Genomic DNA, 109,478 nt, shown 5'->3' on the forward strand with positions numbered 1-109,478 from the left:
AAAGCCAAAGCTCGTCGCCATCATCGCGACGGCCCGAAAACTCGTCACGATCCTCAATGCCGTCATCCGGGACCAACAACCATGGCGCGAACAAGACGCTTGACCACCAAGACAGTCGCTCACCCCTGCCCCTCTCCCATCCGGGAGAGGGGTTTCTCGCGGATGTCCGGCCGTCACAGCTAGCTGGATTGCGCCCATGCTCACCGCCTAGCCGCCACATAAGGCACGAGCTCCGTCAGCGACGAGATCGTCAGGTCCGCGCCTTCGCCGAGTTGCTCCGGCTGCATGCGCAGCGCCTTGAACAGGCTCTTCGGACCGATCACCGCCGCGTCTGCGAGTTCGTCGCGCAGGGCCTTCGAGGTTACACGCTCGATGCGCGCCACGGTCATGCCGTAGGCCTTGGCGCCGGAGATGTCGAAGCCGTTGGAGGAGACGAACAAGATCTCGTCGCGCGTCAGGCCGAGCCGCTCCTCGACCAGGCGGTAGCCGCGCGGATCGGGCTTGTAGCTGCCGATCTCGTCGACGCTGATCACGGTCTCCAGCAGCTTGTCGATGCCGGCCTGCCGGGTGAGATTCTCCAGCATGGCGGGGCTGCCATTGGAGAAGATGGCGAGGCGCGTCGGGGCGAGGCCCTGCAGCGCCGCCAGCGCTTCTGGATAGAGTGCCAGCGCGTCATAAGCCGCGGCGATGCGGGCGAGGAACTCGGGCGTCGCTTCGAGGCCAAGCGTCTTCAGCGTGAAGTCGAGCGAGGCCTGCGTCACGCTCCAGAAGTCCTCGTAGCGGCCCATCAGCGCCCGCAGCCAGGTGTATTCGAGCTGCTTCAATCGCCAGATCTGGGTGATGGTCTCGCCATGGCCCGGGAAGGCGGCATCGGTGACGCCGGCGACCGACTGGACGTCGAATAGTGTGCCATAGGCATCGAAGACGACGGCCTTGATCGGCATGGTGTTTCCTTCCGCCATCCTGTTCCGTCATCCCGGGCGACCGCAGGGAGACCCGGGATCCATGCCTGAACCGTTCCGGAATGGATCCCGGCTCTGCGCCGCTATCGCGGCTTGGCCGGGATGACTTTCCACTGGATGATAGCGCTCGCCTTGGCCGCGCGGAGCGTGATATCCGCACAAGCACTTGTTCGCAGACGCACAGGATATCGGAATGTCCAGCCGCCCCGTCATGCTGATGATCCTCGATGGCTGGGGCTGGCGCGACGACAAGGACAACAACGCGGTCCTGCTGGCGAAGACGCCCAATTTCGACCGGTTCTGGGCCTCATCCCCGCACGCCTTCCTGCGCACCTCCGGGCTCGATGTCGGCCTGCCCGAGGGGCAGATGGGTAATTCCGAGGTCGGCCACCTCAACTTGGGCGCCGGCCGCGTGGTGATGCAGGACCTGCCGCGCATCAATCAGGCGATCACGAACGGCACGCTGAAGCAGGCGCTGGATGCGAGCGGGCTGATCGGCAGGCTCAAGGCCAGCGGCGGCACCTGCCATATCCTCGGCCTGATCTCGCCCGGCGGCGTCCACGCCCATCAGGATCATGCGGTGGCGCTGGCGAAGCTCGTGGTCGCGGCGGGCGTGCCCGCAGTCATCCATGTCTTCACCGATGGGCGCGATACCCCCCCACGCTCGGCGGCAGAGTATGTCGCTGCGCTGGAAGCTGCGCTGCCGCCGCAGGTCAAGGTCGCGACGGTCTCCGGCCGCTACTATGCGATGGATCGCGACAATCGCTGGGAGCGCGTCGAGCTCGCCTGGAAGGCGCTGGCGCTCGGCGAGGGCGAGCGGATGCCGACCGCAGCTTCCGCTATCGAGGCGGCCTATGCCGCCACTGTCAGCGACGAGTTCATCAAGCCGGCGGCGATCGGCGATTATCGCGGCATGGCCGATGGCGATGGCCTGCTAAGCTTCAATTTCCGCGCCGACCGCATCCGCGAGATTCTGGCGCCGCTGCTCTTTGCCGCGTTCAGCGGCTTCCCGCGCCCGCGCATGCCGAAACTCGTCGCAGCGGTCGGGACGACCTCGTACAGCTCCGAGCTCGACAAAGTCATGCCGGCGCTGTTTGCGCCGCAGAGCCTCGCCAATGGCCTCGGCGAGACCGTCTCGAAGGCGGGGCTGAAGCAGATACGCTTCGCCGAGACCGAGAAGTACCCACACGTCACCTATTTCTTCAATGGCGGGCGCGAGGAGCCGTTCGAGGGCGAGGAGCGCAGCATGACGCCCTCGCCGAAGGTCGCGACCTATGACCTGCAGCCGGAGATGTCGGCGCCGGAGCTGACCGGGAAGGTGGTCGCCGCGATCGAGAACGGGCAGTACGATCTCTTCGTCCTGAACTTCGCCAACCCGGACATGGTCGGCCATACCGGCGTGCTCTCGGCGGCGATCAAGGCGGTCGAGACGATCGATACGAGCCTCGGCCAGATCGCTGACGCCATCCTCGCCAAGGGCGGGGCGCTGCTGGTCACGGCCGATCACGGCAATGCCGAATTGATGGTCGATCCCGTCACCGGCAATCCGCACACCGCCCACACTACCTTCCCGGTGCCGGTGATGCTGATCGGCGGGCAGGCGAAGGGACTGGCCGAGGGCCGCCTCGCCGATGTCTCGCCGACGCTGCTTGCGCTGCTCGGATTGGAGCAGCCGGCCGAGATGACCGGCCAGTCTCTGCTGCGCTGAACAGGATTCAGGTCGGCGCCATGCCGGGGATCGAGGCGATCTCCGCAGCCATGAAATCGATCAGCAGGCGGACGCGGGCCACGGCCGCCCGTTCAGGCACGATCAGCATGCTGAGCGGCACGCTCGGCAGGGTGTAGGCGGTCAGGATCGGCTCCAGCTGGCCGGACGCCAGCAGATCGTCGACGAGCCAGCGATGGGTGGGCGCGATGCCGCGGCCGGCGAGCAGCGCCTCGCGCACGGCCAGGCCATGATCGACCCGCAATCGCCCGTCGAAGGGGACGTTGTAATGCTCTCCGGCTTTGCCTGCGAAGGCGAGCATGGCGCTGCCGGCGACGTTCGTCATGCGGATGCCCTGATGCCTGGCGAGGTCGTCCGCTGAGGTCGGGATGCCATGCCGGGCCAGATAATGCGGCGCGGCGACGAACAGTCTTTGCGATCGGCCGAGAGGTCGCAGCTTCAGCGTGCTGTCGGCGAGCGGGCCGAGGCGGATGGCGATGTCGATGCCCTCGCGGACGAGGTCGATGCGCTCGTCGCTGAGGCTGAGGTCGATATCGATCTGCGGGTGCCGATCCTGGAAGGCGAAGAGCAGCCGCGTGACATGCAGGACACCGAAAGAGGCGGTGCAGGAGAGACGTACCGTGCCGGCCGGGGCGTCACCGGCGCTGCGGGCCTCGTCGCTCGCCTGCTCGACCAGGCGCAGGATGGCGAGGCAGTTCTGATAGTAGCGGCTGCCTTCCTCGGTCAGCGTAACACGGCGAGTGGTGCGGCTGAGCAGGGCGATACCGAGCGCGTCTTCCAGCTCGTTGAGATGCCGCGTCACTGAGGATTGGCCAAGGCCGAGCTCGCGCGCCACCGCCGACAGGCTACCGCGCTCGGCGACGCGGACGAAGCTGCGCATGCGTTCCAGCGTGATGTCTGATTTATCCATAAAACGGCACAATAATATCCATTGCACCGTTGTAGTGCAGAAGCGGAACAGCGCCTAGCTGGAAAGCCTCATCCTCTCGGAAAGGCTCCGCCATGAAGGTCCTGCTTGTTTTCGCCCATCCCGAACGCCGCTCGCTCAACGGCGCGCTGCGCGACGCCGCCGTTGCCGAACTGGGGGCCCAGGGCCATGAGGTTCGCGTCAGCGATCTCTATGCCGAGGGCTGGAAGTCAGAAGTCGATCGCGCCGATTTCCCGAGCTGGCCGGATGGCGAGCGTTTTGCCGCTGGTGCCGCCTCGAAGCAGGCCTTCGGCGAGGGCACGCTGACCGCCGACGTCAAGGTTGAGATCGAGAAGCTGCTCTGGGCCGACACGCTGATCCTGCAGTTCCCGCTGTGGTGGTACACGATGCCGGCGATCCTCAAGGGCTGGGTCGATCGGGTCTTCGCTTACGGCTTTGCCTATGGTGTCGGCGAGCACAGCGAGAAGCGCTGGGGCAACCGCTTCGGTGAAGGCACCCTCGCGGGCAAGCGCGCCATGCTGATCGTCACTGCCGGTGGCTGGGAGGAGCATTACTCCTCCCGCGGCATCAACGGGCCGATCGAGGACCTGCTGTTCCCGATCAACCACGGCATTCTCTACTATCCCGGCTATGAGGTGCTGCCGCCTCACGTCGTCTACCGGGTCGACCGGTTCAAGGAAGCGGATTTCGAAGAGGCGACCGCGCGGTTGCGTGAGCGCATGCGCACGCTAACGACCACCGCGCCTATTCCCTACCGACGCCAGAACTTCGGTGACTACGTCGTTCCGGCGATGACGTTGCGGCCGGAGTTGGGTGAGCCGGGAGGCCGCGGCTTTGCGCTGCATGTGGACGCAGCGACGGTGGATTAGGCGCCCACGCGGAACTCATGGGGCAGAGGGCGGTTGTTCCTGGTGAAGGGACCGCCCATGCCCAACAAGCACAGCAACCGCCCGACCGATACGCCCGCTGCCTTCGTGACTGCGCAGCGCCCGGGACAGTCCGGTGAGCAAGACCAGCGGCGCGCGGGACCAAATCCGCGTTCCGCTCACCCGACCGGGCCACATGCTCCCTATGAGCCGGATGATCCTGAAGGCCTGGCTGCCGGCAAGCACGAGCGGAAAGAGACGTCCGGCAAGCGCTGAGGTCGGGCTCAGCGAGCCGAATAATCTGCATGGCGCTGGCTGCACGGGCCGCTCGATATGCGCAGGTACATCTTGCCCGGCGAGCAGATTTGCGTGACTTCAGCAGACTCAAGACCGAGCTGAAATACTCGTCGCAAGTCAGCCCAAACTATCGTTTGGTTTAATCTTTGTGCGATGACTATGGATTTTCGGATTGAACGGCAAGGTTGTCGCCTTGATCCTTCGCGCAAGGGAAAGTAGTGACGGCGATCATGCGCTTCCGGATGGGTGCATGATCGATTCGGAGGGGGCGGATCGTCGCGGATGCCGGGGACGGGCGGATCCAGGATGAAAGCGCGTAACGGAAGACGGCCGGGCGGGGCTGGTTCGGTGGAGACGGCAAGGCCAAAGCCGATGCGGACCGAGATTCTCGACGCCGCGGCAGAGCTCATCGTTCGCGAGGGCTACGATGCCTGCACGATGCGGGCGGTGGCGGCGATGGTCGATATGAAGGCGGGCAGTCTCTACTACCATTTCAAGTCGAAGGACGAGATCGTCGAAGAAATCCTCAATCAGGGGATCGAGACACTCTATGCGCGTGTCGCAGGGACGATCCGCGATCTGCCCAAGGAAACTCCCTTCGCGCGGAGGCTGTCGGCGGCGGTGGAGGTGCATATCGCCAGTCTGGTCGGGAAGGACCAGAAGTATATGCATGTCTACGAGCACTTGCCGCTAGTCATCAAGCGGCGCAGCCGCAAGATGCGCGAGAAATATGCCCAGCTCTGGCACGATCTGTTCGCCGGCGGAGTTGCCAGCGGTGAAGCTGCGGCTGGACACGATCTGCGCCTGTTGGTGCCGTACTTCCTCGGAGGGCTCAACCGGGTGCCGGAATGGAGTCGCGCGAGTGGCGCCAGTAGCGAGAAGATCGCCGAACTGGCTGTCGTGACCCTTCTCGACGGAATCGGCGCCAGACAGTAGCAGGTAGGTGACACGGCCGTGCAACGCGGCCACCGATGCCACCTGCCGACCGGAAGCCATGCCCGAGACCTTCGCCATCAGCCTGAACGGCACCACCGACCTGCCAGCCGGCAAGATCGCTGCGATCGTGACCTCGCTCGAGATGTTCTCAGCGCCGACGCGACGGCCCGACCCGCCGGGCGTCGAGGGCTTCTCGCTGGAAGAGATCGGGCGCGAGGACGTGGCGCGCTATCTTGCGGTCTATCGCCTGCTCGGCGAGCGCTGGATGTGGTTCAGCCGGCTGGTCAAGCCGGTCACGGAGCTCCAGGCGATCCTCACCGACCCGGCAGTCGACTTTTTCGCGGTGCGCTTCGACGGGCGTGACGTCGGTTTGCTCGAGCTCGACTTCAGGGTTGAAGGCGAGGGCGAACTCGCCTTCTTCGGCCTCGACGAGAGCGTTGTCGGGAAGGGGGCCGGGCGCTGGCTGATGAACCGGGCGCTGGAGCGCGCCTGGGCGAGACCTATCAGCCGCTTCTGGGTGCATACCTGCACGCTCGACCATCAGGGCGCGGTCGAGTTCTACCAGCGTTCGGGCTTCACGGCGTTCAAGCGTGGCGTTGAGGTCGACGACGATCCGCGCCTCGGCGGGGCGATGCTGCGCACCGCTGTCCCGCATCATCCGGTGATCGAGTAGGGGCTCGTCTTCAAACGCGCGAGCGCAGCCCGATCGAGTCCATCATCGCCTGATCGCGGGCGGCTTCGGCGGCACGCTCGGTGGCGCGTTCGCGATCGTCGAGGATCTCGACCTTCTTCATGTCCTCGAAGGCTTCCTGCAGCTCGGCCTTGGCCTCGTCGAGCTGGCCTTGAAGATTATCCGCGGACTGGCGAAGATTGTCGCGACGCCCCAGTGCCGCCTTGGCATAGGTCGGGTAGGCGAAATGCGCGGGGTCGGAGATACCGGCACGCGTTTCCTCGTTCTGGATCTCGCGATCGAGATCTCCAGCCATCCGGTTGAATTCCGCGATCATCATCTCAATCTGGCTTACCCGGCGGCGCTTTTCGTCCACCTGGAAGCGTTTGAGACGCAAAAGGGTCTCTCGCGACTTCATGTCGTGCCCAACTCCTGATTACGCATCGAGCCCGTTCCGGTCTGCCTGCATCGCAAGCCGGCCGGTAAAACGGTCTCCAACTTTTGTTCAGAGACGGATTCACCGACCGGGTTGGTTCAACCTGATCGGATCCGACTCTGGTGGCGCGCCGACCCCTCGGCTCGCCACCGGAACACTCCGCGAGACGAAAATCACAATGGCGCAAGGAGGTTGACCGTTTCTTACCAGGATCGCTCGCTTTCGATGCATGCAACGGGTGCGTCCCGGGCTCTCCCGGTCGAGCACAGCTCGCGCTAGCGTGGGGCGAATCAATAACAAGGGGTGCGCGTGCCAGCGCGCCGGACAGAATCCTTGCCCTTCTCGCGCCGCCTCCCCGAGTACAGTCTGCTGCTGAGCGGACTCGCCCTGACGCGGATCATCGGCTGGGGCTCGATCTACTATTCGCCTTCGGTTCTGGCGGCCTATCTCGATCGCGAGCTTAAGCTCGGACCGGCGGTCATCTTCGGCGGGATCACGATCCTGCTGGTGATCGGAGCGGCGGTCGCTCCTCTGCTCGGGCGTCATCTCGACCGGCGCGGCACGCGGCATGCCATGGCGCTGGGGGCGGTGATCTCGGCACTGGGGTTGGCGCTGCTGGCGCTGGCGCAGGGCCCGATCAGCTATCTCGCGACCTGGTTCGTGATCGGCATTGGCCATGCGATGCAGCTCGCCAACACCGGCAATGTCACGGTGGCACAGCTGATGGGCGAGCGCACCCGCCGCGTCATCGGGCTGATGATGCTGGTCACCGGCCTTGCTTCCAGCGTGTTCTGGCCGCTGACCGCCTGGCTCAGTGCCGACTTTGGCTGGCGCACCTGCCTCATGGTCTTCGCGGCGATCCAGCTCGTGGTCGTGCTGCCGATCCATCTTGCCATCCCGGCCTATCGCGCCAAGCCGCTGGCCGAACCCGGCCCGTCCGCCATGCCGGCCGAAGAGCAGGGCAGGGTGCCGCCCGGCGAGCGGCGGCCGATATTCTGGCTGCTGGCGCTGAGCTTCTCGGCGAGCGGGCTCGTATCATGGGGGCTGCCGCTGCACATTATCGGGCTGATGCAGGGGGCTGGCATCGGGGCGGTGAGCGCGGTGACGATCGCCTCGCTGAGCGGCCCGGCGACCCTGATGGCGCGAGCGGTCGATGCGGTTGCGGGCGAGCGCCTCCCGGTCGAGCGGGTGGCTCTCGCCGGACTCGCGCTCGGACCGGCGGCCTGCCTGCTGATGGCGCTTGCGCCGGGGTCGAGCGCTATCGCGATCGCCTTCGTCATCCTGTTCAGCGCGGCCATGGGCGTGATCGCGGTCGCGCGCGCGACCCTGCCGCTGGCGCTGTTTGGCCGTCACGGCTTCGGCACGATGCTCGGCCGCCTGACCGTGCCGCAGAATCTGACCTTCGCGGCGGCGCCGCTGCTGTTCGCGCTGATGGTCGAGCGGCTGGGCGCATCGGGCACGCTTATGGTGTCGGCGGTGATCCAGAGCATGGCCCTGCTCGCGATGATCGTGCTGGTGCGCAGGCTCAGGAGCTAGCGCGGTGCCGGAAACGACATGGTCGGCTGCGCCACTGACGCGATCGTGCATAGGGGCATGGCGCGCGCCGCCCTATCACGCGGCCTTCCCGAAGCGACCGAGCTGAAGACCACATGCCGCCCTGTTCATTCACCCGCCGCCTTGCCCTGCAGGCCACGCTCGGACTGCTTGCGGCACCGGGGCTGGCTGAAACGCGGCTGCCGCAATTCCGGACGGCGCGCTATCAGTTCATCGAACTCGATCCGGTCCAGCCGATGGCGCCGCTCACCCTGCAAGGGCTCGACGGCAAGCCCGCCCTTGCCCGGCCGGTGCCGGGCAAGGTCTGTCTCGTCTATCTCTGGGCGACCTGGTGCCCGGTCTGCCGAATCACCTTACCGCGCTTCGAACGCCAGCTCGCCGATTTCAAGGCGAGAGACGTCGAGCTCGTGACCATCAGCACCGATGAGCGCGAGCTTTCTCACGTCCGTCAGTATTTGGTGCGCCTCGGCATCAAGCGGCTGCCGGTCTTCTACGATCGCGCCGGTAAGGTCATCGCGGGGGCAGGGACGCAGCAGCCGCTGTCAACAGCGGAGGGGCTGCCCGTGATCTACGTTACCGATCGGCGCGGCGGCGTGCGCGGCTATATGCTCGGCGAGGCGGACTGGGCGTCGCCTCAGGCGACCGCCCTGCTCGACCATATCGGGCGGCTGTAGCGCCGCTCACATCCCCATGATTCGGGCGAGCCGGGAATAGCCGTCGGCGAGTCCGGTCGCTTCGTCCTTGGCCTGCTTCAGGAAAGCTTCGAGCTCGGGGTTGAGCCGGATCGCCTCGTCGACCTCGGCGGACGCGCCCTGGCGATAGGCGCCGAGCCGAATCAGCTCTTCCATGTCGGCATAGGTCGCGAGCGTGGCGCGCGCCTTCTGTACGACCGGATAATAGAGTGGGTCGCAGGAGCGCGGCATGGTGCGCGACACCGATTTCAGGATGTTGACCGCCGGGTAGCGGCCGCGCTCGGCGATCGAGCGTTCCATCACGATATGGCCGTCGAGGATGCCGCGCACCGCGTCGGCGACGGGTTCGTCATGGTCTCCGCCATCGACCAGCACGGTGAAGAGACCGGTGATCGCGCCGTCGCCGGTGCCGGGGCCGGCGCGTTCGAGCAGGCGCGGCAATTCGGCGAAGACGGTCGGGGTATAGCCTTTGGTCGTAGGCGGCTCGCCGGCGGCGAGGCCAATCTCGCGCATCGCCATGGCGAAGCGCGTGACCGAATCCATCAGACACATCACCTGCCGCCCGTGGTCGCGGAAGAATTCGGCGAGCGTCAGCGTCGTCAGCGCGGCCTGCTTGCGCATCAGCGCCGGCTCGTCCGAGGTCGCGACCACGACGATCGAGCGGGCAAGGCCGTCCGGCCCGAGATCGTCCTGGAGGAATTCCTGAACCTCGCGGCCGCGCTCGCCGACGAGGCCGATAATGTTGACGTCGGCCCTCGCATAGCGCGCCAGCATCGACAAAAGCACCGATTTGCCGACGCCGGAGCCGGCGAAGATGCCCATCCGCTGGCCAAGGCAGCAGGTCAGGAAGGTATTGAGGGCGCGCACGCCGAGATCGAGCGGCGCGCCGACGCGCCGGCGAGAATGGGCAGGCGGCGGGTCGTTGCGGAAGGGGATGGTGAACTCGCCCTGGGGCAGCGGCGGGCCGCCATCGACCGGCCGGCCAAGCGCATCGACGACGCGGCCGAGCCAGGCCGTGGTCGGACGCAGCCCGGCCACGGCGCGGTCGACATAGGCCGGGCAGCCGCGGCGAACGCCGTCGAGCCCGCCAAAAGGCATGACCAGCGCCTTTTCACCGGAAAAGCCGATGACTTCGCAGGGAACGCGGATCCCGGACGCGATCTCGATGCCGACCCGGCCGCCCAGGCTCATAGCCGAGATCGGCCCGGAGACCTCGACCAGCAGGCCGCGCACGGCGGTGACGCGGCCATAGACGGAGGTGGCCTCGAGCTCGCCGATCATCGCGGCGAGTGTGGATAACCGGTCCTGGCCTGCCGAAGCGCCGCTCATGATCCCTGCCGTAAACCTTTCATTAAGCTGAGTGATTAACACTGCGTTTCGAAGCTGCGTCGAAGAGTTAAGCGATTTGCGCCTGATTCCTCGACGCGAGCTTACGCGAAAGGTGCATTCGCGGCCGAAGCTCGAACGATCCGTGTCAAATTCGACTCACCTCGACAAGGATCGTCAACCTTTCGCCAAGAAGCACTTGCGCCCGGGAATCAGGGTTTGTTAACCATTTCCCCGTAGCGTGTCGCGTGGCGTTTCATCGGGCAAGCGTTCGTCTCCAGGACCACGAGGGTTTTGGGGGAATGAACGGGATCGCTGCCTCGGGGCGAAATTGGGGACGTGACATGCGGGTTCTGCTGATCGAAGACGATAGCGCGACCGCTCAAAGCATCGAGCTGATGCTGAAGTCCGAGAGCTTCAACGTCTACACGACCGATCTCGGCGAAGAGGGTGTCGATCTCGGCAAGCTCTACGACTACGACATCATCCTTCTCGACCTGAATCTCCCCGACATGTCGGGTTACGAGGTGCTGCGCTCTCTGCGCGTCGCCAAGGTCAAGACGCCGATCCTGATCCTCTCCGGCCTCGCCGGCATCGAGGACAAGGTCAAGGGCCTCGGCTTCGGCGCCGACGACTATCTGACCAAGCCGTTCCACAAGGACGAACTGGTCGCCCGCATCCACGCCATCGTGCGCCGCTCGAAGGGCCACGCCCAGTCGGTGATCACGACGGGCGACCTCATCGTCAACCTCGACACCAAGACCGTCGAAGTGGATGCAGCCCGGGTGCACCTGACCGGTAAGGAATACCAGATGCTGGAGCTGCTATCGCTCCGCAAAGGCACGACGCTGACCAAGGAAATGTTCCTGAACCACCTTTATGGCGGCATGGACGAGCCTGAGCTCAAGATCATCGACGTCTTCATCTGCAAGTTGCGCAAGAAGCTCGCCAACGCCTCCGACGGCAAGAACTACATCGAGACGGTCTGGGGCCGCGGCTACGTGCTGCGCGAGCCGACCGAAGTCGAAGAGCGCATCCCGGCCTGAGGTCCGTCATTGCGGCGTCATCGTGGGCGCCTATCAGTTAGATCGCCTGATCGTCGGATGTACACGACAGGTGAACGGGGACCCCGCCGCGAGGCGGGGTTTTTGTTTGTCGGCGACGCCAGCTCCGTCGAACGCCAGTGAGAACGCCCGGCGTCAGGTCCGGACGATCTTGAGCGGGGGAAGCACGCTGCTGCGCTCTGCGGGCGCGGCAAAGCCCGGTCGCCGCGCCTGTGCAGTCGAAGCGGCATCGCGGTAGACGCCGCGGTATTGCGGGTCCGGGACCAGGGTCGTGGTGATGCCGATGACGGTCTCTGCCGCGCCGAGGATGAAGGCGCCGTTCTGCGCCAGCCGTCCAGCGAGGGCGGCCATCACGCGCGCCTTGGTCGGGACGTCGAAATAGATCAACACGTTGCGGCAGAAGATGATGTCGAACTGGCCGAATTGATGATTCGGCTCCAGGAGATTGTGCTGCTTGAGTTCGACCCTGTCCCGAATGCGCTCGGACAGGCGCCATTTGTCGCCCTCCTGCCGGAAATGCTTGAGCAGGAGCTGGATCGGCAAGCCGCGCTGCACCTCGAACTGACTGTAGAGGCCTTGGCGCGCCCGCTCGAGGACGTCGGCGGAAATGTCAGTGCCGAGGATCTCGACCGTCCAACCGGCGAGGCGGTCAGCCACCTCGTCGAGCAGCATGGCAAGCGAATAGGCCTCCTGACCGGTCGAGACAGCGGCGCACCAGATGCGCAGCGTCCGGCTTTGCGCATTGGCGGCGAGCTTCTCGGGCAGGAGAATGTCGCGGAACAGGTCGAAGGGTGTGCGGTCGCGAAAAAACAGCGTCTCGTTGGTCGTCATTGCATCGATGACGGCCGCTTCGAGCTCGGAAGCGGGGCAGATGCGCAGCTGCGCGACCAGTGCCGGTATCCCTGCAATTGCGCGCCGCCGGCAGAGCATGCCGAGCCGGCTCTCGACGAGATAGCGCTTCTCGGTGCTGAGAAAGAGGCCTGAGCGCCGCTGCAGGAGCACCCGCAGGAAATCGAAATCCATCTCGGTCATGCGGGATGGCTCCCGCCGATGAGCGCCCGGATCGCCGGGCCGATAGTGCCGAGCGACAGGACGGCGCTCGCTTGCCTGGCGCGCACGACCGAGCCCGGCATGCCCCAGACCGTGCTCGAGGGCTCGTCCTGGGCGATGACTGCAGCGCCGGCACGGCGTAGCGCGGTCGCTCCTTCCGTACCGTCGCTGCCCATCCCGGTCATGATCAGGCCAAGCGCGGCCGGGCCGAGATGGCGCGCGGCTTCATTGAACAGCACATCCACCGCCGGCCGGCAGAAATGCACCGGCGGGCTGTCGCTGATGCTGGCGACGATATGGCCGAGCTTCCGTTCGATTCCGAGATGGCGCCCTCCCGGCGCGACATAGATCGTGCCACGGGCGAGCCGCTCGCCGTCATGCGGCTCGCGCGCCGGCAGCCCGAGCTGCGCAGAAATCTGCTCGGCGAAGGAGGCGGTGAAAAGCGGCGGCATATGCTGAACGACCAGCGTGACCAGGTTGGCCGCCGCATCGCCGAGATCGCTGAGGACGCGCGCGACGGCACGCGGCCCGCCGGTCGAGGCGCCGATCACCAGATAGCGCGGCATTGCCGACACGAGCGGGCGCAGGTCGACGATCCCGCTTGGCGTTACCGCGCCGAGGCCAGTCTCGGCGGCGACCTCGCCATGACGCGACCTCGACTGCGCTATGCTGCCCAGCTTGCCCAAGAGCTCGCTGCGGAAACCCAGCGACAGCGTCAGGCCGCTGCGACTATCCGGCTTGGGCAGGACGTCGACGGCGCCCATGCTCATGCATTGCAGCGCGAGTTTCGCATTGCGCTCGGTGAGTGTGGTCGTCAGAAGAACAGCGGTCCTGGGACTCTGCTTGACGATTCTGGGTAAGGCTTCGACGCCGTCGAGCACGGGCATATCGAGGTCGAGCACCATGATATCGGGATGATGGCGCTCGGCATGCTCGATCGCTGCTTCTCCGTCGCCGGCGACGCCGACGACATGGAAGCGACCGCTTTCGCCGAGCCAGCGCGCGAACAGTCCCCGCACGACCATCGAGTCATCGGCGATCACGACCGTGCTCGGACGCACACGGGCCTGGTCGGCGAGAGTCGGCACCGTGATCATCGTGATTGTACAGCTGGAGCAGAGGAATGTCGCATGTCGTGTGGCTTTTAGAGCAGGCCGACCTGATGGAATTTCGAGGCCACGATCTCCTTGTCGAACGGCTTCATGATGTATTCGTCGGCCCCGGCATGCATGGCGCGGGCGATGTGGGCGATGTCGTTCTCGGTCGTGCAGAACACGACCTTCGGGCGCTTGCCGCCGGGCATCTGCCGGAGATTGCGCAGGAAGTCGTAGCCGTCCATGACCGGCATGTTCCAGTCGAGCAGGATGGCGTCCGGCATCTCGCCCTTGCAGGCGTCGATCGCGCGCGCGCCGTCCTCGGCTTCAGCGATGCGGAACTGGAGCCCTTCCAGGATACGGCGGGCAACCTTGCGGATGACGGCTGAGTCATCGACGACGAGGCAGTATTTCATGGCGTGACTCCAGGCAGCGGCGATTGCCGTCAGGCGGCGATCGGCAGTTCGATGTTGAGGACGGCATCCACGTCGATCACGACCAAGAGGCGATCGTCGAGACGGTGAACACCCTTGGCGAGGGCAGACCAGGCACGATCGAGATGGATCGGCACGGGCTCGAAGGTCGTACGGCTGAGGCGCATCACCTCGCCGACCGTGTCGACAATGAGCGCGAAGGCTTCGCCACCCTGATCGATGCCGACTGCGGTAAGTTCGCGTCCGTCAGCGCCGGCGGGCGCCGCGTAGGCGTCGACGTGACCCATCCGGCGGCGCATGCAGATCGCGGTGACGACGCGCCCGCGCAGATTGATCAGGCCGACGATCTCGCTCGGCGCCAGCGGCACCGGCGTGACGCGGGTGGCGATGAAGACATCCTGGACGCGCGCGATCGGCAGACCGAGCAGCTGCCCGCCGACCGTGACGGTAACATAGTCGAGCGAATCCTCGAAAGCCGCGACGCCGGATTCGCTATCGTTGCCTGTGCCGGTCATGCGGCTCGCCTCAGTTTGGGCCGGGTCTCGGCGAGCTCCGCAATCAGCGTGCGCCGATCGAACTTGGCGACGACTTCGTCGAACTCCGCCTGTGCAGCCATGACGTGTAGCTCGGGCGTCGGCAAGCTTGCGAGCCCGATGATACGCAGATTGGCGTGTCGCGCTTCGGCGCGCAGCCGTGCGGCGAGCGCGAAGGCGGCCTCGGCGTTGCGGTCGAGATCGATCACGACGGCGTTCAGCTCGGTGCTGCCGGAGGCGAGGCCGGCCGCCATGGCGAAGTCAGCCGCATGGATCACCTGGAGGCCGGTGGCCCTCAGCACGGGGGCAAGCATCTCGCGCAGAAACTCGGACGGCTCGACCAGCAGGACGCGTGGTCCGCCGGCGTCGCTGCGGCGTACGTGCAGCCAGTTGGGATTGGCCTTGGGCAGGTAGTGCGCGAGGTCGAGGATCTCGGTCGCGCGGCCTCTGACGATCGCCGAGCCGAGCAGCCCCTGCTCGGGCATGGCCAGCATCTCGATGTCGAGCACTTCATCGACGATGTCGACGATGGCGTCGACTGCCAGCGCCATGCTGAAGTCGCCTTCCGAGAAGATCACCAGCGGCTGCAAGCCGCTCTGCCGGAGTTGGACCTCTTCGACGGGAACGACCGGCATCAGCCGACCGCGATAGTTGAGCAGCGTGCGCCCGCCGCCGCTCTCGAACAGCCTGGCATCGACCTCCTCGAGCCGCGTGACCAGGGACAGCGGGACGGCCTTCAGCCGATCCTTGCCGGCGCGGAAGACCAGCATCGTGGTGCGCTCGACGGGGAGGGCAGCATCGGTGGAGATGTCCGAAGCGGCTTCGTCCTGAGGCGCCGCCACGCCGACCAGGCGCGCTACCCCGTTGGGGTCGACGATCAGCACCACGGCGCCGTCGCCGAGGATGGTGTTGCCCGAGAACAGCGGGATATGGCGGAGCCGGGTCGACATCGGTTTGACGACGATTTCCTCGGTGTGGAACACGGACTCCACGAGAATGCCGAACTGACGCTCGCCGACCTGCGTCACGACGATGAAGCCATCGTCGACGATGGCGTCGCTCGCCGTGTCCATCACCCCAGCGAGGGCGATGATCGGCAGCAACCGCTCGCGCAGCCGCAGCACGGGCGCATTGTTGATGCGTTCGATGCTGTGCTCGCCACCGGTCTTGACGCGCACCAGCTCGCGCACGACCACCTGCGGGATGGCGAAACGCTGGCCCGCGGTCGCGACGATCAGAGCCGAGACGATCGCCAATGTCAGCGGGATCTTGATCGTTATGGTGGTGCCTGCGCCAGCGATGCTGGTGACGTCGATCATGCCGCCGATTGCATCGACATTGACCTTGACCACGTCCATCCCGACGCCGCGGCCGGAAATGGCGGAGACCGTGTCGGAGGTCGAGAAGCCCGGATGGAAGATGAAGCGCAGGACCTGCGTCTCGCTCAGCCGCTCTGCTTCCGCTTCGCCGACCAACCCCTGCTGCACCGCCTTGCGGCGGATGCGAGCGGTGTCCATGCCGCGACCGTCATCGGTGATCGCGATCGTGACCGAGCCGCCTTCGTGATAGGCCGATACCCGGATCGTGCCGATCTCGGACTTGCCGAGCGCGGCGCGCTCCTGCGGCTCCTCGATCGCATGATCGGCGCAGTTGCGGACCATGTGGATCAGGGGGTCCTTGATCAGTTCGAGGATCTGCCGGTCGAGCTCGGTGTCGGCCCCTTCCGTCACCAGCTCGATCTTCTTGCCGAGGTCGGTGGAGAGATCGCGGACGATGCGCGGCAGCTTCGACCAGGCATTGCCGATCGGCTGCATGCGCGTCTTCATCACGCCGTCCTGCAATTCGGCGGTGATGAGCGAGAGCCGCTGCAGCGGTCCTTTCAGGCCGGCATCCTCCTGCCGGCGGGCAATCTCGAGCAGCTGGTTGCGGGTCAGCACCAGCTCCGAGACCATGGTCATCAGATGCTCGAGCGTGTCGACATTGACGCGCAACGTCGCAGGCCCAGCCGCCCTCGCGTCCCGGGCAGCATCGCCATGAGCCTGTCCGGGTTGGTCGAGCGGGCTCGGCGCCGCGCGAAAGACCAGATCCATTTCGTCCACCGCCGCACCCGGGACGGGCGGGGGCGCAGGCTCGGCCGGGCGAGTTCCGGAAGTGCGGGCGAGATAGGCTGCGACCGGGTCGAGCGGCGGCTGCGTCTGCCGGGCGGCCAGCTCCTGCTTTGCCCGCTGGGCGAGACCGCGCAATTCGTCGATCAGCTGGCCGTCATGGCCTGGCGGCTCCTGCCCCTTCTCGGCGAGTTCGGCCATGATCTCCTTGATCCGGTCGATGGTCTCGAGGATCGCGGTGACTGCCGTCGAGGAGACGCTCGCGCCGTCGCGGAACTGGCCGATGACGGATTCGGCCGCATGTGTCAGCGCTTCGAGACGCGGCAGGCCGATGAAGCCACAGGTGCCTTTGACCGTGTGAACGAGCCGGAAGATGTTGCGCAGGATATCCCCGTTATTGGGCTCCTGCTCAAAGCGGACGAGTTCCCGATCGACCATATCGAGATGCTCGCCGGTCTCGCCGAGAAACTCTTGCAGCAACTCGTCCATGCACGGACTGCTCACTTACATCACGGATTTGTTCCGGATATTGCGGTGCAAGGGTTTATGATCAGTTGAGAGCGAGCGGAAACCGCGCAGTATCGCACCCGCCGGAGCCGTTTCGTCGAGGCTCAGGCCGCGTCCGCATTGATGCTGACCGTATCGCCCTCGATGGCGAAGGCGATCTTCATTCCAGCGGCGCGGGCGACCAGGCCGGTATAGAGCGGCTGGACCGCATGAGCGTCGATGACGCCGCTTTCGGAGCGCCCGGCAATCAGCTCCTCGACATGGGCGGGAATGCGCGCATGCGAGCCCGTGGCGGTGATGGCGAAGCTACCCTGCTCGCCGGTGACGGTGGCACGGGACGTGATCTTGCCGCCGCGCGGAATCGCCTGTGTCGCCAGAACGAGCAGGTTGAGCACCAGCTTGACCTGGTTCTTCGGCAGGAGAGCACGCGGGGCCTCCCAGTCGAGCGACAGTTTCTCGTCGTTGAGAAAGCCGTTGGCGACGGAGCCGGCGTCGCCGAGGTCGATCATCGCTCCGGCCGAGCCAGCGGCGCCGAAGGCGAGCCGCGCGAACTGCAGGCGGGCGGAGGCATTGCGCGCGCTCTTCTTGATCAGGTCGAGCGCGAAATCCTTCATCGAGGGATCGTCCTCCTCGAGGACTTCGAGTGCGTTGACGATCGCGCCGACCGGGCTGATCACGTCATGGCAGACGCGGCTGCAGAGAAGCGCGGCCAGATCGAGCGGCTCGAGCGAGATGGCGGTCATGATCCGGTCCTGCGATCAAGAGAATCAGGGCGGTAGGCGCCCAATGTGATGGTGCAGCATGCGCTACGCTGGTTTGCAGCTGGTTAACCATAGCCGCGAGGGAGTCACCGTCGGAGCGTTCCGCTCTGGCATGCCGGGGCAAGATGGCTGCCAGAAGGCGAGCCGGCTTTTTCTTTGGCCCGCCATGCATTACCTAACAGAACGAGACCGCCGGAGGCGCCGCCCGGCATTCGCACTGCATGGCATACGGCGCCGGCGAGACTGGTTCGGGACATGGCCATCGCTCACGACGATCCGCGTCTGATCGACCGGGACGGGCTTGCACGCTCGCTCGGCGAGGCGGCGCGCCGCACGGCTGCGGTCCTGCTGGCGAAGCGGGCGGTGCGCGACGTCAAGCTCAAGGCGGACGGCTCGCCGGTCTGCTCTGCCGACCTCGCCGCGGATTTCACCGCGAAGCAGGCGCTGGCCGAGCTGCTGCCCGGCTTTCCGGTGATCAGCGAGGAGAGCGTCGGCGACGTCGCGCCGGCTTCGGTCTTCATCCTGCTCGACCCGCTCGATGGCACGCGTGAGTTCCTGGCCTCCGGCGACAGCTATTGCGTCGCCATCGCCGTGATCCACGATGGCCGGCCGCTTGCGGGCGCGATCGCCGCGCCTGCTCTGGGCCGGCTCTGGTATGGCGGTGAGCGGAGCTTCGCCCAGGCGCTGAATGCAGAGGCGGTAGCGCTGGGCACGGCGCGCGAAGTCCATGTCCGCACCGAGCCGGCAGGAGGGCCACTGATGCTGGTGAGCCGCTTCCACGGCGACACGGTCAGTGCCGGGGTGGCGACTGCGCTTGCGAAGGGGGAGGGCGCGCCGGTGTCCTCGGCGGTGAAATTCGGGCTCATCGCCAGCGGCGAGGCCGACTTGCATGTGCGCGGCGGCACCACGATGGAATGGGACATCGCCGCCGGCGATGCGATCCTTGCGGCTGCCGGCGGTGTGCTTTTGACCCTCGACGGCGAAAAGCCGGTTTACGGCAATGTCGATCGCGATTTCCGCAACCCGCCTTTTGTCGCTGCGAGCTGCGAGAGGTTGGCCAGGCTCGCGATCGAGAAGGCGGCGACCTGCCGCTGCTAGGATCAGCTGCCGAGCGGGCTCAGCGTGCGATCAATGCCGTCACGGTCGACCAGCGCTCCTGGGCTTTTGCCCGCAAGGCCGCCTCAGTGAGGAAGCGCTGGCGATTCTCGTCGCTGCGGAAGAAATAGAGGCGCGACCCGATGACGGCGAAGCGGCGCGGGTCGGCATCGACAACCCGCCCTTCCGCGACGCCGCTGGCGTCGAAGCCGCCGAAGCGCGGGGTATAGACCTCTGGCGCCTCGCGAAAGGCGTCGCGATTGGCGGCGCTGGCGAAGCGCCAGACCATTCCTTCAGAGATCAGTTCGTAATCGGGCAGCCCCGGCACTGCGGCGTCGTTCAGGAAATAGGCGACGGGATCGAAGCCGGAGAGCGCGAAGCCGGAGCGGTTGTCGCGCTGCATGCTCTCGCCGAGATGCGGCAGTTGCGGCAGGCCCGGGGGGAGGGCTGAGGCCCGGCTCGTCCCGGCTGTGAAGGGAAGCGCACAGCTTAGTCCGACGCCGGCGAGGATGATCCCGGCATGCCTTGCTGCGGCCTTCATCGACACCAATCCTTGGCTTCAAGCCGCGTCACGGCGCGTTCTGCGCCGCGGTTCACCGCTTGGATACACATACAGCGTATCCAGGAGGTTACCGTGGTCACGAGGATTCGCAGGACCCACCGTCGACGCCACCCGGCAGGAGGCCGAATGCCCAATGCCCGGCGCTTGCCTGGAGACGATGAGATGAACCACACCCGCCGCACCCTGCTCGCCAGCGCACTGCTGCTCGGCATGAGTCTCGCCGCCGGTCCCGCCGCCGCTCAGCAGAACGAGCGCTCCTTTTCGCAGAACGAGCTGGTCACCTCCGGCCACCAGTTCTTCGGCAATGTCTCGCGCGGTCTTGCCCTGACGATCGAGGAGGCGGTGCGCCGCTGGGGCGAGCCGAACGGCTATGTCCTCGGCCAGGAGGCCTCCGGCGCCTTTGTGGGCGGGCTGCGCTATGGCGAGGGAACGCTGTTCACCCGCAATGCCGGCGACCGTAAGGTGTACTGGCAGGGGCCCTCGGTCGGCTTCGATTTCGGCGGCGACGGCGCCCGCACCATGATGCTGATCTACAATCTGCCCAGCGTCGGAGCGCTCTATCAGCGTTTCGGCGGGGTCGACGGCTCGGTCTATTTCGTCGGTGGCTTCGGTTTCACGGCGCTGACGGCCGGCGGCGTGACGGTCGTGCCGATCCGCACCGGCGTCGGCTGGCGGCTTGGCGTCAACCTCGGCTACCTGAAATTCACACCGCAGGCGACCTGGAACCCGTTCTGATCTGATAATTCGGCGCTGCTGGTCTTATCTTGCGAGGCATGGCAGCCTGAGATCGGGCTGATCGCAGACACGGGAGCCGTTCCGCCTTGATCGAAGCCGTCATGCTCGTCGCGCTCGGCTTTCTGTCGGCCAGCCTGCTCGCCCTCTCGGCGCTGCCGGCTCTGAGCCGCCGGGCCGACCGGCTGGCGCGGCGGCGAGCCGAGGCTGCGTTTCCACTCTCGCTTGCCGAAATCGCAGCCGACCGCGACCATTTGCGCGCAGAGCAGGCGATCCGCGAGCGGGCGCTGGAGCAGAGGGCGGAAAGTGGCTTCGCCGCCAAGGCCGGCGCGATGAGCGAGCTCGGCCGGCGCGACATGGCGATAAGCCGGCTCGAAACCGACCTGACCGAGCGACGGCAGAGGATCGCTCACCTTGAAACGGAGCTGCGGCAGGCGACGCAGGACCTGGCGGACACGCGCGCGACGCTGGCGACGGAAAGCGTCGGCCACCAGACGACACAGGCGACATTGTCGAGCCGGGTCAGCGATCTTGCAGCCGTGGAAGCGCAACTCGCCGAGACCCGTCAGGCGCTCAGCGGCAGCTCGGCCGATCTCGCCGCCCGCAACCATCAGCTTGCCGAGCTCAGGACCTTGCACGACAGGGCCGAAGCGACGCTCGCCGAGCGCGACCAGGCTCTTTCAGCATTGAACAGCGAGCATGATCGCCAGCGCCTCGTCCTGGTCGAGGCCGGTACGCTCAGGCTCAAGCTGGAGGGCGAGCGCGACGATTTCTCGGCGCGGCTCACCACAGCGGAGACGGCGCTGGCAGAGGCGCGGACTAACCTCTCGGCCATGAAACTGGACCGCGACAGCGAGAGATTGCGGGCCGACGCTCTTTCGACGCGCGCGACCGAGGCCGAGGCTGCGTCGCGAGCAGCCGATGCGAACGCCGTCAAGCTCGGCGCCGAGATCGCACGACAGGAGGCGGCCGTGACGCAGGCATCCTTGGAGCAAGCCGAGGCGCTGACCCGGATCAAGGCGCTGGAAGACAGGATCGAAGCCGCCGTTGCGGCCGAGGCCCGCTTGAAGGGACAACTGGCCAGCGACGCGGCGGCTCACCGAGAGGCCTTGCGCGAACGAGACGAGACGCTCGAAGCGCTCCATGCCGAGCTGGGCACCGTCCAGGGCGCCCGCGATCAGGCGCGTACCGACCGGGCCGGCCTCAAGCGCGAGCTTGCGGCATTGCGCAAGCAGGGCGGCGGCAAGGCAGCCGGGGAGGCGGCCTTGCGCCAGGAGATCGTCCGCTTGGCCGATGCGCTGCTGGTCGCGTCGGAAAGCCGCGAGGCGGCGGAATAGGCGCCTGCCGGGCAGGGCCTTTCCACTTTTGCCGAACATGTTCTAGGGAGGACCGGGCCGCGCTCGCGGCCGGCGGTTTCGGTTGGGATGATGACGGACATCGTTTGTATCGGCGAACCCCTCGGCGAGTTCAACGCGACGCGAGGCGAAGCTGGCGCCTATCGCTTCGGCCAAGGCGGTGACACCTCCAATTGCGCGATCGCTGCGGCGCGGCAGGGGGCAAAGGTCGCCTATATCGGCGCGCTGGGCGATGACGAGCCGGGCCGTTCATTCCGGACGCTGTGGGCTGAAGAAGGCGTCGACGACAGCCATGTCTCGACGCATCCGTCTGCGCCGACCGGGCTTTATTTCGTTTCGCATGGGCCGCAGGGCCACGTCTTCTCCTATGTGCGTGCCGGCTCGGCCGCGGCTCTCTATGGTCCGGCGCAATTGCCTAGGGATCTCATCACCTCGGCCAAGGTGATCCAGGCCTCCGGCATCAGCCAGGCGATCTCGACGAGCGCCTGCGATGCGGTGTTCGAGGCCTTCGCGACGGCGCGCGAGAACGGCGTGCTGACCGCCTACGACACCAATCTCCGGCTCAAGCTCTGGCCGCTGACGCGGGCGCGGGCGATCATCCACGCCGCCTGTGAGATGGCTGATATCGTTCTGCCCGGCGATGGCGACGCGAAGCTGCTGACTGGGCTGGAGCAGCCCGACGCCATCGTCGATTTCTACCTGAAGCTGGGCGCCAAGGTCGTGGCGCTGACGCTCGGCCATGAGGGCTCGCTCGTGGCGACGCCTTCGAGGCGCCAGCGCTTCGTGCCGATCAAGGTCGATGCGATCGATGCGACCGGCGCCGGCGATTGCTATGACGGCGCCTTCCTCGCCGAGTACATCCGCACCGGCGACGCCTTCACGGCCGGGGCCTATGCCAATGTCGCGGCGGCGCTCTCGACGCAAGGGTACGGCGCAGTGGCGCCGCTGCCGCGCCGGGCCGAGGTCGAGGCGCGGATCGCGCAGGAGGCGGCTGGCCGGGCATGAGCGTTCCTGTCCTGATGGAAGCGGGCGCGCTGCTCGCGCGCTACGATGTGCTGATCAGCGATGTCTGGGGCGTCGTCCATGACGGCGTCCTGGCGCTCGGGCCGGCCTGCGAGGCGCTGATGCGCTATCGCGACGGCGGCGGCACCGTGGTGCTGCTCTCGAACGCGCCGGGGCCCTCGGCGCAGATCGCCGGCGTACTCGACGAAAAGCGCGTGCCTCGCGCCGCCTGGGACCGGCTGGTGACCTCTGGCGATGTGACACGGGCGCTGATCGCCGAGACGCATCTGCGCAAGGCCTATCATATCGGCGAGCATGGGGACCGGGCGGTGTTCGCGGGCTTCGACATCGAGCTCGTCGGCGAGGCCGAAGCCGAATTCGTCGTCGCGACCGAGCTCAACGATTACCGCCGCGAGCAGCCGGAGCAGTACCGGCCGCTGTTGTCGCGTTTCGCTGCGCGCGGGCTGCCTTTCATTTGCGGCAATCCCGACCTCGTCGTCCATGTCGGCCATGATCTCCTGCCGTGCGCGGGGGCGCTGGCGACGATCTACGAGGAGCTCGGCGGCCATGTCGCCTGGGCCGGCAAGCCGCACCGGCCAGCCTATGATCTGGCGCTCGCGGCCGCCCGCGAGGCGCGTGGCGGCCGCGATGTCGACCCGGCCCGCGTGCTGGTGATCGGCGATGCGGTGCGCACCGATCTCGCCGGCGCCAGGATGATGGGCTTCGACAGCCTGTTCATCGCTGGCGGCATCCATCGCGACGAGACGATCCGGGATGGCTCCGTCGTTCCTGACGGGCTCGCGCGGGTCTTGGCGGCGCATCGGCCGCTGCCGGTCGCAGCGATGGCGGCGTTGGGGTAAGTTGAACTGTCATTCCGGGGCTGAGCGTAGCGAGGAGCCCGGAACCCATGAACACGACGCTGATCCAGTTCGTCATGCTCGCCCTCGTGGCGAGCATCCACGTCTTGAACACCGCTCTCGAAGAACGAAGACGTGGATGGTCGGGACAAGCCCGACCATGACGGAAAGGGCGTGTTCATGGGTCCCGGGCTCGGCCCTAAGGGCCGCCCCGGAAAGACTAAGCACTCACACAGGCGGCGGGTTCGCCTTGCGGATCCGCTCGCCGATCGCGTGATAGAGCCCGTCGAGCGGGCGGAAGACGAAGCGGATCGTCGAGCGGCCGGGCGGCACCTGCACCGCCCGGAAGATCACGTTCGCCCGCAGCAACTCGGCCGGCTTGCCGTCGACCTCGACCTGCCACCAGGGCTGCCAGACATCGTTCAGCACGACGAAGCCGCCGCGCGGTGCATCAGCATCGAGCAGCACCTCGGTCGTGCCGTAGTTGCGGATGCGGACGCTTCCCACCTGCGCCGGGCCGGTCGGAATAGGCGGCGGCGCCTTGTCGAGCAGGACGGTGCGGTGCGGATCGAAACCAGCAGGCCATTGGCCGCTCTTCAGGATCGCGCCGAAATCGGCAGCTTGCGCTTCCGTGACAAGAAGCACGCGCGGCAAGGCGCGCGGGTTCTCATAGACATAGGCGTCCTTGGTCCGGGCGATCTGGACGAGGTCGCCGGGCTTCAGCCGCTTGTCGATCTCCTCGACCGGGACGCCCGTCGCGATGAAGCGCAGGCCCAGCATGTCGGCGAGCAGCGAGCGGTAGGACGGCATCAGGGCCGAGAAGCTGCGCTGATCGGGCAGGGCGACATGGTCGCCGGCGCCGGTCGCCTGGCTGTAGAGGCCGAGGCGGAGCGGATTGTAACCCAGCGTGTTGTCGAGCCCGTGGACCAGGCTGGCGTTCGGCCAATGGAAATCGATGCCGGCGAGCTCGATGCGGTCGCGCCGGTCGGGTCCGGCAGTGCGGGCGGTCTCGCGCTTGAGGAGGGCAATGGTCTCGTTGCTGCTGTCGGCGCGCAGCACCTCGTACATCCTGGCCGGCAGCGCGGTCGACTCGCTGGGGCCGTTGTTGACCGCAAGATCGACGATCATGGCGGCGGCGAGGACGATCGTCGCGGCCATGCCCGCGCCTTGCAGGGCAAGCCCGCGCGCCGCGACCAGCGCGCCAGCGACCAGCATCAGGCAGAGCGCGGCGGTCACCAATGGCACGAAGGCGACATGCAGGCGCCCGACCGTCCAGGCGAGCCAGATCGCCAGGCCGAAGCCTGCAAGCAGCAGCAGGATTTCGAGCGCGATCTGCCAGCAGCGCGGCCGCGGGGCGGTATCGGTCAGGACGAGATGGGTGAGATAGCCGCCAAGGATCGACAGCAGCGCGCCGAGGATGAAGAGTGCATCGGCCGGGCGACGGTAGAAATCGCTGCCAGGCAAGTGGAAGAGCAGGGCGAAGCCCGGTGTGTAGCGGCCGAGCGCATAGACCAGCACGATCAGCGCCGCAGCGCTGAGCGCGACGATCTCGCGCCGGAGCAGGGCGCCGCGGACGATGCCGACGCTGGCGACGAGCAGGATCGGCAGGAGGCCGAGATAGAGCTCGCCCATATTGCGGGCGAGATAGAGGTCGAGCGGGCCGAAGCGCTTCTCCCAGGCCGGGCTCGGCGGTCCCCAGAAATTCTCAAGCGGCCCGGACGCGCCGTAGAGATTGGCGATCAGTCCGGTCAGCAGCGAGCCCGGATGCAGCGAGCCCTTGCCGGCCCCGGCGAGATCAATGACCGGCCGGTTGGATTCCTCTGCCAGGACAGCGGTGAGCAGGATTGGCACCGTCGCGACCAGTGCCGCACCGAGTACGCCGAGCAGAAGGGGCACGATGCTCGCCCGCAGCGCCGCCAGCGGCCTGTCGGCCATGGCGATGGCGGCGAGGACCAGCCCGGCGAGGACATAGACGCCGAGCAGCGCGACCTGGTCGCGTCCCAGCACCATGAAGCCGGCGGCAAGACCTGCCGCGAAACCATAGCGCCAGGAACTGCGTTCGAGCGCCCGCGACAGCAGCAGCAGCGTCACCGCGAAACAGGACAGGCTCAGCACCTGTCCGACATGCTGGATGCGCCAGGCGGCAGCCGCGCCGAAGGCGAAGGAGAGGGCGCAGACGACCGCACCGGCCGGATGCCAGCCGCGATCACGGAAGAGCAGCACGAGGCAGAGCGCGCCGACGAGCAGCGACCCGAGCAGGGCGCCGTCGCTCCAGCGGAAATCCGGTGTCGGGTTGAGCAGGGCGATCAGGAAGAAGGGCGGTGAGAAGATCAGCGATTGCGGATCGGCGACCTGCGGCGAGCCGGCGAAGACGAAGGGCGTCCAGAACGGCGAGAGGCCCTTGTGCAGGGCGCTGGCGAGGAATTGCAGCTGCGGGTGGAAATGCGCTTTGGCGTCCCAGGGCACGGTGACGGCGCCGGAGAGCCAGGGCCAGGACAAAGCCAGCCAGCCGGCGCAGACCAGCAGCATTACCCTGGCGGTTGGCCAGGGTGCGGGTATCGGTTCGATCTCGTGGCGGTCCCGATCGGGCATGGTGGCTTCCTGCCCCAGGCCCGGCGCGGGATCAATGCCGGCTCCAATCAATCCTTCGGAGCGGCGCGCGCCATCAGCGCGTCCATGTCGATGAAGTGGCCGGCACGGTCGCGCTTCGAGGCGAGATAGCGAACATTATGGACGTTCGGGCGGCCGAGCACACGCTGGGTCGCAGCGACTTCGAGCCCTGCGGCCTTGATCGCCCCGACCTTGAGCGGGTTGTTGGTCAGCGCCGTGACGCTGGAGACGCCGAGTTGCTTCAGCATGGCGGCGGCGAAGTCGAAATGGCGCTGGTCGAGATCGAAGCCGAGCACCTCGTCGGCGTCGTAGGTGTCCCAGCCCTGGCTCTGCAGCTTGTAGGCGCGCATCTTGTTGGAGATGCCGTTGCCGCGGCCCTCCTGGTCGAGATAGAGCAGGATGCCGCCCTCGTTCTGCGCCATCCACTGCACGGTCTCGCGCAGCTGGTCGCCGCAATCGCATTTCAGCGAGCCGAACAGGTCGCCGGTCAGGCAGGCGGAATGCAGCCGCACGGGCACGGCAGTCGAGAGATCAGGTTTGCCGACGATGATCGCGACCTGATCGCGCAGGCCCTCGCCGCCGCGGAAGACGACGAACTCGGTATCTGGAGCTCCCTCCAGCGGCACCGGCGCACGGCCGACGATAGAGAGGCGGGCGACCTGCGCGGCGCGATAGCCGTTGACGGCCTCGATGGTGACCTCGATCAGCGGCTCGCCGGCGACCTGGGCCGCCGACACCGGCACCAGGATTACAGCCGGCAGCACGAGTGAGAGACGCGCCAGTTCGAGCGCAGCGTTGTCGAGCGGGCCGGCCGGGCCGACAGGCGCATCGACGCGGGCGTCGAGCTTCAGCGCAAGGGCCTCGATACGGGCCAGATCGATTGCCGGCATGGCGAGGATGCCGGTTTCCGCACGGCCCTTGGCGCCGAGACGGCGCAGGCGCGCAGCGCTCAGCACGAGGCGAGCATGGCCAGCGGAAAGATCGTCGAGACGGGTGGCGAGCTCAGCCTCAGCGAGCTCGGCCGCCAGCGCCAGCGCCAGCTCTCCGCCATGGCGCAGAAGCACGGGGCGGGCAGCGCGGAACTCGGCGAGAGCGCGGTCGACGGTGACCAGATCGGTTTCACCCGGCCGGCCGAAAAGCGTACGCGACTGAGGCATCGGAAGGTCCGTCAGATTGCGCCCAAAAGCGGCGGAGGAAGTGTACTTGCTACGCGCGTCTCACTCGGATGGATGCACCCGGTACAACGTCGCGTTCCTAACAACGTGTCCGTTTCTGCGTGGTTCCCAAGACAGTGCCTGCAATCCATCTGATCGGCAGCGGATTGCAGACTGGCGTATAAAAGCGCGAGATTGAACACCAGATGAATAGTCTCAGCAGGAGCCGAATATGGCGATCGGGAGCGTCGAAGGGAAATGACGCAGCGACATGACGAGGTGACAACTGGCGCGGGACGCTTCGCCTACAGCCGGGGGGCGCGGACCCTGCACTGGATCACGGCCGCGGCGGTGTTCGTAATGGTGCCGCTCGGGTTCGCCATGACCTATCGCGGCAACACGCTCGATATCTGGGACGGGGTGACCGACGCGCTCTATTCGACGCACAAGCTGATCGGCTTCCTCGTGCTCTGGCTCAGCGCCGGCCGATTGATCTATCGGCTGCTGCGTGGCGCACCGCCCGACGAGCCGACGCTGGAATGGTGGCAGAAGGCCGCTTCGCACCTCGTCCACTGGGCGCTCTACGGTCTGCTGCTGATCGTGCCGCTGCTCGGTTGGATCGGCATCACGCTGTTTCCGTCGCTGACGGTGTTCGGTCTGTTCGACCTGCCTGCATTGGCCGCGCCCAATGAGGAGGTGGCCAAGCGGGTGCTCTTCGTCCATGGCTGGGTCGCTATCCTGCTGGCGCTGCTGGTCTGCGGGCATATCGCGGCCGCGCTCTTCCACTATTTCATCCGCAAAGACGGTGTGCTGCGCCGGATGCTGCCCGGGCTGAAGTAAGGCTCACCATTCCGCCGGTAGCGCCGTCCCGTCGATGATCTCGGCGAGGCGGCGGCGAGTGCCCGGCGTCGTCTTGTCGGGCAGGGCGGAGAGCGGGAAGAAGCGCGCTTCGGCGATCTCGTGATCAGGCTGCTTCGACGTGCTCTGCGTGAAGGCGCGGACGATGAAGACGGCGACATGATCGCGGTCGGAGGTATGGCGGTTGAGGAAGACGCCGTGCAGCACGGCCGGAGCGGTCAGCGCGACGTTCGCTTCCTCGCGCAGTTCCTTGGCGACCGCGTCGGCCAGGGTCTCGTTCGGCTCGACGCCGCCACCGGGCAGGTGCCAGCCGGGGGTGTAGGTGTGGCGCACCAGCAGGACTTCGCCGGCCTCGCTCAACACGGCGGCGCGTACGCCGAGCGTCATGCCGCGGCTGAGGCGGAAATAGAGGTGCAGGCCGCGGCCGGCCAATCGCCGAAGCCCTCGCGGTACCAGTTCTATTCCCGCCGCGCCGGAGCGCGGCCCGGATCCATCCTCATTGCTCATGATTTGGGCAGATCCCAGTGCCAGGTTAATTCTACATGCGCTGTGTGCATATCAGAACTCTATTTCGCCTCTCGATATAACACAAACGCGCCTTATATGAGAGCTACGAACTTCGCATCACCACTGGGGAATTGTCATGCTTCTCGCCTTCATCACTGCTCGTCTGAACGCCAAGCCCCGCTTCGTCTGGAAGCCGGCTGTCACCCTGACCGATCCGCGCATCGTCTCGGAGTTGATGGGCTCGGCCAACTGAGCCTTTCAGGCTGCGTCATCTTCGCCCGCCGCCGCCGTCGCGCTTGACGCGGCGCGGGCGTTGAAGGCAAGCGCTGGAGCGTGTTCACGCTCGCGCATCTCTCCGACCCGCATCTCGGGCCGCTGACCAAGTTCTCGCTGCGCGAGCTGCTCGGCAAGCGCGCGACCGGATACGTCAACTGGCGACGCAAGCGCCGCCATGCTCATGACATGGAGATTCTCGGGCTGATCGTCGCCGACATCCTGGCGCAGAAGCCCGACCATATCGCCTGCACCGGTGATGTCTCCCATATCGGCCTGCCGACCGAGTTCAAGACGGCGCTCTCCTTCCTCGACACGCTCGGTCCGCGCGACACTGTCAGTTTCGTGCCGGGCAATCACGATTGCTATGCCCGCTCGTCGCTGTCGGCGCTGGCGCGCGAACTCGCGCCCTGGTGCGCCAGCGACGGCGGCGAGGCCGGTTATCCCTGGTATCGCAAGCGCGGGCCGGTCGCGCTGATCGGGATGAACACAGGCATCCCGACCATGCCGCTGATGGCGACAGGGCGGGTCGGCTCGGCCCAGATCGCCGCGACCGAGAAACTGCTGGCGCAGGCCAAGGCCGAAGGGCTGATCCGCGTCGTGCTGATCCACCATCCGCCCTATGTCGGCGGCGCGCGGCGCACGCGTGAACTGATCGACGCCGATGCCTTCGAGGCGATGCTGCGCCGGGCCGGGGCCGAGCTCGTGCTGCACGGCCACAACCACCGTTTCTCGCTGGCCTGGCGGCGGGGTCTCGACCACGACGTGCCGATCGTCGGCGTGCCCTCGGCCTCGATCGGCCTGCGCGGCGGCCATGGCGAGCTCGCCTGCTGGCATCTCCTGCGCATCGAGGGGCCGCCGACGGCCCCTCACATCAGCCTGGAGCGCCGTGCCTTCGATCTCGACGGCACGGTCAAGCTGCTGCAGTTGATGCCGCTGACGGGCGGGGGGATGGTCTGACGGCGTCGCCGTCAGACGCAGCGGCCGCCGTCGACCGCCAGCACCGAGCCGGTCACCATCTCGGACTCGTCCGAGCACAAGAACAGCGCTGCGTTGGCGATGTCCTGCGGCGTCGAGAATCGGCCCCAGGGGATCGTCGCGGTGAAGGCCTTGCGCTTCTCCGGCGTGTCCTCGCCCATGAAGGTCGCAAGCAGCGGCGTCTCACCGGCGACCGGGGCGATGGCGTTGACGCGGATGCGATCTGGCGCGAGCTCGACCGCCATCGACTTCGAGAGCAGGTTCGCCGCGCCCTTCGAGCCATTGTACCAGGTCAGGCCGGGGCGGGGGCGGACGCCCGCGGTCGAGCCGATATTGAGGATGACGCCGCCGCCATGCTCGCGGAAATGCGGCACCGTCGCCTTGGCCATCAGGTAGATCGACTTGACGTTGACGTCGAAGACGCGGTCGAACTCGGCCTCGCTGACATCGAGCATCGGCTGGTTGCGATGGCTGATGCCGGCATTGTTGACGACGATGTCGAGGCGGCCGAAGCGCGCGATCACCTTCGTCACGGCGCTGTCGACGCTCTTGCCCTTGCCGACGTCGCAGGCGACCGCGAAGGCCTTGCGGCCGATTGCTTTCGCCGCTTCCTTCGCCTTGTCGCCGTTGATGTCGAGCACGGCGACACGGGCGCCCTCGCGTACGAAGGTCTCGGCGATGCCGAAGCCGAATCCTTGCGCCGCGCCGGTGATCAGCGCGGTCTTGCCCTTCAGTCTCATGGTGTTCCCTCGGAAAGCGTTTTGCCCGGCGACTGTGGGGCGATTTGGCGGCCGAGATAAATACGCTTTCGCGATTGGGCGGATAGCGGAATTGTATGGGCTGAGTGGCCAATCACGCTGTTTGGCATTGTCGTCATGGTCGGGCTTGTCCCGACCATCCACGTCTTCACTGATCGCGTGTGGTGTTCAAGACGTGGATTCTCGGCACAAGGCCGAGCATGACGGGGACAGCGTTGGCCGCTTTACGCCTCGATCTCCTCGCGCAGCATCTCCAGCGCGAGCCAACGCTCCTCGGTCTGCGCGATCTCGCGTGTGACCTCGTCGAGCCTTGCCGTCGCCTTGGCGAAGAGCCTGGGATCGCGGGTGTAGAGATCCCCGGCCAGCGCCGCGTTGAGCTTGCCAGCTTCGGCCTGCAGCTTCTCGAGCTGCTGTGGCAGGGTTTTCAGCGCATGCTGTTCGTTGAAGGAGAGCTTGCGCCTGGTGTTGGCCACGCCCGCCGTTGAGGAGAGCTTTTGCGGCTCCGCTGCGGCAGCCTTCACCGGAACGGCCCGTGCCTTGGCGCCGACGCCGCGCCCACGTTGGGCCAGCATGTCGGAATAGCCGCCTGCGAACTCGGTCCAGACGCCGTCGCCATCCGAAATCAAGGTCGACGAGACCACCCGGTCGAGGAAGTCGCGGTCGTGGCTGACCAGCAGCACCGTGCCGGAATAGTCGGCGAGCAGTTCCTGCAGCAGGTCGAGCGTTTCAATGTCGAGATCGTTGGTCGGCTCGTCGAGCACCAGCAGGTTCGAGGGCTTGGCGAGGGCGCGGGCCAGCATCAGCCGGCCGCGTTCGCCGCCGGAGAGCGCGCCGACGGCAGTACCGCGCTGGATCGGCTGGAACAGGAAGTCCTTCATGTAGCTGATGACGTGGCGCGGCGTGCCGCCGACCATGACCTGGTCCGAGCCGCCGCCGGTCAACGCATCGCCGAGCGGCGTCGCCGGGTCGAGGCTCTCGCGACGCTGGTCGAGCGTCACCATTTCGAGCGTGGCGCCGAGCTTGACCTTGCCTGAGTCGGGCTTTAGCGCGCCGGTGAGCAGGTTGATCAGCGTTGTCTTGCCGGCGCCGTTGGGGCCGACGATGCCAATGCAGTCGCCGCGCGCGACGCGCAGCGAGAAGTCCTTGACCACCGGCCGGCCGTCATAGGCCTTGGCGATGTCGACGGCCTCGATCACCAGCTTGCCCGAGGCCTGCGCCTCGCTCGCTTCGAGTCGGACCGAGCCGACGGCCTGGCGGGCGGTGCGGCGCTGCTCGCGCAGGCCATGCAGTTCGCCGAGCCTGCGCTGGTTGCGGGTGCGCCGGGCGCTGACGCCGTAGCGCAGCCAGTCCTCCTCGCGGGCGATCTTGCGGTCGAGCTTGTGGCGGTCGAGCTCTTCCTGCGCCAGCACCTCATCGCGCCAGGCCTCGAACTCGCCGAAGCCGCGCTCGACACGCCGGGTCACGCCGCGGTCAAGCCAGATCGTGGCGCGCGAAAGCGAGCTCAGGAAGCGACGGTCATGGCTGATCAGCACCATGGCCGAGCGCAGCGACTTCAGTTCCTGCTCGAGCCATTCGATCACCGGCAGGTCGAGATGGTTGGTCGGCTCGTCGAGCAGCAGGATGTCGGGCTCGGGCGCGAGTACACGGGCGAGTGCCGCGCGGCGCGATTCGCCACCCGACATGCTGGCGGGGTCTTCCTCGCCGGTGAGGCCCAATTCCTCGATCAGATATTGCGCACGATAGGCGTCGTCGCCGGGGCCTAAGCCCGCCTCGACATAGGCGAGCGAGGTCTTGTAGCCGGAGAAATCGGGCTCCTGTGGCAGATAGCGGATGGTCGCGCCCGGCTGGACGAAGCGCTCGGCGCTGTCGGGCTCGACCAGCCCAGCCACGATCTTGAGCAGGGTCGACTTGCCGGAGCCGTTGCGGCCGACCAGGCAGACCCGCTCGCCGGCCGAGACGGCGATCTCCGCGCCCTCCAGCAAGGGCTGGCCGCCGAAGGTGAGCGCGACGTCGCGAAGATGAAGGAGAGGAGCCATGGTGCGCGGGATAGACTGCGGCGGCGCGCCTGTCACCCCGCCGGGTCTTGCCGGGTGGCTCGCCTTGATCCACTATGAGATACGATTTGTATCTCATATGAGATAGCACCCATGAGACAGCCGGCCCTCCGCAAGCCACGCACCGCCCGCATCGGCGACAATGGCGGCCCGCCGCTGCAAGAGAAGAAGCGGAAACCGGCGACCGACAAAGGCGAGATCGGCCATTCCTTCGACTGGCGCTTCGCCCATCGCAAGGCCTGGAAGAAGCCGCGCGAAATCGCGCTCAGGCGGCAGGAGCGGGCCGACGCGCTCGGCCTAACCTATGAGGAATATACGCTCGAAGTGCTGGAGCGCGGCTATTTCCCGCAGGTCGAACATGTCGAGACGATCGTCGCCAAGCGGCCGCAGCGCCGACGCGATGGTGGTGTGGTCGGGCAGTCGCTGAAGGGCAAGCGGCTGAAGAAATAGCGGGCGTCATTCTCGGACGAAGCGAAGCGCAGATCCGAGAATCTCATGACGAGAGAACACTGGTTTCCAAGATGGTCGGCTCAAGGCCGACCATGACGAGCTCCTACGCTCGCAGCACCCGCCGCACCGCCTTCGTCATCGGCCGCTCGAACCAGTGGTAGACCACAAGAGCCGCGAGCACGGCGGCGATCAGCGCCAGCACGATGAAGAGGCCGGTTGCGCTTGGCGCAATGCCGACGAAGACTTCGCGCAGCGCCCGCATGGCGAAGGGGTGGACGAGGTAGAGCGCGTAGGAGGCGTCGCCAAGGAGCGCGAGGGCGCGCACCAGCGCCGAGGGGGCGGTGACGTTGCGACCGCAGGCCGCGGCGGTGACCAGCAGCAGCGCCGCCGGCCCGCGCAGGGCGACGGCGCCCCAGGAGGTCTGCGCCCAGCCCTCGCCGGCGGCGATCACGAACAGGGCGATCCCGACTGCGGCCATGAGCCAGCGCAGGCGGCCGTCGAGCCTGAGGCCGTTCTGGCGGAGCAGGCCGACCGCCATGCCGGCGGCGAATTCGAGCACGATCGGCTGGCCCCAGAAGCCGAAGGGCAAAGGCAGCGGCCCGGCGAAGGCCTGTGCTGCGACCAGTCCGGCGAGCGCCACCGTAACCAGAGGCACGACCAGCCGCCCGGGCGCAAACAGCGCGACGCCGAACAGGACGTAGAACAGTATCTCGTAGTTCAGCGTCCAGCCGAGCGAATAGATCGGCTGGAACTGGCCTGCGACGTTCGGCATCGGCCAGAACAGATAGGAGGTGGCGATCTGCCCGAGGCTCGGCGTGTCGGAATTGACCAGCGCAGGCGAGGCGAGGAGCACGGCGAGGAAGAGCGTGGTCGCGGCCCAGTAAAGCGGCACGATCCGCGCGATGCGCCGGGCGATGAACAGGCGTGCGCCATCCAGCTTGCCGAACAGCCCGGCCGAGGAGTGCACCATGATGAAGCCGGAGATGACGAAGAACAGGTCGACGCCGGCGGTCCAGGGCAAAGCATGCGAAGGCGTGAAGCTGGTGCCGGCCTTTGCTGCGAGGAAGCCGGCATCGGCCTGGACGTGGTGGATTGCGACCATCAGCGCCGCGAGCGCGCGCAGGACCTGGATGCCGTAGAGCTGGGGCAAGGTAGGAATCGTCTTCGAAAGAGGTCAGGTGAGCGCGGTTGCGCTCAGCCAAACCACAAGCGCGCGGGATCGTCGAGGCCGAACCGGCTCGGAGTGGCGGCGATCGCTGCCAGGCCCTGTTCGGCGGCGTCATCGGTGGTGATGACGTTGAGCGCGAAGCGGGCGGCGAGATCCTCGACCGGCGGCTTGCCGGCGAAGACGGCATGGATCGTCGCCTTGTCGGCGAGCGGCAGGATGCGCGGCGCTATGCCGCCGGCGAGATAGACCCCGCCTGTCGCCTTAAAGCCGAGCGCGAGATCGCCGGCAACGCGGGCCAGCAGCCGCCAGAAGCAGACCACCGCCATCAGCGCGGCGGGATTGCCGTCGAGCGCGAGCGCGGAGACATCGGCGGCGCTGACATCGGGCTCCGCTACATCGGATTGAGGCATCACCGCACGATGGAAGCGGATGAGACCGCTGCCGCTAAGCAATTCCTCGACCGTGACGCGTGGCAGCCCCTCGGCCAGAGCAGGCCAGAGCTTCACCTCGGTCGGATCCTCCGGGCCGATGCCGATATGGCCGGATTCGGTCGGCACCAGCATGCCGGTGTCGCCACGTCGCAGCAGGGCGGCGGCGCCGAAGCCGGTGCCGGGACCGAGCACGAGGCGCGGACCTTCAGGCTCCGGTTGGCCGTGGACGAGATTGAACAGGTCACGGTCCCTCAAGACCGCCAGCGAGGCCGCCAGCGCCTCGAAATCATTGACCAGCAGCCCCTGCTCGAAGCCGAGCGCTTTACCAAGCACCGGGCCGTCAAAGTGCCAGCTGGCATTGGTGAGCTGCGCCTTGCGCCCATCGAGCGGGCCGGCGACAGCGAGGATCGCCGAGCGCGGCTTCACCGTCAGGGTCGAGAGCACCGAGCCGAGCGCTGCCTCGGGCGTCGGATGCGCGCCGGTGCTGATCCGGGCCAGCGGCTCATGCAGCGCGCCGGGCGTCGGCACCAGCGAGAGCCGGCAATTGGTGCCGCCGATATCGGCGACGAGGACCGGATGGGGAAAGCGGGGGCCGCTCACGCGTGCTTCTTCCACGGCGAGAACCAGCCGAGGCCTTCGAGCGTGCCGGCGCGGGGACGGTATTCGCAGCCGACAAAGCCGGCATAGCCGAGCGAATCGAGCTGCGTGAACAGTGCGGGATAGTCGGGCTTTGTGCCGTCGGGCTCGTGCCGTCCCTCGGCATTGGCGATCTGGACATGGCCGACCAGCGGGTAGAACGCCTCCAGGCGCGCACCGACATCGCCATGGATCAGTTCGCAATGATACATGTCGAACTGCAGCTTGACGTTCGGCCGGCCGGATTCGCGGACATAGGCCGCGGCCTGGTCGAAATCGTTGAGGAAATAGCCCGGCATGTCCTTGCCGTTGATCGGCTCGAGCAAGAGGTCGACGCCGTGTTCGCCGAGCTTGTCGGCGGCGTAGGCGAGCGAAGCGCGATAGGCCTTTTGCGCTGCCTGATCGTTCGGATCAGTGAGACCTGCCATCATGTGCACGCGCTTGACGCCGGTCTCGTGGACATAGGCAAGCGCGGTCTCGACGCCATCGCGGAATTCCTGCTCGCGGCCGGGCAACGCCGCCATGCCGCGCTCGCCCTTGGCCCAGTCGCCGGGCGGCAGGTTGAACAGCGCCTGCTCGAGCTCGCCACCGGCGAGGGCGAGGCCGACCTTCTCCGGAGCATGCTCATAAGGGAAGAGGAATTCCACCGCCTCGAAGCCGGCCTCGGCGGCCGCCTTGAAGCGGTCGAGGAAGTCCCACTCGTTGAACATCATCGAGAGATTGGCGGCAAAACGCGGCATAGCGGTCTCTTCAGTCAGATTGCAGGCGCAGGCTAACCCGTTCGGTCGGGCACGTCATTGGTAACCTGCGTGGGCGCAGGACGTTCCCCGCTGCGGCGCTCATCAGGCGCCAAGCAGGCGCGGCAGCGACGACATCAGCAGCGCCACCCCCGACAGCGTCAGCAGGGTCAGCACGATGCGACGGAAGGCCTGCTCGCTGATGCCGATATAGAGCCGCCCGCCGAGGAGGGTCGGGATCAGCATCGCCGGTGCGACGATGGCGAAAGCCGGCCACATCGAACGCGTGACGTTTCCCGCTAGCACATAGCCGAGCATGGTGGCGGCGAGCATCGTCAGGTTGAAGTTCTGGACGATGGAGCGCTGCACATCCTTGTCCATGCGGCGCAAGCTGCACCACAGCGTCGGCAGCACGCCGGTGAAGCCGCCGAAGCCGCCCATGATGCCGCCCATCAGGCCGATCGCGCCATCCGCCAGGCGCCCACCGGCGCGGACCGGTGGCAGATGCGGGGCGAACAGCATGATCGGGCACCACACGGCCAGCAGGATGCCGAGCCCGGCCTTGAACAAATTGGCATCGACCAGCGGCAGCAGCAGCACGCCGGCCGGAATGCCGGCGATGCCGCCGAGCAGGAAGGGCCAGAGCCTGGCGAAGTCGAAGCCGCGGCGCATGGTCACGGCCGCGATGGTCTGGCCGGTCAGCCCGCCGAACACCGCCATGACCGCAGCGAGCTTCGGATCGAGCGTCCAGGCCCAGACCGACATGGCGACGAGGCTGAAGGCAAAGCCGGAGAGCCCTTGCACGAAGCCGGCGAGAGCGGCTCCGAGGATGAGGGTCAGGATGGTGGGAGTATCCATGGTCAGGCTTGGTCGATCTCACGCCTCGGCATCAAGGCTCTGGTCGTCCCGGGCGACCGTAGGGAGACCCGGGACCCATTCCGGAACGCCTCAGGCATGGATCCCGGATCGACGCCGCTGGCGCGGCTTGTCCGGGACGACCTCAGAGGGTTCGCGAGCGAGGCTACTTCTTCGCTTCCGGCTTGGCGGGCGGGTTCGGGTCCTTCGAGAAGCCGCGGAAGACCATGTCGGGCGAGGAGGTGTTGTGGCGCGAATGATTGGTGCGGCCCATCCAGACATCGGTCGCCTTGCCGCCGGTGAAGGGCATCAGCGCCTCCTCGCGCCAGCCCTTGGCGCCGGGCTCGCGGATGGCGATGCGGGCGACGTCGTTGTTGAATTCGGTGACATACATCGAGCGCAGCGCGGCGAAGGCCTTGCCACCGGCGACCGGTTTGTCGAGCACGGCGTCGAGCACCATGCGGTTCTCGTCGACGCTGTCGAGCTTCAGCGTCCCGGACGAACCGTCCTTGAAGGCGAGCTTGAAGGAGAGTGTCTTCGGGTCGAAGGCGATCTCCTTGATGTTCACGACGGGACGCGCACCGTCCTGCTCGACCGGGCCGAACAGGAAGGACGAGCCATAGGCCGCTGCCGAAAGCTGCTGCGGCGGCAGTGGCCGGACGCGCCAGTAGCCATCCTGCGGATAGACGACCAGAACCTCATAGGAGCCGGTCTTGCCGAGCTTCCAGAGCTGGACGAGGTGCAGGCCCTTCTCGACGCGGTCGCCGACCCGGAAGGTCGTCTCGGCCGGGCGCCAGAAGCTCTCGAAGGTGTAGCCGACCAGCCAGTACTCGATGCTCTCGTAGAAGGTGATGCGCTGCGGCGGCACCGGCGCCTTGTGGACGGGATCGCCGCTCATGTCGCAATCGGTCCAGTCCGCGTCCCAGTTGTCGCGCAGCAGGCCGGCAATATAGGCCGGATGCGCCGCCTCGATGCGGAAGCGCCTGACCTCGGGCGAAATCGCCTTGATGGTGACGTTGTCCTTCTCGGCGCAGGCGACCTGCTCCGACTCGTTCTTGACCTCGACGGCGACGTCGCCGGCGGCATGTGCCGCGAAGGCGGTCAGCAGAAGCGTCACGGAGATGGCGAGCGGGCGAACGAGAGCGAGCATGGTCATCCTTGGTCGGTTGCGTTCGTGGTCAGCCTGGGCAGCGCAAGATGAACGCAGGCTGAGCCGGGTCATAGAGCCGATATGCCTGCGAAGAAAGCGCGACACCGTGGCAGCTTCCGCAATCGATGCCGGCAAGGCCAGACTGCCCTTGCGAGAGGCGCGCTTTGCGACCTTTCACGAGCGGGGACTGCCTTAGATGCCGAGCTATGTCCTGGCCGCTGGCCTGCTGATGATCCTGATCGCCATCGCCCATTCCGTGATCGGCGAGATCCTGATCTTCCGGCAGCTTCGGGCGGGGACGATCGTGCCATTGCTCGCGCCGGCGCCGCTGCGCGAGCGGCACTTGCGCATCCTCTGGGCGAACTGGCACCTGTGTTCGGTGCTGGGCTGGGGGCTGGCAGCGCTGCTGATCCTGCTCGCGATGTCGCCCGATCTGCCGGCGCACGCCCTTCAGGTCCGGATCATCGCAATCGCGACCTTAGCCGGCTCTGTCCTCGTGCTGTTCGCGACCAAGGGTCGGCATCCGGGCTGGCTCGGCCTGCTCGTCGCGGCGGCGCTCGCCTGGCTCGGGCAGAGCGGTGCGTAATTCTCTCAGCGCGACAGCAGCGCGTAGACGTCGCCGGAATTCGCCTCGTGCGGGAGGTCGCGGAGATGGCTGTGCATGGCCTCAGCATCGACCGGCTCCGGGAAGACCAGTGCCTGGCTTTCGCCCAGTGCGACGTTGAAGCGATAGGGGCCGAGGGCGGCGAGCCGGGCGAGGCATGCCTCAGCGACATCGCGCTGGATGGTGGTGAACTCGAAGGAGAGGGCGGGCGGCGTCTGGTTGAGGCCGGCGAGGACCTGCGCCTCGAAGCCCTCGACATCGATCTTCATGAAGGCGGGCAAGCCGTGCTCGGCGATCAGCGCATCGAGCGTGGTGCAAGGCACGGTGAGCTCGCGATCCCAGACCTGCTCGCGCCAGCCGTCCTGATCCTGCGCCGCGTCGACGAACTCGCCCGAGAGGGTCGAGACGGTGGGGTTGGCGCTGTTGATCCGGAGCGTCGCGGTGCCCTCGCTGTCGCCGCAGGCGGCCTCGACCAGCGTCACCTTGGGATCGCGGCCATGGATCAGGCGCAGCGCCCTTGCCGGCCCGGGCTGCGGTTCGAGCGCCACGACGCGGGCGCCGAGCCGGCGGAAGGAGGAGATGCGGTCGCCGACGTGGGCGCCGATGTCGAAGGCAAGATCGCCGGGGCGCAGGAAGCGGGCATAGAGCGAATCCATGGCGACCTTGCGGACATGGTCGCCATGGTAGACGCGCAGCGAGCGCCCAAGGCTCTTGGCGGTGCCTTTCGGGTAGGCGATCGGCTTCATGGAGCGTTGCCGCCGTGAATCGCGACGATCTCGGCCGGTGGGTTGAAATCCTCGGGGATGCCGCAGAGGCCCGTGCGGGCGAAGAATGCGCCCAGCGCCGGCGCCGCGGTCAGCATGGCGAAGGGGATGGCGAGGATGTAGCCGGCGGTCAGCGGAAGCGACCAGATCAGCACGGTCGGCGACAGCACGGCGAGCGTGCCGAAGATGTAGAGCCCGAACAGCAGATGCGGCCAGAGACCGGCGAAGGCGGTGGCGAAGGAGAGGGCGTGCGCATCGCGCGCCTGGCCGTTCCAGCCGATCCTGGCCTTGCCGAAGACGAGGCCGATCATGAACAGCGTGGTCCGGAACGTCGAGACCGCGCCCTGCAGGAAGGCGAAGACGATCTCGATCAGCGAGGAGACGACGAAGCGCAATGTGCCGCCATAGCGCTGCGTGCCCCCCTTGGTCAGCAGGATATCGGCGAAGCCTGCAAGCTTCGGCGAGAGATACATCGCGAAGAACAGCACGTAGAGGAAGGCGGCGAAGCCCGCGGGGTAATCCGCGATGCCGCGGTCCTCGAGGACCTTCAACGGCAGCAGCGCGATCATCAACGTCCACGCCGGCAGGCCGATGAACATCAGGATCGCCCAGGCGAGCTGGAAGCGACTCATGACTTTCAAGCCCGGAATATCGAGTATTTTCAGGTACTGCAGATTGCCGAGGCACCAGCGCAGGTCGCGCCGGGCGAATTCGAGCATGGTCGGCGGGTTCTCCTCCCAGCTGCCGGCCTCGATCGGCAGCACGCGAACCTCGTAGCCGGCGCGGCGCATCAATGTCGCCTCGACCTGGTCATGGCTCATGATCGGCCCGCCGAGCGGCGGCCCGCCCGGCACGGTCGGCAGATGGCAGTGATCGCGGAAGGGCGCGATCCGAACAAAAGCGTTGTGGCCCCAGAACGGGCCGCAATCGCCGATCCACCAGGCCGAGCCCATGGTGTAGGGCCGCATGCCGTGGCGCATGCCGAACTGGAAGATGCGGGCGAAGGCCGATTTGCTCGGCATGCCGACGACGAGGCTCTGCAGGATACCGAGCTTCGGATAGGCCTGCATCATCCGGGCGAGCTTCACGATGGCGTGGCCGGACATGACGCTGTCGGCGTCGAGCGGCAGCATCAATTCGTAGCGATCGCCCCAGCGTTCGCAGAAATCGCGGACATTGCCGGCCTTGTAGCCGGCATTGTCGCTGCGGCGGCGATAGACGATGGTGCAATCCTCACCGGCGTCGCGCGAGAGCTCGGCCGCAAGCGCCTCCTCGCGGGCTGCCACCGCGGGGTCATTCGTGTCGGAGAGCACGAAATAATCGAACCAGCCGCCTTCGCCGGTGGCGTTGAGGCTCTCCTTGACGATGCGCAGCCGCGCAAAGGCGCGGGCCGGGTCTTCGTTGCGCAGCGTCATCAGCACGGCAGTGCGGACCGCGAGCGGTGTATCGGCCTCGCCGGCAGCGGCGAAGGGGGCGACCTGATCGACCCCGTCCCTGGTGCCATGCAGCAGCCAGAGTCCGATCACGGCATTCCAGAAACCGAGTACCGTCCAGGGCGCGCCGAACAGGAAGGCGATGAAGATCGCGATGTCGGCAAGGCTCCAGCCGCCGGCCGAGAGCACGCGCGACAGGCCGTAGAGCAGCGCTGCCAGCGTGACGAGGTTCAGGGCCGCGACGAGCCAGCGCCGCGCCCGCAAGGTGGAGAAGGACTGCAGCCCCGCCGGCGTCAGCCTGGTGTCCTCTTGCGCCGCCGCCTGGAACGTGGTCGGAGCGGGACGCTGGTTCATGGCGGTTTCCGTCATGGGCTCATCAGGCTGGCGGGGAACGGCGCGGAGGGCGATGCGTGGTAAAGCCGGCAATTGCAAACGAAGCAAGCGCGCAGGCGACCGCGCTCTGGTATGCCGCCGCGCGTGAATGCGTCCTGAACACGGAAGAATTGCCCGCGCCGGGGCCGGACGACTGCCTCGTGCGCACGCTCTGGAGCGGCATCAGCCGCGGTACCGAGCGGCTGGTCTTCGAAGGCCGCGTGCCTGCGAGCGAATATGAGCGCATGCGAGCCCCCTTCCAGCAGGGCGCGTTTCCGTTCCCGGTGAAGTACGGCTACTGCGCCGTCGGCATGGTGGATGCGGGGCCGGCCGAGCTGCTCGGCAAGCGGGTCTTCTGCCTGCATCCGCATCAGGACCGCTTCGTCGCGCCGGTGGACCGCGTGGCCGTGGTGCCCGAGGGCATCCCGGCGAGACGTGCCGTGCTCGCCGCGAACATGGAAACCGCGCTCAATGCGCATTGGGATGCCGGCTCCGGTCCGGCCGATCGGATCGTCGTGGTTGGCGGCGGCGTGCTCGGCCTGCTCACCGCCTTCATCGCGGGCAAGCTTCCAGGCGCGGAGGTGACGCTGGTCGATCTCGACGAGAGCCGCGCCGGGCTCGCTGAGATGCTGGGCTGCCGCTTCGCGCTGCCGGCAGACTGCCCGCGGGACGCCGATCTCGTCTTCCATGCCAGCGCGAGTGCCGCCGGCCTCGCCACGGCGATCGCCGCGGCCGGCTTCGAGACTCGGATCGTCGAGCTGAGCTGGTATGGCGAAGGGAGCGTCGCGGCACCGCTTGGCGGCGCCTTCCATGCGCGGCGCCTGCAGCTCGTCTCCTCGCAGGTCGGGCAGGTTTCACCCTCGCGGCGGGCGCGGTTCGATTATGCCCGCCGTACGCAGGCCGCTCTGGCGTTGCTGGCGGATGAACGGCTCGATGCGCTGATCACTGACGAGATCGCGTTCAAGGATGCGCCTTCGCACCTGCCGGCGCTGTTCGCCGGCGCAGGGCTGACGGCGGTTCTGCGCTATTGACGTCGCGCCCCGGCCTTCGCCAAGACTGCGCGCGCTGAAGGAGACTGCCCATGTTTTCCGTCGAAGTCCGCGATCGCATCATGATCGGCCATTCGCTGCCGGACCCATTCTTCGGCCCGGCGCAGGCGATGCATGGCGCGACTTTCGTCGTCGATGTCGCCTTCTTCCGCGAGAACCTGACCCGCCAGAACGTCGTGGTCGATATCGGCGCGGCGCTCACCGTGCTGAACCAGACGCTGAAGCCGCTGAATTACCAGAACCTCGATGCCCTGCCGCAGTTCGCGGGCGTGCTGACCACCACCGAATTCCTCTGTAAGTACATCTTCGATGCGATGGCGGCCGCGGCGCGCTCCGGCAAGCTCGGCGCGGACGCCGCCGGTCTCGCCAAGATCCGCGTCACCCTGCACGAGACCGACCTGGCGCGGGCGAGCTATGAGGGCGCGCTCGCGTGACGTCCTGCCGGGCAGACGCGTCGGATGGCGCGACCTACCCTCTCCCCCCTTGTGGGGGAGAGATGGAGAGGGGGGTAGTCAGCCGTGCGGCTGATCGCAGGCGATTCAGCGCTCACCCGGTCACCCCCCTCCCAACCCTCCCCCACAAGGGGGGAGGGCTTGGCGTCGTGCCTCATTTGGGCCGGGTATCGTGAGCGAGATCGTCTTCGCCATTCCCGGCGATCTGTCGCTGCCAACCGGCGGCTATGGTTATGGCCGCCGGCTCCTGGCGGAATGGCGCGAGATGGGCGTCGCGGCGCAGCATCTGCAGCTGCCGGGCGGCTTCCCGAACCCGAGCGAGACCGATCTCGCCGAGACTGGCCGGGCGATCCTGTCGCAGTCCTATGACAGCGTGCTGCTGATCGACGGGCTCGCCTATGGCGCCTTTCCGGAGAGCATCGCGGCCGGGCTCGCCGGGCGTGTCGTCGCTCTGGTGCATCATCCGCTCGGGCTAGAAACGGGACTGTCGCCGGTGCAGGCGGCGGAGTTCGTCAGGCGCGAGGCGGCGGCCTTGCGCTATGCGGCCGCTGTCATCGCCTCCAGCGAGACGACCAAGCGGTTGCTCGTTGCCGATTTCGCTGTGCCGGCGGAACGCATCACCGTGGCCGAGCCCGGTGTCGATCCAGCCGCGCGGGCTGTCGGCTCAGGTGATGGCGAGACGGTCAAGTTGCTGGCGGTCGGCTCGCTCGTGCCGCGCAAGGGCTATGACGTTCTCGTCGCGGCGCTGGAGGGGCTGGCCGACAGGCCGTGGCGTCTCACCATCGTTGGCGCCGATGATCGTGCCCCTGCGACCACAGCCGCTTTGAAGGCGCAGATCGCCGCTGCTGGGCTGTCCGGGCGGACCAGGCTTGCCGGTGCATTAGGGCAGAGCGAGCTCGACATGGCCTATGCGAAGGCTGATCTCTTCGTCATGCCCTCGCTGTTCGAGGGCTATGGCATGGTGCTGACCGAGGCATTGGCGCGCGGCCTCCCGATCCTGTGCACCACCGGCGGCGCGGCGGCCGAGACGGCGCCGGACGACGCTGCGCTGAAAGTGCCGCCGGGCGATGTGGCGGCGTTACGCGCGGGGCTGGCACGGTTGTTGGATGATAGAGACGAGCGTCAGCGCCGTGCCGACGCGGCCTGGCAGGCGGCCGGCGCACTGCCGCGCTGGCGGCGGACTGCGACGATCGTCGCTGAAGTGTGTGCGAAGGTTATTCCATGAGCGGATTTTCTCCCGATTGGCTCGCTCTGCGCGAACCGGCCGACCATGCCGCACGCAATCCGCAGGTGCTGGCTGCGGTCGGCTCGACCTTTGCCGGACGGCAATCGCTCTCCGTCGTCGATCTCGGCTGCGGTGCCGGCTCTAACCTGCGCGGCAGCTACAGCGCGCTGCCCGTGCGCCAGCACTGGACGCTGGTCGATGCCGATAGTCGCCTGCTCTCGGTGGCGCGGCGCAAGCTCGCCGAATGGGCCGACGAGGCGCAGGAGCAGGGCGAGGAGATCGTCCTGCGCAAGGACGACAAGACGCTGACGGTCGATTTCCGCCAGGCGGACCTCAACAAGGAACTCGAATGGGTGCTCGGCTGGCAGCCCGACCTCGTCACCGCCGCCGCGCTGTTTGATCTCGCCTCGGCGCGCTGGCTCGAGCGCTTCGTCGCCTCGCTCGTCAGCATGCGGCTGCCGCTCTACACTGTGCTGACCTATGATGGCCGCGAGAGCTGGGAGCCGGCGCATGCCGACGACCAGCGCATGCTCGCCGCCTTCCACCATCACCAGCGCAGCGACAAGGGCTTCGGTCCGGCGGCCGGGCCCGATGCCACTGAGGCGCTGGCGCAGGCCTTCCGCAAGGCTGGCACTGCGGTCACCGTCGGCGAAAGCCCTTGGCAGCTTGAAGCGGGCCAGCCCGATCTGATCCGCGAGCTGGCGGCCGGGATCGCCGCTGCCGTTGGCGACACCGGGCATGTCGCGCCGGAGGCGATCGCGGGCTGGCTGGAGGCGAAGCGGAGCGCGACCTCCGTCCGCATCGGCCATCAGGACCTCTGGGCGCGGCCAGTCTGACGCTGGCGCCATTGCCATTCCTGCCGAATTCGGCCATTCCGCGAACCCGACCATGACCTCGCTTCCCCTCACCATCCGTCAGGAATTGCCCGGCGACGCCGCGGCGATCGAACGCCTGCACGAGCGCGCCTTCGGGCCGGGACGCTTCGCGCGCACAGCCTTCCGTTTGCGCGAGGGCGCTCCGCCTGATCCGGCGCTCTCCTTTGCCAGTCATGTCGGCACCTTTCTGGTCGGCGCGGTCCGGGTGACACCGGTTCTGGCCGGTGGCGCGCCGGCGTTGATGCTCGGCCCGCTCACCGTCGACCCTGCCTTCGAGGGCCGGGGGATCGGGGCAGCGCTGATGAACGCGGCGATCGAGGCGGCGCGCGAGCACGGCCACGAATTGATCCTGCTGGTCGGTGACGCGCCCTATTACGCCCGCTTCGGCTTCAAGCCGGTGAGTCCGGGCCAGCTCGTCCTGCCCGGCCCGGCCGATCCGGGGCGCTTCCTGGCGCTGGAACTTGTCGATGGCGTGCTGGCGCAGCGCAACGGCGCAGTAGCGGCGCTGCGCTGAGAGAGGCGTCATTCTCGGGCGAAGCGAAGACCCGAGAATCGCCTGACGAGAAGGCTCAGACTAGAGCCTCATCCGGCCTGAGATGCTCGGGTCAAGCCCGAGCATGACGGCGGCGTTTACGCCTCGCGCTTGAATCTCCGGCCGCTCTCGCCGATCCAGCCGGCGACCAGTGCGCCGAACAGGATGGCGAGTCCGATCAGCCCGACGAAGAGCGGCGAGATCGAGACGCCGCGGACGATGCCGGAATCGCTGATGCGCAGGCCGATCCAGTCGGCGCCGGCGAATTGCCGCCCGGAGCGGACCGGCACGATGCGCGGGATGGTGACGCCCGAGCCGTTCTCCTGCCCGATCCGGCGCGAGGAGCCGCCGGTCGCTTCCGCCAGCGCCTGGAGTTTGGCGGGATCGCTGACCACCTCCATCAGCTCGCGCGGGTTTTCCGGGCCGATGTTGGCGAAGGCCGTGAGGTTCTCGGTGGTGATCTTGTGCAGGCCGAATTCGCTTGCCGCGGTGCGGGCGACGAAGAGGCCGGGGCGGCCGGCCTCGAAGGGCACGGTGCGGACCGAGCCGTCGGGCGCGGTGATGATCGCCGGCGCCGGATTGTCGCCAAGCGTCTGGCGCTCGATCTCGATGTTGCGGCCGCGGGCGCTGGCGCGCAGCGCCTCCTCTTCGAGATCCGGCTCCTTCATCAGCCAGTGGCCGAGCCGGCGCAGCAGGTCGAGATGCGGGCCGCCATCGCGGAAGCCGCGGGCCCAGAGCCAGGCATGATCGGAGAGGAAGAGCGCGACACGGCCCTTCTGCTCGCGTGCCAGCAGCAGGAGCGGGCGCTCGCCCGGCCCTGTCATCACCGCCGAGCCCGAGCGGGTGCGGGCGCCGACCATGCGCAGCCATTCGCCCCAGCGCGGCGGTTCGGTCTCGGAGCCCGGTAGGTCGCGCGTGACGGGGTGGCGCTTGCCCGGCTCGCTGACGCGGGCGCGATAGGCCTCGTCGATGACGCTGCCATCGGGCTGCGCCGGCAGAATCTGGCCGAGCGGGGTGCGCGCCAGTGACTGGGCGCCGGAATATTCCGGCCCGGCGGCGATCAGGAGCGCGCCGCCGTCGCGGACATAGCGGACGATGTTGTCGAAATAGACCAGCGGCAGTATCGACTGGTTGGCGTAGCGATCGAAGATGATCAGGTCGAAATCCTTGATCTTGACCTGGAAGAGCTCACGCGTCGGGAAGGCGATCAGCGAGAGCTCGTTGATCGGCGTGCCGTCCTGCTTCTCCGGCGGGCGCAGGATGGTGAAGTGGACGAGGTCGACATTGGCGTCGGCCTTGAGGAGGTTGCGCCAGGTCCGCTCGCCCGGATGCGGCTCGCCGGAGACGAGGAGCACGCGCAGCTTGTCGCGCACGCCCTCGATGGTGATGACGGCGCGGTTATTGGCGAGTGTCAATTCGTCGGCGATCGGCGCCGCCTCGATCTCGATCACGTTCGGGCCGCCGCGGTCGATGCGGACCGGGACCTGGATCGTCTCGCCGGTGATCGCCTCGCGCCGGGCGATGATCTCGCCGTCGCGGCGCACCGTGATCGCGGCGCGGCCCGGCCCGCCCTTGTCGACGACGCGCAGGCGGACGTTCTGCTCCTTGCCGACGATGCCGAAGCGCGGCGAATCGACCAGGACGATGCGTCGGTCGATCTCGCGCTCGCGGCCGGTGGTCAGCACATGCAGCGGCGCACGTAGGCCGAGCGCCTCCGCCGTAGCGGGAGCGTCATGGGCGAGCCCGTCGCTGAGCACGATCGCCCCGGCGACGCGTTCGGATGGCACGTCGGCGAGGCCGGAAGCGAGCGCCTCGAACAGGCGGGTGCCATCGCCGGCGCCCTGCTGATCGGTGACTTCGATGGTGCGCGTCTCGACGCCGGAAATGCCGCGCAATTGCCGCTCGACCTCGGCCTGAGCAGCTTGCGTCTGCTGGGCGCGATCGGCGAGGCGGTTCGAGGCGGACTTGTCGACGACGACAGCGACGACGTCCTTGACCGGCTCGCGATCCTCGAAGACGAGCGAGGGGTCGGCCAGGGCGACCGCAAGCACGGCGAGCGCCAGCGCACGCAGGATCGCGCTGCGCCCGGCCAGCACGAGCGCCATGCCGGCGGCGACCGCGGCCAGAACGGCCAAGCCGATCAGGAGCGGCAGCGGGACGAGCGGGGCGAAGGTCAGGCTCCACATCGGGCGGGATTTCCTTCGCTACTGACCGAGGCGTTCGAGCAGGGCCGGGACATGGACCTGATCGGCCTTGTAGTTGCCGGTCAGCGCGTACATCACGAGGTTGACGCCGGCGCGCAGCGCCATCTCGCGCTGGCGCGGATCGGAGCCGGACATCGGCACGAGCGCCTCGCCTCGCCGTCCGACAGCCCAGGCGGCGGCGAGATCGTTCGAGGTGATCACGATCGGCGAGACGTTGTCGCCGGCGCGGGCCGGGCGGCGGCCATCCTCGCTGGCGGGCGGCAGCACCTCGACCCAGGTCGTGCCGGTGTCATAGCGGCCGATGAAGCCGTCGAGGATGTAGAAGGTCTTGGTCAGGACGTGGTCGCGCGGAATCGGCTCGAGCTCGGGAATGTCGAGCGTCTGCAGCATGCGGCGGAGCTGATCGCCCTCCGGCGTCGTGCCGCCGCCGGGCCGGGTGCTCATCGCATCGCGTGTGTCGAAGATCACCAGGCCGCCGCCCTTCATATAGGCTTCGAGCTTGCGCAGCGTCTCGGCCGCCGGGATCGGCCGGCCGGCGACCACCGGCCAATAGAGGATCGGGTACGTGGCAAGTTCGTCGCGGGCGACGTCGACGCCGGCCGCCTCGCCCGGCTCCAGCGCGGTACGGGCGCCGAGCACGATGTTGAGGCCGGCCATCCCGGCCTTGGACATGTCGTCGACCGCCCTGTCGCCGGTGACGACATAGGCGAGCCGGGTCGCGCTCGCGGCCGTGACGATGTCGCGGGTCACTGGCGGGCGCTGCTCGGCTGCGGGCGGAGCAGGGGGCGCCGGCTGCTGCTGGGCACGCACTGCGTCCGGAGCAGGCACGGTCGCCAAGGCGAAGCCGAGCAGCAGGGCTGCCGGGGCCGCCCGGCGGAAGCGGGCGAGATTCATGCGGCCGCCAAGCCAGAGCGTCGCCAACGTATCGGCGACGAGCAGGATCAGCGCGAGAACCAGAAGCTGCGGGCGGATATCGCGGGCGACAGGCTGGTCGATCGGCAGCACGGTTGCACCGAGCGCGGCGAGATCGAGCGCGGTCAGCGTGTCGGCAGGAGCCAGCGTGTTGACCGCCATGGCGCCGTCGGTCGGGCCATAGATGCCGGGCGGATGGGCGAGCGTGGCGCGGCCGGCGAAGTTGCGGGCGACGGGCTGTGCGGTCGCCGGCGGGCTGCGGAAGGCGCCCTGGCCGTCGAGCACGCGCGTCGGCGAGAGGGTTTCGACCCTGACCTCGCCGCCTTGTCCCTCGGTTGCGCTGGTGCCTGACATGGCGACGACCTTGCGCAGCATTTCGACGAAGAGGCCAGAGAGCGGCAGGTTCGACCAGGTGGTGTCGGCGGTGACATGGACCATGGCGAGCACGCCGTCGCCGCGGCGTTCGCCGGTGACGACCGGCGTGCCGTCCTCCAGCGCTGCCCAGGTCTTGCGGGCGAGATCCGGCTCGGGCTCGGCCAGGATCTGACGGGTGACGCGGACATCCTCGGCCAGAGACGACCCGAAGAACGGGCTCTCGCGGGTGAAGGGCGCGAGCTTGCGCGGTGTCTCCCAGGAGAGGCCGCCGCCGAGCGTGCGGCCGCCGCGGCGCAGGCGCACCGGCGTCAACTCGTCCGAGGAGGCAGCCAGGCGTGCCCCGGCAAAGCGCAGCAGCACGCCGCCGCGCTCGACGAAGGCCGAGACCTTGGCCGCGGTGTCGCTGTCGAGCGCGCCTATATCGGCGAGGACAAGCACGGAGAGGTTTTGCGCCAGAAGCTCGCCGACCGGATCGGTCGAGCCGGAGCGGGGCTCGCGGATCTCGGCGAAGGGCGAGAGCGCACGCGAGACGTAATAGGTCGGCGACAGCAGCGGCTGGGCGGTGTCGGCCGTCGCGCCGGAGACGATGCCGATGCGCCGGCGCTTGGCGCGGTCGTCGAGCAAGGCGACGGCGCCGGCGCTGCGTTCGCCGGTGATCTCGAGCCGGGAGACGGCGTTGCGGACCTCGATCGGCAGGGTCAGGCGCGCGATGGTCGCGAGTTCGTTGCCGCCGAAGACGAAGGGCGCGTCGCCGAGCGGCAGGCCCTTGAGGTCGAGGGCGCGGACCTGGCCGCTGGCCGCGGCGTTCACCGTCGGGCGCAGCACCTTGACGGTCAGCGCGCCGGCGAGGTTCTCGGGCGTGGTGAGGGCGCGCTGGTCGGCCGGGCCGGCGTGAATCGACAGGTGGCCGGCGCCGGCTTCCTGCTTCAGCCGTGCCAGGAAATCGGCATCGCCGCCGCCGATGCCGAGCCCGTCGGCGACCCAGACCGTCTCGGCCTGGGGTTGGGCCCGCCAGAAGGCTTCGAGGCGCTGGAGATGGGCGCCGCGATCGGGCGCGTGCGGCTGGAGGGCGAGCGCGCGCAGGCGCTCGAGCGCGCCCTGCGGCTGCGAGAGGGCGATTTCCGCGGGTGCCTCGGCAAGGCCGACGACGGCGACAGGCCGACCCTCGCGGGTGGCTGCGGCGATGCGGCTCTCGGCGATGGCCTGGCGCTCGGTCCAGTCGGTCGCGGCGCCGAAGCCGTTGTCGACCAGAAGAAGCAGCGGGCCGCGCAGGGCGGCAGCATCGCGCACCGGATTCCAGACCGGGCCGGCGACGGCGAGGATCGCCAATGCCGCTACCGCCATGCGCAGTGCCAGCAGCCACCAGGGCGTATGCGCCGGCGTCTCGCGCTGCGGGATCAGGTCGCGCATGATCTTGAGCGGCGGGAAATCAATGCGCTTCGGCCGCGGTGGTGTCACCCGCAGGATCAGCCAGAGCACAGGCAGGACGGCCAGCGCGATCAGAGCCAGCGGTGCGGAGAAGGCGATCGGCAGCGATGAGAGCATCGTCCGTTCTCCCCTCAACCTGCCGGGCCGCCGCGCGAGGCGGCGATCAGGCTGGCGATTCGCAGCACGCCCTCGCTGGCCGGGCGGTCGGTGCGATGCAGGGTCATCGTCCAGCCGGCATGGCGGCAGGCCTCGCGGATGGCGTCGCGATGGGCCTGCAAGCGCTCGCGATAGTCCTCGCCCCATTTGCTGGCATCGCCGACCCGCAGCGACAGGCCGTCCTCCAGATCGAAGAGTTCGGCCTGGCCAGAGAACGGGAAGGTCTCCTCGATCGGGTCGGCGATCAGAAGGATATGGCCCTTCGCGCCGCTGCTCGCCAGCGTGGCGATGCGCTTGGCCAGTGCCGTCGCCGGCGTCAGTCCGTCGGTGATCAGGATCGCGTCGGCGAGGCGCGGCAGCGGCTCTTCCGGCGGCAGGTCGGCCTCGCCATTGCGGCGATCGGCGACGATCGCCTGAGCCAGCATTTCGACGATGCGGCGTGACGCCATTGGCCGGGTGAGGCCGAGATGGCCAACGCGCTCGCCGCCCTCGACCAGCGCCTCGGCGAGCGCGAAGCCGGCGACCAGCGCGCGGTCGACCTTGCTCGTCAGCGCGAGCGAGGAGGCAAAGCCCATCGAGGGCGAGCGGTCGATCCAGAGCCAGATCGCGTGCGAGGCTTCCCATTCGCGCTCACGCACGAAGAGATGGCCATCGCGGGCCGAGCGGCGCCAGTCGATGCGCGAGGCGGCCTCGCCGGTGACCAGTGGCCGGTACTGCCAGAAGGTCTCGCCAGGGCCGGAGCGCCGGCGGCCATGGATGCCGTGCACGCTGGCCGAAACCCGCCGCGCCTCCAGCACCAGCCTGGGCAGGCGGGCGGCGAGATCGAGCGACGCCTTGAGGACCGGCTGGCCCGGCTGGCGCTCGGTTTGGCCGAGGACGCGGGTGCGCAGCATCAAAATGCCCTCAACCCAGACGCTCCACCAGCTTGGTGACGATACCCTCGACCGTCTCGCCATCGGCGCGGGCGGCGAATGTCAGAGCGATGCGGTGCTTCAGGACGGGGGCGGCGAGCGCCGCGACGTCGTCGACCGAGGGCGCGAGCCGGCCTTCGACAAGGGCGCGGGCGCGGGCGGCGAGCGTCAGCGCCTGGCTGGCGCGCGGGCCGGGGCCCCAGGCAAGCTTGTCGGTGATCGCCTTCTCGCCGTCGCCAGGACGGGCCGAGCGGACGAGATCGAGGATGGAATCGACCACAGCCTCGCCGACCGGCAGGCGGCGCACCAGGCGCTGCGTCGACATCAGGGTCTCGGCTGTCATCGCCTGTACCGGCTTGTGCTCGGCGGCGCCCGTGGTCTCGAGCAGGATGCGGCGCTCGGCCTCGCGGTCGGGATAACCGACATCGATCTCCAGGAGGAAGCGGTCGAGCTGGGCTTCCGGCAGCGGATAGGTGCCTTCCTGCTCGATCGGGTTCTGGGTGGCGAGGACGTGGAAGGGCGCCGGCAGGTCGTGGCGTTCGCCGGCGACGGTGACGTGATGCTCCTGCATCGCCTGCAGCAGCGCGGACTGGGTGCGCGGCGAGGCGCGGTTGATTTCGTCCGCCATCAGCAGCTGGGCGAAGACGGGCCCCTTGATGAAGCGGAAATGGCGCTTGCCGCCCTCGCTCTCGTCGAGCACCTCGGAGCCGAGGATGTCTGATGGCATCAGGTCGGGCGTGAACTGGACGCGCCGGGCCGAGAGGCCGAGCACGGTGCCCATCGCCTCGACGAGCTTGGTCTTGGCGAGGCCGGGCACGCCGACGAGCAGGCCGTGGCCGCCGGCGAGCAAGGTGATCAGCGAGAGATCGACCACCTTCTGCTGGCCGAAGATGACCTGGCCGATCTCGGTGCGGGCGGCGCCGATGGCCGCGAGCGCGGCTTCGGCGGCCTCGACCACGCCGGTATCGAGGTTGATCGGGGCATTTGCATCGCGGGCCTGGGCATCACGGGCTTGCGCCACCATGTCGATCTCCTTCAGCCTCGCCGTCGCGCGGCCTTCCTGTCCGATTCCGAACTCTGACCCTCGCGGGGAGCATGCTCAAGGGGCAGAGGGCGGCGGTGCACAACAGTCCGCTTCACGATTATGTAGAGTTCAAGGCGAGAGAGCGATGCAACCGGCATGCCGATGACGAAAGCGCGAGGTGACGTGACGACCGAGGCGGGCGGCGCGATGAATCGCTTGTTGAGCGCGCTGGGCAGCGGCTCTTCCCGCGGGCTGCCGCCGGTCGAGCGCTGGAATCCGCCGTTTTGCGGCGATCTCGACATGCGTATCGCTGGCGACGGCACCTGGTTTTACCTCGGCACGCCGATCGGGCGACCGGCGCTGGTAAAGCTGTTCTCCTCGGTGCTGAAGCGCGAAGGTGACGATTACTTTCTCGTGACCCCGGTCGAGAAGGTCGGGATCAAGGTCGAGGACGCGCCGCTCCAGGCGGTCGAGATGGCGGTGGAAGGCGAGGGCGATGCCCGCAGCATCGCCTTCCGGACCCGTACCGACGATCTCGTCACGGTCGGGACCTACAACGCCTTGCGCTTCGAGAGGGCTGCGAACGAGGGCGTGAAACCCTATGTGCATGTCCGGCGTGGGCTCTGGGCCCGGCTCACGCGGGCGCTGACCTATGATCTCCTGGCGCTCGGTGAGATCAGCGAGATCGACGGGCAGGCGCAGTTCGGCATTATGGCCGGCGGCGCCTTTCATGTGGTCGCGCCGGCCAGCGAGATCGAGGGACTGTGATGCAGCATCCGGCTAAGCGGCTTGCCGAGACCGCGTTCTGGAATGGAGGCGACCTCGAGGCGCTGCTGCTCCGCAGCCTGCGGGCTGAGCCGCCCGCCCTCAGCGACCTGATCGCGCGGCCGCGCGGCGACCACGACCTGCAGTCCGAGCCGATCGACATCCCGGACGAGGCGAGCGCGGTCGAGGCGGCGGTGCTGATCCCGATCGTGTTGCACCCGGATGGACCGACCGTCCTCCTGACCCAGCGCGCCGCGGCGCTGCGCAGCCACTCTTCCCAGATCGCCTTTCCGGGCGGACGCATCGACGCCACCGACGGCTCGCCGCTGGTTGCGGCGCTGCGCGAGGCAGAGGAAGAGATCGGGCTTGCCCCCGACAGGGTCCGGACGGTCGGCTATCTCGACGCCTATCTCACCGGTACCGGCTATCGCGTCACACCGGTGGTCGGGCTGGTCGAGCCGCCGCTTGCGCTGGCGATCAATCCGCACGAGGTCGACGAGGCCTTCGAGACGCCGCTCGCCTTCCTGCTCGACCCGGCCAATCACCAGCGCCACGGCCGCGAATTCAGGGGGCGGCATCGCACCTACTATGCGATGCCGCATGGCGATCGCTATATCTGGGGAGCGACGGCCGGCATGATCCGCAATCTCTACGAGCGGCTCGCCGGCTAGTGTCCGTTCGGAAATTCGTGATGGCGGACTGCGACTGGCATTTTTCTGCGCTTCGGTGCTCACGTACCGCAGTACGCTGCGCTCCGATGCTCGAAAAATCCCAGTCTCGCCACGCCCTGACGAATTCTCGAATGGACACTCTGACTGGACGGATTGGACTAACCCGATGCTGCGCACGCTGATCGAGGAGTTTCTGCTCTTCGTCCTGCCGTTCTGCTTGTTCGCGAGCTATCTCGTGGTCCGGCGGCGCAATCCGTTCGATGTCGATCACTGGAGCGGCCATGTGTTCTGGCTGTCGGTGACCGGGCTGGTGCTCGGCATCGCCTCCTTCATCTTTGCCGGCGTGGTCGCACAAAGGCACACCGGCGCGTTCGTGCCGCCCCATGTCGAGAACGGCCGGCTGGTTCCCGGCTATTTCGAGGACCGGCCGAAGCCATGATCGAAAGCGAGCGGCAGCGCCTCGTTGCATTGCTGGCGCGGGCCGATGTCGCAGCGCTTCTTTCCACGCTGAATCGCGATGGGGAAGAGGCACGCATCGTCGGTGGGGCGGTACGCAACGCACTGCTCGGCGAGCCGGTCTCAGACATCGATATCGCGACGACCTGCCTCCCGGACGAGACGATGCGGCGCGCGCGCGCCGCCGCGTTCAAGGCGGTGCCGACCGGGGTCGAGCATGGCACCGTCACCGTCGTGATCGACGGCGCGCCCTTCGAGGTCACGACGCTGCGTCGCGATGTCGAGACCGATGGCCGCCACGCCGTCGTCGCCTTCGGCCGCGATTTTCGCGAGGATGCGCTGCGGCGCGACTTCACCATCAACGCGCTCGGCCTCGATAAGGCAGGCGTGCTGCACGATTATGCCGACGGGCTCGCCGATCTCGCGGCAAGGCGGGTGCGCTTCATCGGTGTTGCTGGAGACCGGATCGCCGAAGATTACCTGCGCATCCTGCGCTTCTTCCGCTTCCACGCCCGCTACGGCGCGGGCGAGCCGGATCGAGCGGCGCTCGATGCATGCATGGCGGGGCGCGTCGGACTCGATGGGCTGTCGCGCGAGCGGGTCTGGGCGGAGCTGCGCAAGCTGCTCGTCGCGCCACGCGCTGCCGAGACCCTGCAGGCCATGGCGGGGGCGGGGCTGCTGATGCCGGTGCTTGGCGGCGTGCCCCGTCTCTCGCGCTTTGCCGCGATCGCCGGTGCGCCGGGTGAAGGTGTCTATCCGGCGTTCCGGCTTGCGGCGGTCACCGTCGCGGTCAGCGAGGACGCGCTGCGCCTGCGCGAGCGACTGCGGCTCTCGAACGCTGAGTTCGAGCGGATTTCCGGCATAGCCGCCGCTCTGGAAGCGTTGTCGGGGAGCGGAAGGCTGCCGGAGATCGCCACGCTGCGCCGCCTGGTTTATCGCATTGGAGCCGACGCGGTTGCAGGCGCATTAGTTCTGCTCGGAACAGCCGAAACATCGGCAGAAGTCCAGGGCCTGATCGCCGGAATCGCGCGCACACCCGCCTTCCTGCCGAGCGGGCGCGATGTGCTGGCCCTGGGCGTTGCGGCTGGTCCCTTGGTCGGAGCCGTGCTCGAACGGGCGCGGCATGACTGGATCGAGGCGGGCTGTCCGGCAGAGGAGGCGGTGCAACGAGGCCTTGTCGACCGGGCGGTCGAGGGGCTTGCAGGTCGCTAGAGCAGGCTGTTTTTGCTGGAAACCGGCGCACGCATCGTAACCCGCCGGCTCTCGCGGCAAGGGTCCTGGGAAGGCTGCGTATCGGCCGATCGTCAAGCTCGGGACAGCAATCCATTAACTTAATTTTAAGTCAAAAACGTCAGTTTTGACTTGAAGTAAGCCGGCTGCTGAACCTGCAAGCGAGGTCAAGGCATGGATGCTTTTACGATGGTGATCGTCGCGTGCATCGCTGGCGAGCCGCAATGCATAACCGCACAGTTCAGCGACAACAGCTTCACGACATTCCAGGCATGCGATTCTCGCGTCAACGAGATTGCGAGTTCCATGACAAAGGACTTCGCGAAACGACATGAGCTCAAAGGGAAACAGGTGACATATGAAATCTCCTGCTCAAGGCAGGCGAAATTTGCCAAGGCTTTGGTATAATTTCGCTAGTAGAAACTCGCCTGCTACAATTTGACTTGCAGCAGGCGAGTGATATTCATTCGATGATCTGAACGATCTTGCGCGATGTGGGATCCACGAGAACAGTCTTTTCATTCACCACCGAATAGCGATATTGAGTCACGCCGACATCAGACGGTAGCGCTCGAAGTTCGACGGTTGACGGCAGCGCCGTCCCGACCGAAACCGTATCGGTGATTTTCATCGAGCTCGGCTTCTCCTTCATAATATATGTCTTGATCTTGCCGCTTTGCTCCGTCGTGACGGTTGTCGTCGTCGTTGTCGTCTGGGCGATTGCCGCGGTGCCCAGAGCTGCTGCGAGGGCGACGGAGGCCAGAATACGATAGGACATGAGCGTTCTCCCGTTTGTCGATGGTCCCCCGCCTGCCATCAACTTTGGCATCAGCCGATGGTTCCAGCGGCTGCCCGGCTTACGGCCACCTGACCGTCGGCGGCATGGACGACAGGATCGAGGCGACGTTGCCGCCGGTCTTCAGCCCGAAGATGGTGCCGCGGTCGTAGAGCAGGTTGAACTCGACATAGCGGCCGCGGCGGACCTGCTGCTCGTGGCGCTCGGCTTCCGTCCACGGCGTCGCCAGATTGCCGCGCAGGATGCGCGGATAGCTGTCGAGGAAGGCCTCGCCGACCGCCTTTGTGAAGGCGAGATCGGCGTCCGGATCACCCGACCAGAGATAATCGTAGAAGATGCCGCCGATGCCGCGTGGCTCGCCGCGGTGCTTGAGGAAGAAGTACTCGTCGCACCAGGTCTTGAAGCGCTCGTAGTCGGCGACCTTCGCATGAGCTTCGCAGGGTTCGCGCATCGCGGCATGGAAGGCGAGTGTGTCGGGGTCGTCCTGGTTGCGCCTTTGGGCGAGGACCGGGGTGAGGTCGGCGCCGCCTCCGAACCACGGCTTCGTCGTCACGACGAAGCGGGTGTTCATGTGCACGGTCGGCGCGTGCGGGTTCCAGGGATGGGCGATCAGCGAGATGCCGGTGGCGTGAAAGCGCGGGTCTTCGGCGGCGCCGGGGATCTGGGCGGCGAATTCCGGCGCGAAGCTGCCATGCACGGTCGAGACGTGGACGCCGACCTTCTCGAAGACCCGCCCCGACATCAGCGACATCACGCCGCCGCCGCCCGGCGCGCCGTCATGGTTGGTGCGCTGCCAGGGCGTGCGCACAAAGCGGCCGGGCTTGTCGGTCTCGGGCGGGAAGGGGCCGCTCACCTCGTCCTCGATCTGTTCGAAGGCGGCGCAGATGCAGTCGCGCAGGCTCTCGAACCAGGCGCTGGCGCGCGGCTTCATCGCCTCGACGATGGCGGGGTCGAAGGCGGCGGTCTCGGGGGCTTGTCCGGTCATGGGCGATCTCTTTGTCAGATATCGGCCGGCCCGGGATAGGCGCCAAGCTGACGCAGCGCCTCGCCCACGACCATCGCCGCGGCCATGGCGACATTGAGCGAGCGCAAATCCCGGCGCATCGGGATATGCACGCTAGCTTCGGCCGCAGCATAGACCTCCGGCGGCACGCCAGCGGATTCACGGCCGACCATGACGATGTCGCCGGGCTGGAAAACAAAATCCGTATGGGCGATGGCACCGTCGGTCTCGGCGAGTACGAGGCGGTGGCCAGCCTCGCGTCGCCAGGCCTCGAAGGCACGGAAGCTGTCGTGGCGGGTTACCGCCGCCCGTTCGATATAGTCCATGCCGGAGCGGCGGAAATTGCGGTCGGAGACGTCGAAGGCGGCAGGCTCGACGATATCGACCGCAACACCAAGGCAGGCCGCCATGCGGATCATCGTGCCGGCGTTCTGCGGGATGTCAGGCTGGTAGAGGGCAAGGCGCAGCATGAGGGGCCTCATGCTGCGCAGTGCGCGCCCGCGTCAAGGCATGTGTCTCAGGGGCGGACGGCGATGGCGACGATCTCGACCTTCGCATCCAGGGGAAGGCGGGCGACTTCGACGGTGGCGCGCGCTGGCGGGGCGGTCTTGAAATAGCTGCCATAGACCCCGTTCATCTTACCGAAGTCGTTGAGATCCTTCATGAAGACGGAGGTCGAGACAATATGGTCCATCGTCAGGCCGTCGGCTTCGAGCACGGCCTTGAGGTTTTCGAGGGTCTGCCTGGTCTGGTCCTCGATGCCGGCGTCCTTCATGAACTGCTTCGTCTTCGGATCGATCGCGACCTGTCCGGCCAAGAACACCATGTTTCCGGCCTTGATCGCCTGGGAATAAGGGCCGATCGCCTCCGGTGCATTCGGCGTCGCGATCACCGTCTTGCCCGCTGTCTGGGCGAAGGCCTGTGTTGCCAGAAGGAGTGTGCCCGCCAGGACGAGGGCGGCATGAAACCTGATCATTGAACGGACCTCCGGATCGCCGCCTTCTCTTGCGGCGCGGCTTCATGCTGTGCGGGTCGGCTGCGCCCTGCAAGGGCAGACCGCCATGATTGCTACCAAAGTCGATATCCTTTCGTCGCAGATTCTGCGGCCGCTGTGAGAGAGCAGGGGCTCTTGGCGCTTATGCCTTGCCATCGTCTGCTGTCATGGCATGACGAGGTATCGCTTGCCGGCTCTGGTCGCCACCGGGAGTGCGCACCATATCCGCCTGTGTCTATTGCCTGCCTGAGGAGGGCGGTTTCAAGCTCATGTTCGCCCCGCTCTTCCGTTTCCTTGAAAGCCGCATCGACGTCTTCGCGCCGTTCGACGAGCGCAAGACGCCGCCGACCGGCGTGTTCCGCTTCATGTGGCATCACATCAAGGGCGTGAAGGGCTGGATGGCCCTGATCATGCTGACGGGCCTCGGCTTTTCCGGCATCGAGGCGGCGATGTATCTGATGGTCGGCTGGTTCGTCGACCTTTTGGCGACGAACTCGCCGGAGCAGGTTTTCAGCGAGCATGGCGGACTGTTGATCGGTGCGGCCATCCTCGTCACGGTGTTCAGGCCGCTGATCTACTTCGCCAATCACGCCATCGTCGACCAGGTGGTGGTGCCGCAGATCACCAACCAGATCCGCTGGCGCAACCATGTCTACACGCTTGGGCACGCGCTCTCCTATTTCCAGAACGACTTCGCCGGCCGGCTCTCGTCCCGGGTGATCCAGGCCGGGCAGGCGATCCGCGGCGCCACGATCGAGGTGATCGACGATCTCTGGTACGCGCTGATCTTCGCCTCGGTCGCGCTCGGCTTTTTCGGCTCGACCAGCATCTGGCTCGCCATGCCGGTGATTGTCTGGCTCGCCGCCTATGTCGTGCTGCTGATCTATTTCGTGCCGCGGGCCAAGAAGCGTTCCGAGGCGAACTCGCTCGGCCGCTCGAGCACGACGGGCCGGATCGTCGACGCCTACACCAACATCCTGACGGTCAAGCTCTTCGCCCGCGCCGACGCCGAGCGCTCGGCGGTACGCGATGCGCTGACGCGCTGGAACGCCTCCTTCCTCAGCCTGTCGCGGCTGATCACCGGGGTCAGCGTCATCCTGCAGACGATGAACAGCCTGCTGGTCGTGGCGACGGCCTGGCTCTGCCTGCATTTGTGGAGTCAGGGCGAGATGACGCCCGGCGCGGTCGCGGCTGCGATCGGGCTCGTCTTGCGCCTCGTGCAGATGTCGAGCTGGCTGATCCATCTGGTGCGCGGCGTCTTCGAGAATATCGGCTCGGTGCAGGAGAGCATGGAGACGATCGCCAAGCCGCACGACCTGCCGGACGCAGCCGACGCGGTGCCGCTCAAGGTCGCGCAGGGCGGCGTCCGCTTCGAGCATGTCCGGTTCAATTACGGCCGGCCATTGGGGCTGTTCGAGGACCTCGACCTCGAGATCAAGCCGGGCGAGAAGATCGGGCTGGTCGGCCCCTCGGGGGCGGGCAAGTCTACGCTGGTCAACCTGTTGCTGCGGCTCTACCCGCTCGATTCGGGCCGTATCCTGATCGACGGGCAGGACATCGCCCGGGTGACGCAGGAATCGCTGCGCAGCCAGATCGGCATGGTGACGCAGGACAATTCGCTGCTGCACCGCTCGATCGGCGACAACATCGCCTATGGCCGGATCGGCGCGAGCCAGGAGGACATCGCGGCGGCGGCCATGCGCGCCTCCGCACACGATTTCGTCCTCGGCCTCAGCGACCAGGACGGGCGTAAGGGCTTCGACTCGCGCGTCGGCGAGCGCGGCGTCAAGCTGTCCGGCGGTCAGCGCCAGCGCATCGCGATCGCGCGCGTGCTGCTCAAGGATGCGCCGATCCTGATCCTCGACGAGGCGACCTCGGCGCTCGATTCGGAGGTGGAGGCCGAGATCCAGGCGCAGCTTTCCACATTGATGGAAGGAAAGACTGTGATCGCGATCGCGCACCGGCTCTCGACCATCGCCGCGCTCGACCGGCTGATCGTGCTCGACAAAGGCCGGATCGTCGATATGGGCAGTCATGACGAGCTGGTGCGGCGTGGAGGCCTCTACGCAAGGCTGTGGGCGCGACAGTCGGGCGGCTTCCTGGCGCTCGCCGACGGCGACAGGATGCCGGCCTGAGCCGACTGCAGAGCAGCGTTGCTGCGATGCGACAGGTGCGGCACGGGCGACAGTAGACTTCATCAAAACTGCATGCCAAAGAGCGCGCAGGCGACGCGCCGCCGGAAGGTGGCTCTGCGCCCGTGCTCCTATGAGGGGGCCGTGATTTTGATTGAGCCGGCCAGGCCGGCAGCCGAGCAGGGAACTGGATCGTGGCGCACGCGACAGAGACGACTGGCACCGAACCCACCCGCCGCGATTTTCTGTTCCTGACCACTGCCGCGGTCGGCGTGGTCGGTGCCGGTTCGCTGCTGCTGCCGTTGGTCGGCCAGCTGGCGCCTGATGCGCAGACCGTTGCCGCCGGCGCGCCGATCGATCTCGACCTCGCTCCGATCGCGGAAGGCCAGGCAATCAAGCTGTTCTGGCGCGGCAAGCTGATCTTCGTGCGCAACCGCACCAAGAAGGAGATCGACGAGGCGCTCGCCGTCAACATCGCGACGCTGCGCGATCCGCAGACCGACCAGCAGCGCACCAAGGCCGGCCACGAGAAATATCTCGTTGTCTACGGCAGCTGCACCCATCTCGGCTGCGTGCCGCTCGGCAGCGCACCCGGCGAGCCGAAGGGCGAGTTCGACGGCTGGTTCTGCCCCTGCCACGGCTCGCACTACGATTCCTCCGGCCGCATCCGCAAGGGTCCCGCGCCGCTGAACCTGCCGGTGCCGCCCTATGCGTTCACCGCGGACACCAAGATCAAGATCGGCTGAGCCTTCTGAAGCAGGCGAAGACGGCATCGGCGGATTTGAGAGAGCTTGAGGCGAGCAGCATGAGCGGGCACAGCACCTACCAACCGAAGACGGGAATCGAGCGCTGGCTCGATGCGCGCCTGCCGATCGTGCGGCTGGTGCACGATTCGGCGATCTCCTATCCCGTGCCGCGCAACCTCAACTACCTCTGGACCTTCGGCGGCATCCTCGCCTTCATGCTGGTGGCGCAGATCATCACTGGCGTGATCCTGGCGATGCATTACACGCCGAACGCGAGCATGGCGTTCAACTCCGTCGAGCACATCATGCGCGACGTGAACTTCGGCTGGCTGCTGCGCTATCTGCACTCCAACGGCGCCTCGATGTTCTTCGTCGCCGTCTACATCCACATCTTCCGCGGCCTCTATTACGGCTCGTACAAGGCGCCCCGCGAGGTGCTGTGGATCCTCGGCGTGATCATCTTCCTGCTGATGATGGCGACCGCCTTCATGGGCTACGTCCTGCCCTGGGGCCAGATGTCGTTCTGGGGCGCGACCGTCATCACCAACCTGTTCTCGGCGCTGCCGGTGATCGGCGAGACGATCGTCACCTTCCTCTGGGGCGGCTATTCGGTCGACAACCCGACGCTCAACCGCTTCTTCTCGCTGCACTTCCTGCTGCCGTTCATGATCGCCGGCGTCGTCGGGCTGCACATCTGGGCGCTGCACCATGTCGGCCAGAACAACCCGACCGGCGTCGAGGTGAAGGACGTCCGCAAGGACACCGTGCCGTTCACCCCCTATGCGACCATCAAGGACCTGTTCGGCATGGTCTGCTTCATGCTGGTCTTCGCCTGGTTCGTGTTCTACCAGCCGAATTTCATGGGGCATGCCGACAACTACATTCCGGCCAACCCGGCGGCTACGCCTGCTCACATCGTGCCTGAATGGTATTTCCTGCCGTTCTACGCGATCCTGCGCGCCATCCCCGACAAGCTCGGCGGCGTGCTCGCCATGGGCGGCGCGATCGTGATCCTGGCCTTCCTGCCCTGGCTCGACACCTCCAAGGTCAAGTCGATGACCTATCGGCCGATCGCGCGCCAGTTCTTCTGGATGTTCGTGCTGGTCTGCATCGGCCTCGGCTATCTCGGCGCCATGCCGGCCGACGAGCCTTACGTGACGATCTCGCGCATCCTGACCGTGCTGTATTTCGGCTTCTTCGCGGCGCTGGCGCTGATCGGCATCTTCGAAAAGCCGACGCAGCTGCCGACCTCAATTGCCGACTCGGTGCTCGGCGGCTCGGGCGCACGCCTGGCCCACGCCACCGCCTCCGAACCGAACGTCAAGGGTTGACGAGATGAAGACCACCTCGTTTCGCCGCGCCCTGACGGGCCTCGTCACCGGCCTCGCCATCGTTGCAGCCTCGCCGGTCCTGGCCGCCGAGGGCGCCCCGAAGCCGCCGCGCGTGAGCTGGTCGTTCGCCGGCCCGTTCGGCACGTTCGACCGGGCGCAGTTGCAGCGCGGCTTCAAGATCTACAAGGAGGTCTGTGCCGCCTGTCATGGCGCCAGCCTCGTCTCGTTCCGCAATCTTGCCGAACCCGGCGGGCCGGAATTCTCGCGCGGCCAGGTGGCTGCGCTGGCCGCGACTTATCAGATCAAGGACGGTCCCAACGACGCGGGCGAGATGTTCGAACGTCCCGGCCGTGCGGCCGATCGTTTCCCGTCGCCCTTCCCGAACGAGCTGGCGGCGCGCGCGGCCAATGGCGGGGCGTATCCGATCGATATGTCGGTGCTGGCCAAGGCGCGCACCTATGAGCGCGGCTTCCCGTGGTTCATCTTCGACATCTTCACGCAGTATCAGGAGAACGGGCCGGACTATATCCATGCGCTCCTGACCGGCTACAAGGACCCGCCGCAGGGGTTCCCGGCGCTGCTGCCCGGCCAGAACTACAACGAATACATGTCCGGCCACCTGATCGCGATGCCGAAGCCGCTCAATGACGGGCAGGTCGAGTATCCGAAGGCGGCGGACGGCAAGGCGCAGGTGCCTGAGACGGTCGATCAATATTCCAAGGACGTCACCGCCTTCATGATGTGGATGGCGGAGCCGCATCTCGAGGCGCGCAAGCGCATGGGTTTGCAGGTGATGCTCTTCCTCGCACTCTTTGCCGGCCTGCTCTACTTCACCAAGAAGAAGATCTGGTCGCGCCTGCCCGACCACGCCTCGGTGCACTGAGCGAAATTTGGAATTGGAAAGGGCCCCGGAGACGGGGCCCTTTTCGTTTGCGAGCAAGGCTGTGGATCGGCGCGTTGCCGGCCCGCGCATGGTTGCGCTGGCGTCACAAACTTCTGATCCTTGGCCGGGAAAGCTTTCGAGGGCAGGCGACATGGCTGAAGCGGTTCTGGGCATCATCGGCGGCTCCGGCATCTACGACCTGCCGGGACTCACCGATCTGCGCGAAGAGCGGATCGAGAGCCCCTGGGGCGAGCCCTCCGACGTGCTCCGGATCGGCCGGATGGGGGAGACGACGATCGTCTTCCTGCCGCGCCATGGCCGGGGCCATGCGATCCCGCCCTCGGAGATCAACTACCGCGCCAATATCGACGTGCTGAAGCGGGCAGGCGTCACCGACCTCGTCTCGCTCTCGGCCTGCGGCTCCTACAAGGCCGAGCTCTATCCCGGCCTGTTCGTGCTGGTCGACCAGTTCGTCGATCGCACCGCCGGCCGCGCCAGCTCGTTCTTCGGCAAGGGCTGCGTCGCCCATGTCTCGGTGGCGCACCCGGTCGGGCCGGCGCTGCAGGATCGGATCGCGGCGGCGGCAACGGCGGAGGATCTGCCCTTTGTCCGGGGCGGCACGCTCGTCACCATGGAAGGCCCGCAATTCTCGACGCTGGCCGAATCGCTGACCTATAAGGGCCTCGGCTACGACCTGATCGGCATGACCGCGATGCCGGAGGCCAAGCTCGCGCGCGAGGCCGAGATCACCTACGCCACCGTCGCCATGGTGACCGACTATGATTGCTGGCACGAGGAGCATGGCGCGGTCGACGTCGCCTCCGTCATCGCCGTGCTGCACGCCAATGCCGACAAGGCGCGCCGGCTGGTGGCGCGGCTCGCCGCCGATTTCCCGCGTGAGCGCGAGCCATGCCCGGCCGGCTCGCACAATGCTCTCGACTTCGCGATCGTCACCGCGCCGGAGTTCCGCGATCCCAAGCTCATGGCCAAGCTCGATGCCGTGGCCGGGCGGCTACTGAAAGCCTGATGAACTTGAAGGAACGGACGCAGTCAGCCGGCGTTCAGGCTCAAGGGCGGCATATCGCGCCTCCTGATGCCAACCACGGAGCTGATCGATGCGACCGCTCGTCCTGGCTTTCATTGCCCTTTGCGCCGCCGGCCCGGCCTTTGCCGGCAACACCTCGTCGAATTCGAGTTCGAATTCGTCCAACGGCGTTCACACCCGCGTCGATACCATCATCCGCGACGATGATCGCGGCCGCCGGCGCGTCTATGAGCGCCGGACCTACCGCGATGAGCGCGAATGGCGTGCGCAGCGCCGTTACTGGCGCGACTGAAGCGCACCCGTTTCCCCGCGGAGCAGGCGGCGCTGCCCGGTCCGCAGCGCCGTTCCCGCCGGCTGCGCCATGCGCTAAGAGGGGGCGCCGCAGCCGATGGACGAGATGATGGACCGCAGCGCCCTTGCCGATTTGAAGAACGCGATCCGGACGATTCCCGATTACCCGGCGCCGGGAATCTTGTTCCGCGACATCACCACGCTGCTCGGCGATGCCCGTGCGTTTCGGCGTGCAGTCGACGAGCTGGTGCAGCCCTTCGCCGGGCTGAAGATCGCCAAGATCGCCGGCATCGAGGCACGCGGCTTCATCCTTGGCGGCGCCGTGGCGCATCAGCTTTCGGCCGGCTTCGTACCGGTGCGCAAGAAGGGCAAGCTGCCGCATGAGACGGTCGGCATGCCTTATTCCCTCGAATACGGCGCCGACGAGATCGAGGTACACAAGGATGCGGTCTCGCGCGGCGAAAGGGTCCTTCTGGTCGACGATCTCGTAGCTACTGGCGGCACGGCGGAGGCGGCGGTGAAGCTGCTCTCCTCGCTTGGCGCCGAGGTGGTCGCGGCCTGCTTCATCATCGACCTGCCGGATCTGGGCGGTGCCGACAAGATCAGGCGGCTCGGCGTGCCGGTGCGCACGCTGGTCTCCTTCGCCGGACATTGACGTCATGAAGATCCACGGGCGGCACTACCGTACCATCTGGCTCGACGAGGATGGCTGGGGCGTTGTTGTCATCGACCAGACGCGGCTGCCCTTCCATTTCGAGACTGTCCGGCTCGCGACTTCCGATGAAGCGGCTCACGCCATCCGCCACATGACGGTGCGTGGGGCGCCCCTGATCGGGGCGACGGCGGCTTATGGCGTGGCGCTGGCGCTGCGGGTCGATGCCTCTGATGCAGCCCTTGAGCAGGCGCTGACACTGCTTGGCGCGACACGGCCGACAGCGGTCAATTTGCACTGGGCGTTGGCGAGGATGCGCAAGCGCCTGATCGACCTGCGGGAAGACGAGCGCGTCGGCGCAGCCTATGCCGAGGCGGCGGCGATCTGCGACGAGGATGTCGCGCTCTGCCGCGCCATCGGCGAGCACGGGCTCGGCGTGATCCGCGAGATCGCGGCGAAGAAGCCAGCGGGCGAACCGGTCAACATCCTGACCCACTGTAATGCCGGCTGGCTTGCCACCGTCGACTGGGGCACGGCGCTGGCGCCGATTTACCTCGCGCATGATGCCGGCATCCCCGTCCATGTCTGGGTCGACGAGACGCGGCCGCGCAACCAGGGCGCGGCGCTGACGGCCTACGAGCTCGGCAGCCATGGCGTGCCGCATGCCGTGATCGTCGACAATGCCGGCGGCCATCTCATGCAGCACGGCCAGGTCGACATGGTGATCGTCGGCACCGACCGCACGACCGCGACCGGCGACGTCGCTAACAAGATCGGCACCTATCTCAAGGCGCTGGCGGCCAGGGACAATGGCGTGCCGTTCTACGTCGCGCTGCCATCGCCGACGATCGACTGGACACTGCAGGACGGGCTGAAGGAGATCCCGATCGAGGAGCGCGCAAGCACCGAGGTCACGCATCTGTTCGGCCAGAGCGAGGATGGTCGCACCGGCTTCTTCCAGGTTGCGGCGCCCGGCAGCCCGGCCTGCAATCCGGCTTTCGACGTCACGCCGGCCCGTCTCGTCACCGGCCTGATCACCGAGCGCGGCATCGCACCCGCGAGCCTTGACGGGCTGCGCCGGCTCTTTCCGGACCTTGCCCAGGGACAGGCGGCATGAACGAGCAGGCGTTGCGGCAGGAGATCGTCGAGGTCGCGCAGGCGATCGACCGCGCCGGCTTCTGCCCGTCGAAATCGGGCAATGTCTCGGCCCGTTTCGAAGGCGGGTTGCTGATCACGCCGTCGGGGCTGCCCTATGCGAAGACAAAGCCGGAGGACCTGATCCATCTCTCGCTCGACGGCGCGGTGCTCTCGGGCGAGCGCAAGCCATCGTCGGAATGGCCGTTCCATATCGAGATTTACAAGGCTCGGCCTGATGCGCAGGCGATCGTCCACACGCACTCGCCGCGGGCCACCGCGCTCGCCAGCGCGCGCCGTGGCATCCCGGCCTTCCATTACATGATCGCCCTATGCGGCGGGGCCGATGTGCGCTGTGCCGACTATGCCACTTTCGGCTCGCCGGAGCTCGCTGCCAACGCGGTCAGGGCGCTGCATGGTCGCAAGGCCGTGCTGCTCGCCAATCACGGCGTGATCGCGCTCGGCGCAAGCCTGGCGGGCGCGCATACCATCGTCGCCGAAGTCGAGAATCTCGCCGGACAGTATCTCGACCTGCTGGCCTCCGGGCTCGAGCCGGTCATCCTCGACGCGGCCGAGATGCAACGCGTATCGGCGAAGTTCGCCGGTTACGGAAAGGTCGGTTGATCTTAGAGACGCATCTTACTGGTTGTTAAGGCGTCTCGTCTAATGACGGCGGGATGAAGCTCTCGCGCTATCTGCTCGATTCGCTCGACGCCCTTGGTATAGGCGTTTGCGAATACGATGAGCAGATGAGGGCCCTGTGCTGGAACCAGACCTTCCTGCAACTCTTCCCCGAGGACGAAGGCGAGATCTACGTCGGCGAGCCCTATGGGGACAATCTGGTGCGGTTCTATCAGCGCCGCCTCTCGCCGGAGGAAATGCCGGAGATTGCGCGACACGTCGCAGAGGGCGTGACGCGCCACGAGAACCAGACGCAGCCCTTCGAATTTATCCACAACGGCCGCAAGTTGCGCGCATCCTCGCTGCGGGCGCCGGATGGTGGCCGCGTGCGGCTCTGGCAGCGGCTGGATGTCGAGAGCCATGCCGAAACGGCCCCCGAGCTGGTGCTGCCGGTGATGGATGCGCTCCGCTTCATACCGGACGGCGCCAGCATCCTGGATGCGAAGGAGCGGGTGATCGCCGCCAACAACGCGTTCCGGCGGCTCTACGATCTGCCCAAAGGCACGCCGGTGGTCGGCCGCACATTAGACGAGATCATCGCCTGGTGCTGGCGCGAAGCCTCGCCGGCCGGCGCCTGGCGGGCGGCGATCAGCAACGGCCTGCGCTATGACGGCGTGCCCTTCGAGATCGAATTGCCCGGCCAGCGCTGGCTCAGGCTGATCGCGCGGCACAGCACCGGCGGCGTCAGCTTCTTCACCCATGCCGACATCACAGCCGCCAAACGCCAGCAGATGGAGTTGCTGGAAGCCCAGGAGGCTTTGCGCCGCGCCAATGTGGCGCTGGCCGAACTCGCCGAGACGGACGGCTTGACCGGCCTTGCCAATCACCGCCGCTTTGTCGCGCGCCTCGCCGATGCGTCAGCCCGACCGGAGCCGCTCTCGCTGCTGATGATCGACGTCGATCACTTCAAGACGATCAACGACCGTTTCGGCCATCTCGTCGGCGACGCCTGCCTCAAGGCCATTGCCGGGGTCATCGCGGCACAGGTCACCTCGGCTTCGGCGCTGGTGGCCCGGGTCGGTGGCGAGGAGTTCGGTGTCCTGCTCGGCGACACCCCGATCGAGGCGGCCGAGGAAGCTGCAACGGCCATCCGCCGTGCCTTGCGGCGCGTGCCGTGGCGCCTGCTTCATGGCGAACTGACAGGGGTGACCGTCTCGATCGGACTTTGCGCGGGAGAAGGTCCGCTGGACGGCACGGGCCTGCACGCTCGTGCCGACGAGGCGCTCTATGCCGCCAAGCGCAATGGCCGCGATCGCATCGAGCTGGCGAGCCCGCCGGCGGCTTCGCGGCGCGTCGCAGGCTGATCAGCGGTCTCCATCTCAAAGCGAGAGACGGATTCACCGATCAGATTGGTTCAATCTGATCGGATTCGGCTCTTGCGCTCGATGAAGACGCAGCCGTCGAAGCTGAAGACCGTCTCGCCCTTCTGATTGACGCCGGTGTTGTGGTGGAAGAACAGGCCCCAGTCTGGACGTGACAGGCTTGGGCGCTTGTCGGCAACGGTCGAGTGATAGGTGATGCGGTCGCCCGCATAGACCGGTTTCAGCCAGCGCAGATTCTTGAAGCCGGGCGAGGGCCCGAGCCGGGGCGCTGCGGCCGGTGCGAGCGCGATCTCCTGCCGCCGGCGGTGGCTGACCATCGCCGCCATCCAGCCGGCCGCCGTATGCCAGCCGGAGGCGCAGAGGCTGCCGAACGAGCTCTTCCTCGCCGCGTCCTCGTCCATATGGAAGGGCTGTGGATCGAAGGAGCGGGCGAAGGCGACGATCTCCTCCGGCGTGAAGACGAGGCTGCCGAGCTCATAGCTCTCGCCGATCACCAACTCGTCGAAGAAGCCAGGAGGGGCGGTCTGCAGAGCGGGCGGCTCGACAGCGACGGTCGCGTGTGGCGGCTCGTAACTCACCGAATGCCCGAGCCAGTCGCCGCCGGCAGCCTCGAAGCCGGAGCCACGGCGGCCGAACATCACCCAGTTATTTTGCTCGACAACCGGCTCGCCGCGCTGGTTCAGCAGCTCGAAGCGGAATTTCACGAGCCCCATCTCGGCGCGCGAGCGCGATTCCTTGGTTTCCGAGACCGTCCAGCGCAGCTTCAGCACATCGCCGGGCTTCACGGGTCGAAGCCATTTCACCTCCTCGACGCCGGGTGAACCCATCGAAGTCGAGTCGAGGAAGAAGGCTTCGGCCGCGAGCCGCATCAGGAGGGAGCAACTGTGCCAGCCCGAGCCGATCAGCGAGCCGACAAAGCTCGCCCTGGCCTTGTCGGGATCGATGTGGAAGTCCTGCGCATCGAAGCGGCTCGCATAAGCGAGGATGTCGTCCTGCGAGACAGGAAGGGCGCCATACTCGGTCACGGCGCCGGTGACGAAGTCCTCGAAGTACAGCATCACCGGTTCCATCCCGTCATCGGATACGCTTCAAACGACTTTACCGAGCTCCGTCATTCCGGCCGTAGCGAAGCGGAGCGCCGGAATCCATCGTAGGGCTTGGAGGTCTACGATGGATTCCGGAGCTGCGCGCCTGCGGCGCTTGTCCGGAATGACGGGGAGGCATAACCGGCCGCATAAAGCAGCCAACAGCCTCAGTTGGCGAAGCGGAAGTGCAGCACGTCGCCATCGGCGACCACGTATTCCTTGCCTTCGAGGCGGAACTTGCCGGCCTCGCGCGCGCCGCTCTCGCCCTTGTTGGCGACATAGTCGTCATAGGCGATCGTCTCGGCGCGGATGTAGCCCTTCTCGAAATCGGTATGGATCACGCCGGCGGCGGCAGGACCCTTGGTGCCCTTCTCGATCGTCCAGGCGCGAGCCTCCTTCGGACCGACGGTGAAATAGGTGACGAGGTGGAGCAGCGCATAGCCGGCGCGGATCACCCGATTGAGGCCGGGCTCTTCGAGGCCGACGGCGTCGAGATAGTCTTTCTGATCAGCCTGCGGCAGCACCGCGATCTCGCTCTCGATCTTGGCCGAGACGACGACGGCGACCGCGCCTTCCTCGGCGGCGCGCGCCTTCACCTGCTCGGAGAAGGCATTGCCCTTGTCGGCGCTGGCTTCCTCGACATTGCAGACATAGAGCACGGGCTTGGACGAGAGCAGGCCGAGCATCTCGAAAACCTTGCGCTCGTCGGCCGCGACCTGGACGAGGCGGGCCGGCTTGCCCTCGCGCAGCAGCACGAGGCAGCGGTTCATCAGGTCGGCCAGTTCCTTGGCTTCCTTGTCGCCGGACTTGGCCTTCTTCTCCAGCGGCAGGACGCGCTTCTCGAGGCTCTCGAGATCGGCGAGCATCAGCTCTGTCTCGATGATCTCGATATCGTTGATCGGGGCGACCTTGCCCTCGACATGGGTGATGTCGCCATCCTCGAAGCAGCGCACGACATGGGCGATGGCGTCGCATTCGCGGATGTTGGCGAGGAACTGGTTGCCGAGGCCTTCACCCTTGGAGGCGCCGCGCACCAGCCCGGCGATGTCGACGAAGGTCAGCCGGGTCGGGATGATCTCCTTCGAACCGGCGATCGCGGCGAGCTTCTCCAGCCGCTCGTCGGGCACGGCGACGTCGCCGACATTCGGCTCGATCGTGCAGAACGGATAGTTCGCCGCCTGCGCCGCCGCCGTCTGCGTCAGCGCGTTAAAGAGGGTCGACTTGCCGACATTCGGCAGGCCGACGATACCGCATTTGAAGCCCATGCTTGCTCGTCCAGTGCATCGCGGGCCGGCTGCGGCCATCGCGGAAAGATCTCTCGGTTCTCCCCGGCCTTATTGGGTGCGGAGCAGCAAAAGACAAGATGGCGGGCGCGAGCGCGGATCACGCGAAAGTGCATGGCGGCTCGGTTGCCGAACGCGCACGAGTGGAGCGCGACTGAAAAGATCGGCTACCGGAGCTGCTCCATGCGCCTTGTCTCGCTCGCCCTGATCGGCCTTGTCATGGCTTTCGCAGCCGATGCGCAGGCGCAGACGCCCCAGACACGCGTGCGCGGCGCGGTCGAGCGTCTCGAAGGACATTCCCTGACGGTCAAGGCGCAAGACGGCGCGGTGACGACGGTCGCGCTTGCGCCCAATTATTCAATTGGCGCCGTGGTCAAGGCCTCGATGGCGGATATCAGGAAGGGCAGCTTCGTCGGCGTAGGCGCCCGCCCACAGGCTGGGGGCGGGCTGGCGGCCGTGCAGGTCTTCATCTTTCCCGAGGCGATGCGCGGCACGGGCGAGGGCCACAAGCCCTGGGGCGTTCTGCCGGATTCGACGATGACGAACGCGACGGTGGCCGAGACGGTCTCGCAGGTCGAAGGCGGCAGCGTCACGCTGACCTATCCCGGTGGCGAGCAGACGATCGCGATCCCGCCCGAGGCCAACATCATCATGGCGGCGCCGGCGCAGACCGGCGACCTCGTCGCTGGGGCCCAGGTGGCGATGACCGCTAGCCGGCAGGCAGATGGTAGCCTGTCGAGCAGCCGGGTGACGATTGCCAAGGCGGGTGCGCAATTACCGCTGTGACAGCGAGCCCTAGTCCGTCGCCTTCTCGCCGAGGCGTTTCACGGCACCATGGCCGCGCGCCTCCATGAACAAGTGGACTTTGTTCTGGAAACCGGCGTCGTCATGGGGCGCCAGCAGGGCGGCATTGTCGGCGCAGGCGGTGCAGAGGTCCTCGACCCAGGGCTCTTCGGCCTTGCCGAAATCATTCAGCACATAGGGGTGGACGAGTGCCTTGTCGCCGGGATGGCCGATGCCCATCCGCACCCGGCGATACTCGTTGCCGATCGCGGCCGTGGTCGAGCGCAGGCCGTTATGGCCGGCATTGCCGCCGCCGAGCTTCACGCGCAGCTTGGCCGGCGGCAGATCGAGCTCGTCATGGAAGACGATGATGTCGGCCGGCTCGATCTTGAAGAAGCGCGCGGCTTCGCCGATCGCACGGCCGGATTCGTTCATAAAGGTCTGTGGCATGAGCAGCAGCACCTTCTCGCCGCCGATCGTCGCCTCGCAGGCATGACTCTGAAAACGGGCGCGCCAGGGCGCGGCACGGGCGGCGCGAGCGATCGCCTCGACTGCCATGAAGCCGATATTGTGGCGGTTGCGGGCATAGCGGGAGCCCGGATTGCCGAGGCCGGCGAAGATCAGCATCGTGGGGTTCCGCACCGGTTATCATAGCAGAACGGCCGGGCATGCCCGGCCGTTCGCAAGCATTGTCCCGAAGGAACGTCCGGCTCAGGCCTTGGCGGCTTCGGCTTCGCCCTCGGCGGCGGCAGGCTCGTCGGCCTCGACCGTCGGCGGAATGATCGTGACCAGTGTCCGATCCTTCGTCGAGGTCAGGCTGACGCCCGCCGGCAGCTTGAGCGCGTCGCTGTGGAGCGTATCACCGACCTCGAGGCCGGCAACCGAGACCTCGATGAACTCAGGAATGCTCTCGGGGGCGACTTCGATCTCGAGCGAGTGCTCGACGATCTGCAGAGCGCCGCCGCTCTTCAGGCCGGGCGACTGGTCCTGGTCGACGACGTGCACGGGAACCTCGACCTTGATGGTCTGGCCGGCAGCGATCCGCAGGAAGTCGACATGGATCGGGAAATCCTTGACCGGGTCGAGCTGGTAGTCGCGCGGGATGACGCGCGTCTTCTTGCCGTCGACGTCGATCTCGAACAGCGTGGTCAGGAAGTGACCAGCATAGATCATCTGGCGGGTCTTGTTGGCATCGAGCGCGATGGCCACAGGCGTTTCGCCCGCACCGTAGATCACGGCGGGAGTGAGGCCCTGGCGACGAACTTCCCGGGCGGCCCCCTTGCCGACCTGGGCGCGCGCCGAAGCCTGAATCTGCTTCACGGCGGTCATGTGTTTGATCCTTAGCTTTTTAAAAGACATGGCCGCCAGCGGGCGGCCATTGCGGTTCGCGTCCCTGCCTCCAAGGGTGTCAGTGGGACGCGAGCAGGCTCATAGGCGAAACCGCAGACAATCTCAAGCCCGCAGGCCGATTCAGGCCGCCGTGGCAGCCGAATGCGAGATGGCGACTGGCGCCGGCCGGGCGAAGCTGCGAACGAAGGCGGCGACCGCTTCGGCCGGCATCGGCCGCGAATAGTGGTAGCCTTGGCCGAGCCGGCAACCCATCGTGGCCAGGCGCCGCGCCTGACTCTCGCTTTCGATGCCTTCCGCCACGAGCCGCATGCCGAGCCGGCCCGCGATGCCGATGAGCGCCTCGACGATCGCGCCGCTTCTCTTTCCGCCGTCGATGCCTTCGACGAAGGAGCGGTCGATCTTGATCGTGTCGACCGGGAAGTCGAGCAGATGAGTGAGCGAGGCGAAGCCGGTGCCGAAATCGTCGAGCGCAACCAGGATGCCGCGTTCGCGCAAGGCCGCCATGGTACGCGCGACGCCGTCGCCGCGTCCGCCCATGATCACCTGCTCGGTGATCTCGACGACCAGATGCTCGAGCGGAACCTGGGCTCGCTCGAAGGCCCTGACGATGCGCTGAACGAGGTCGCCTTTCTGAAAATCGGCCGAGGTGACATTGATGCCGACATAGCGGATCGGCAGGCCTTCGCGCAGCCATTGCGCCATGTCGGCTGAAACCGCCGCCAGCATCTGGCCCGAAATGCGATAGGCGAGCTTGGGGTCGAGCAGCGCATCCTGGAATTCGCCGGCCGCCACGACACGGCCATCGTCCAGCCGCAGCCGCGCCAGGGCCTCCATGCCGGCGATCTCGCCGGTGTCGAGCCGGATGATCGGCTGATAGTAGGGGACGAGGCGCCCCGCGCTCAGCGCCTCGTCCACGGTTCGGACCGTCTGGATGCGGCGCGTCATTGCGGTGCGCAGGCCGCCCCTGAAGCGCACATAGCCGCCGCGCCTTGTCTCCTTGGCGTGGTAGAGCGCGAAATCGGCATTCTGGCGCAAGACGACACTGTCGCCGCCGTCTTCCCCGGCGATGGCCCCGCCGATCGTGACGCTGGGCACGATCGTCGTTCCCTCGCAGTCGAGCGGGGTCTGCATCGCAGCGAGGATAGCGCCGGCCACGCCGCGCAATTGCCCCGCCTTGTCATAGCCCGGCAGGAGGACGGCGAATTCGTCGCCGCCGATCCTGAATGCCGTTCCAGTTGGCGCCACCGCAGCAAGCCGCGAGCCGACGGCTTCGATCAGCAAGTCGCCGACGGCATGACCCATCGTATCGTTGATCGCTTTGAGGTGGTCGATGTCGATCAGCATCAGCCCAAAGTCGGACCGGCTCGTCGCCTGCGCGATCACCTCATTGAAGCGAGCCCGGTTCGGCAACCCGGTCAGCGTATCGAAATAGGCGAGGCGGTGATTGCGGGCGTTGACCTCCTCGTGCTCGATCGCGATGGCGCAGAGATGGACGCAGGTCTCGACGATCCGACGCTCGAAAGGCGTCGCGCCGCGCTGCTCGCGATAATAGAAGGCGAAGCTGCCGACGATCCGGCCGTCACGCGCTGCGATCGGGCTCGACCAGCAGGCGCGCAGCCCAAGCGGCAGCGCGAGTTCGCGATAGCCTTCCCAGCGCGGGTCGCATGCGATGTCGGTCACCTCGACCGGGCTTTTGCTGTAGATCGCCGTTCCGCAGGAGCCGACGCGCGGACCGATCGGGATCCCATTGACCGCCTCGCCATAGCTGCTCGGCAAGCTCGGCCCCGAGATCGGGCGCAGTCTGAAATCGTCGTCGATCGTCACGACCGAGCAGACGACGCCGGGAGCGAGCGCCTCGACCCGCTCGCAGAGCGCCGTCATGATCGCCGCCAGTTCCTCACCGCGCGCGATCGATTCCAGGATGGCGTTTTGCAGGGATTGCAGACGCTCGACGGAATCGTGACGGCGCATCGGGGCACTCGGCAGGGCGGGAGGTGCCACCATGCCGCAGGGGCGTGAAACCGCCGTTTCGCGCTTAGGTCGAATTGTCGGTTTTTCTGATCTTCAGGCGGGAGAAAGCCCGATCCGCTCGTCACGCCGGCGCAGCAGGTGCATCAGCGGCAGCGCCAGCAGCATCATCCAGGCCTTGCCGATGATTTGGCCGGTGAGGAAGTCGAGGCTGCCGAAGGCGAGCCAGAGGAAGACGAGGCTGTCGACGACGAGACCGATGAGGCTGGAGGCAGCCACGGCGGCAACGAAGTTGCGCTTCTGAAGCGGGGTGTAGACCGCGAAGTCGGTCAGCTCGGACAGAAGGAAGGCCGCGACCGAGGCGACGACGATTGCGGGCGGCGCCAGAAGTCCTGAGATCAGCGCGCCGACGGCGATGGCGCCGAGTGCCGCAGCGGGGCCGAGCCGCCGCTGGACGATGTCGCGCAGGACGAGGGCGAGGCCGATCATCAGCACGCCGCTCGGCGCCTTGATACCCGGCGCGACGGGGACGAGGCAGGGGCCGTTCGGCACGCAGACCGTGCCGACATTGCCGATCAGCCAGTTGGCGAGCGGGATCGTCAGGGTAAAGAGGGCCAGCGCGATCAGGCCCTCGGTACGGCGTTGCCGGTCAATCGTCATGGTTCGGTCCGCTGTCGTCCGGTGCGGCCTCATAGGCCGCAAAGCCCCTTGCCCGCAAGTCGCAGGCCGGGCAATGGCCGCAGCCATAGCCCCAGGCATGCCGTTTCGTTCGGTCGCCGAGATAGCAGCTATGGCTCTCCTCGACCACAAGATCGAGCAAGGCCTCGCCGCCTAGTTCCTTGGCCAGGGCGAAGGTCTGGGCCTTGTCGCGCCACATCAGCGGCGTGTGCAGAACGAGCCGGCGGTCGAGCCCGAGGCCAAGCGCGACCTGCATCGCCTTGATCGTGTCGTCGCGGCAATCGGGATAGCCGGAATAATCGGTCTCGCAGACGCCGAGGACGATGTGCTTGCAGTCGCGGCGATAGGCCAGCGCCGCTGCAAAGGTCAGGAAGATCAGGTTGCGGCCGGGGACGAAGGTCGTCGGCAGGCCGGCATCAGTGAAGGCGATCTCGCTTTCGCTGGTGAGCGCGGTGTCCGAGATCGCGCCGAGCGTCTTGAGATCGAGAAGATGATCCGTGCCCAGCCGTTCGGCATAGACCGATGACAGACCGGGAAGCCTGGTCCGGATGGTTTCGCGGCACGTAAGCTCGATACGATGACGCTGGCCGTAGTCGAAGCCCACGGTCTCGACAGCGGTGAAGCGCTCCAGCGCCCAGGCCAGGGCGACAGTGGAATCCTGGCCGCCGGAGAAGAGGACGAGGGCCCGGGTTTCGTTCATGTGAGTTCAGCCAACACGGCGGCGTCATCCCGGACGCAGCGCAGCGGAGCTCCGGGATCCATCGTTGAGCACGGAGTTCTACGATGGATCCCGGGTCGACCTTCGGCCGCCCGGGATGACGGCGCGTTTCCGAGCCATGACATCACGGCAGAGGGCTCCGTCGCTCAATCGAACAGGCTGGAGACGCTCGACTCGCTCGCGGTGCGCTCGATCGCCTCGCCCATCAGGCCGGCGATCGAGATGACGCGGATGTTGCGTGCGACCTTCACCGCCTCGGTCGGCATGATCGAGTCGGTGATCACCAGCTCTTTCAGCTTGGAGGAGGCGATGCGCGCCACGGCGCCGCCGGAGAGCACGCCATGGGTGATGTAGGCGTAGACCTCCTTGGCGCCCTGCGCGAGCAGGGCCTCGGCGGCGTTCACCAGCGTGCCGCCGGAGTCGACGATGTCGTCGAGCAGGATGCAGGAGCGGCCCTCGACCGAGCCGATGATGTTCATCACCTCGGATTCGCCCGGCCGGTCGCGGCGCTTGTCGACGATGGCGAGCTGGGCGTCGATGCGCTTGGCCAGGGCGCGGGCGCGCACCACGCCACCGACGTCCGGCGAGACGACCATGGCGTTCTTCCAATCGAGCCTGTCCTTGATGTCGCGCGCCATCAGCGGCGCGCCGAACAGGTTGTCGGTCGGGATGTCGAAGAAGCCCTGGATCTGGCCGGCGTGCAGGTCGAGCGTCAGCACGCGGTCGACACCGGCATGGGTGATCAGGTTGGCGACGAGCTTGGCCGAGATCGGCGTGCGGCCCGAGGCGCGCCGGTCCTGCCGGGCATAGCCGAAATAGGGGATCACCGCCGTGATGCGCCTTGCCGAGGAGCGGCGCAGCGCATCGGTGATGATCAGCAGCTCCATCAGGTGGTCATTGGTCGGGAACGAGGTCGACTGGATGATGAAAACATCCTGGCCGCGAACGTTTTCCTGGATCTCGACGAAGATTTCCATGTCGGCGAAGCGCCGGACCTGGGCCCGGGCGAGTGGCACATCGAGATGGCCGCAGATGGCTTCGGCGAGGGCGCGGTTGGAATTGCCGGCGACGACTTTGAAGGAAGAGGGCATGCCGGGGCGCACCAGAAACGCGGGTAAGGCGAGCCGTCCGAGCGGGGGGCGGCTCAGTTTCGAAGGGCTCATAACAGCGTGATGACGCCGAGTCGACCAAAGAGGCGCAGCGTCCCCATGCAAATGCTGCACCGCACCCGGCAGCGATGCGCGTTGCGCGGGATATCCCTAGATCTGCGCGACCTGAAGGCGCGCCGAAGGTTGGATTTTCAGCGCTTCTTTTCGGGAGCGGCCTGAGCCGTGCGCGTCTTGCTCTTTGCGTCTTCCTTCGGCTCGGGCACCGGCGCTGTCGTCAGGAAGCTCGCGATCGCGTCGGCCGATTCGGACGCGGCCTTGGCGACGATGGTCTGGTCGATGCCCGCCCAGGGGTCGGAGCCGCCGCCGCGTCGGCCAAGACTCTCGCCCTGAACGCGTTGTGCCCGCTTCTTGCTCTCGTCATAGACGTCCCAGACGAAGGCGAGGGCGGTCTGACCATCCTCCGTCGGCTGGGCGGTGAGATAGCCGCGCACCCGGAAGCGGGCCGGCTTGTCGCCCGGGACGATCTCCATCTTGCGCTCGGCCGCGGCTTCGCCGAGCAGGCCGGCGAAATGCGCCGTCACCTGGTCGGGGGCACCGGAGATGCTCTGCACTGAGACCGGGACGCCCGGCGCATCGACGCGCGGCCGCGCCGCGGTCGTGGTGGTTTCCTGGCAGCCTGCGAGCGCAAGCGCAGCAAGCGGCCCCAGAACGAGGCCGTAAGAACGAACCGACATTGTGACGCCTCCCGCCCATTGTTTGGGCTTGGATTGCTGGTCTTCCCTGCGGCGCTCGTTGTAGGCGCAACGATCGTTCAGGTCCAGATAGGGCAGGCGCGGGCTGGGACGAGCCCATTACGCCACGGCGATTGCGCTGTGGGCGCTCCTTCGCCATATCTCCCGGCAGGCGCATGGGGCGCCCGCCGGAGAGCTTCGATGGTCAGCACGTCCAACCGTATCCTCGACGACATCGCCCGGCTGGCGACCGATGCGGCCGGCGCGGCGCAGGGCGTGCGCCGCGAGGTCGAGACCGTGGTCAAGACGCAGATCGAGCGGCTGCTGCGCGATCTCGATGTTGTGACGCGCGAGGAATTCGAGGCGGTGCGCGAGATGGCGCTGCTGGCGCGCGAGGAGAACGACAGGCTTGCGGCCCGGCTGGCGGCGCTCGAGGCGCGCGCGGCAAAGGAGTGAGGCCATTCCGGTGCGCGCTGTGGACAGTCGCGCGAAGGGATTGAGCCGACGTCCGAATCCGCAGAGCCTGCATCGCGTTGTGGGCGGGTTAACCGGCCTGCGCTATCGTCGATGAAGAGAGGTGATTCGTCGTTCAGCCCTGCCTCACGGGGTGGTTCGACGGAGTGAAGGCCGCCCAGCGGCTTTCTTGTCGGGTTGTGTGCCTTACGCTTTTCCAGTCGCCGTGTACCCGTTCTCAGACAAGCCGCGCCTGCCTTGAAGGTTGGATGCCGGCTGTTGGACCTTGGGCATGATGGACCTTGACCTGGACGCCGATACCGAACGCCCCTCTAACCCCCTCGATCTCGTCGAACGCCTGGCCGCGCTGAACGATTGGAGCTTCGATCGCGACAGCGACGACGAGCTCTCCGTTTCCGTCACCGGTGGCTGGGCCGATTATCACGTTGCGATCACCTGGCTCTCCGAGGTGGAATCCCTCCACATCGCCTGCGCCTTCGACCTCAAGGTGCCGGACCGGCGCCGCAACGAGGTGATGAACCTCGTCAGCCTGGTCAACGAGCAGCTCTGGCTCGGGCACTTCGACCTCTGGAGCCGCGAGAACGTGGTGATGTATCGCCACGCACTTCTGCTCTCGGGCGGGGCCGAGCCGACCGAGGAGCAGGCCGCCGGGCTGATCAAGGCGGCGATCGACGCCTGCGAGCGCTACTACCAGGCCTTCCAGTTCGTGGTCTGGGCTGGCAAGAGCGCGCGCGAGGCGCTCGAAGGCGCGCTGCTGGAGACGGTCGGCGAAGCGTGAATCGTAGGCGAGCCCGGGCTTGACCCGGGCCGCGCTTGGCGGTTCAGGTCCGTGCGCAACCGCGCATCGACCGGAGAGACGCCATGCCCAGCCCGCTTCCGCAAACCCTCACCCTCGTCGGTGCCGGCAAGATGGGCGGCGCCATGCTCGAAGGCTGGCTGCGCATCGGCGTGAAGGGGGCGGGGATCACGCTGATCGACCCGCATATTTCGGATGACATGCAAGCCCTTGCCGCCGCCGAGGGCATGAGCGTCAACCCCGCCGCTCCGGCACAGGCCGAGGTCGTGGTGCTGGCGACCAAGCCGCAGATGCTCGACACGGCTGCCCCGTCCGTCCAGGCGCTGATCGGCCCGAAGACGCTGCTGATCTCGATCCTCGCCGGCAAGACGCTCGGCGATCTCTCGGCTCGCCTCCCCAATGCCGGTGCGATCATCCGCGCCATGCCGAACCTGCCGGCCTCGGTCCGGCGTGGTGTCACTGCTGCCGCTGCGGGCAAGGGCGTGAGCGACGTACAGCGGCAGCTGGCGGATGCGCTGCTTGCCGGTGTCGGCAAGGTCGAGTGGCTCTCGGATGAAGGGCTGATCGATGCCGTCACTGCCGTATCCGGTTCGGGCCCGGCCTATGTCTTCCATATGGTCGAATGCCTCGCTGCGGCTGGTACCGCCGCCGGGCTGCCGGCCGACCTTGCCGAGCGGCTGGCGCGCGCCACTATCGAAGGCGCGGGCGAGATGTTGTTCCAGTCGCCACTGCCGCCCGCGACATTGCGCCAGAACGTGACCTCGCCTGGGGGCACGACGGCTGCCGCGCTCGAAGTGTTGATGGCCGATAACGGCCTGGCGCCCTTGATGCGACGCGCGGTCGCTGCCGCCAAACGCCGCGCCGAGGAGCTTTCCGGCTGAGGCGGCCTTTCAACCAGCCCGCGCAAGGCCTAGCTTCTCTCCTATCAGTTCGCGACAGGAGAGATACCGATGGCGCGCAAACCCGTTTCACCCGAGGCTGAGAAACCCGCCGCGAGGCCCGATCCGCGGCGCGCCGTGGTCGACGCCCTGTTCCGCTTGGCCACGACGCAGAGCTGGGACGAGATCGAACTGCCTGCAATCGCCCGCGAAGCCGGGGTCAGCCTCGCCGAACTGCGCGGGCTCTTCCCCTCCAAGCTCGCGATCCTCGGCGGCCTCGGCCGCATCCTCGATGATGCCGTGCTGGCGGGTAGTTCCGACGACCTGGCGGAGGAATCGTACAAGGAGCGCGTTTTCGATCTGGTGATGCGCCGGCTCGACGCGCTGGCGCCCTACAAGGCCGGCCTGAAGGCGCTGATGCCGCATCTGCGGCGCCAGCCCTTGGCGCTCGCCGCGCTCGGGCGCAACTCCGTGAATTCCTGGCGCTATCTGCTGGCCTCCGTGGGTATCCCGACCGAGGACGATCTCGGCTCCGTCCGTGTCCGGGGAGCGACGCTGCTGATGGCCCGCGTGCTCGACACCTGGCTCGAGGATGACGAGCCCGAGCTGTCGCGCACCATGGCGAAGCTCGACCGCGAGTTGAAGACGGCGGGACAGATCATGGCGCGTGTCGAGGATGTCCATCGGCTGACGGCGCCGCTGCGGGGACTCGCCCGGTCGCTGTGCTCGGGCGTCAAACGCACGCCGCGGCGCGAGCGCATGCGCGGCGAAGAGGGCGACGACTACGCCCCGGCAATCTAAACGCAATCACTGGTTGCGGTGAGCAACTTGTGATTGTGGCAAAATCGTGGCAGCGTTAAGCAGGCATTAGCCGTTTCTTGCGAATTTCGAGAATCACGTTCGCAAGGGGCGGCTATGTCGTTGATGAAGAAGCTTACTGCGCTGTCGATCAGCCGCTCGTTCGGGCTGGTCGCGATCCTGGCCGCCGTCGTAGCCGTCGCGAGCGTCGCGGTGACGCTCTATCAGGCCCGTATCGACATGCTCGACCTGAAACGGGCCGAGGTGAAGAATGCGGTCGAGGCTGCGACCTCCACGGTGAACGCCTATGTGGCGCGCGTCGAAAAGGGCGAGCTCAAGGACGCCGACGCGCAGAAGCTGGCAATCGACGCCGTCACCAATGCCCGCTTCGACGATGGCAACTACTTCTTCGTGATCCGCTATGACGGCTTCAATATCGCCCATGCGAACGCGAAGCTGGTCGGCACCGATATGTCGCCGCTCAAGGATTCAACCGGCAAGCTCTTCGTCAAGGAATTGACCGACACCGCCCGGACCAAGGGGGCCGGCTTCGTCGACTATCTCTGGGTGAAGCCCGGCGACAAGGATCCCTCGCTGAAGATCTCCTATGTGATGGGCGTGCCGAAATGGCAGTGGTCGATCGGCGCGGGCATGCATGTCCATGCCGTCGAGGCCTCGTTCTACGGCCTGATCAAGGACGTCGCCATCGTGCTGGTGCCGCTGGCGCTGCTGCTGCTCGGCCTCGTCGTCGTGCTGAGCCGCCGCGCCTCCGCCATGCTGCGTGCGATCGCCGGCAACATGAGCGCGCTGGCTGCCGGCGATCTCAAGGCGCCGATCGCCTATCAGGAGCGGCAGGACGAGGTCGGCAGCATGGCGCGTGCCCTCGTCGTCTTCCGCGATGCGGCGCTGATGAAGCAGCAGGTCGAAGCCGAGAAGACACAGGCGGAAGCCGATGCCGGCGAGCAGCGCCGGGCCGCCGATACGCAGCGCAGCCTCAACGAAGCGCAGCGCGGCGAGGAGGCGAAGAAGCAGGCGGTCGTCGTCGACGCGCTCGGCGCCGGGCTGGAGCGCCTGACCGAGGGTGACCTGACCTATCGCATCGAGGCTTCCTTCAGCGCCGAATACGCCAAGCTCAAGAACGACTTCAACGCGGCGATGGCGCATCTGGAAGAGACGATGCGCCAGATCGCGACGAACACCGAGAGCATGAAGGCGGGCGCGGGCGAGATCAGCCAGGCGGCCGATGACCTTGCCAGCCGCACCGAGCAGCAGGCCTCCTCGGTCGAGGAGACCGCGACCGCGCTCGACCAGCTGACCGCGACCGTGCGCCAGACTGCCGAGGGTGCGCGCCAGGCGAGCCTCGCCACCAGCCAGGTCAAGGGCGAGGCCGAGCAGTCGGGCGAGATCGTCCGCGATGCGGTTGCGGCCATGGGCGGCATCGAGAAATCGGCCGAGGAGATCTCGCAGATCGTCGGCGTCATCGACGAGATCGCCTTCCAGACCAATCTGCTCGCGCTCAACGCCTCGGTCGAGGCGGCGCGCGCCGGCGACGCCGGCAAGGGCTTTGCGGTCGTCGCCTCCGAGGTGCGGGCGCTGGCCCAGCGCTCGGCGGAAGCCGCCAAGGAGATCAAGGGCCTGATCACTGCGTCCAGCATCGAGGTCGAGAAGGGCGTGGCCCTCGTCGGCCAGACCGGCAGCGCGCTCGGCCGCATGTCCGGCGAGATCACCCGCGTCACCTCGCTGGTCGCCGAGATCGCCTCGGCGGCGCAAGAGCAGGCGACCGGGCTGCAGGAGGTCAACACCGCGGTCAATGAGATGGACCAGGCGACGCAGCAGAACGCCGCCATGGCCGAGCAGTCGACCGCAGCCTCGCAGGCCCTGGCGCAGGAGGCCGACAGGCTGGCGGCGCTGGTTGGACGCTTCCGGCTCGGCGGCGACGTGGTTGCCTTGAAGTCGATGGCGAGCAAGATGGCAAAGGCTGCAGCGCCTGCGCCGCGCCAGGCGCGCGCCGCAGCGCCCGTCCAGACTCATGGCAGCGCCGCGCGCAAGGTCGCCAATGGTGGCGATCGCGGTTGGGAGGAATTTTGAGCCAGCCTACCGAGATCGCTGCAGCGATCGGCTTCGATGATTTCCTGAAGGTCGACATTCGCGTCGGCACCATTGTCGAGGCCGCTCCGTTTCCCGAAGCGCGCAAGCCGGCGATCAAGCTGGTGATCGATTTCGGCGGCACGATCGGCCGCAAGAAATCATCGGCGCAGATCACCAGGCACTACCGGCTCGAGGACCTCCTGGGCCGGCAGGTGCTGGCGGTGGTGAATTTCCCGCCGCGCCAGATCGGCAAGTTCATGTCGGAGGTGCTGACCCTCGGCGTGCCGGATAGCGACGGCGAGGTCGTGCTCATCGGCCCATCGCTCGACGTGCCCAAGGGCGGGCGCCTCTACTGAGGCCGCCCGTCAGGCGGCCTCGTGGTGCCGCCAGATACCGGTCGCCAGCGTAGTCGGCGCCGGCTCGGGCTCGGCCCAGCGAAAAGGCAGTGCCGCCTTGCGTCGCCAGGCGCGCGTCACCGCAATGTGCATGAGACGCTTGGCGCCGTCGAGCCCGGCCAGCTCCGGGCCGCTCCAGACGATCTCCGCCATTCCTTGCAGGTGCAGCAGGTCGCCCCTGGTGAAGTCGATGAAGAGCAGCGACGTCGCCGGCTCGCGCAGCAGATTGCCGAAGGTGTTGAAATAGCTGTTTCCGGCGAAATCCGCCACCGTCAGCCGTCCGCCCTCGATCCGGACGAAGCCCGGCCTGCCGCCCCGATGCGACATATCGAGCCCGCTTTCCGATCCGCTGGCGATGAAGAGCGTGTCCGAGTCCGCGATCAGGGCGTTGGCTGCCGCGTCGAGACCGCTGAGTTCTTCGGTCGTAGGCGCAGACGCCGGGGCGAATTCGTGCTGCCGGACCTGGATGTACTTGGCGCAGTTCCCGAAACTCTGGCTTACCGCCACCTTGAGCCCGTTGCCATTGCGTTCGTTGATGATGCCGTTGGCGCGGTTGCGGCGGCGGGTGCGCAGATCCAGCCCGAGCATGCCGATCGGCGCGCCTGCGCTCAGCGCAGCATTGGCCGGATCGTCGAGGCCGGGCAGGGCAGCGATGGCCAGCGCTTGCGGCGTCGGGCTGGTGACAAAGCCTTCCGGCCCGGTGAGGATCGTCGCGATCGGCTTGCCCTGCGCATCGCGGCCGGCCGCGAAGAGGTAGGGCAGCAGCGCGAAGAAATCGCGATGCTGGTCCGGCATGAACTCACGGATGCCAGCCCCGCGCGAGCTTTCGCCGGCGCGGGCCTGCGCCTCCAGTTCTCCCTGATGGAACGGAGAGGCGTCCATGATGTCAGCCTTTCACAGGGATGGGCGACGGCGGGATTGGCTTGAAGAAGGGCAGGGCCTCGACACGCGCCAGCCAGGTCCGCACCGCCGGGAAGGGATCGAGCGGGATGCCGCCCTCCGGCGCATGCGCCACATAGGAATAGCAGGCGAGGTCGGCGAGCGTCGGGTGCTCTGCAGCAAGGAAGCTGCGGCCGGCGAGATGCCCTTCCATGAAGGCGAGCAGCCGGGCGGCGATACGCTCTGCCCGCGCCGGGTCGTCGGGGAAGCCGAACTGCGCGATCATCCGGGCGATCGACGGTCCGTGCATGACCTCGCCGGCGGCGATCGAGAGCCAGCGCTGCACCTGCGCGGCCGCGACCGGCTCGGCCGGAAACCAGTCGCTCTGCGGGGCGTAGCGCTTCGCCAGATAGACCAGGATCGCGTTGCTGTCGGCGAGGGTGAGATCACCGTCCTGCAGCACCGGGATCTGGCCGAGCGGGTTGAGCGTCGTCCGGAATGCCTCGGTGCGGCGGACCTCGGCGGGGGCTGGAACGAAGTCGAAATCGAGACCGAGCGCGCGCAGCAAGAGCTCGACGCGGTGGGTGTGGCCCGACAGGGCAGTGCCGTGCAGCGTGATCTTGGCTTGGGTCATCAGGGCCTCGCGATTGTGCAAGGCGGACTGTGATTGTTTCAGAAATTGAGCGATAGCTGATAGGTTGGCAAATCAGAATTCCCTCTGATGGAATGATCATGGATCGACTCGACGAACTCGCCATCTTCGTCGCAATCATCGACACAGGCAGCCTCGCCGGTGCGGCGCGCCAGCTCCGGCGCTCGCGGCCGGCGGTGACGCGGGCCCTCGCAGCGCTGGAGGAGCGGGCTGGCGTCAGGCTGATCGCGCGCACCACCCGGCAATTGATGGCGACCGAGGCGGGGCGGGAACTCGCAGCCTCGGCCCGCAACATCCTCGCGGAATATGACGCATCGCTCTCTGGCGTGACCGCAGCGCCGATGCGCGGCCTGATCAGGATCACCGCGCCGCTCGCCTTCGGGCGCCGCCACGTCACCCCGGTCGTCGCCGAATTCCTCGATTTGCATCCTGAGATCCAGATCGAGCTGGTGCTCGCCGACCGCAATCTTGACCTGATCGAGGAGGGCCTGCATCTAGCGGTCCGGATCGGCCCGCTGCCGAGCTCGCGATTGGTGGCGCGCAAGGTCGGCGAGGTCCGGCGCGTGCTGGTCGCGGCGCCAGGCTATCTCGAGCGTCGCGGCACGCCAATGCGGCCGGCCGATCTGGTGGACCACGACACCATCGCCAGCATCGCTGCCGGCCAGACCATGCTCTGGCGCTTTGCTGGTGGCGCGCGCAGCGCAACTGTGACGGTGACGCCGCGCCTGATCGTCAACGAGGTCGAATCGGCCTTGATTGCCGCGCGCTCCGGCCGCGGCATCGCGCGTGCTCTGTCCTATCAGGTCGCGCCGGATCTCGAGGCGGGCACGTTGGTGCGGGTGATGCGGGAGTGGGAGCCGCCGGCCGCGCCGGTCCAGCTCGTCGTGCCGAGCGGGCAGCATCTTCAGCCGAAGGTGCGTGCCTTCCTGGATTATGCCGCCAGCCGGCTGCAGCAGCTGCCGGTGATCAAGCCCGGAGGGTGAGCTTCAGCGCAGCGAGCCAACGAAGCCGGTGATCGCCGAGACGACGGCGCCCTCGCGGCCGATGAAGCCGTGATAGGCGCGCGCCTGGCAGGGATCGCCGGATGAGGTGCCGCCGTCGATCCAGAGCAGGCGGGCGCGATTGCCGGTCCATTGCTGGAAGGCGACCGCCGATTCCGGCAGCGTCACGCGGCAGCTGTCCTGGCGATGCTGGATGATCAGCGTCGGCGGCAGGCCGGCGGGATCGCCGAGCGAAGGCTTGGCGGCATCGAGCATGGCCGAGGCGAAGACTATTCCATCCGGCCGGGCCGAGAGCGTGCCCGGCACCTTCAGTGCGCCGCGGCTCATGGCAACGACGACGACGCGCGGCGCGATGGTGCGCATCAATTCGATCGCCTTGTTCGGATCGGCGCCGCCATCGAGCGTGATGCTGGCGATGCCGCTCCTGGCATAGGCGGCGCGAGTCCGGACGATCCAGTTGCCACTGCGCTCGACGCTGCCGTCCCCGCCAATGCCGATATAGCCGTCGCCACCGGTCAGCAGCACGACCCCGGCGCGCGCCTTGCCGGCAGGCTTGTTGAGCAGCGCCTTGCCGCCACCGAAAAAACCGCCGAGCTCGACCACGTCTTCCGCCTGGGCGAAGCCAGGCAGCAGCGCCAACAGCGCCGCGAGCAGCAATCTCTTCATCATCGCGATCATCCGCTTCCCCCTTGCCCTCGAGCCGGGCCACGTCCGCCCCGGATCATGAAAAATCGGGCGTCTGCACGCCAGCCCCATTTGGATTCCTCTGCGAAACCAGACGAGGCGCGGTAACCCCTCCCCCTTGTGGGGAGGGGCAGGGGTGGGGGGCGTAAAGTCGAAGCGAATTCGCCAGGAATTGGGCCGATCCGCTTCTACGACCCGCCAAGCGCCCAGTCGTTCGCCCCCCATCCCCATACCCTTCCCCACAAGGGGGAAGGGAGCCGCCCAGGCGATCAGCCTTTCGCTGAGGAAACCATTTGAGGGCAAGCGCGCCGGGGTCAGCGGAAAGTCGCATGCTTGGCTGCCTCGTCGTGGATCCAGCTGCGGAAGGCTGCGATCCCCGGCCGCTCCGCTACGGCCTCGGGGCAGACGACATAGTATTGGTAGGCGCCGGGCAGCTGCTGCGGGAAGGGGCGGACCAGGCGCCCGGCTTCGAGAGAATCGCCGATCAGGGCGCTCGTCGCGAGCGCGATGCCCTGGCCCGAGGATGCGGCCTGCAAGGCGAGAAAGGTGTGCGAGAAGCGCGGACCGTGCGTCGCGTCGATGTCGTCGACGCCGGCGAAGGCGAGCCATTGCCGCCAGGTCACATATTCGGGAATGCCTTCGGCGAGTTCGTGCAGCAGAGTGTGGTGGCGCAGGTCCGAGGGCTGGTGCAGCGGTCGCTGGGGGTCATTCAGAAGCGCGGCATTGCAGACGGGGAAGAACGTCTCCGTCATCAGGAGTTCCGAGCGCAGGCCGGTATAGGCGCCCTGACCATAGCGGACCGCGATGTCGACATCCTCGCGGGCGAAATCGGTGAGGTGGAGCGAGACCGAGATGCGCACCTCCAGTTCGGGGTGACGCTGCTTGAGCGAGCCGAGCCGCGGGATCAACCAGCTCAACGCGAAGCTTGGCATGGTGCTGACCGTGATCACATTGGCCGCGTCGGGCCGCAGCGCCCTGGCGGTGGCCTCATCGAGTTGGTCGAGCAATTGCGAGATCGCAGTGGCATAGCGCTGGCCGAGGGCGGTCAGCGCGACGCCCTTGCTCGGCAAGCGCGTGAAGAGCGGACGGCGAAGCCAGGCTTCGAGGGTCTTGATCTGCTGGCCGACCGCGCTGGCGGTGACGGCGAGCTCGTCGCCCGCCCGCTCGTAGTTGAGATGCCGTGCCGCAGCCTCGAAGGCACGCAGCGAGGTCAGGGGCGGCAGGTGGCGGCGGATCATGGCGTGGCCAAGTTCTGCTTGGGCTGTGGCAAAGAACTTCTCATTTGCTTCAGGACGCTGCAACCCCCAAATTCGTAGGCATAGAACTTGTCAAAGGAGGCCGCCATGTCGGCCAGGATCGCCACAGAAAATCTTTCGTTCTTCGCGACGCAGCACGCTGCGCAGGGGCTTACCGGCCTGTTCCTCCGCTTTGAGGACTGGCTCACGCAGCGGGCCAGCGCGCGTACGCTTTACAGCATGGACGATCAGGCCCTCTCCGATATCGGCTTGTCGCGGAGCGACGTTGAGCGGGTGAACGACACGGCTCGCAAGACTCTGTGGCGCCACTAGCGCAGTCCCCGTCATTCCGGGGCACGCCGAAGGCGTGAGCCCGGAACCCATGAACACCGGCTTCCATCGGAAAGACGCGGCAATTGCCGCGTTCTTTTTGGAGGGCGTCGTGTTCATGGGTTCCGGGCTCTTTGCTGCGCAAAGCCCCGGAAAGACGGTGCGGTTCCGATCAGACCGGCAGCCTGACCGTCGCGCGCAGGCCGCCCAGCGGTGATTCGCCGAGGATGATGTCGCCGCCATGCGAACGGGCGATGTTGCGGGCGATGGCGAGGCCCAGGCCCGTGCCGCCGCCATCGACATTGCGCGCTTCATCGATCCGGAAGAACGGCTTGAACACGTCCTCGCGCAGTTCCGGCGCGATGCCCGGCCCGTCATCGTCGACCATGACGATCAGATAGCGCGCGTCATGGGTGGCGCGGATCGCGATACGGTCACCGAAGCGCGCGGCATTCGAGACCAGATTGGTGAGCAGGCGCCGGATCGCATCGGGCCGTACCACGACCAGCGGGTCGCCGATGACGGTGAGCTCGGTCTGATGGCCCTGCCGCTCGGCATCGGCCTTGAGCGTTTCGAGCAGAGCGCGGATGTCGGCCTCGACCGGCGCCTCGCCGGCATCGCCGCGGGCGAAGGCGAGATAGTCCTCGAGCATGCGGCTCATCTCGTCGACATCCTTCTCGAGCGCTTCGAGATCGGGCGAGCGCTCAAGCAGGGCAAGGGAGAGCTTGAAGCGGGTCAGGATGGTACGCAGGTCGTGGCTGACGCCGTTCAGCATCATGGTGCGCTCGCCGATCGAACGTTCGACGCGGCGCTTCATCTCGATGAAGGCGTTGCCGGCGCGGCGGACCTCGCTCGCGCCGCGCGGCCGGAAATCGGCGTCGCGGCCCTTGCCGAACGCTTCGGCGGCGTCGGCGAGGCGCAGGATCGGGCGGATCTGGTTGCGCAGGAACAGCACTGCGATGGTGAGCAGGATCAGCGAGGTGCCGATCATCCAGAGCAGGAAGATGTGGCTGTTCGAGGCATAGGCCTGGCTGCGGCGGGTCAGTACCCGCATCACATCCTTGCCGAGCTTGATGCGGATCTCGATCAGGCTGGAGCGGCCGACCGTATCGAGCCAGAAGGGCCGTTTGACCTGCTGGGCGAGCTCGGCCGAAAGCGCGCTGTCGAGCAGCGAGAAGAAGGGGCGGGGACCCGGTGCCGGCAGATCGGTGTCGGGCAGGATCTCGACATCCATGCCGAGCCGATCCTCAGCGATACGGCCGAGAATGGTTGCCTGGTTATCCTGCGGATAGCTCTCATAGACGTCGATGAGGGTTGAGATCTCGGAGGCGACCGCCGACGATAGACGCTGCGTCACCGTCTGCCAGTGCCGCTCCATGAAGACATAGGCAACGACCGACTGAAGCAGCACGACCGGCGCGATGACGATGACGAGGGCGCGCGGATAGAGCCCCTTCGGCATGATGCGCGCGATCGGGCGCAGCGACCGGTCAGGCAGGCGTCGCAGCGGCTTGAACACGGTAGAGAGCGCCGGCGCGGCCCTGTTCCAGACAGCCTGCAACCCGGCCGCCGCCCTTGCGACGAGCGGAACGAGGCGGCGCCGGAACGAAGCATCCGCCATGCCGATCAGGTCCTGTCGACGACGAGGCGGTAGCCGATGCCGCGCACGGTCTGGAGATAGAGCGGATCGGCCGGATCGCGCTCGATCTTGCGACGCAGCCGGTTGATCTGCACGTCGATGGTGCGGTCATTGGCGGCCGAGCCCTGGTTGGCGAGCTGCTCGCGCGGGACATGCTCGCCGGCGCGCTCGGCCAGGGCAGTCAGGATTTCGCGCTCGCGTTCGGTCAGGCGGATCGATTCCTCGCCCTGGCGCAATTCGCCGCGAGCAAGGCCGAAGACGAAGGGGCCGAAGCGGACATAGTCCGGTCGCGGCGGCGCAATGGGCGTCTCGGGCTGGGCGGTGCGCTTCAGGACGTTGCCGAGCCGCAGGATCAGCTCGCGCGGCTCGAAAGGCTTGGCGAGGTAGTCGTCGACGCCGATCTCCAGGCCGTTGATGCGGTCGTTCGGGTCGGCACGGGCGGTCAGCATCAGGATCGGCACCTGCGTGGTCTGGCGCAGGCGGCGGGCGAAGTCGAAGCCGTTCTCGCCCGGCATCATCACATCGAGCACCATCGCGTCGAAGACGAGACGGCCGAGCCGGGAATCGGCATCAGCCGCGTTGGCAGCGGTGGTGACGCGGTAGCCATGGTCGCCGAGGAAGCGCGCCAGGAGGTCGCGCAGACGGCGGTCATCGTCGACCACCAGAACATGCGGGGCATCGTCAGGCACTGGCTTGAGCACGCTGGCAGCCATCTGGGCACCTTTTTCGTCTTCGGCGCCGGCTGAGCGCACCGCTTCGTTCTCCCAGGTTAGCACAGCCCGTCCAGGCAAAGGCCGGGCTTGGTCAAGTCTCAGATAACATTGTCTAACGTTCTGCAACCGCTTCGGCGGGGCACAACGGGCTCTAGCGCGGCCCGGCGAGCAGGTCCTGCACCTTCGGGCGCTCGGAGGGGTCGATCAAGGCCGCCAGATAACGCGCGATGACCTCACTCGCCTCAGGCCCGACGAGAGTGAGCGCGCCGTTGATGCGCTTGGCCTGCAGCTGCGCCAGTCTGACCGCCAGTTCGTGGCCGGCAGCGGTGGCGTGGAGATTGCGCTGGCGCTTGTCCTGCGTGCCCGTGCGCGACTCGACGAAGCCGGTCTCGACCAGCTCCTTCAGCACCCGGTTCAGGCTCTGCTTGGTGATCTGCAGGATGTCGAGCAATTCGGCGATCGTCAGTCCCGGCCGGCGCTGGACGAAATGCAGCACGCGGTGATGGGCGCGGCCAAAACCGTAATCGGCGAGGATGCGGTCGGGATCGCCGACGAAGTCGCGATAGGCGAAGAAGAAGAGCTCGATCAGGTCGTAGGGCACGGCGGTGTGCGGCGCTTCCGACGGCGCGGCAGGAGCTGGATGCAATACGGGTGTGCTCACCATCACGCTCATTTTTTATGTCAGCCTTGTTGACATATCTCAGACGTAAGATTACCGGTCAAGCACGCGGGGCGACCGATTATGTCGCATGCGCCGGTTCCGGCGCAGCATTGATACCGCGCTTGCACGCCCTTTCGGCCTGTGGCGGAGTGCCTGCAAGAAAAGCATCTGGAGGACTGTATCATGTCTGTCATTCCTTTCGACCAGCGCGACGGCGTCATCTGGTTCGACGGCAAGCTCGTGCCGTGGAAGGAGGCAAAGGTGCACGTACTCACCCACGGCCTGCACTATGGCTCCTGCGTCTTCGAGGGCGAGCGTTCCTATGACGGCGTGATCTACAAGTGCACCGAGCACTCGCAGCGCTTCCACAAGTCGGCCGAGATCATGGATTTCACGATCCCGTACTCGGTCGCCGAGCTCGACGCTGCCAAATATCTCTGCCTGAAGGAGAACGGCCTGAAGGACGCCTATCTGCGCCCGGTCGCCTGGCGCGGCTCGGAGATGATGGCGGTGTCCGGCATGAACAACACGATCCACACCGCGATCGCGGTGTGGGAATGGCCGAGCATGTTCGACATGGCGCAGAAGCTGAAGGGCGTGCGCCTCGACCTCGCCGAATATCGCCGGCCCGACCCGGCCTGCGCGCCGGTCCATGCCAAGGCGGCGGGGCTCTACATGATCTGCTCGCTATCCAAGCATAAGGCGGAGCGTGGCGGCTATGCCGACGCGATGATGCTCGACTGGGAAGGCAATGTCGCCGAGTGCACCGGCGCCAACATCTTCTTCATCAAGGATGGCGTGGTCCACACCCCGCTGGCCGATCGCTTCCTGAACGGCATCACCCGCCAGTCGGTGGTCGATCTCTGCCGGAAGCGCGGCTTCGAAGTGGTCGAGCGCCGGATCCGGCCGGAAGAGCTCGAAGGTTTCAGCGAGTGCTTCATCACCGGCTCGGCCGCCGAGGTGACGCTGGTCTCCGAGATCGGGCCCTACAAGTTCATCACCGGCAACATGGGCAAGGTGATCATGGAGGACTATTCGGACGAGGTCCGGCAGAAGTCCAAGGTCGCGGCCTGAGCGAGACCACCACTTCTCCGTCATTCCGGACGAGCCGCGATAGCGGCGCAGCTCCGGAATCCATCGTGGAGTGCAGTTCCCTATGATGGATTCCAGCGCTCCGCTTCGCTGCGGCCGGAATGACGGCACAGAATGACGAAAATCAACCTGTTGAAATCACAAAAGCCGTTTTAGGCCAGGCTCTCACGAACCCTGTTCCCAGCGTTTCGCCGCATCGTCGTCATCCGCCTTGGCTTCGACCCAGCCGCCGAGCGTGCCGTCGGCAAGATGCTCGCGCTTCCAGAACGGGGCGCGGGTCTTGAGATAGTCCATCAGGAAGTCGGCGGCCTCGAAGGCCTCGCGGCGATGGCTCGATGTTGCGATCACCAGCACGATCTGCTCGCCTGGCTTGATCAGCCCGAAGCGATGGATGGCGACGAGGCCGGAGAGCGGCCAGCGCTTGGCGGCTTCTGCCGCGACGCGCTCAATTTCGGCTTCAGCCATCCCGGGATAGTGCTCGAGCTCGAGCGCGGCGAGGCGGCCGCTCTCGTCGCGGCAGAGGCCGGCGAAGCTGACGACGGCGCCGATATTGGTATTGCCGGCCGTCAGCGCCGCGATCTCGGCGCCGATGTCGAAATCCTCGCGCTGGATGCGGACGAGCGGCGTCATGGCGCTGACTCAGCCGCCGGTCATCGGCGGGAAGAAGGCGATCTCGCGCGCGCCGGCGATCGATGTCGCAGGCTTGGCATGGGTCTGGTCGATCGCCGCGCGCACGATCGCCTCGTTCTCGAAGGCGAGCTCATAGCCTTCGCCACGGGTCTTCAGCCAGCGCACCAGGTCGGCGATGGTCGTGGTGCCTGCGGGAGGCGTGACGGTCTCGTCAGTGAGGCCGATGCGCTCGCGCACCCAGGCAAAATAGACAAGGCGCAAGCCGGCGGGCTCGGTGGTGGCTGTATTCATGACGTGCGCTCGTCCTCCTGGACGAGGTGGCGGATGCCGGAGTTGAGATAATCCCAGCCGGTGTAGATCGTCAGCAGGGCCGCGATCCACAGCATCACGATCCCGATCTGGGTGTTATAGGGCAGGACCTTGTCACCGGCGGGGCCGGCGACGAGGAAGCCGAGCGCGAACAATTGCGCCGTGGTCTTGTATTTCGCGACCTTGCTGACCGGGACGCTGACCTGCAGCTCGGCCAGGAATTCGCGCAGGCCCGAGACCAGTATTTCGCGGCAGAGGATGACGATTGCCGCCCAGATCGCCCAGCCCTTGATGGTCTCGGTGTGGACCAGCATCAGCAGCAGAGCGCAGACAAGGAGCTTGTCGGCGATCGGATCGAGCATGCGGCCGATCGCCGATTGCTGGCCCCAGCTGCGGGCGAGCCAGCCATCGAGATAATCGGTGACCGCGGCGACGACATAGATCGCCAGCGCCGTCCAGCGTGCCCAGGCGTCCCAGGGCCAGAACAGCAGCGCGACCAGCGCCGGAATCGCGAGAATCCGGCCGTAGGTGAGAAGGTTGGGCAGCGACCAGGGGCCGCGCCGGCGGATGGCTTCGTTCAGACTCGTCACGACGCTCACCAAAGCAGCCCCTTCATGACAGCGTCAACACGCAAGAGTGTGACCCGGTCATTCGCCAAACATGTTCCGCAGAAAGGACATCAGGTTCGCGGCGAGAACATGCTCAAATTCCTGAGCTGGCGCGAAATCTCGCCTCTCTGCCGATGCCGACCGAATGGAACGCGCTAATGCTCATGGAAATGGGCGTGGACCGCCTTTGCCGTGGCGGCGTTGACGCCGGGCGTGCGCATCAGGTCGTCGAGTTTGGCGCGCTGGATCGCCTTCACCGTGCCGAAATGTAGCAGCAGCGCGCGTTTGCGCGACGGGCCGATGCCTGGAATCTCGTCGAGCGGGTTGGTCTTGATGTCGCGCTTGCGCTTGGCGCGGTGGGTGCCGATGGCGAAACGGTGAGCCTCGTCGCGCAGGCGCTGGATGAAGAACAGGGCGGGATCGCGCGGCGGCAGCTTGAACGGCTCCTTGCCGACCATGAAAAAGGTCTCGCGCATGGCGTTGCGATCCTCGCCCTTGGCGATGGCAACGAGCGCGATATCGGTTACGCCGCATTCGGCCATGATCTTGCGCGCCGCCTCGAATTGACCCTTGCCGCCATCGACGATGACGAGGTCGGGGCGGGTGGGGAAGGCGGAGTCGTCTTCGGTGTCTTGAACGGCTTCAAGCGTTTCGGCTGGAGGCGCGTCCTCTCCCCCCTTGTGGGGGAGAGCTAGAGAGGGGGGTATGCCACCCTCGAGGTCTGGTGAGTTGGGCTCGGGGGCGTTTGCGGATGCGATACCCCCCTCCCAACCCTCCCCCACAAGGGGAGAGGGCTCCCGTGCCTCATCCGGTGATGTCGAAGCGGCTCCACTCTCCTTCGCCAGCCGCGAGAACCGCCGCTTCAGCACCTCGCGCATCATGCCGAAATCGTCGCCGGCGATGGTGTCGGACGAGATGTTGAAGGTGCGGTAATGGCTCTTCATGAAGCCGTCCCGCCCGGCCACGACCATGCCGCCGACCGCGTTGGTGCCCATGATGTGCGAGTTGTCGTAGACCTCGACCCGGCGCGGCGCCTTCGCCATGCCGAACGCTTCGCCGAGCGCGGCGAGCAGGCTCTGCTGGCCGGCATTGTCGGCGAGCTTGCGGGCGAGCGCTTCATGCGCGTTCTTCTGCGCATGGGCGACGAGGTCGCGTCGCTCGCCGCGCTTGGGCGTCGCCAGCTCGACTTTGCGGCCGGCGCGCTCGCAAAGGGCCTGCGCGATGAGATCGGCCTCGGCCAGTTCGTGCGAGAGCAGGACGAGCCTCGGCGGCGGCTTGTCGTCGTAGAATTGGGTGACGACGTAGGCCAGTACCTCGGCCGGCGTCAGGCTCTTGTCGGCGCGTGGGAAGAGGGCGCGGTTGCCCCAGTTCTGCTTGTTGCGGAAGAAGAAGATCTCGACGCAAAACTGCCCGGCCTGCTCGTCGATGGCGAAGACGTCGGCCTCCTCCACCCCTTGCGTGTTGATGTCCTGCCCGGCCTGCACGGCCGAAAGCGCCGCCAGCCGGTCGCGATAGCGCGCCGCCTTCTCGAATTCGAGCTCCTCGGCCGCCGCCTGCATGCGCTTGGAGAGCAGTTCCTTCACCGCCGAGGAGCGGCCGGAGAGGAAGTCGCGCGCCTGATCGGCGAGGCCCTGATAGTCGACATGTGAGATCTCGCCGGTGCAGGGGCCGGAGCAGCGCTTGATCTGGAAGAGCAGGCAGGGCCGCGTCCGGTTCTCGTAATAGCTGTCCGAGCAGGAGCGCAGCAGGAAGGCTTTTTGCAGCGCGTCGATGGTGCGTTCCACCGCCCAGACCGAGGCGAACGGGCCGAAATAGTCGCCCTTGCGTTGGCGCGAACCGCGGTGCTTGGCGATCTGCGGCGCCGGATGGTCGCCCGAGAGGAAGATATAGGGGAAGGATTTGTCGTCGCGCAGCAGCACGTTGTAGCGCGGCCTGAGCTGCTTGATCAGGTTCGATTCGAGCAGCAGCGCCTCGGTCTCGGTGCCGGTGGTGACGAACTCCATGTTCGCCGTCTCGGCGATCATGCGCGCCACCGCATTGGTATGCGCCATGCCGCGGGCATAGGCCGTGACCCGGTTCTTCAGGCTCTTGGCCTTGCCGACATAGAGCACCTCGCCGGCACGATCGAACATCCGGTAGACGCCTGGCCGGTTCGGCAGGTGCCTGGCGAAGTCGGCGATCACCTCGATGCCGGCTTTCAACGCGCCGGGGGCGGCCTCGCCGGGATCGAGCGCGGCTTCGGGCGGGGGAAGGATGTCCTCCTCGTCCTTGAAGTCCTCGTCCGGCAGCTCTTGCCCCGGTGGCTCTTGGCGTTCGCGATTCATGACCTGCATGTAGGATGCCGCAGGCGCTTCGTCATGTCAGGAGCACGGCGGAATCCTGCAACAGCTTCTTTGCCATTCCGACGGGTTGCGCTTCGGGTTTATCGCAGGGACCAGTAGAAGCGGGCTCCTCTTCGCCCGAGGCCTGCCATGTCTGCCGATGCCCTGATGAAGGCTGCTTTGTTCGTCCCGGCCTTCATGGCACTGACAGCGCTTTGCGTCTGCCTGCAGCGCCGGCGAGCGCGGCGGCATGGCGAGTGGAAATACCTGACGCCCGGGCCGTATTTCTGGCTCGGCCTGTTCGCCGGCGTGCTGATTACCGCGGTCGCGACGCTGGTGGTCGCGGGCGGACGCGTCGAGCGGAGCTCGGGCCTGCTCTTTACCTGCGCCTTCGCCGGCTTAACGCTGTTCCTTGCGGCCCAGGCCCTGATCGAGCAGGTGCGCTGGAACGGGCATCGGGTCGAGCGGCGGACGATCTCCGGCCGGGTGATCGCGATGGGCTGGCACGAACTCGCCCGGATCGGCGTGGAGTGGACCGGCTATCTCTGGATCGCCTCTTTCGAGGGGCCACGCCTGCGCTTTTCACCGTATGACAACGGCTTCGACGAGTTGGCGACGACGATCCACTGGCATCTGCCGACCGATCTGCCGCCGGCCTCGCCCGAACTGGGTGGCGAGCCGATGCTGGTGCCGGCCCGGATGCGTGGCCGGGCCTGAGCGCGGCTCTCTGACCTCTTGACCCGGATGCCGTGCCGCCTGCATCACCGCAGCGCGCAATCCGGACCCATCGCCCATGCCCGTCTTCGCCATCCCCTTCCCGGTGATCGATCCGGTCGCGCTCCAGCTCGGGCCGCTCTCGATCAAATGGTATGGGCTTGCCTATGTCGCCGGCCTGCTCGGCGGCTGGTGGTATGCGCGCCGGCTCGCGGCGAGCGCGCCCCTCTGGGGCGGCCGGACGCGGCCGGACCCGGAATCGCTCGACGATTTCCTGCTGTTCGCCGCGCTTGGCGTCGTGATCGGCGGCCGGCTCGGCTTCGTTCTGTTCTATAATCTCGGCGAATATCTCGCCAATCCGCTGGAGATCTTCGCGGTGTGGAAGGGCGGGATGTCCTTCCATGGCGGGCTCGCCGGCGCCGCGGTGGGCCTGTGGGTCTTCGCCCGGCGGCGCGGCTATCCGCCGCTTTCGGCGCTCGATCTCGGGGCCGTGGTGGCGCCGATCGGCCTGTTCCTCGGCCGCATCGCCAATTTCGTGAATGGCGAGCTCTGGGGCCGGCCGGCGCCTGATGTGCCCTGGGCGATCGTGTTTCCGCATGGCGGCCCGGTGCCGCGCCATCCGAGCCAGCTCTACGAGGCCTTCAGCGAGGGGCTTCTCCTGCTGGTGCTCCTGATGATCGTGGTCCGTGTGGGCGGTCTGAAGCGGCCGGGCCTCGCGGCTGGGCTGTTCGGCATGGGCTATGGCATCGCCCGCACGACCTGCGAATTCTTCCGCGAGCCCGATCCGCAGCTCGGCTTCCTGTTCGGGACCGGCTGGCTGACCATGGGCATGGTGCTGTCGGTGCCGCTGTTCCTCGCCGGTCTCGTGCTGGTCCTGCGGCGGCAGAAATCGGCTAAGGCGTGAATCGCCTGGCGCAGGAGCTCGCAGAGCTGATCCGCCAGGAGGGGCCGATCAGTATCTCGCGCTACATGGCGCTCTGCCTCGGCCATCCCAGCCATGGCTACTATATGAAGCAGGACCCCTTCGGCGCCTGCGGGGATTTCACCACCGCGCCGGAGATCAGCCAGATCTTCGGCGAGCTGATCGGCTTATGGGCCGCGAGCGTCTGGCAGGCGATGGACGCGCCGGCTTCTGTCCGCCTGATCGAGATCGGACCGGGGCGCGGGACACTGATGCAGGACATGCTGCGGGCGGCGCGGGCGCTGCCAGGCTTTGGGGCGGCACTTTCGGTGCATCTGGTCGAGACCAGCCCGGTCCTGCGCGAGCGGCAGAGAGAGACGCTGGCTGCGAGCGGGGTGGCAGCGCACTGGCACGAGCGGATCGACCACGCGCTGGAAGGTCCCGCGATCGTCGTCGCCAACGAGTTCCTCGATGCGCTGCCGCTCGACCAGTTCGTCCGCACGCAGGATGGCTGGCGCGAGCGGCTCGTCGGGCTCGATGGCGAAGGGCGCCTGGCTTTCGGACTGTCCGGAGAGTCTGACGGTTCTTTGGCGATCGTAGCTCCGCCCGGCTCGGTTCTGGAGCAACCGGCGGCGGCGCTGGAGGCGGTCGCGGCCGTTGCGCGTCACGTCGCGGCCGAAGGCGGCGCAGGGCTGTTCATCGACTACGGTCCCGCCCGCTCCGGCTTCGGCGATACGCTGCAGGCGCTGAAGCGCCATGCCTTCGTCGATGTGCTCGCCGAACCGGGCGATGCCGACCTTACCGTCCATGTCGACTTCGCCCGGATGGCGCAGGCGGGACTCGCCACCGGTGCGGCTGCGCAGGGCCCGGTGACGCAGCGCGACTTCCTGCTGGCCCTCGGCCTGCAGCAGCGGCTCGAGGCCCTGTCTCTTCGTGCGACGCCGGCGCAGGCCGAGACCCTCGCGAGCGGCGCCGAACGCCTGATCGAAACCGGGCCGACGGCGATGGGCGATCTCTTCAAGGTGCTCGCGGTCGCGGACCCGAAATTGCCGATGTTGCCCGGATTTGACCTTCATCGCCTGCCAGAGCAGGGCTGAGCAGAGCCGGATCCGATCAGATTGCTCAATCTGATCGGTGAATCCGTCTCTTAACTCTAGAGATAGAGACCGTTTTGCCGATCAGCTTGCCATGCAAGCTGATCGGAACGGGTTCTAGAAATGGATGCCGTCATGTTCATCACCTCGCCCGATCTTGCGCATGAACCCGGCATCCGCCATGCCTTCTTCACCCGCGAGGGCGGCGTCTCGAGCGATATCTACGCCTCGCTGAACGGCGGGCTCGGCTCGAACGACGACAAGGCGCATATCGCCGAGAATCGTGCCCGCATGGCCGGGCAGATGGGCGTCGAGCGCGACCGGCTGGTCAGCGTCCATCAGGTGCATTCGCCGGATGTCGCGATCGTCACCGGCTCCTGGCCGGCGGAGCGGCCCAAGGCGGATGCGATGGTCTCGGTCGCTCATGGCGTAGCGCTCGGAGTTTCCACCGCTGATTGCGGCCCGATCCTGTTCGCCGATAGCGAGGCCGGCGTCATCGGCGCGGCCCATGCCGGCTGGAAGGGCGCTTTCACCGGTATCATCGGCTCGACCGTGACCGAGATGGAGAAGCTCGGCGCTCGGCGCGAGCGCATCATCGCCGTGCTCGGTCCGACAATCAGCGCTGCCGCCTATGAAGTTGGTCCGGAGTTCATCGAGCGTTTCAAGGGCGAGAACGCGACCTTCGCCCGCTTCTTCCACGCGTCGGAGCGGCCGGCTCATGCGATGTTCGACCTGCCGGCCTTCATCGCACAACGCGCGCAGGAAGCCGGCATCGGTCGCTTCTATGACCTGGCCTTGTGCACCTATGGCGACGAGGCGCGCTTCTACAGCTATCGCCGCACGACTCACCGGCAGGAGGCCGATTACGGGCGGCTGATCTCGGCGATCGCCCTGGGTTGACGAAATCCGCAACTTCCCGGTGCATTGTTCCGGTGGGTCATGACGCTTGAGTTGCGTCCCCTTCGGTAGGGCGTCATCTTCCTCTCGCCATCCACCTTGGCTGAGGGATTGAACATGGAACAGATCCTGATGAACCTGGTCGCAGGCGCGATCGGTGGTAATGCGGCCGGCAAGGCTTCGCCGACCTTCGATATAGGGACGATCGGCAATACCATCGCGGGCCTGGTCGGCGGCGGCGTACTCGGCCAGTTGATCCCGGTCCTGCTGCCGGCGATCTCGGCTGCGGCGATGGGCGGCAATCTCAGTGTCGGCAGCATCCTCACCAACCTGATCAGCGGCGGCGCCGGTGGCGCCATCCTGACCGCGATCATCGGCGCCATCAAGAACAAGGCGGCGGCCTGACCCTTCTCTCGTGGCGCCGCCGAGGCGGCGCCACGACCCTGTTGATCGAAACGATCACGACAATTGACGCCGGGCGAGCTTGCGGGAGTGCGCCGTCAGCGGGCACCTTGCGGCCCTTGCTTGCCCGAGGTCGCTAATGCCACGCCAGATCGACTATTATTTCACGCTGCTTTCGCCGTGGACCTATCTCGGTCACGGCGCCTTCATCGAGCTGGCGAGGCAGCACGGGCTTTCCGTTCGCTATCGGCCGACGCCGCTGCGCTCGGTCTTCGACGAGACCGGTGGTCTGCCGCTGCCGAAACGGCATCCGGTGCGGCAGCGTTACCGGGTGCTCGAATTGCAGCGCTGGCGCACGAAGCGCGGCTTGCCGCTGACCCTGTTCCCGAAGTTCTTTCCCTATGACGTGTCGCTGGCCGACCGGATCGTCCTCGCCCTCGTCGCGCGCGGCGAGGATCCGGCGAGTTTCGTCGGCGAGGTGCTGGCCGATGTCTGGGCTCGCGAGCAGAACATGTCACAGCCGGAGCTGATTCTGGCCGCAGCGGAGCGGGTTGGCCTCAACACTGCCGGCCTGGTCGAGGCGGCCGAAAGTGAGGCGACCAGTCAGGCCTACCAGGCGGCGATCGCGGAGGCGGTCGAAGCCGGCGTGTTCGGCGCGCCGAGCTATGTGCTAGGTGGCGAAATTTTCTGGGGTCAGGATCGGCTCGACCTCCTGGCTGATGCGCTCGCCAGCGGCAGGGCGGCCTATCGCAACGACGCGACAGCCTGAGCGCTTCCCTTAGTCGACGATGTCGGGTGTGCGCCAGGCGATGTGCTGCCCGGCGTCGACGGCGATCATCTGGCCGGTGATCGCCCTGGCCCGCGCGAGATAAAGTACCGCCTCGGCGATGTCGTCGGCCTCGACCTTGCGGCCGAGCGGGGTGCCGCCCGCTTCGGCCGCGAGCAGCGCCTCGCCGTCATGCGGGTTGGCGAAGGTCGGGCCGGGGCCGACGGCATTGACTCGGATGCGCGGCGCCAGCGCCTGCGCCATGGTCGTGGTTGCAGTCAGCAGCGCGGCCTTGGTCAGCGTGTATGAATAATATTGCGGCGTCAGCTTCCAGACGCGCTGGTCGACGATGTTGACGATCGAGCCCTGACGGTCCGGCGGCAGGCGATTGGCCATCGCGCCGGCGAGCATCGAGGGCGCACGCAGGTTGATCGAGAACTGGCGATTCCATGTTGGCACATCGAGTGCCATCAAGTCGTCGACGAGGAAGCTCGAGGCGCTGTTGACGAGCAGGCTGACTGGCCCAAGCGCGGCCTCGGCCTCGGGCACGATCCGCTCCACGGCTGCCGGATCGGCGAGGTCGGCGACGACGACGCAGGCCCGACCGCCTGCAGCAGTCAGGTCGGCGGCGAGCGCTTCGGCTTCGGCGCGCGAGGTATTGCAATGGATGGCGACCGCATAGCCGGCGCAGGCAAGGCGCAGGGCGATGGCGCGGCCGATGCGCTTTGCGCCACCGGTGACAAGGGCAACCTCAGCCGCCATGCTCGTTTCCGTTCGCGCGGGAGCCGCGTCGCCGGAGCCTGCGCTCCCAGTGCTTGGCGACGCGCAGATAGCGATAGAAGGTGTAATTCATCGTGGCCATGAAGCCGTAGACCCCGCGCAGAGCGTGACGTCGTCCGATATAGGCCTTGATGACGTTGGCAGGAAATTCCGCGCGAGCCGGAAGACGGAAAGCGTTTTGCCGCGCCCGCCGAGATTCATGGCGATGGCCTGCGTGCCGTCGGCCGAGCCTGAATCGATCACGACGATGTCATCGCTCAGGGCGCGAACCGCCGCTATGGTGCGGCCGATGCGGTCGGCTTCGTCGCGCGCGATAATGAAGATCGAAAGCGGTAACACTTAAGGCGGATCTCGAAAGGTAGGGTCCAGTCGGCTAAAGCACGCGCTAGGGGAGGCTGCAAGCACGGGGCGCATGGCTGATTTGCGCCAGCCATGGAACCCAAACCGGTTTGCGGCGGTTATGTGATGGCCGTGCGTAGTCGGTGACGCTGCGTTAGTATTCGGTTAGCCATTCAGACTGTCTTAACAAAGACTAACCGGAATTGATGAATATGCCTTGCTTGTTCCGGATCGTGCCGCAATTTCGCCTCGGTCTGGCAAGCAGATGTGTTCTCGCCGCAACAGACACGGCCCGCTACAAACCCTATAACGGGGTCACTGAAATCACCTGCCGGCCAGCGCCGGGAAATACGATGACTAAGGAGTTTGTCATGAAGAAGTATCTGCTTTCGGGCGTTGCGGCCCTCGGCCTCCTCGCCGCCGGCGCTGCCTCCGCTGCCGACCTGCCGAGCCGCAAGGGCCCGGTCGTCGCCCCGATCTACGCTCCCGTGTTCACCTGGACCGGTTTCTACGTCGGTGCCAACGCCGGTTACGGCTTCGGCAATGTGAACGCCAACGGCTTCGCCAATGTCGGCGATCTCGACGGCTTCATCGGTGGTGGCCAGATCGGCTACAACTACCAGATCGGCCAGTTCGTGATCGGCGCCGAAGCCGACTTCCAGGGCGCTGACCTCAGCAGCGGCAGCAACCTCGGCCTGGTCAACATCAAGACCGAGTGGTACGGCACCGTCCGCGCTCGCGCCGGCTTCGCCTTCGACCGCTTCCTGGTGTACGCCACCGGTGGTTGGGCTTACGGCAACGTCAGCACCTCGGTTCCGGCTCTGGCCTTCTCGTCTGACCGCACCCACACCGGCGGCTATGCCATCGGCGGCGGCGTCGAGTACGCCTTCACCAACAACATCATCGCTGGCGTCGAGTATCAGTACGTCGACCTCGGCGAGAAGAACATTGCTGGCGTTCCCGGCTCGAAGGTCGGCACCGACTTCTCGGTCGTCCGCGCCCGCCTCAGCTACAAGTTCTGATTTCTCCTCCCGGAGACAGAGCGAACCCGGTGGCCTCGGCCACCGGGTTTTTTGTTGGCTGTCGCGTCGAGCCGTCATTTCGGGTGTGCAGCTCCGGGTATCCGCCTTTGCGGACGCAGCGACCTAGTCCAGGGAGATGGAACTCTGCCGTCCCCGGATTGCGTCAACGTTGCGCTTGTCGCAGTGGCGGCTCCGGCGGTCGGGGCCGATTGAGAAATGCCTAGCCTTTGAAGCGCGTGGCCTCGAAAGCGGGAACCTTGGCGGCGAACGTGTCGAGCCAGGCGACCAGCGCTGGATGGCCGGCGCGCCAGACTCCCTCGAAACGCAGATCCAGATAACCGAGCGCACAGGCGAGCGCGATCTCGCCGATGCGGGGCCGGTCATAGACGGGAGGCGCAGCTTCGAGCGAGGCGAGGGCTCGCGCGACCTTGCCGGCCTGATTCTCGGTCCAGGCGGCATTGCGCATTTCGGCCGTGCGCAAGCGGAGCTCATAGACCTGCAGCAAGCCCGCGTCGCAGACCCCATCGGCGACAGCCTGCAGGCGCAATTGCGCAAAGCGATCCTCGCCCGCCGGAAAAAGCCTGCCGCCGCCGGCGAGATGGTTGAGATACTCGGCGATCACCCGTGAATCGAACAGCGTCGTGCCGTCCTCGAAGACCAGAGTGGGCACCTTGCCGAGCGGGTTCTGGCGCCGCAGCGATTCCGCGGGATCGTTGGTGTCGGCCGGCACGATCTCGATCCGGTCTTCCAACCCCAATTCAGCAATCGCGATCTTGATCTTGCGGCCAAAGGGGGAGGTGGGAGAGGAGCGCAGGATCAGCATCGGTCATGGCCTTCGGCTGGGCGGATGGGAGCGATCAGCCGTCGGGGCGGATCGCCTCGCAGCGATAGCGCGGGTGCGGTCCCTGCGCGAGCCGTTCGCACAGGGCTGGCAGCAGAATCTCGGCTTCCTGCACCAGCAGCCAGGGCGGATTGACGACGAGCATTCCTGTCGCGCTCAGACCGCCGGCGGCGTCCGGCCGGTCGACATCGATCTCAAGCTGGAGCAGGCGGCCGATGCCGGCGTCGAGGATGGTGTCGAGCAAGCTTTCGACGGCGCGCATGTCCTTGATCGGGTACCAGAGCGCGTAGATTCCCGTCGGCCATTTGCGGTGCGCGGCGATGAATTCGGCCGCCAGCGTCGCAAACTCGTCCTTCTCCTCGAAGGGCGGGTCGATCAGGACGAGACCACGGCGCTCCTTTGGCGGAACATTCGCGCGCAAGGCCGTCCAACCGTCGATCTCGAGCGCCTTGCAGCGCTCGTCGCGGGCGAGCGCCTGGGAGAGCTTGCGGAAGGTATTCTCGTGCAGCTCAGCCGCGATCAGGCGGTCATCGGCTCGCATCGCATGTCGGCAGAGCCAGGGCGAGCCGGGATAGGTCTCGGCGCCATGGCGAGCACGGGCGGCGGCGAGTGCCTCGCGCCAGGGCCTCAACAGGTCTTCGACCTTCGAGGCGAGCGGTGCCTGCTCGAGCCTGGCGACGCCGTCGCGCCATTCATGCGTCTTCAGCGCCTCCTCGGAGCCGAGATCATAGCGACCGAAGCCGGCATGCGTGTCGATGACGCGCCAGGGTTTGTCCTTGGCGTTGAGGTGCGTGAGGATGCGCATCAGCACGACGTGCTTGAGCACATCGGCGAAATTGCCGGCATGGAAACCGTGGCGGTAGTTCATCTCTGATCAGCGAATCGCGTTGACGCGAAAATCCCGTGCGCGGCAGCCGGAGCGGTCGACCTCCTCGCAGGTCCTGAAATTACGTAGGTCCTTGCTGAAGCAGATGCGCACCTCTTCCAGCACACCACGACGGCAGGAGACCGACATCATGTCGGTCCGCAAGCCCGGGTTGGCGGCGACGAAGGCGCGTTCGAGATCGAGCGCGGTCCAGCTCTGTTCGCTGTCACCCTTCTGCAAGGCAGGTGGGATCACGACCTTGTCGCGGGCGCGGCGGGCATCGGCGAAATAGTCGGCTGGGCTCGAGCCTGAGCAACTGCCGTGCTTGCGCCATTGGTAGCGGGCAAGACTCTCGGTCGGGAACAGGCCCTCGGCCTGCTCCATGGCGATTCGCGAGGGTGAACGGCCCGACGGGCCGCAATCGCTGGGGAAGCCACGCTCGTATTGCGGCCAGAGGCCATGCACCACGAAGCCGAGATTGGCGCCGGCCACGCATTGCTCGCGGTTGCGCCCGCGGCCGCCATCGAGCTCGCAGAAGCCCGGCGACCAGGAGAGGGCGAGGACGTAGAAGTCGAAATCGCCCGGCGAGCCACCGCGCTCATAGCGACCCTGCGCGAGAGCAGTGCCGGCCAGCGTGCAAGCGGCCAGAAGGCCAAGGGCGACTCGTTTCAGGAACATGGTCGGCCCGATCAGGGGCGCGCCATCTTGCAGTCGGGCGCGTAGGAGCGATGGCGATCGAGGCCGGATACGCACCAATTGACGTTCCAGGACCAGCCGAACAGCCCGAGATTCTCGCGGACCGAATAGTCGACCCGGCGCAGCACGCCGTCATTGGTGAGCACGCGCGCGCTGCAGAAACGGCGCGGGATAAAATCGTCGCCCCACGGGCGCCAGGCGACGGGCCGGACGCGGTCGAAGCTGACCGCCTGCAGCGGCCCCCAGAACTTGGCCTCGCGCGAATTGAACCAGCTGGTGATCTCGCCGAGTACGGCCGGATCCTCGCAGGCCGGCAGATTGCCGTACATCGGGATGATTCGCTCTTCCGCCCGGTCGGCCGGGTGGACATAGCGCCCGCCCGCCGCCTGGGCGGAGAGACCGGCCAGGCACAGCCCGGCGACGAGAGTGGAGAGAAACGAAACGCGGCGCATAGGGGCCTCGCGAAGGGGTTAAATCCGTTGCGGGCACGATGGCTGGGGGGGCGCCTACGGTCAAGGCGGATAGGCGGGGCGCTGCATGTCGAGCAAGGCCTGTGGCTTTTCGATCCGGCTGCAGGCTGCGGCAGGCAAGAAAAAAGGCCGGCGTCCCGAAGGAGCCGGCCTGAAAGTTTGAAACATCCAGCGCAAAAGCGCCAAACATCTCAGAGGGGAACGGCTGGAACGAACTCAACGCCGGGAGGAGATGCGGAGCCCGTTCCGAACAACCGTGGACTGAATATCGGGCAGGCCCTGCCTTTTCGCAATGCAGCATTGGTCGGGTCGGTTATGCGCTAGCAACATGACTTATTGCTAGAATTCGTCACAATTGCCAGGAGACCGCGCGTGGCACGCATGCGCGGGCGGCATAAAGTATCGTGCTGCCGGATTTTCCGGCAGCACCTGCCTGTCGTTCAGTACGTCCAGCGCTGCGACTTCTGGATCAGGAAATCGCGGAAGACCTGCACGCGCGCGACCGATTTCATCTCCTCCGGGTAAACCAGATAGCTTTCAAGCTGCGGCATCTCGGTCTCGCGCATCAACTGCACGAGCGGCGAGCCGGCCTCGATCAGATAATCGGGCAGGATGGCGATGCCAGCACCCGAATCGACCGCGCGCTTCATCGCCGTGATGTTGTTGACGGTGAGGTGGATCGGCCGCGGGTTGCGCTGGTCGCGGCCAAGCGTGCCGAGCCAGTGCACCGCTGTCAGATAGGACGGCGAGGAGGCGCCGAAGGAGAGCAGCCGGTGGTTGTCGAGCTCCTCATAGCTCTTCGGCTCGCCGAAGCGCTTGATGTAGGCTGGCGCACCATAGACGTGGAAGTGGACAGTGAAGAGCCGGCGCTGGATCAGGTCGGGCTGTTGCGGCTGGCGCAGGCGAATCGCGATATCGGCCTCGCGCATCGAGAGATCGAGTTCCTCGTCGGTGAGGATCAGCTCGACCTTGATGTCAGGGTAGAGATCGAGGAACTCGGCGAGGCGAGGCGTCAGCCAATGGCCGCCGAGGCCGCGCGTCGCCGTGACCTTGAGCTCGCCGGAGGGATGCTCGCGCGTTTCCGAGAGCTGGGCGCGCGTTCGCTCCAGGCGCTGCGTCATCTCACGCGCAGCGCGCCAGAGCAGCTCGCCCTGCTCGGTGAGTATGAGGCCACGCGTGTGCCGATGGAACAGCGGCGCGCGCAATTCGCGCTCCAGTGCACCGATCTGACGACTGACTGCCGACTGGCTGAGACCCAGCCCGTCGCCGGCTTTGGTGAAACTTCCCGATTCAGCGACCGTGTAGAAGATTCGGATGCGGTCCCAATCCACCGCGTTCCCCCCCGTGTTATGCGTTCAGCGCATGATGGGGGGATCGAGTTGTCCGGTCAACGACTCCTTTGCCGGGACGGTTGATTTTAGCCGTTAATATCGTGCTGGAACTGATCAATTCCAGTGATGAGAGCGGCTCCCGCCTATTCCGCCGCCTCGCGGATTCCAAGCTCCTGGGCCTGTAGCCAGCGTTCGGCGTCGAGTGCTGCCATGCAGCCGAGACCGGCCGCCGTCACGGCCTGACGGTAGTGCTCGTCAGTGACGTCGCCGGCGGCGAAGACGCCGGGCACATTGGTCTGGGTCGTGCCGGGTGTGACCTCGAGATAGCCCGAATCGCGCATGGCGAGCTGGCCGGCGAAGAGCTCGGTCGCCGGCTTGTGGCCGATAGCGATGAAGATTCCGTCCGTCGCAAGATCGCGCAAGGTCCCGGTCTTCGCGTCGCGCAAGCGGATATGCGTCACGGAAGGCGGCTGCGTGCCACCGAGGATCTCGGCGACCTCGGCATTCCAGATCACCTCGATCTTCGGGTGCTTGAAGAGGCGATCCTGCATCACCTTCTCGGCACGCAGCGAATCGCGCCGGTGCACCAGCGTGACCTTGCTGGCGAGATTGGCGAGATAGAGCGCTTCCTCGACCGCGGTATTGCCGCCGCCGACCACGACGACCTGCTTGTTGCGGAAGAAGAAGCCGTCGCAGGTGGCACAAGCCGAAACGCCGAAGCCCTGGAAGGACTGCTCCGAAGGCAGGCCGAGCCATTTCGCCTGCGCGCCGGTCGCGACGATCAGCGAGTCACAGGAATAAGTCTCGCCGCCATCGCCCCAGAGTCGGAAGGGGCGCTGCGAGAGATCGACGCGGGCGATGTGGTCGGAAACCATCTTGGTGCCCATATGCTCGGCCTGGGCGCGCATCTGCTCCATCAGCCAGGGGCCCTGGATCACATCGGCGAAGCCGGGATAGTTCTCGACATCGGTGGTGATCATCAGCTGGCCGCCGGCTTGCAGGCCGGAGATCATCACCGGTTCGAGCAGGGCGCGGGCGGCGTAGATCGCGGCGGTGTAACCGGCGGGGCCAGAGCCGACGATCATCACCTTGGCGTGGATATGGGCCATCTGTCTGGTTCCTGAGCCGGCACGAGCCGGTGATATCGGTATCGGGGAGGCGTCATGCCAGCCCCATCGCAGCCTCGTGACGCCGCCAGCCCTCGAGCACGGCTGCGGCGATCGTTCCAGTTGAATCTAGCGGCTCGTAGCGGGCGCCTTCAAGCTTGCCCTGGAAGTGATGCACAGCGCCGTGGCGTTTCAGCGCCTCCAGGAACCTCGCAAGCTTGCCGTGCCCGCCATGCGGCTCGAAGACCAGGATCGGCGCGCCCGTTGCCGCGGCCTCGCCGATCATGTTGGTCGAATCGGCGGTCGCGACGATGGCATCGGCATTGGCGAGCAGCGGCACGTAAGGATTGGCGCCGCTGCCGTCCCACCACCAGCCGCCATGGCGCCGGAAGACCTCGGCGATGGCGGCATCGAGAGCCGGCGGGGTTCGGCGCGAGCGTGAGCCCATCAGGGCGACGCCCGAAGCGGCGAGGGCGTCGAGCTGGTGCGCGAAGCGTTCGATGTCGTCCGGCCGGAAGCGATGGTGGCGGCTGTCGCCGCCGACGAGCACGGCCGCGCGGGGCGAAGGCAGGGCGGCAAGCTCCGGCGGTGGCGCGGCGCGGGCGGCCGCGAGGGCTTCCGGCGCGAGCCGGTGCGGCGAGGTGATCGTCACCAGCACGTTCTCGCCGCGCAGGCGGTCGTGCTCGGAGACCCAGATCAGGTCGGCGGCGCCGATGCCGGTGCGTGGGTCCTTGAGGAAGACGGTGAAGGTCGCT

General features: G+C 66.8%; 113 protein-coding genes and 1 pseudogene (1 of these 114 running past the window's edge). 54 read left to right on the top strand and 60 right to left on the bottom strand.

Annotation, left to right across the window (positions count from 1 at the left end):
* Positions 1–103, top strand: a pseudogene (locus B6S44_RS30210) (IS110 family transposase); the annotation flags it as partial.
* Positions 104–200: 97 nt separating this feature from the next.
* On the opposite strand, the gene B6S44_RS23235 reads toward B6S44_RS30210, so the two are convergent.
* Positions 201–944, bottom strand: coding sequence for a haloacid dehalogenase type II (locus B6S44_RS23235; protein ID WP_129159266.1), 744 nt, complete (start codon positions 942–944; stop codon positions 201–203).
* Positions 945–1,155: 211 nt separating this feature from the next.
* Between B6S44_RS23235 and gpmI the strand changes: the two genes are divergently transcribed.
* The gene (gene gpmI, locus B6S44_RS23240; protein WP_129159267.1) at positions 1,156–2,670 is read left to right on the top strand and encodes a 2,3-bisphosphoglycerate-independent phosphoglycerate mutase; all 1,515 of its coding nucleotides are present in this window, start codon (positions 1,156–1,158) and stop codon (positions 2,668–2,670) included.
* Positions 2,671–2,677: 7 nt separating this feature from the next.
* Here gpmI and B6S44_RS23245 read toward each other — a convergent pair whose 3' ends face one another.
* Positions 2,678–3,598, bottom strand: coding sequence for a LysR family transcriptional regulator (locus tag B6S44_RS23245; RefSeq protein WP_129159268.1), 921 nt, complete (start codon positions 3,596–3,598; stop codon positions 2,678–2,680).
* Positions 3,599–3,690: 92 nt separating this feature from the next.
* On the opposite strand from B6S44_RS23245, the gene B6S44_RS23250 reads away from it, so the two are divergent.
* From B6S44_RS23250 to B6S44_RS23260, 3 genes are all read left to right on the top strand, one after another.
* Positions 3,691–4,485: an NAD(P)H-dependent oxidoreductase gene (locus tag B6S44_RS23250; RefSeq protein ID WP_129159269.1), complete on the top strand. Its 795-nt coding sequence runs from the start codon at positions 3,691–3,693 to the stop codon at positions 4,483–4,485.
* 666 nt (positions 4,486–5,151) lie between these two features.
* On the top strand, positions 5,152–5,715 hold the full coding sequence (locus B6S44_RS23255) for a TetR/AcrR family transcriptional regulator (protein ID WP_164985934.1): 564 nt from the start codon (positions 5,152–5,154) through the stop codon (positions 5,713–5,715).
* Between the two features lie 58 nt (positions 5,716–5,773).
* Positions 5,774–6,388, top strand: a complete 615-nt coding sequence (locus B6S44_RS23260) for a GNAT family N-acetyltransferase (RefSeq protein WP_129159271.1) — start codon at positions 5,774–5,776, stop codon at positions 6,386–6,388.
* Between the two features lie 10 nt (positions 6,389–6,398).
* On the opposite strand, the gene fliJ is transcribed toward B6S44_RS23260, so the two are convergent.
* Positions 6,399–6,803, bottom strand: coding sequence for a flagellar export protein FliJ (gene fliJ, locus B6S44_RS23265; RefSeq protein ID WP_129159272.1), 405 nt, complete (start codon positions 6,801–6,803; stop codon positions 6,399–6,401).
* A 351-nt stretch (positions 6,804–7,154) separates the two neighbouring features.
* On the opposite strand from fliJ, the gene B6S44_RS23270 reads away from it, so the two are divergent.
* Together B6S44_RS23270 and B6S44_RS23275 are read left to right on the top strand one after the other, a co-directional pair.
* The gene (locus B6S44_RS23270; protein WP_164985935.1) at positions 7,155–8,357 is read left to right on the top strand and encodes an MFS transporter; all 1,203 of its coding nucleotides are present in this window, start codon (positions 7,155–7,157) and stop codon (positions 8,355–8,357) included.
* A gap of 113 nt (positions 8,358–8,470) precedes the next feature.
* Positions 8,471–9,049, top strand: a complete 579-nt coding sequence (locus B6S44_RS23275) for a TlpA disulfide reductase family protein (protein ID WP_129159274.1) — start codon at positions 8,471–8,473, stop codon at positions 9,047–9,049.
* 6 nt (positions 9,050–9,055) lie between these two features.
* On the opposite strand, the gene fliI is transcribed toward B6S44_RS23275, so the two are convergent.
* Entirely contained in the window at positions 9,056–10,396 is a 1,341-nt protein-coding gene (gene fliI, locus B6S44_RS23280; RefSeq protein ID WP_129159275.1) for a flagellar protein export ATPase FliI, read from the bottom strand.
* A gap of 341 nt (positions 10,397–10,737) precedes the next feature.
* Here fliI and ctrA point away from each other — a divergent pair, with 341 nt between their 5' ends.
* Positions 10,738–11,439 (top strand): response regulator transcription factor CtrA, encoded by a 702-nt coding sequence (gene ctrA, locus B6S44_RS23285; RefSeq protein WP_129159276.1) that lies wholly within the window; start codon positions 10,738–10,740, stop codon positions 11,437–11,439.
* Positions 11,440–11,592: 153 nt separating this feature from the next.
* On the opposite strand, the gene B6S44_RS23290 is transcribed toward ctrA, so the two are convergent.
* The 6 genes from B6S44_RS23290 to chpT all read right to left on the bottom strand — a co-directional run bounded on the left by B6S44_RS23290 (position 11,593) and on the right by chpT (position 17,923).
* Entirely contained in the window at positions 11,593–12,489 is an 897-nt protein-coding gene (locus B6S44_RS23290) for a CheR family methyltransferase (protein WP_129159277.1), read from the bottom strand.
* Complete coding sequence (gene cheB / locus B6S44_RS23295) at positions 12,486–13,604, bottom strand: chemotaxis-specific protein-glutamate methyltransferase CheB (RefSeq protein ID WP_129159278.1); 1,119 nt, start codon at positions 13,602–13,604, stop codon at positions 12,486–12,488. Before cheB ends, B6S44_RS23290 begins: the two co-directional genes overlap by 4 nt.
* A 47-nt stretch (positions 13,605–13,651) precedes the next feature.
* On the bottom strand, positions 13,652–14,017 hold the full coding sequence (locus B6S44_RS23300) for a response regulator (RefSeq protein WP_110488743.1): 366 nt from the start codon (positions 14,015–14,017) through the stop codon (positions 13,652–13,654).
* Between the two features lie 29 nt (positions 14,018–14,046).
* Positions 14,047–14,550 carry a chemotaxis protein CheW gene (locus B6S44_RS23305; RefSeq protein WP_129159279.1) on the bottom strand — a complete coding sequence of 168 codons (504 nt, stop codon included), beginning with the start codon at positions 14,548–14,550 and terminating at the stop codon, positions 14,047–14,049.
* On the bottom strand, positions 14,547–17,162 hold the full coding sequence (locus B6S44_RS23310) for a hybrid sensor histidine kinase/response regulator (protein WP_129159280.1): 2,616 nt from the start codon (positions 17,160–17,162) through the stop codon (positions 14,547–14,549). Before B6S44_RS23310 ends, B6S44_RS23305 begins: the two co-directional genes overlap by 4 nt.
* A gap of 122 nt (positions 17,163–17,284) precedes the next feature.
* Positions 17,285–17,923: a histidine phosphotransferase ChpT gene (gene chpT / locus B6S44_RS23315; RefSeq protein WP_129159281.1), complete on the bottom strand. Its 639-nt coding sequence runs from the start codon at positions 17,921–17,923 to the stop codon at positions 17,285–17,287.
* Between the two features lie 273 nt (positions 17,924–18,196).
* Here chpT and B6S44_RS23320 point away from each other — a divergent pair, with 273 nt between their 5' ends.
* Positions 18,197–19,039 carry a 3'(2'),5'-bisphosphate nucleotidase CysQ family protein gene (locus tag B6S44_RS23320; protein ID WP_129159282.1) on the top strand — a complete coding sequence of 281 codons (843 nt, stop codon included), beginning with the start codon at positions 18,197–18,199 and terminating at the stop codon, positions 19,037–19,039.
* A 19-nt stretch (positions 19,040–19,058) separates the two neighbouring features.
* Here B6S44_RS23320 and B6S44_RS23325 read toward each other — a convergent pair whose 3' ends face one another.
* Positions 19,059–19,577 carry a YHS domain-containing (seleno)protein gene (locus tag B6S44_RS23325; RefSeq protein ID WP_129159283.1) on the bottom strand — a complete coding sequence of 173 codons (519 nt, stop codon included), beginning with the start codon at positions 19,575–19,577 and terminating at the stop codon, positions 19,059–19,061.
* Positions 19,578–19,760: 183 nt separating this feature from the next.
* On the opposite strand from B6S44_RS23325, the gene B6S44_RS23330 reads away from it, so the two are divergent.
* The 4 genes from B6S44_RS23330 (at position 19,761) to B6S44_RS23345 (ending at position 23,547) form a co-directional block, all read left to right on the top strand.
* The gene (locus tag B6S44_RS23330; protein ID WP_129159284.1) at positions 19,761–20,333 is read left to right on the top strand and encodes a DUF1134 domain-containing protein; all 573 of its coding nucleotides are present in this window, start codon (positions 19,761–19,763) and stop codon (positions 20,331–20,333) included.
* Between the two features lie 86 nt (positions 20,334–20,419).
* Positions 20,420–21,667, top strand: coding sequence for a coiled-coil domain-containing protein (locus tag B6S44_RS23335; RefSeq protein ID WP_129159285.1), 1,248 nt, complete (start codon positions 20,420–20,422; stop codon positions 21,665–21,667).
* A gap of 87 nt (positions 21,668–21,754) precedes the next feature.
* Complete coding sequence (locus tag B6S44_RS23340) at positions 21,755–22,690, top strand: sugar kinase (RefSeq protein ID WP_211200716.1); 936 nt, start codon at positions 21,755–21,757, stop codon at positions 22,688–22,690.
* The gene (locus tag B6S44_RS23345; RefSeq protein ID WP_129159287.1) at positions 22,687–23,547 is read left to right on the top strand and encodes a TIGR01459 family HAD-type hydrolase; all 861 of its coding nucleotides are present in this window, start codon (positions 22,687–22,689) and stop codon (positions 23,545–23,547) included. The genes B6S44_RS23340 and B6S44_RS23345 overlap by 4 nt, the downstream gene beginning before the upstream one ends.
* A gap of 225 nt (positions 23,548–23,772) precedes the next feature.
* Here B6S44_RS23345 and B6S44_RS23350 read toward each other — a convergent pair whose 3' ends face one another.
* On the bottom strand, positions 23,773–26,136 hold the full coding sequence (locus B6S44_RS23350) for a glycosyltransferase family protein (RefSeq protein ID WP_129159288.1): 2,364 nt from the start codon (positions 26,134–26,136) through the stop codon (positions 23,773–23,775).
* A 47-nt stretch (positions 26,137–26,183) separates the two neighbouring features.
* A complete protein-coding gene (gene ribA, locus B6S44_RS23355) occupies positions 26,184–27,311 on the bottom strand; it encodes a GTP cyclohydrolase II RibA (RefSeq protein WP_129159289.1) in 1,128 nt (375 codons plus the stop codon).
* Between the two features lie 255 nt (positions 27,312–27,566).
* On the opposite strand from ribA, the gene B6S44_RS23360 reads away from it, so the two are divergent.
* Positions 27,567–28,148: a cytochrome b gene (locus tag B6S44_RS23360; RefSeq protein ID WP_129159290.1), complete on the top strand. Its 582-nt coding sequence runs from the start codon at positions 27,567–27,569 to the stop codon at positions 28,146–28,148.
* 3 nt (positions 28,149–28,151) lie between these two features.
* Here B6S44_RS23360 and B6S44_RS23365 read toward each other — a convergent pair whose 3' ends face one another.
* Entirely contained in the window at positions 28,152–28,673 is a 522-nt protein-coding gene (locus tag B6S44_RS23365; RefSeq protein WP_129159291.1) for an NUDIX domain-containing protein, read from the bottom strand.
* A 333-nt stretch (positions 28,674–29,006) separates the two neighbouring features.
* Between B6S44_RS23365 and B6S44_RS23370 the strand changes: the two genes are divergently transcribed.
* Positions 29,007–29,906 (top strand): metallophosphoesterase family protein, encoded by a 900-nt coding sequence (locus B6S44_RS23370; protein WP_129159292.1) that lies wholly within the window; start codon positions 29,007–29,009, stop codon positions 29,904–29,906.
* An 11-nt stretch (positions 29,907–29,917) separates the two neighbouring features.
* Here B6S44_RS23370 and B6S44_RS23375 read toward each other — a convergent pair whose 3' ends face one another.
* Positions 29,918–30,664: a glucose 1-dehydrogenase gene (locus B6S44_RS23375; protein ID WP_129159293.1), complete on the bottom strand. Its 747-nt coding sequence runs from the start codon at positions 30,662–30,664 to the stop codon at positions 29,918–29,920.
* 242 nt (positions 30,665–30,906) lie between these two features.
* Positions 30,907–32,718 carry an ABC-F family ATP-binding cassette domain-containing protein gene (locus tag B6S44_RS23380; RefSeq protein ID WP_129159294.1) on the bottom strand — a complete coding sequence of 604 codons (1,812 nt, stop codon included), beginning with the start codon at positions 32,716–32,718 and terminating at the stop codon, positions 30,907–30,909.
* A gap of 111 nt (positions 32,719–32,829) precedes the next feature.
* Between B6S44_RS23380 and B6S44_RS23385 the strand changes: the two genes are divergently transcribed.
* Complete coding sequence (locus tag B6S44_RS23385) at positions 32,830–33,186, top strand: hypothetical protein (RefSeq protein WP_206735232.1); 357 nt, start codon at positions 32,830–32,832, stop codon at positions 33,184–33,186.
* Positions 33,187–33,289: 103 nt separating this feature from the next.
* On the opposite strand, the gene B6S44_RS23390 is transcribed toward B6S44_RS23385, so the two are convergent.
* From B6S44_RS23390 to B6S44_RS23410, 5 genes are all read right to left on the bottom strand, one after another.
* Complete coding sequence (locus tag B6S44_RS23390; RefSeq protein WP_129159295.1) at positions 33,290–34,336, bottom strand: acyltransferase family protein; 1,047 nt, start codon at positions 34,334–34,336, stop codon at positions 33,290–33,292.
* Positions 34,337–34,380: 44 nt separating this feature from the next.
* The gene (locus tag B6S44_RS23395; protein WP_164985936.1) at positions 34,381–35,385 is read right to left on the bottom strand and encodes a glucokinase; all 1,005 of its coding nucleotides are present in this window, start codon (positions 35,383–35,385) and stop codon (positions 34,381–34,383) included.
* Positions 35,382–36,161, bottom strand: a complete 780-nt coding sequence (gene otnI / locus B6S44_RS23400; protein WP_129159297.1) for a 2-oxo-tetronate isomerase — start codon at positions 36,159–36,161, stop codon at positions 35,382–35,384. Before otnI ends, B6S44_RS23395 begins: the two co-directional genes overlap by 4 nt.
* Positions 36,162–36,263: 102 nt before the next feature.
* Positions 36,264–37,016, bottom strand: a complete 753-nt coding sequence (locus B6S44_RS23405; RefSeq protein WP_129159298.1) for a sulfite exporter TauE/SafE family protein — start codon at positions 37,014–37,016, stop codon at positions 36,264–36,266.
* 163 nt (positions 37,017–37,179) lie between these two features.
* Positions 37,180–38,163, bottom strand: a complete 984-nt coding sequence (locus B6S44_RS23410) for a hypothetical protein (protein WP_248309733.1) — start codon at positions 38,161–38,163, stop codon at positions 37,180–37,182.
* A 196-nt stretch (positions 38,164–38,359) separates the two neighbouring features.
* Between B6S44_RS23410 and B6S44_RS23415 the strand changes: the two genes are divergently transcribed.
* Positions 38,360–38,749 (top strand): hypothetical protein, encoded by a 390-nt coding sequence (locus B6S44_RS23415; protein WP_129159300.1) that lies wholly within the window; start codon positions 38,360–38,362, stop codon positions 38,747–38,749.
* A 5-nt stretch (positions 38,750–38,754) separates the two neighbouring features.
* Here the strand turns inward: B6S44_RS23415 and B6S44_RS23420 are convergent, their stop codons facing one another.
* On the bottom strand, positions 38,755–39,513 hold the full coding sequence (locus B6S44_RS23420) for an FkbM family methyltransferase (RefSeq protein ID WP_129159301.1): 759 nt from the start codon (positions 39,511–39,513) through the stop codon (positions 38,755–38,757).
* Positions 39,510–41,318, bottom strand: a complete 1,809-nt coding sequence (gene mdoH / locus B6S44_RS23425) for a glucans biosynthesis glucosyltransferase MdoH (RefSeq protein ID WP_248309734.1) — start codon at positions 41,316–41,318, stop codon at positions 39,510–39,512. The genes B6S44_RS23420 and mdoH overlap by 4 nt, the downstream gene beginning before the upstream one ends.
* Positions 41,319–41,374: 56 nt before the next feature.
* Here mdoH and B6S44_RS23430 point away from each other — a divergent pair, with 56 nt between their 5' ends.
* From B6S44_RS23430 to B6S44_RS23450, 5 genes are all read left to right on the top strand, one after another.
* Positions 41,375–42,367, top strand: a complete 993-nt coding sequence (locus B6S44_RS23430) for a zinc-dependent alcohol dehydrogenase (RefSeq protein WP_465246139.1) — start codon at positions 41,375–41,377, stop codon at positions 42,365–42,367.
* Positions 42,368–42,417: 50 nt separating this feature from the next.
* Positions 42,418–42,819: a 6-pyruvoyl trahydropterin synthase family protein gene (locus B6S44_RS23435; protein ID WP_129159303.1), complete on the top strand. Its 402-nt coding sequence runs from the start codon at positions 42,418–42,420 to the stop codon at positions 42,817–42,819.
* 190 nt (positions 42,820–43,009) lie between these two features.
* On the top strand, positions 43,010–44,062 hold the full coding sequence (locus B6S44_RS23440) for a glycosyltransferase family 4 protein (RefSeq protein WP_129159304.1): 1,053 nt from the start codon (positions 43,010–43,012) through the stop codon (positions 44,060–44,062).
* Positions 44,059–44,898, top strand: a complete 840-nt coding sequence (locus B6S44_RS23445) for a class I SAM-dependent methyltransferase (protein ID WP_129159305.1) — start codon at positions 44,059–44,061, stop codon at positions 44,896–44,898. The genes B6S44_RS23440 and B6S44_RS23445 overlap by 4 nt, the downstream gene beginning before the upstream one ends.
* Positions 44,899–44,950: 52 nt before the next feature.
* Positions 44,951–45,451, top strand: coding sequence for a GNAT family N-acetyltransferase (locus tag B6S44_RS23450; protein ID WP_129159306.1), 501 nt, complete (start codon positions 44,951–44,953; stop codon positions 45,449–45,451).
* A gap of 116 nt (positions 45,452–45,567) precedes the next feature.
* Here B6S44_RS23450 and B6S44_RS23455 read toward each other — a convergent pair whose 3' ends face one another.
* From B6S44_RS23455 to B6S44_RS23470, 4 genes are read right to left on the bottom strand one after another with little or no spacing between them, the layout of a single operon-like run.
* On the bottom strand, positions 45,568–47,655 hold the full coding sequence (locus B6S44_RS23455; RefSeq protein ID WP_129159307.1) for a hypothetical protein: 2,088 nt from the start codon (positions 47,653–47,655) through the stop codon (positions 45,568–45,570).
* An 18-nt stretch (positions 47,656–47,673) separates the two neighbouring features.
* Positions 47,674–50,505 carry a DUF4159 domain-containing protein gene (locus B6S44_RS23460; RefSeq protein WP_129159308.1) on the bottom strand — a complete coding sequence of 944 codons (2,832 nt, stop codon included), beginning with the start codon at positions 50,503–50,505 and terminating at the stop codon, positions 47,674–47,676.
* A gap of 14 nt (positions 50,506–50,519) precedes the next feature.
* Positions 50,520–51,437 (bottom strand): DUF58 domain-containing protein, encoded by a 918-nt coding sequence (locus tag B6S44_RS23465; RefSeq protein ID WP_129159309.1) that lies wholly within the window; start codon positions 51,435–51,437, stop codon positions 50,520–50,522.
* Between the two features lie 10 nt (positions 51,438–51,447).
* Positions 51,448–52,479, bottom strand: coding sequence for an AAA family ATPase (locus B6S44_RS23470; protein WP_129159310.1), 1,032 nt, complete (start codon positions 52,477–52,479; stop codon positions 51,448–51,450).
* A 162-nt stretch (positions 52,480–52,641) separates the two neighbouring features.
* Here B6S44_RS23470 and B6S44_RS23475 point away from each other — a divergent pair, with 162 nt between their 5' ends.
* The 5 genes from B6S44_RS23475 to B6S44_RS23495 all read left to right on the top strand — a co-directional run bounded on the left by B6S44_RS23475 (position 52,642) and on the right by B6S44_RS23495 (position 56,009).
* On the top strand, positions 52,642–53,247 hold the full coding sequence (locus B6S44_RS23475) for a DUF1285 domain-containing protein (RefSeq protein ID WP_129159550.1): 606 nt from the start codon (positions 52,642–52,644) through the stop codon (positions 53,245–53,247).
* A complete protein-coding gene (locus tag B6S44_RS23480; RefSeq protein ID WP_129159311.1) occupies positions 53,247–53,915 on the top strand; it encodes a CoA pyrophosphatase in 669 nt (222 codons plus the stop codon). The genes B6S44_RS23475 and B6S44_RS23480 overlap by 1 nt, the downstream gene beginning before the upstream one ends.
* Before the next feature lie 166 nt (positions 53,916–54,081).
* The gene (locus tag B6S44_RS23485; protein WP_129159312.1) at positions 54,082–54,354 is read left to right on the top strand and encodes a DUF6111 family protein; all 273 of its coding nucleotides are present in this window, start codon (positions 54,082–54,084) and stop codon (positions 54,352–54,354) included.
* Positions 54,351–55,583 carry a CCA tRNA nucleotidyltransferase gene (locus tag B6S44_RS23490; RefSeq protein ID WP_129159313.1) on the top strand — a complete coding sequence of 411 codons (1,233 nt, stop codon included), beginning with the start codon at positions 54,351–54,353 and terminating at the stop codon, positions 55,581–55,583. The genes B6S44_RS23485 and B6S44_RS23490 overlap by 4 nt, the downstream gene beginning before the upstream one ends.
* Before the next feature lie 207 nt (positions 55,584–55,790).
* On the top strand, positions 55,791–56,009 hold the full coding sequence (locus B6S44_RS23495; protein WP_129159314.1) for a hypothetical protein: 219 nt from the start codon (positions 55,791–55,793) through the stop codon (positions 56,007–56,009).
* A 55-nt stretch (positions 56,010–56,064) separates the two neighbouring features.
* On the opposite strand, the gene B6S44_RS23500 is transcribed toward B6S44_RS23495, so the two are convergent.
* The 4 genes from B6S44_RS23500 to B6S44_RS23515 all read right to left on the bottom strand — a co-directional run bounded on the left by B6S44_RS23500 (position 56,065) and on the right by B6S44_RS23515 (position 58,376).
* A complete protein-coding gene (locus B6S44_RS23500) occupies positions 56,065–56,379 on the bottom strand; it encodes a DUF1236 domain-containing protein (RefSeq protein WP_164985937.1) in 315 nt (104 codons plus the stop codon).
* 79 nt (positions 56,380–56,458) lie between these two features.
* On the bottom strand, positions 56,459–57,328 hold the full coding sequence (gene hemF / locus B6S44_RS23505; RefSeq protein WP_465246141.1) for an oxygen-dependent coproporphyrinogen oxidase: 870 nt from the start codon (positions 57,326–57,328) through the stop codon (positions 56,459–56,461).
* Positions 57,329–57,396: 68 nt separating this feature from the next.
* Positions 57,397–57,870 carry a tRNA (cytidine(34)-2'-O)-methyltransferase gene (locus B6S44_RS23510; protein WP_129159317.1) on the bottom strand — a complete coding sequence of 158 codons (474 nt, stop codon included), beginning with the start codon at positions 57,868–57,870 and terminating at the stop codon, positions 57,397–57,399.
* A 47-nt stretch (positions 57,871–57,917) separates the two neighbouring features.
* The gene (locus B6S44_RS23515; RefSeq protein WP_129159318.1) at positions 57,918–58,376 is read right to left on the bottom strand and encodes a RidA family protein; all 459 of its coding nucleotides are present in this window, start codon (positions 58,374–58,376) and stop codon (positions 57,918–57,920) included.
* Between the two features lie 287 nt (positions 58,377–58,663).
* Between B6S44_RS23515 and B6S44_RS23520 the strand changes: the two genes are divergently transcribed.
* The 10 genes from B6S44_RS23520 (at position 58,664) to B6S44_RS23565 (ending at position 68,593) form a co-directional block, all read left to right on the top strand.
* Positions 58,664–60,529, top strand: coding sequence for an ABC transporter ATP-binding protein (locus tag B6S44_RS23520; protein WP_129159319.1), 1,866 nt, complete (start codon positions 58,664–58,666; stop codon positions 60,527–60,529).
* Positions 60,530–60,720: 191 nt separating this feature from the next.
* Positions 60,721–61,272 (top strand): ubiquinol-cytochrome c reductase iron-sulfur subunit, encoded by a 552-nt coding sequence (petA, locus tag B6S44_RS23525; protein WP_164985938.1) that lies wholly within the window; start codon positions 60,721–60,723, stop codon positions 61,270–61,272.
* 59 nt (positions 61,273–61,331) lie between these two features.
* Positions 61,332–62,603: a cytochrome b gene (locus B6S44_RS23530; protein ID WP_129159321.1), complete on the top strand. Its 1,272-nt coding sequence runs from the start codon at positions 61,332–61,334 to the stop codon at positions 62,601–62,603.
* Positions 62,604–62,607: 4 nt separating this feature from the next.
* A complete protein-coding gene (locus B6S44_RS23535) occupies positions 62,608–63,486 on the top strand; it encodes a cytochrome c1 (protein WP_129159322.1) in 879 nt (292 codons plus the stop codon).
* 151 nt (positions 63,487–63,637) lie between these two features.
* Complete coding sequence (locus tag B6S44_RS23540; RefSeq protein WP_129159323.1) at positions 63,638–64,513, top strand: S-methyl-5'-thioadenosine phosphorylase; 876 nt, start codon at positions 63,638–63,640, stop codon at positions 64,511–64,513.
* 88 nt (positions 64,514–64,601) lie between these two features.
* Positions 64,602–64,823: a hypothetical protein gene (locus tag B6S44_RS23545; protein ID WP_129159324.1), complete on the top strand. Its 222-nt coding sequence runs from the start codon at positions 64,602–64,604 to the stop codon at positions 64,821–64,823.
* A 108-nt stretch (positions 64,824–64,931) separates the two neighbouring features.
* Positions 64,932–65,477, top strand: a complete 546-nt coding sequence (locus B6S44_RS23550) for an adenine phosphoribosyltransferase (protein WP_129159551.1) — start codon at positions 64,932–64,934, stop codon at positions 65,475–65,477.
* A gap of 4 nt (positions 65,478–65,481) precedes the next feature.
* Positions 65,482–66,591: an S-methyl-5-thioribose-1-phosphate isomerase gene (gene mtnA, locus B6S44_RS23555; RefSeq protein WP_129159325.1), complete on the top strand. Its 1,110-nt coding sequence runs from the start codon at positions 65,482–65,484 to the stop codon at positions 66,589–66,591.
* Positions 66,588–67,232 (top strand): class II aldolase/adducin family protein, encoded by a 645-nt coding sequence (locus tag B6S44_RS23560; RefSeq protein ID WP_129159326.1) that lies wholly within the window; start codon positions 66,588–66,590, stop codon positions 67,230–67,232. The genes mtnA and B6S44_RS23560 overlap by 4 nt, the downstream gene beginning before the upstream one ends.
* A 53-nt stretch (positions 67,233–67,285) precedes the next feature.
* The gene (locus tag B6S44_RS23565) at positions 67,286–68,593 is read left to right on the top strand and encodes a sensor domain-containing diguanylate cyclase (protein WP_129159327.1); all 1,308 of its coding nucleotides are present in this window, start codon (positions 67,286–67,288) and stop codon (positions 68,591–68,593) included.
* A gap of 50 nt (positions 68,594–68,643) precedes the next feature.
* Here the strand turns inward: B6S44_RS23565 and B6S44_RS23570 are convergent, their stop codons facing one another.
* Both B6S44_RS23570 and ychF read right to left on the bottom strand, forming a co-directional pair.
* Positions 68,644–69,669: a MaoC family dehydratase gene (locus tag B6S44_RS23570; RefSeq protein WP_129159552.1), complete on the bottom strand. Its 1,026-nt coding sequence runs from the start codon at positions 69,667–69,669 to the stop codon at positions 68,644–68,646.
* A 194-nt stretch (positions 69,670–69,863) separates the two neighbouring features.
* A complete protein-coding gene (gene ychF, locus B6S44_RS23575; protein WP_129159328.1) occupies positions 69,864–70,961 on the bottom strand; it encodes a redox-regulated ATPase YchF in 1,098 nt (365 codons plus the stop codon).
* A gap of 201 nt (positions 70,962–71,162) precedes the next feature.
* On the opposite strand from ychF, the gene B6S44_RS23580 reads away from it, so the two are divergent.
* The gene (locus B6S44_RS23580; RefSeq protein WP_129159329.1) at positions 71,163–71,765 is read left to right on the top strand and encodes a hypothetical protein; all 603 of its coding nucleotides are present in this window, start codon (positions 71,163–71,165) and stop codon (positions 71,763–71,765) included.
* 9 nt (positions 71,766–71,774) lie between these two features.
* Here the strand turns inward: B6S44_RS23580 and pth are convergent, their stop codons facing one another.
* The 7 genes from pth to B6S44_RS23615 form a co-directional block, all read right to left on the bottom strand.
* The gene (pth, locus tag B6S44_RS23585; protein ID WP_129159330.1) at positions 71,775–72,389 is read right to left on the bottom strand and encodes an aminoacyl-tRNA hydrolase; all 615 of its coding nucleotides are present in this window, start codon (positions 72,387–72,389) and stop codon (positions 71,775–71,777) included.
* Between the two features lie 84 nt (positions 72,390–72,473).
* Positions 72,474–73,091 carry a 50S ribosomal protein L25/general stress protein Ctc gene (locus tag B6S44_RS23590; protein ID WP_129159331.1) on the bottom strand — a complete coding sequence of 206 codons (618 nt, stop codon included), beginning with the start codon at positions 73,089–73,091 and terminating at the stop codon, positions 72,474–72,476.
* A 141-nt stretch (positions 73,092–73,232) separates the two neighbouring features.
* Positions 73,233–75,083, bottom strand: a complete 1,851-nt coding sequence (locus tag B6S44_RS23595; protein WP_164985939.1) for a putative bifunctional diguanylate cyclase/phosphodiesterase — start codon at positions 75,081–75,083, stop codon at positions 73,233–73,235.
* Between the two features lie 93 nt (positions 75,084–75,176).
* Positions 75,177–75,740: a VUT family protein gene (locus B6S44_RS23600; protein ID WP_129159333.1), complete on the bottom strand. Its 564-nt coding sequence runs from the start codon at positions 75,738–75,740 to the stop codon at positions 75,177–75,179.
* Positions 75,730–76,458: a 7-cyano-7-deazaguanine synthase QueC gene (gene queC, locus B6S44_RS23605; protein WP_129159334.1), complete on the bottom strand. Its 729-nt coding sequence runs from the start codon at positions 76,456–76,458 to the stop codon at positions 75,730–75,732. The genes B6S44_RS23600 and queC overlap by 11 nt, the downstream gene beginning before the upstream one ends.
* Before the next feature lie 164 nt (positions 76,459–76,622).
* Positions 76,623–77,567, bottom strand: a complete 945-nt coding sequence (locus tag B6S44_RS23610) for a ribose-phosphate pyrophosphokinase (protein ID WP_129159335.1) — start codon at positions 77,565–77,567, stop codon at positions 76,623–76,625.
* A gap of 209 nt (positions 77,568–77,776) precedes the next feature.
* The gene (locus B6S44_RS23615; protein ID WP_129159336.1) at positions 77,777–78,319 is read right to left on the bottom strand and encodes a hypothetical protein; all 543 of its coding nucleotides are present in this window, start codon (positions 78,317–78,319) and stop codon (positions 77,777–77,779) included.
* 198 nt (positions 78,320–78,517) lie between these two features.
* On the opposite strand from B6S44_RS23615, the gene B6S44_RS23620 reads away from it, so the two are divergent.
* From B6S44_RS23620 to B6S44_RS23645, 6 genes are all read left to right on the top strand, one after another.
* Positions 78,518–78,772 carry an accessory factor UbiK family protein gene (locus tag B6S44_RS23620; protein ID WP_129159337.1) on the top strand — a complete coding sequence of 85 codons (255 nt, stop codon included), beginning with the start codon at positions 78,518–78,520 and terminating at the stop codon, positions 78,770–78,772.
* Between the two features lie 289 nt (positions 78,773–79,061).
* Complete coding sequence (locus tag B6S44_RS23625; protein WP_126109337.1) at positions 79,062–79,568, top strand: type III secretion system chaperone family protein; 507 nt, start codon at positions 79,062–79,064, stop codon at positions 79,566–79,568.
* An 83-nt stretch (positions 79,569–79,651) separates the two neighbouring features.
* A complete protein-coding gene (gene proC / locus B6S44_RS23630) occupies positions 79,652–80,467 on the top strand; it encodes a pyrroline-5-carboxylate reductase (RefSeq protein ID WP_129159338.1) in 816 nt (271 codons plus the stop codon).
* A 69-nt stretch (positions 80,468–80,536) separates the two neighbouring features.
* Positions 80,537–81,265 (top strand): TetR/AcrR family transcriptional regulator, encoded by a 729-nt coding sequence (locus B6S44_RS23635; RefSeq protein ID WP_129159339.1) that lies wholly within the window; start codon positions 80,537–80,539, stop codon positions 81,263–81,265.
* Between the two features lie 123 nt (positions 81,266–81,388).
* Complete coding sequence (locus B6S44_RS23640) at positions 81,389–83,350, top strand: methyl-accepting chemotaxis protein (protein WP_206735233.1); 1,962 nt, start codon at positions 81,389–81,391, stop codon at positions 83,348–83,350.
* A complete protein-coding gene (locus B6S44_RS23645; RefSeq protein ID WP_129159341.1) occupies positions 83,347–83,706 on the top strand; it encodes a tRNA-binding protein in 360 nt (119 codons plus the stop codon). Before B6S44_RS23640 ends, B6S44_RS23645 begins: the two co-directional genes overlap by 4 nt.
* 9 nt (positions 83,707–83,715) lie before the next feature.
* On the opposite strand, the gene B6S44_RS23650 is transcribed toward B6S44_RS23645, so the two are convergent.
* Both B6S44_RS23650 and B6S44_RS23655 read right to left on the bottom strand, forming a co-directional pair.
* Positions 83,716–84,627 carry a pyridoxamine 5'-phosphate oxidase family protein gene (locus B6S44_RS23650; RefSeq protein WP_129159342.1) on the bottom strand — a complete coding sequence of 304 codons (912 nt, stop codon included), beginning with the start codon at positions 84,625–84,627 and terminating at the stop codon, positions 83,716–83,718.
* A gap of 4 nt (positions 84,628–84,631) precedes the next feature.
* Positions 84,632–85,258, bottom strand: a complete 627-nt coding sequence (locus tag B6S44_RS23655) for a glutathione S-transferase family protein (protein WP_129159343.1) — start codon at positions 85,256–85,258, stop codon at positions 84,632–84,634.
* Between the two features lie 98 nt (positions 85,259–85,356).
* On the opposite strand from B6S44_RS23655, the gene B6S44_RS23660 reads away from it, so the two are divergent.
* Positions 85,357–86,259, top strand: a complete 903-nt coding sequence (locus tag B6S44_RS23660; RefSeq protein WP_129159344.1) for a LysR family transcriptional regulator — start codon at positions 85,357–85,359, stop codon at positions 86,257–86,259.
* A gap of 3 nt (positions 86,260–86,262) precedes the next feature.
* Here the strand turns inward: B6S44_RS23660 and B6S44_RS23665 are convergent, their stop codons facing one another.
* Both B6S44_RS23665 and B6S44_RS23670 read right to left on the bottom strand, forming a co-directional pair.
* Complete coding sequence (locus tag B6S44_RS23665; RefSeq protein WP_129159345.1) at positions 86,263–86,946, bottom strand: alpha/beta hydrolase; 684 nt, start codon at positions 86,944–86,946, stop codon at positions 86,263–86,265.
* Positions 86,947–87,275: 329 nt separating this feature from the next.
* The gene (locus B6S44_RS23670; protein WP_206735234.1) at positions 87,276–88,199 is read right to left on the bottom strand and encodes a transcriptional regulator GcvA; all 924 of its coding nucleotides are present in this window, start codon (positions 88,197–88,199) and stop codon (positions 87,276–87,278) included.
* Positions 88,200–88,304: 105 nt separating this feature from the next.
* Here B6S44_RS23670 and B6S44_RS23675 point away from each other — a divergent pair, with 105 nt between their 5' ends.
* Positions 88,305–88,529 (top strand): DUF1127 domain-containing protein, encoded by a 225-nt coding sequence (locus B6S44_RS23675; protein WP_129159346.1) that lies wholly within the window; start codon positions 88,305–88,307, stop codon positions 88,527–88,529.
* A gap of 169 nt (positions 88,530–88,698) precedes the next feature.
* On the opposite strand, the gene B6S44_RS23680 is transcribed toward B6S44_RS23675, so the two are convergent.
* The 3 genes from B6S44_RS23680 to B6S44_RS23690 all read right to left on the bottom strand — a co-directional run bounded on the left by B6S44_RS23680 (position 88,699) and on the right by B6S44_RS23690 (position 91,551).
* Positions 88,699–90,147 carry an ATP-binding protein gene (locus B6S44_RS23680; protein ID WP_129159347.1) on the bottom strand — a complete coding sequence of 483 codons (1,449 nt, stop codon included), beginning with the start codon at positions 90,145–90,147 and terminating at the stop codon, positions 88,699–88,701.
* 5 nt (positions 90,148–90,152) lie between these two features.
* The gene (locus B6S44_RS23685) at positions 90,153–90,878 is read right to left on the bottom strand and encodes a response regulator (protein ID WP_129159554.1); all 726 of its coding nucleotides are present in this window, start codon (positions 90,876–90,878) and stop codon (positions 90,153–90,155) included.
* A 151-nt stretch (positions 90,879–91,029) separates the two neighbouring features.
* Positions 91,030–91,551, bottom strand: a complete 522-nt coding sequence (locus B6S44_RS23690) for a MarR family winged helix-turn-helix transcriptional regulator (RefSeq protein WP_129159348.1) — start codon at positions 91,549–91,551, stop codon at positions 91,030–91,032.
* Between the two features lie 171 nt (positions 91,552–91,722).
* Between B6S44_RS23690 and B6S44_RS23695 the strand changes: the two genes are divergently transcribed.
* Positions 91,723–92,613 (top strand): branched-chain amino acid aminotransferase, encoded by an 891-nt coding sequence (locus B6S44_RS23695; protein ID WP_129159349.1) that lies wholly within the window; start codon positions 91,723–91,725, stop codon positions 92,611–92,613.
* 183 nt (positions 92,614–92,796) lie between these two features.
* Here B6S44_RS23695 and B6S44_RS23700 read toward each other — a convergent pair whose 3' ends face one another.
* From B6S44_RS23700 to uvrC, 4 genes are all read right to left on the bottom strand, one after another.
* Positions 92,797–93,261 (bottom strand): molybdenum cofactor biosynthesis protein MoaE, encoded by a 465-nt coding sequence (locus tag B6S44_RS23700; RefSeq protein WP_129159350.1) that lies wholly within the window; start codon positions 93,259–93,261, stop codon positions 92,797–92,799.
* A gap of 9 nt (positions 93,262–93,270) precedes the next feature.
* Positions 93,271–93,522 (bottom strand): molybdopterin converting factor subunit 1, encoded by a 252-nt coding sequence (gene moaD, locus B6S44_RS23705; protein WP_129159555.1) that lies wholly within the window; start codon positions 93,520–93,522, stop codon positions 93,271–93,273.
* Positions 93,523–93,548: 26 nt separating this feature from the next.
* Positions 93,549–94,160, bottom strand: a complete 612-nt coding sequence (gene pgsA, locus B6S44_RS23710) for a CDP-diacylglycerol--glycerol-3-phosphate 3-phosphatidyltransferase (RefSeq protein ID WP_349236386.1) — start codon at positions 94,158–94,160, stop codon at positions 93,549–93,551.
* Between the two features lie 173 nt (positions 94,161–94,333).
* The gene (gene uvrC / locus B6S44_RS23715) at positions 94,334–96,502 is read right to left on the bottom strand and encodes an excinuclease ABC subunit UvrC (RefSeq protein ID WP_129159557.1); all 2,169 of its coding nucleotides are present in this window, start codon (positions 96,500–96,502) and stop codon (positions 94,334–94,336) included.
* Between the two features lie 147 nt (positions 96,503–96,649).
* Between uvrC and B6S44_RS23720 the strand changes: the two genes are divergently transcribed.
* The 6 genes from B6S44_RS23720 (at position 96,650) to B6S44_RS23745 (ending at position 101,276) form a co-directional block, all read left to right on the top strand.
* A complete protein-coding gene (locus B6S44_RS23720) occupies positions 96,650–97,216 on the top strand; it encodes a hypothetical protein (protein WP_129159351.1) in 567 nt (188 codons plus the stop codon).
* 76 nt (positions 97,217–97,292) lie between these two features.
* The gene (gene lgt / locus B6S44_RS23725; protein WP_129159352.1) at positions 97,293–98,117 is read left to right on the top strand and encodes a prolipoprotein diacylglyceryl transferase; all 825 of its coding nucleotides are present in this window, start codon (positions 97,293–97,295) and stop codon (positions 98,115–98,117) included.
* A complete protein-coding gene (locus B6S44_RS23730; protein ID WP_164985940.1) occupies positions 98,114–99,211 on the top strand; it encodes a class I SAM-dependent methyltransferase in 1,098 nt (365 codons plus the stop codon). Before lgt ends, B6S44_RS23730 begins: the two co-directional genes overlap by 4 nt.
* 132 nt (positions 99,212–99,343) lie before the next feature.
* Entirely contained in the window at positions 99,344–100,108 is a 765-nt protein-coding gene (pgeF, locus tag B6S44_RS23735; RefSeq protein ID WP_129159353.1) for a peptidoglycan editing factor PgeF, read from the top strand.
* Positions 100,109–100,222: 114 nt separating this feature from the next.
* Complete coding sequence (locus tag B6S44_RS23740) at positions 100,223–100,510, top strand: hypothetical protein (protein WP_057190773.1); 288 nt, start codon at positions 100,223–100,225, stop codon at positions 100,508–100,510.
* Between the two features lie 136 nt (positions 100,511–100,646).
* The gene (locus B6S44_RS23745; RefSeq protein WP_129159354.1) at positions 100,647–101,276 is read left to right on the top strand and encodes a 2-hydroxychromene-2-carboxylate isomerase; all 630 of its coding nucleotides are present in this window, start codon (positions 100,647–100,649) and stop codon (positions 101,274–101,276) included.
* A 9-nt stretch (positions 101,277–101,285) separates the two neighbouring features.
* On the opposite strand, the gene B6S44_RS23750 is transcribed toward B6S44_RS23745, so the two are convergent.
* Together B6S44_RS23750 and B6S44_RS23755 are read right to left on the bottom strand one after the other, a co-directional pair.
* Positions 101,286–102,035 carry an SDR family oxidoreductase gene (locus tag B6S44_RS23750; protein WP_129159355.1) on the bottom strand — a complete coding sequence of 250 codons (750 nt, stop codon included), beginning with the start codon at positions 102,033–102,035 and terminating at the stop codon, positions 101,286–101,288.
* Between the two features lie 87 nt (positions 102,036–102,122).
* Positions 102,123–102,392 (bottom strand): glycosyltransferase, encoded by a 270-nt coding sequence (locus tag B6S44_RS23755; protein WP_248309735.1) that lies wholly within the window; start codon positions 102,390–102,392, stop codon positions 102,123–102,125.
* 371 nt (positions 102,393–102,763) lie between these two features.
* Here B6S44_RS23755 and B6S44_RS23760 point away from each other — a divergent pair, with 371 nt between their 5' ends.
* Positions 102,764–103,414 carry an outer membrane protein gene (locus B6S44_RS23760; protein WP_126109382.1) on the top strand — a complete coding sequence of 217 codons (651 nt, stop codon included), beginning with the start codon at positions 102,764–102,766 and terminating at the stop codon, positions 103,412–103,414.
* 220 nt (positions 103,415–103,634) lie between these two features.
* Here B6S44_RS23760 and B6S44_RS23765 read toward each other — a convergent pair whose 3' ends face one another.
* From B6S44_RS23765 to B6S44_RS23795, 7 genes are all read right to left on the bottom strand, one after another.
* Positions 103,635–104,237 (bottom strand): glutathione S-transferase family protein, encoded by a 603-nt coding sequence (locus B6S44_RS23765; protein WP_206735235.1) that lies wholly within the window; start codon positions 104,235–104,237, stop codon positions 103,635–103,637.
* Positions 104,238–104,271: 34 nt separating this feature from the next.
* Complete coding sequence (locus B6S44_RS23770; RefSeq protein ID WP_129159356.1) at positions 104,272–105,123, bottom strand: 23S rRNA (adenine(2030)-N(6))-methyltransferase RlmJ; 852 nt, start codon at positions 105,121–105,123, stop codon at positions 104,272–104,274.
* Between the two features lie 6 nt (positions 105,124–105,129).
* Positions 105,130–105,798: a ribonuclease T2 family protein gene (locus B6S44_RS23775; RefSeq protein WP_129159357.1), complete on the bottom strand. Its 669-nt coding sequence runs from the start codon at positions 105,796–105,798 to the stop codon at positions 105,130–105,132.
* 11 nt (positions 105,799–105,809) lie between these two features.
* The gene (locus B6S44_RS23780; protein ID WP_129159358.1) at positions 105,810–106,268 is read right to left on the bottom strand and encodes a hypothetical protein; all 459 of its coding nucleotides are present in this window, start codon (positions 106,266–106,268) and stop codon (positions 105,810–105,812) included.
* A gap of 458 nt (positions 106,269–106,726) precedes the next feature.
* Entirely contained in the window at positions 106,727–107,617 is an 891-nt protein-coding gene (locus tag B6S44_RS23785) for a LysR family transcriptional regulator (protein ID WP_129159359.1), read from the bottom strand.
* A 143-nt stretch (positions 107,618–107,760) separates the two neighbouring features.
* A complete protein-coding gene (gene trxB / locus B6S44_RS23790; protein ID WP_129159360.1) occupies positions 107,761–108,726 on the bottom strand; it encodes a thioredoxin-disulfide reductase in 966 nt (321 codons plus the stop codon).
* 52 nt (positions 108,727–108,778) lie between these two features.
* Positions 108,779–109,478, bottom strand: the 3' portion of a protein-coding gene (locus B6S44_RS23795; protein WP_129159361.1) for a mitochondrial fission ELM1 family protein. Its footprint extends 284 nt past the window's final position; the window shows 700 of its 984 coding nt (coding positions 285–984); its start codon lies beyond the right edge, outside the window — the gene reads right to left on this strand; the stop codon is at positions 108,779–108,781.

It is taken from the genome of Allobosea sp. Tri-44, assembly GCF_004123845.1.
In the GTDB taxonomy this organism is placed as follows: Bacteria; Pseudomonadota; Alphaproteobacteria; order Rhizobiales; family Beijerinckiaceae; genus Allobosea.

What these genes read in the sequence shown, in the direction of transcription:
- B6S44_RS23235 (WP_129159266.1), bottom strand. Translation starts at nt 944, where the DNA reads ATGCCGATCAAGGCCGTCGTCTTCGATGCCTATGGCACACTATTCGAC.
- gpmI (WP_129159267.1), top strand. Translation starts at nt 1,156, where the DNA reads ATGTCCAGCCGCCCCGTCATGCTGATGATCCTCGATGGCTGGGGCTGG.
- B6S44_RS23245 (WP_129159268.1), bottom strand. Translation starts at nt 3,598, where the DNA reads ATGGATAAATCAGACATCACGCTGGAACGCATGCGCAGCTTCGTCCGC.
- B6S44_RS23250 (WP_129159269.1), top strand. Translation starts at nt 3,691, where the DNA reads ATGAAGGTCCTGCTTGTTTTCGCCCATCCCGAACGCCGCTCGCTCAAC.
- B6S44_RS23255 (WP_164985934.1), top strand. Translation starts at nt 5,152, where the DNA reads ATGCGGACCGAGATTCTCGACGCCGCGGCAGAGCTCATCGTTCGCGAG.
- B6S44_RS23260 (WP_129159271.1), top strand. Translation starts at nt 5,774, where the DNA reads ATGCCCGAGACCTTCGCCATCAGCCTGAACGGCACCACCGACCTGCCA.
- fliJ (WP_129159272.1), bottom strand. Translation starts at nt 6,803, where the DNA reads ATGAAGTCGCGAGAGACCCTTTTGCGTCTCAAACGCTTCCAGGTGGAC.
- B6S44_RS23275 (WP_129159274.1), top strand. Translation starts at nt 8,471, where the DNA reads ATGCCGCCCTGTTCATTCACCCGCCGCCTTGCCCTGCAGGCCACGCTC.
- fliI (WP_129159275.1), bottom strand. Translation starts at nt 10,396, where the DNA reads ATGAGCGGCGCTTCGGCAGGCCAGGACCGGTTATCCACACTCGCCGCG.
- ctrA (WP_129159276.1), top strand. Translation starts at nt 10,738, where the DNA reads ATGCGGGTTCTGCTGATCGAAGACGATAGCGCGACCGCTCAAAGCATC.
- B6S44_RS23290 (WP_129159277.1), bottom strand. Translation starts at nt 12,489, where the DNA reads ATGACCGAGATGGATTTCGATTTCCTGCGGGTGCTCCTGCAGCGGCGC.
- cheB (WP_129159278.1), bottom strand. Translation starts at nt 13,604, where the DNA reads ATGATCACGGTGCCGACTCTCGCCGACCAGGCCCGTGTGCGTCCGAGC.
- B6S44_RS23300 (WP_110488743.1), bottom strand. Translation starts at nt 14,017, where the DNA reads ATGAAATACTGCCTCGTCGTCGATGACTCAGCCGTCATCCGCAAGGTT.
- B6S44_RS23305 (WP_129159279.1), bottom strand. Translation starts at nt 14,550, where the DNA reads ATGACCGGCACAGGCAACGATAGCGAATCCGGCGTCGCGGCTTTCGAG.
- B6S44_RS23310 (WP_129159280.1), bottom strand. Translation starts at nt 17,162, where the DNA reads ATGGACGAGTTGCTGCAAGAGTTTCTCGGCGAGACCGGCGAGCATCTC.
- chpT (WP_129159281.1), bottom strand. Translation starts at nt 17,923, where the DNA reads ATGACCGCCATCTCGCTCGAGCCGCTCGATCTGGCCGCGCTTCTCTGC.
- B6S44_RS23320 (WP_129159282.1), top strand. Translation starts at nt 18,197, where the DNA reads ATGGCCATCGCTCACGACGATCCGCGTCTGATCGACCGGGACGGGCTT.
- B6S44_RS23325 (WP_129159283.1), bottom strand. Translation starts at nt 19,577, where the DNA reads ATGAAGGCCGCAGCAAGGCATGCCGGGATCATCCTCGCCGGCGTCGGA.
- B6S44_RS23330 (WP_129159284.1), top strand. Translation starts at nt 19,761, where the DNA reads ATGAACCACACCCGCCGCACCCTGCTCGCCAGCGCACTGCTGCTCGGC.
- B6S44_RS23340 (WP_211200716.1), top strand. Translation starts at nt 21,755, where the DNA reads ATGATGACGGACATCGTTTGTATCGGCGAACCCCTCGGCGAGTTCAAC.
- B6S44_RS23345 (WP_129159287.1), top strand. Translation starts at nt 22,687, where the DNA reads ATGAGCGTTCCTGTCCTGATGGAAGCGGGCGCGCTGCTCGCGCGCTAC.
- B6S44_RS23350 (WP_129159288.1), bottom strand. Translation starts at nt 26,136, where the DNA reads ATGCCCGATCGGGACCGCCACGAGATCGAACCGATACCCGCACCCTGG.
- ribA (WP_129159289.1), bottom strand. Translation starts at nt 27,311, where the DNA reads ATGCCTCAGTCGCGTACGCTTTTCGGCCGGCCGGGTGAAACCGATCTG.
- B6S44_RS23360 (WP_129159290.1), top strand. Translation starts at nt 27,567, where the DNA reads ATGACGCAGCGACATGACGAGGTGACAACTGGCGCGGGACGCTTCGCC.
- B6S44_RS23365 (WP_129159291.1), bottom strand. Translation starts at nt 28,673, where the DNA reads ATGAGCAATGAGGATGGATCCGGGCCGCGCTCCGGCGCGGCGGGAATA.
- B6S44_RS23375 (WP_129159293.1), bottom strand. Translation starts at nt 30,664, where the DNA reads ATGAGACTGAAGGGCAAGACCGCGCTGATCACCGGCGCGGCGCAAGGA.
- B6S44_RS23380 (WP_129159294.1), bottom strand. Translation starts at nt 32,718, where the DNA reads ATGGCTCCTCTCCTTCATCTTCGCGACGTCGCGCTCACCTTCGGCGGC.
- B6S44_RS23385 (WP_206735232.1), top strand. Translation starts at nt 32,830, where the DNA reads ATGAGACAGCCGGCCCTCCGCAAGCCACGCACCGCCCGCATCGGCGAC.
- otnI (WP_129159297.1), bottom strand. Translation starts at nt 36,161, where the DNA reads ATGCCGCGTTTTGCCGCCAATCTCTCGATGATGTTCAACGAGTGGGAC.
- B6S44_RS23405 (WP_129159298.1), bottom strand. Translation starts at nt 37,016, where the DNA reads ATGGATACTCCCACCATCCTGACCCTCATCCTCGGAGCCGCTCTCGCC.
- B6S44_RS23410 (WP_248309733.1), bottom strand. Translation starts at nt 38,163, where the DNA reads ATGCTCGCTCTCGTTCGCCCGCTCGCCATCTCCGTGACGCTTCTGCTG.
- B6S44_RS23415 (WP_129159300.1), top strand. Translation starts at nt 38,360, where the DNA reads ATGCCGAGCTATGTCCTGGCCGCTGGCCTGCTGATGATCCTGATCGCC.
- B6S44_RS23420 (WP_129159301.1), bottom strand. Translation starts at nt 39,513, where the DNA reads ATGAAGCCGATCGCCTACCCGAAAGGCACCGCCAAGAGCCTTGGGCGC.
- mdoH (WP_248309734.1), bottom strand. Translation starts at nt 41,318, where the DNA reads ATGAACCAGCGTCCCGCTCCGACCACGTTCCAGGCGGCGGCGCAAGAG.
- B6S44_RS23435 (WP_129159303.1), top strand. Translation starts at nt 42,418, where the DNA reads ATGTTTTCCGTCGAAGTCCGCGATCGCATCATGATCGGCCATTCGCTG.
- B6S44_RS23445 (WP_129159305.1), top strand. Translation starts at nt 44,059, where the DNA reads ATGAGCGGATTTTCTCCCGATTGGCTCGCTCTGCGCGAACCGGCCGAC.
- B6S44_RS23450 (WP_129159306.1), top strand. Translation starts at nt 44,951, where the DNA reads ATGACCTCGCTTCCCCTCACCATCCGTCAGGAATTGCCCGGCGACGCC.
- B6S44_RS23455 (WP_129159307.1), bottom strand. Translation starts at nt 47,655, where the DNA reads ATGTGGAGCCTGACCTTCGCCCCGCTCGTCCCGCTGCCGCTCCTGATC.
- B6S44_RS23460 (WP_129159308.1), bottom strand. Translation starts at nt 50,505, where the DNA reads ATGCTCTCATCGCTGCCGATCGCCTTCTCCGCACCGCTGGCTCTGATC.
- B6S44_RS23465 (WP_129159309.1), bottom strand. Translation starts at nt 51,437, where the DNA reads ATGCTGCGCACCCGCGTCCTCGGCCAAACCGAGCGCCAGCCGGGCCAG.
- B6S44_RS23470 (WP_129159310.1), bottom strand. Translation starts at nt 52,479, where the DNA reads ATGGTGGCGCAAGCCCGTGATGCCCAGGCCCGCGATGCAAATGCCCCG.
- B6S44_RS23475 (WP_129159550.1), top strand. Translation starts at nt 52,642, where the DNA reads ATGACGAAAGCGCGAGGTGACGTGACGACCGAGGCGGGCGGCGCGATG.
- B6S44_RS23480 (WP_129159311.1), top strand. Translation starts at nt 53,247, where the DNA reads ATGCAGCATCCGGCTAAGCGGCTTGCCGAGACCGCGTTCTGGAATGGA.
- B6S44_RS23485 (WP_129159312.1), top strand. Translation starts at nt 54,082, where the DNA reads ATGCTGCGCACGCTGATCGAGGAGTTTCTGCTCTTCGTCCTGCCGTTC.
- B6S44_RS23490 (WP_129159313.1), top strand. Translation starts at nt 54,351, where the DNA reads ATGATCGAAAGCGAGCGGCAGCGCCTCGTTGCATTGCTGGCGCGGGCC.
- B6S44_RS23495 (WP_129159314.1), top strand. Translation starts at nt 55,791, where the DNA reads ATGGTGATCGTCGCGTGCATCGCTGGCGAGCCGCAATGCATAACCGCA.
- B6S44_RS23500 (WP_164985937.1), bottom strand. Translation starts at nt 56,379, where the DNA reads ATGTCCTATCGTATTCTGGCCTCCGTCGCCCTCGCAGCAGCTCTGGGC.
- hemF (WP_465246141.1), bottom strand. Translation starts at nt 57,328, where the DNA reads ATGAAGCCGCGCGCCAGCGCCTGGTTCGAGAGCCTGCGCGACTGCATC.
- B6S44_RS23510 (WP_129159317.1), bottom strand. Translation starts at nt 57,870, where the DNA reads ATGCTGCGCCTTGCCCTCTACCAGCCTGACATCCCGCAGAACGCCGGC.
- B6S44_RS23515 (WP_129159318.1), bottom strand. Translation starts at nt 58,376, where the DNA reads ATGATCAGGTTTCATGCCGCCCTCGTCCTGGCGGGCACACTCCTTCTG.
- B6S44_RS23520 (WP_129159319.1), top strand. Translation starts at nt 58,664, where the DNA reads ATGTTCGCCCCGCTCTTCCGTTTCCTTGAAAGCCGCATCGACGTCTTC.
- B6S44_RS23530 (WP_129159321.1), top strand. Translation starts at nt 61,332, where the DNA reads ATGAGCGGGCACAGCACCTACCAACCGAAGACGGGAATCGAGCGCTGG.
- B6S44_RS23535 (WP_129159322.1), top strand. Translation starts at nt 62,608, where the DNA reads ATGAAGACCACCTCGTTTCGCCGCGCCCTGACGGGCCTCGTCACCGGC.
- B6S44_RS23540 (WP_129159323.1), top strand. Translation starts at nt 63,638, where the DNA reads ATGGCTGAAGCGGTTCTGGGCATCATCGGCGGCTCCGGCATCTACGAC.
- B6S44_RS23545 (WP_129159324.1), top strand. Translation starts at nt 64,602, where the DNA reads ATGCGACCGCTCGTCCTGGCTTTCATTGCCCTTTGCGCCGCCGGCCCG.
- B6S44_RS23550 (WP_129159551.1), top strand. Translation starts at nt 64,932, where the DNA reads ATGGACCGCAGCGCCCTTGCCGATTTGAAGAACGCGATCCGGACGATT.
- mtnA (WP_129159325.1), top strand. Translation starts at nt 65,482, where the DNA reads ATGAAGATCCACGGGCGGCACTACCGTACCATCTGGCTCGACGAGGAT.
- B6S44_RS23560 (WP_129159326.1), top strand. Translation starts at nt 66,588, where the DNA reads ATGAACGAGCAGGCGTTGCGGCAGGAGATCGTCGAGGTCGCGCAGGCG.
- B6S44_RS23565 (WP_129159327.1), top strand. Translation starts at nt 67,286, where the DNA reads ATGAAGCTCTCGCGCTATCTGCTCGATTCGCTCGACGCCCTTGGTATA.
- B6S44_RS23570 (WP_129159552.1), bottom strand. Translation starts at nt 69,669, where the DNA reads ATGCTGTACTTCGAGGACTTCGTCACCGGCGCCGTGACCGAGTATGGC.
- ychF (WP_129159328.1), bottom strand. Translation starts at nt 70,961, where the DNA reads ATGGGCTTCAAATGCGGTATCGTCGGCCTGCCGAATGTCGGCAAGTCG.
- B6S44_RS23580 (WP_129159329.1), top strand. Translation starts at nt 71,163, where the DNA reads ATGCGCCTTGTCTCGCTCGCCCTGATCGGCCTTGTCATGGCTTTCGCA.
- pth (WP_129159330.1), bottom strand. Translation starts at nt 72,389, where the DNA reads ATGCTGATCTTCGCCGGCCTCGGCAATCCGGGCTCCCGCTATGCCCGC.
- B6S44_RS23590 (WP_129159331.1), bottom strand. Translation starts at nt 73,091, where the DNA reads ATGACCGCCGTGAAGCAGATTCAGGCTTCGGCGCGCGCCCAGGTCGGC.
- B6S44_RS23595 (WP_164985939.1), bottom strand. Translation starts at nt 75,083, where the DNA reads ATGCGCCGTCACGATTCCGTCGAGCGTCTGCAATCCCTGCAAAACGCC.
- B6S44_RS23600 (WP_129159333.1), bottom strand. Translation starts at nt 75,740, where the DNA reads ATGACGATTGACCGGCAACGCCGTACCGAGGGCCTGATCGCGCTGGCC.
- queC (WP_129159334.1), bottom strand. Translation starts at nt 76,458, where the DNA reads ATGAACGAAACCCGGGCCCTCGTCCTCTTCTCCGGCGGCCAGGATTCC.
- B6S44_RS23610 (WP_129159335.1), bottom strand. Translation starts at nt 77,567, where the DNA reads ATGCCCTCTTCCTTCAAAGTCGTCGCCGGCAATTCCAACCGCGCCCTC.
- B6S44_RS23615 (WP_129159336.1), bottom strand. Translation starts at nt 78,319, where the DNA reads ATGTCGGTTCGTTCTTACGGCCTCGTTCTGGGGCCGCTTGCTGCGCTT.
- B6S44_RS23620 (WP_129159337.1), top strand. Translation starts at nt 78,518, where the DNA reads ATGGTCAGCACGTCCAACCGTATCCTCGACGACATCGCCCGGCTGGCG.
- B6S44_RS23625 (WP_126109337.1), top strand. Translation starts at nt 79,062, where the DNA reads ATGATGGACCTTGACCTGGACGCCGATACCGAACGCCCCTCTAACCCC.
- proC (WP_129159338.1), top strand. Translation starts at nt 79,652, where the DNA reads ATGCCCAGCCCGCTTCCGCAAACCCTCACCCTCGTCGGTGCCGGCAAG.
- B6S44_RS23635 (WP_129159339.1), top strand. Translation starts at nt 80,537, where the DNA reads ATGGCGCGCAAACCCGTTTCACCCGAGGCTGAGAAACCCGCCGCGAGG.
- B6S44_RS23640 (WP_206735233.1), top strand. Translation starts at nt 81,389, where the DNA reads ATGAAGAAGCTTACTGCGCTGTCGATCAGCCGCTCGTTCGGGCTGGTC.
- B6S44_RS23650 (WP_129159342.1), bottom strand. Translation starts at nt 84,627, where the DNA reads ATGGACGCCTCTCCGTTCCATCAGGGAGAACTGGAGGCGCAGGCCCGC.
- B6S44_RS23655 (WP_129159343.1), bottom strand. Translation starts at nt 85,258, where the DNA reads ATGACCCAAGCCAAGATCACGCTGCACGGCACTGCCCTGTCGGGCCAC.
- B6S44_RS23660 (WP_129159344.1), top strand. Translation starts at nt 85,357, where the DNA reads ATGGATCGACTCGACGAACTCGCCATCTTCGTCGCAATCATCGACACA.
- B6S44_RS23665 (WP_129159345.1), bottom strand. Translation starts at nt 86,946, where the DNA reads ATGATGAAGAGATTGCTGCTCGCGGCGCTGTTGGCGCTGCTGCCTGGC.
- B6S44_RS23670 (WP_206735234.1), bottom strand. Translation starts at nt 88,199, where the DNA reads ATGATCCGCCGCCACCTGCCGCCCCTGACCTCGCTGCGTGCCTTCGAG.
- B6S44_RS23675 (WP_129159346.1), top strand. Translation starts at nt 88,305, where the DNA reads ATGTCGGCCAGGATCGCCACAGAAAATCTTTCGTTCTTCGCGACGCAG.
- B6S44_RS23680 (WP_129159347.1), bottom strand. Translation starts at nt 90,147, where the DNA reads ATGGCGGATGCTTCGTTCCGGCGCCGCCTCGTTCCGCTCGTCGCAAGG.
- B6S44_RS23685 (WP_129159554.1), bottom strand. Translation starts at nt 90,878, where the DNA reads ATGGCTGCCAGCGTGCTCAAGCCAGTGCCTGACGATGCCCCGCATGTT.
- B6S44_RS23690 (WP_129159348.1), bottom strand. Translation starts at nt 91,551, where the DNA reads ATGAGCGTGATGGTGAGCACACCCGTATTGCATCCAGCTCCTGCCGCG.
- B6S44_RS23695 (WP_129159349.1), top strand. Translation starts at nt 91,723, where the DNA reads ATGTCTGTCATTCCTTTCGACCAGCGCGACGGCGTCATCTGGTTCGAC.
- B6S44_RS23700 (WP_129159350.1), bottom strand. Translation starts at nt 93,261, where the DNA reads ATGACGCCGCTCGTCCGCATCCAGCGCGAGGATTTCGACATCGGCGCC.
- uvrC (WP_129159557.1), bottom strand. Translation starts at nt 96,502, where the DNA reads ATGAATCGCGAACGCCAAGAGCCACCGGGGCAAGAGCTGCCGGACGAG.
- B6S44_RS23720 (WP_129159351.1), top strand. Translation starts at nt 96,650, where the DNA reads ATGTCTGCCGATGCCCTGATGAAGGCTGCTTTGTTCGTCCCGGCCTTC.
- lgt (WP_129159352.1), top strand. Translation starts at nt 97,293, where the DNA reads ATGCCCGTCTTCGCCATCCCCTTCCCGGTGATCGATCCGGTCGCGCTC.
- pgeF (WP_129159353.1), top strand. Translation starts at nt 99,344, where the DNA reads ATGTTCATCACCTCGCCCGATCTTGCGCATGAACCCGGCATCCGCCAT.
- B6S44_RS23740 (WP_057190773.1), top strand. Translation starts at nt 100,223, where the DNA reads ATGGAACAGATCCTGATGAACCTGGTCGCAGGCGCGATCGGTGGTAAT.
- B6S44_RS23745 (WP_129159354.1), top strand. Translation starts at nt 100,647, where the DNA reads ATGCCACGCCAGATCGACTATTATTTCACGCTGCTTTCGCCGTGGACC.
- B6S44_RS23750 (WP_129159355.1), bottom strand. Translation starts at nt 102,035, where the DNA reads ATGGCGGCTGAGGTTGCCCTTGTCACCGGTGGCGCAAAGCGCATCGGC.
- B6S44_RS23760 (WP_126109382.1), top strand. Translation starts at nt 102,764, where the DNA reads ATGAAGAAGTATCTGCTTTCGGGCGTTGCGGCCCTCGGCCTCCTCGCC.
- B6S44_RS23765 (WP_206735235.1), bottom strand. Translation starts at nt 104,237, where the DNA reads ATGCTGATCCTGCGCTCCTCTCCCACCTCCCCCTTTGGCCGCAAGATC.
- B6S44_RS23770 (WP_129159356.1), bottom strand. Translation starts at nt 105,123, where the DNA reads ATGAACTACCGCCACGGTTTCCATGCCGGCAATTTCGCCGATGTGCTC.
- B6S44_RS23775 (WP_129159357.1), bottom strand. Translation starts at nt 105,798, where the DNA reads ATGTTCCTGAAACGAGTCGCCCTTGGCCTTCTGGCCGCTTGCACGCTG.
- B6S44_RS23780 (WP_129159358.1), bottom strand. Translation starts at nt 106,268, where the DNA reads ATGCGCCGCGTTTCGTTTCTCTCCACTCTCGTCGCCGGGCTGTGCCTG.
- trxB (WP_129159360.1), bottom strand. Translation starts at nt 108,726, where the DNA reads ATGGCCCATATCCACGCCAAGGTGATGATCGTCGGCTCTGGCCCCGCC.